107 protein-coding genes and 2 tRNA genes (1 of these 109 running past the window's edge) are annotated in these 110846 nt (G+C 64.8%); 57 read left to right on the forward strand and 52 right to left on the reverse strand.

The genetic code is table 11. The features are described 5' to 3' along the window. On the reverse strand, nt 1–1793 hold a 1793-nt coding region (locus FLO80_RS11500; RefSeq protein ID WP_149187077.1), incomplete at its 3' end, for an acyltransferase family protein. A 177-nt stretch (nt 1794–1970) separates the two neighbouring features. Between FLO80_RS11500 and proS the strand changes: the two genes are divergently transcribed. The 5 genes from proS (at nt 1971) to FLO80_RS11525 (ending at nt 6733) form a co-directional block, all read left to right on the forward strand. Further along, nucleotides 1971–3323, forward strand: a complete 1353-nt coding sequence (gene proS, locus FLO80_RS11505) for a proline--tRNA ligase (protein ID WP_111366869.1) — start codon at nt 1971–1973, stop codon at nt 3321–3323. A gap of 205 nt (nt 3324–3528) precedes the next feature. After that, on the forward strand, nt 3529–4047 hold the full coding sequence (locus FLO80_RS11510) for a DUF1993 domain-containing protein (RefSeq protein ID WP_111366545.1): 519 nt from the start codon (nt 3529–3531) through the stop codon (nt 4045–4047). 149 nt (nt 4048–4196) lie between these two features. Then, nucleotides 4197–4712: a DUF2937 family protein gene (locus tag FLO80_RS11515; protein WP_111366547.1), complete on the forward strand. Its 516-nt coding sequence runs from the start codon at nt 4197–4199 to the stop codon at nt 4710–4712. Between the two features lie 52 nt (nt 4713–4764). Then, on the forward strand, nt 4765–6057 hold the full coding sequence (locus FLO80_RS11520; RefSeq protein WP_111366871.1) for a lipoprotein-releasing ABC transporter permease subunit: 1293 nt from the start codon (nt 4765–4767) through the stop codon (nt 6055–6057). Next, complete coding sequence (locus tag FLO80_RS11525; protein WP_111366549.1) at nt 6050–6733, forward strand: ABC transporter ATP-binding protein; 684 nt, start codon at nt 6050–6052, stop codon at nt 6731–6733. Before FLO80_RS11520 ends, FLO80_RS11525 begins: the two co-directional genes overlap by 8 nt. A gap of 15 nt (nt 6734–6748) precedes the next feature. On the opposite strand, the gene FLO80_RS11530 is transcribed toward FLO80_RS11525, so the two are convergent. Next, nucleotides 6749–7192: a DMT family transporter gene (locus tag FLO80_RS11530; protein WP_111366551.1), complete on the reverse strand. Its 444-nt coding sequence runs from the start codon at nt 7190–7192 to the stop codon at nt 6749–6751. 14 nt (nt 7193–7206) lie between these two features. After that, nucleotides 7207–7617 (reverse strand): PaaI family thioesterase, encoded by a 411-nt coding sequence (locus tag FLO80_RS11535; RefSeq protein WP_111366553.1) that lies wholly within the window; start codon nt 7615–7617, stop codon nt 7207–7209. Between the two features lie 265 nt (nt 7618–7882). Between FLO80_RS11535 and FLO80_RS11540 the strand changes: the two genes are divergently transcribed. Then, nucleotides 7883–8254: a c-type cytochrome gene (locus tag FLO80_RS11540; protein ID WP_111366555.1), complete on the forward strand. Its 372-nt coding sequence runs from the start codon at nt 7883–7885 to the stop codon at nt 8252–8254. Nucleotides 8255–8281: 27 nt separating this feature from the next. Further along, nucleotides 8282–8707 carry a c-type cytochrome gene (locus FLO80_RS11545; protein WP_111366557.1) on the forward strand — a complete coding sequence of 142 codons (426 nt, stop codon included), beginning with the start codon at nt 8282–8284 and terminating at the stop codon, nt 8705–8707. A 134-nt stretch (nt 8708–8841) separates the two neighbouring features. Here FLO80_RS11545 and FLO80_RS11550 read toward each other — a convergent pair whose 3' ends face one another. Further along, nucleotides 8842–10020 (reverse strand): BaiN/RdsA family NAD(P)/FAD-dependent oxidoreductase, encoded by a 1179-nt coding sequence (locus FLO80_RS11550; RefSeq protein ID WP_111366559.1) that lies wholly within the window; start codon nt 10018–10020, stop codon nt 8842–8844. A gap of 170 nt (nt 10021–10190) precedes the next feature. On the opposite strand from FLO80_RS11550, the gene ftsW reads away from it, so the two are divergent. The 10 genes from ftsW (at nt 10191) to ftsA (ending at nt 19136) form a co-directional block, all read left to right on the forward strand. Then, nucleotides 10191–11357: a putative lipid II flippase FtsW gene (ftsW, locus tag FLO80_RS11555; protein ID WP_111366561.1), complete on the forward strand. Its 1167-nt coding sequence runs from the start codon at nt 10191–10193 to the stop codon at nt 11355–11357. Between the two features lie 41 nt (nt 11358–11398). Further along, a complete protein-coding gene (gene murG / locus FLO80_RS11560; RefSeq protein ID WP_111366563.1) occupies nt 11399–12490 on the forward strand; it encodes an undecaprenyldiphospho-muramoylpentapeptide beta-N-acetylglucosaminyltransferase in 1092 nt (363 codons plus the stop codon). 54 nt (nt 12491–12544) lie between these two features. Next, nucleotides 12545–13963 (forward strand): UDP-N-acetylmuramate--L-alanine ligase, encoded by a 1419-nt coding sequence (gene murC, locus FLO80_RS11565; RefSeq protein WP_111366566.1) that lies wholly within the window; start codon nt 12545–12547, stop codon nt 13961–13963. A 180-nt stretch (nt 13964–14143) separates the two neighbouring features. Beyond that, nucleotides 14144–14422 (forward strand): DUF2484 family protein, encoded by a 279-nt coding sequence (locus FLO80_RS11570; RefSeq protein ID WP_111366569.1) that lies wholly within the window; start codon nt 14144–14146, stop codon nt 14420–14422. Beyond that, the gene (locus FLO80_RS11575; protein WP_111366571.1) at nt 14419–14667 is read left to right on the forward strand and encodes a DUF2484 family protein; all 249 of its coding nucleotides are present in this window, start codon (nt 14419–14421) and stop codon (nt 14665–14667) included. The genes FLO80_RS11570 and FLO80_RS11575 overlap by 4 nt, the downstream gene beginning before the upstream one ends. Next, a complete protein-coding gene (locus tag FLO80_RS11580; protein ID WP_111366573.1) occupies nt 14664–14924 on the forward strand; it encodes a hypothetical protein in 261 nt (86 codons plus the stop codon). The genes FLO80_RS11575 and FLO80_RS11580 overlap by 4 nt, the downstream gene beginning before the upstream one ends. Nucleotides 14925–14991: 67 nt before the next feature. Then, the gene (gene murB, locus FLO80_RS11585) at nt 14992–15930 is read left to right on the forward strand and encodes a UDP-N-acetylmuramate dehydrogenase (protein WP_111366575.1); all 939 of its coding nucleotides are present in this window, start codon (nt 14992–14994) and stop codon (nt 15928–15930) included. Nucleotides 15931–16003: 73 nt separating this feature from the next. Then, entirely contained in the window at nt 16004–16933 is a 930-nt protein-coding gene (locus tag FLO80_RS11590) for a D-alanine--D-alanine ligase (RefSeq protein WP_111366577.1), read from the forward strand. Next, complete coding sequence (locus tag FLO80_RS11595; RefSeq protein WP_111366579.1) at nt 16921–17811, forward strand: cell division protein FtsQ/DivIB; 891 nt, start codon at nt 16921–16923, stop codon at nt 17809–17811. Before FLO80_RS11590 ends, FLO80_RS11595 begins: the two co-directional genes overlap by 13 nt. After that, nucleotides 17808–19136, forward strand: a complete 1329-nt coding sequence (gene ftsA, locus FLO80_RS11600; RefSeq protein WP_111366581.1) for a cell division protein FtsA — start codon at nt 17808–17810, stop codon at nt 19134–19136. Before FLO80_RS11595 ends, ftsA begins: the two co-directional genes overlap by 4 nt. 68 nt (nt 19137–19204) lie before the next feature. Here ftsA and FLO80_RS11605 read toward each other — a convergent pair. Both FLO80_RS11605 and FLO80_RS11610 read right to left on the reverse strand, forming a co-directional pair. Next, nucleotides 19205–19278: transfer RNA gene (locus FLO80_RS11605), tRNA-Gly, on the reverse strand. Nucleotides 19279–19362: 84 nt separating this feature from the next. After that, entirely contained in the window at nt 19363–20469 is a 1107-nt protein-coding gene (locus FLO80_RS11610; RefSeq protein WP_111366583.1) for an AraC family transcriptional regulator, read from the reverse strand. 57 nt (nt 20470–20526) lie between these two features. Between FLO80_RS11610 and FLO80_RS11615 the strand changes: the two genes are divergently transcribed. From FLO80_RS11615 to FLO80_RS11670, 12 genes are all read left to right on the forward strand, one after another. Next, nucleotides 20527–20988, forward strand: coding sequence for a (2Fe-2S)-binding protein (locus FLO80_RS11615; protein WP_111366585.1), 462 nt, complete (start codon nt 20527–20529; stop codon nt 20986–20988). Between the two features lie 2 nt (nt 20989–20990). Continuing rightward, complete coding sequence (locus FLO80_RS11620; RefSeq protein ID WP_111366587.1) at nt 20991–23234, forward strand: xanthine dehydrogenase family protein molybdopterin-binding subunit; 2244 nt, start codon at nt 20991–20993, stop codon at nt 23232–23234. A gap of 132 nt (nt 23235–23366) precedes the next feature. Further along, nucleotides 23367–23753: a tol-pal system-associated acyl-CoA thioesterase gene (gene ybgC / locus FLO80_RS11625; RefSeq protein WP_111366589.1), complete on the forward strand. Its 387-nt coding sequence runs from the start codon at nt 23367–23369 to the stop codon at nt 23751–23753. A 131-nt stretch (nt 23754–23884) separates the two neighbouring features. Beyond that, on the forward strand, nt 23885–24580 hold the full coding sequence (gene tolQ / locus FLO80_RS11630) for a protein TolQ (protein WP_111366591.1): 696 nt from the start codon (nt 23885–23887) through the stop codon (nt 24578–24580). Between the two features lies 1 nt (nt 24581). Then, the gene (gene tolR / locus FLO80_RS11635; protein WP_111366593.1) at nt 24582–25061 is read left to right on the forward strand and encodes a protein TolR; all 480 of its coding nucleotides are present in this window, start codon (nt 24582–24584) and stop codon (nt 25059–25061) included. 11 nt (nt 25062–25072) lie between these two features. Next, nucleotides 25073–26158, forward strand: a complete 1086-nt coding sequence (gene tolA, locus FLO80_RS11640) for a cell envelope integrity protein TolA (protein ID WP_111366595.1) — start codon at nt 25073–25075, stop codon at nt 26156–26158. A 2-nt stretch (nt 26159–26160) separates the two neighbouring features. Beyond that, nucleotides 26161–27486 (forward strand): Tol-Pal system beta propeller repeat protein TolB, encoded by a 1326-nt coding sequence (tolB, locus tag FLO80_RS11645; protein WP_370330867.1) that lies wholly within the window; start codon nt 26161–26163, stop codon nt 27484–27486. 106 nt (nt 27487–27592) lie between these two features. After that, the gene (pal, locus tag FLO80_RS11650; protein WP_111366599.1) at nt 27593–28102 is read left to right on the forward strand and encodes a peptidoglycan-associated lipoprotein Pal; all 510 of its coding nucleotides are present in this window, start codon (nt 27593–27595) and stop codon (nt 28100–28102) included. Between the two features lie 25 nt (nt 28103–28127). Further along, on the forward strand, nt 28128–28958 hold the full coding sequence (ybgF, locus tag FLO80_RS11655) for a tol-pal system protein YbgF (RefSeq protein WP_111366601.1): 831 nt from the start codon (nt 28128–28130) through the stop codon (nt 28956–28958). Further along, nucleotides 28955–30193, forward strand: a complete 1239-nt coding sequence (gene tilS, locus FLO80_RS11660; protein ID WP_188078280.1) for a tRNA lysidine(34) synthetase TilS — start codon at nt 28955–28957, stop codon at nt 30191–30193. The genes ybgF and tilS overlap by 4 nt, the downstream gene beginning before the upstream one ends. 80 nt (nt 30194–30273) lie before the next feature. Further along, nucleotides 30274–32193 carry an ATP-dependent zinc metalloprotease FtsH gene (gene ftsH / locus FLO80_RS11665; protein WP_111366605.1) on the forward strand — a complete coding sequence of 640 codons (1920 nt, stop codon included), beginning with the start codon at nt 30274–30276 and terminating at the stop codon, nt 32191–32193. An 11-nt stretch (nt 32194–32204) separates the two neighbouring features. Further along, entirely contained in the window at nt 32205–32972 is a 768-nt protein-coding gene (locus FLO80_RS11670) for a methyltransferase domain-containing protein (protein ID WP_111366874.1), read from the forward strand. A gap of 8 nt (nt 32973–32980) precedes the next feature. On the opposite strand, the gene FLO80_RS11675 is transcribed toward FLO80_RS11670, so the two are convergent. The 10 genes from FLO80_RS11675 to FLO80_RS11720 form a co-directional block, all read right to left on the reverse strand. Further along, nucleotides 32981–33967 (reverse strand): M23 family metallopeptidase, encoded by a 987-nt coding sequence (locus FLO80_RS11675; RefSeq protein WP_246156662.1) that lies wholly within the window; start codon nt 33965–33967, stop codon nt 32981–32983. Between the two features lie 35 nt (nt 33968–34002). Further along, a complete protein-coding gene (gene clpA / locus FLO80_RS11680) occupies nt 34003–36321 on the reverse strand; it encodes an ATP-dependent Clp protease ATP-binding subunit ClpA (RefSeq protein WP_111366876.1) in 2319 nt (772 codons plus the stop codon). A gap of 331 nt (nt 36322–36652) precedes the next feature. Continuing rightward, entirely contained in the window at nt 36653–38620 is a 1968-nt protein-coding gene (locus tag FLO80_RS11685) for an acetoacetate--CoA ligase (protein WP_111366609.1), read from the reverse strand. Between the two features lie 196 nt (nt 38621–38816). Continuing rightward, the gene (pssA, locus tag FLO80_RS11690; RefSeq protein ID WP_111366611.1) at nt 38817–39611 is read right to left on the reverse strand and encodes a CDP-diacylglycerol--serine O-phosphatidyltransferase; all 795 of its coding nucleotides are present in this window, start codon (nt 39609–39611) and stop codon (nt 38817–38819) included. Nucleotides 39612–39614: 3 nt separating this feature from the next. Next, nucleotides 39615–40298: a phosphatidylserine decarboxylase gene (locus FLO80_RS11695; protein ID WP_111366613.1), complete on the reverse strand. Its 684-nt coding sequence runs from the start codon at nt 40296–40298 to the stop codon at nt 39615–39617. 124 nt (nt 40299–40422) lie between these two features. Beyond that, nucleotides 40423–41793, reverse strand: a complete 1371-nt coding sequence (locus FLO80_RS11700) for an aspartate aminotransferase family protein (protein ID WP_111366615.1) — start codon at nt 41791–41793, stop codon at nt 40423–40425. 71 nt (nt 41794–41864) lie between these two features. Continuing rightward, complete coding sequence (locus FLO80_RS11705) at nt 41865–43340, reverse strand: NAD-dependent succinate-semialdehyde dehydrogenase (protein ID WP_111366617.1); 1476 nt, start codon at nt 43338–43340, stop codon at nt 41865–41867. Between the two features lie 137 nt (nt 43341–43477). Then, a complete protein-coding gene (locus FLO80_RS11710) occupies nt 43478–43954 on the reverse strand; it encodes an Lrp/AsnC family transcriptional regulator (RefSeq protein WP_111366619.1) in 477 nt (158 codons plus the stop codon). A 304-nt stretch (nt 43955–44258) separates the two neighbouring features. Further along, nucleotides 44259–47630, reverse strand: coding sequence for a M10 family metallopeptidase C-terminal domain-containing protein (locus FLO80_RS11715; protein WP_111366621.1), 3372 nt, complete (start codon nt 47628–47630; stop codon nt 44259–44261). A gap of 29 nt (nt 47631–47659) precedes the next feature. Then, nucleotides 47660–48298 (reverse strand): hypothetical protein, encoded by a 639-nt coding sequence (locus FLO80_RS11720; RefSeq protein ID WP_146611043.1) that lies wholly within the window; start codon nt 48296–48298, stop codon nt 47660–47662. Between the two features lie 363 nt (nt 48299–48661). Between FLO80_RS11720 and FLO80_RS11725 the strand changes: the two genes are divergently transcribed. Next, on the forward strand, nt 48662–49441 hold the full coding sequence (locus FLO80_RS11725; protein ID WP_111366627.1) for a gamma-glutamyl-gamma-aminobutyrate hydrolase family protein: 780 nt from the start codon (nt 48662–48664) through the stop codon (nt 49439–49441). Here the strand turns inward: FLO80_RS11725 and FLO80_RS23475 are convergent. Continuing rightward, complete coding sequence (locus FLO80_RS23475) at nt 49368–49538, reverse strand: DUF924 family protein (protein ID WP_342781731.1); 171 nt, start codon at nt 49536–49538, stop codon at nt 49368–49370. The genes FLO80_RS11725 and FLO80_RS23475 overlap by 74 nt on opposite strands. 315 nt (nt 49539–49853) lie before the next feature. Here FLO80_RS23475 and FLO80_RS11735 point away from each other — a divergent pair, with 315 nt between their 5' ends. Continuing rightward, nucleotides 49854–51164, forward strand: coding sequence for an MFS transporter (locus tag FLO80_RS11735; RefSeq protein WP_188078281.1), 1311 nt, complete (start codon nt 49854–49856; stop codon nt 51162–51164). Between the two features lie 6 nt (nt 51165–51170). Here the strand turns inward: FLO80_RS11735 and FLO80_RS11740 are convergent, their stop codons facing one another. Then, a complete protein-coding gene (locus FLO80_RS11740; RefSeq protein ID WP_111366631.1) occupies nt 51171–51710 on the reverse strand; it encodes a DUF924 family protein in 540 nt (179 codons plus the stop codon). Nucleotides 51711–51715: 5 nt separating this feature from the next. Further along, entirely contained in the window at nt 51716–52654 is a 939-nt protein-coding gene (locus FLO80_RS11745) for a pirin family protein (protein WP_111366633.1), read from the reverse strand. A gap of 185 nt (nt 52655–52839) precedes the next feature. On the opposite strand from FLO80_RS11745, the gene FLO80_RS11750 reads away from it, so the two are divergent. Then, entirely contained in the window at nt 52840–54381 is a 1542-nt protein-coding gene (locus FLO80_RS11750) for a VOC family protein (protein WP_111366635.1), read from the forward strand. After that, a complete protein-coding gene (locus FLO80_RS11755; RefSeq protein WP_111366637.1) occupies nt 54378–54692 on the forward strand; it encodes a GNAT family N-acetyltransferase in 315 nt (104 codons plus the stop codon). Before FLO80_RS11750 ends, FLO80_RS11755 begins: the two co-directional genes overlap by 4 nt. Nucleotides 54693–54731: 39 nt before the next feature. Here FLO80_RS11755 and FLO80_RS11760 read toward each other — a convergent pair whose 3' ends face one another. The 4 genes from FLO80_RS11760 to FLO80_RS11775 form a co-directional block, all read right to left on the reverse strand. Continuing rightward, a complete protein-coding gene (locus FLO80_RS11760) occupies nt 54732–55271 on the reverse strand; it encodes an NADPH-dependent FMN reductase (RefSeq protein ID WP_111366639.1) in 540 nt (179 codons plus the stop codon). Then, complete coding sequence (locus FLO80_RS11765; RefSeq protein WP_111366641.1) at nt 55268–56239, reverse strand: ion transporter; 972 nt, start codon at nt 56237–56239, stop codon at nt 55268–55270. The genes FLO80_RS11760 and FLO80_RS11765 overlap by 4 nt, the downstream gene beginning before the upstream one ends. Then, nucleotides 56236–57426: a low temperature requirement protein A gene (locus tag FLO80_RS11770; RefSeq protein WP_111366643.1), complete on the reverse strand. Its 1191-nt coding sequence runs from the start codon at nt 57424–57426 to the stop codon at nt 56236–56238. The genes FLO80_RS11765 and FLO80_RS11770 overlap by 4 nt, the downstream gene beginning before the upstream one ends. Before the next feature lie 111 nt (nt 57427–57537). Further along, nucleotides 57538–58479 (reverse strand): ring-cleaving dioxygenase, encoded by a 942-nt coding sequence (locus FLO80_RS11775; protein ID WP_111366645.1) that lies wholly within the window; start codon nt 58477–58479, stop codon nt 57538–57540. Nucleotides 58480–58592: 113 nt separating this feature from the next. Between FLO80_RS11775 and FLO80_RS11780 the strand changes: the two genes are divergently transcribed. Beyond that, nucleotides 58593–59504 (forward strand): LysR family transcriptional regulator, encoded by a 912-nt coding sequence (locus FLO80_RS11780; RefSeq protein ID WP_111366647.1) that lies wholly within the window; start codon nt 58593–58595, stop codon nt 59502–59504. A 133-nt stretch (nt 59505–59637) separates the two neighbouring features. On the opposite strand, the gene FLO80_RS11785 is transcribed toward FLO80_RS11780, so the two are convergent. From FLO80_RS11785 to FLO80_RS11810, 6 genes are all read right to left on the reverse strand, one after another. Then, nucleotides 59638–61908 carry a Hint domain-containing protein gene (locus tag FLO80_RS11785; RefSeq protein ID WP_111366649.1) on the reverse strand — a complete coding sequence of 757 codons (2271 nt, stop codon included), beginning with the start codon at nt 61906–61908 and terminating at the stop codon, nt 59638–59640. A gap of 178 nt (nt 61909–62086) precedes the next feature. Continuing rightward, nucleotides 62087–62644, reverse strand: coding sequence for a P-loop NTPase family protein (locus FLO80_RS11790; protein ID WP_111366651.1), 558 nt, complete (start codon nt 62642–62644; stop codon nt 62087–62089). 117 nt (nt 62645–62761) lie between these two features. Further along, a complete protein-coding gene (kynU, locus tag FLO80_RS11795) occupies nt 62762–63955 on the reverse strand; it encodes a kynureninase (RefSeq protein ID WP_111366653.1) in 1194 nt (397 codons plus the stop codon). A 317-nt stretch (nt 63956–64272) separates the two neighbouring features. Continuing rightward, nucleotides 64273–64677, reverse strand: a complete 405-nt coding sequence (locus tag FLO80_RS11800; RefSeq protein ID WP_111366655.1) for an OsmC family protein — start codon at nt 64675–64677, stop codon at nt 64273–64275. Between the two features lie 17 nt (nt 64678–64694). Then, complete coding sequence (locus FLO80_RS11805; protein WP_111366657.1) at nt 64695–65597, reverse strand: DMT family transporter; 903 nt, start codon at nt 65595–65597, stop codon at nt 64695–64697. Between the two features lie 32 nt (nt 65598–65629). Next, complete coding sequence (locus tag FLO80_RS11810) at nt 65630–66058, reverse strand: Fur family transcriptional regulator (RefSeq protein WP_111366659.1); 429 nt, start codon at nt 66056–66058, stop codon at nt 65630–65632. 363 nt (nt 66059–66421) lie between these two features. Between FLO80_RS11810 and FLO80_RS11815 the strand changes: the two genes are divergently transcribed. After that, the gene (locus FLO80_RS11815) at nt 66422–67693 is read left to right on the forward strand and encodes a DEAD/DEAH box helicase (RefSeq protein WP_111366661.1); all 1272 of its coding nucleotides are present in this window, start codon (nt 66422–66424) and stop codon (nt 67691–67693) included. Between the two features lie 27 nt (nt 67694–67720). Here FLO80_RS11815 and FLO80_RS11820 read toward each other — a convergent pair whose 3' ends face one another. Next, nucleotides 67721–68563 (reverse strand): PhzF family phenazine biosynthesis protein, encoded by an 843-nt coding sequence (locus FLO80_RS11820; RefSeq protein WP_111366663.1) that lies wholly within the window; start codon nt 68561–68563, stop codon nt 67721–67723. Nucleotides 68564–68685: 122 nt separating this feature from the next. After that, nucleotides 68686–69384: an endonuclease/exonuclease/phosphatase family protein gene (locus FLO80_RS11825; RefSeq protein WP_111366665.1), complete on the reverse strand. Its 699-nt coding sequence runs from the start codon at nt 69382–69384 to the stop codon at nt 68686–68688. A 38-nt stretch (nt 69385–69422) separates the two neighbouring features. Between FLO80_RS11825 and FLO80_RS11830 the strand changes: the two genes are divergently transcribed. Both FLO80_RS11830 and FLO80_RS11835 read left to right on the forward strand, forming a co-directional pair. After that, nucleotides 69423–70091, forward strand: a complete 669-nt coding sequence (locus FLO80_RS11830) for a DUF2238 domain-containing protein (RefSeq protein WP_111366667.1) — start codon at nt 69423–69425, stop codon at nt 70089–70091. Between the two features lie 32 nt (nt 70092–70123). Beyond that, entirely contained in the window at nt 70124–70999 is an 876-nt protein-coding gene (locus tag FLO80_RS11835) for a DMT family transporter (protein WP_111366878.1), read from the forward strand. Between the two features lie 75 nt (nt 71000–71074). Here FLO80_RS11835 and FLO80_RS11840 read toward each other — a convergent pair whose 3' ends face one another. The 5 genes from FLO80_RS11840 to mazG form a co-directional block, all read right to left on the reverse strand. Then, nucleotides 71075–72493, reverse strand: coding sequence for a protein adenylyltransferase SelO (locus tag FLO80_RS11840; protein ID WP_111366669.1), 1419 nt, complete (start codon nt 72491–72493; stop codon nt 71075–71077). Nucleotides 72494–72549: 56 nt separating this feature from the next. After that, entirely contained in the window at nt 72550–72996 is a 447-nt protein-coding gene (locus tag FLO80_RS11845; protein ID WP_111366671.1) for a GNAT family N-acetyltransferase, read from the reverse strand. Further along, nucleotides 72993–73934, reverse strand: coding sequence for a nucleoside hydrolase (locus FLO80_RS11850; RefSeq protein ID WP_111366673.1), 942 nt, complete (start codon nt 73932–73934; stop codon nt 72993–72995). The genes FLO80_RS11845 and FLO80_RS11850 overlap by 4 nt, the downstream gene beginning before the upstream one ends. A 141-nt stretch (nt 73935–74075) precedes the next feature. Beyond that, entirely contained in the window at nt 74076–75074 is a 999-nt protein-coding gene (locus FLO80_RS11855) for a Fe(3+) ABC transporter substrate-binding protein (protein ID WP_111366675.1), read from the reverse strand. A 168-nt stretch (nt 75075–75242) separates the two neighbouring features. Further along, nucleotides 75243–76064, reverse strand: coding sequence for a nucleoside triphosphate pyrophosphohydrolase (gene mazG / locus FLO80_RS11860; protein ID WP_111366677.1), 822 nt, complete (start codon nt 76062–76064; stop codon nt 75243–75245). A 59-nt stretch (nt 76065–76123) separates the two neighbouring features. Between mazG and FLO80_RS11865 the strand changes: the two genes are divergently transcribed. The 4 genes from FLO80_RS11865 to FLO80_RS11880 all read left to right on the forward strand — a co-directional run bounded on the left by FLO80_RS11865 (nt 76124) and on the right by FLO80_RS11880 (nt 80275). After that, the gene (locus FLO80_RS11865) at nt 76124–77287 is read left to right on the forward strand and encodes a M20 aminoacylase family protein (RefSeq protein ID WP_111366679.1); all 1164 of its coding nucleotides are present in this window, start codon (nt 76124–76126) and stop codon (nt 77285–77287) included. Nucleotides 77288–77350: 63 nt separating this feature from the next. After that, nucleotides 77351–78514 (forward strand): M20 aminoacylase family protein, encoded by a 1164-nt coding sequence (locus FLO80_RS11870; protein ID WP_111366681.1) that lies wholly within the window; start codon nt 77351–77353, stop codon nt 78512–78514. Nucleotides 78515–78802: 288 nt separating this feature from the next. Then, nucleotides 78803–79771, forward strand: a complete 969-nt coding sequence (gene speB, locus FLO80_RS11875) for an agmatinase (protein WP_111366683.1) — start codon at nt 78803–78805, stop codon at nt 79769–79771. 108 nt (nt 79772–79879) lie between these two features. After that, nucleotides 79880–80275, forward strand: a complete 396-nt coding sequence (locus tag FLO80_RS11880; protein ID WP_342781732.1) for a DUF1499 domain-containing protein — start codon at nt 79880–79882, stop codon at nt 80273–80275. Here the strand turns inward: FLO80_RS11880 and FLO80_RS11885 are convergent. Continuing rightward, entirely contained in the window at nt 80207–80500 is a 294-nt protein-coding gene (locus FLO80_RS11885) for a hypothetical protein (RefSeq protein WP_246156663.1), read from the reverse strand. The genes FLO80_RS11880 and FLO80_RS11885 overlap by 69 nt on opposite strands. Before the next feature lie 62 nt (nt 80501–80562). Between FLO80_RS11885 and prfA the strand changes: the two genes are divergently transcribed. From prfA to FLO80_RS11905, 4 genes are all read left to right on the forward strand, one after another. After that, entirely contained in the window at nt 80563–81612 is a 1050-nt protein-coding gene (gene prfA, locus FLO80_RS11890) for a peptide chain release factor 1 (protein ID WP_111366687.1), read from the forward strand. Next, on the forward strand, nt 81609–82454 hold the full coding sequence (gene prmC / locus FLO80_RS11895; protein ID WP_246156664.1) for a peptide chain release factor N(5)-glutamine methyltransferase: 846 nt from the start codon (nt 81609–81611) through the stop codon (nt 82452–82454). Before prfA ends, prmC begins: the two co-directional genes overlap by 4 nt. 228 nt (nt 82455–82682) lie before the next feature. Beyond that, entirely contained in the window at nt 82683–83255 is a 573-nt protein-coding gene (locus tag FLO80_RS11900) for a DUF4167 domain-containing protein (protein ID WP_111366689.1), read from the forward strand. A 272-nt stretch (nt 83256–83527) separates the two neighbouring features. Next, nucleotides 83528–84286, forward strand: coding sequence for an SDR family oxidoreductase (locus FLO80_RS11905; protein WP_111366884.1), 759 nt, complete (start codon nt 83528–83530; stop codon nt 84284–84286). 149 nt (nt 84287–84435) lie between these two features. Here FLO80_RS11905 and rsmA read toward each other — a convergent pair whose 3' ends face one another. From rsmA to lptF, 6 genes are read right to left on the reverse strand one after another with little or no spacing between them, the layout of a single operon-like run. Further along, nucleotides 84436–85272, reverse strand: coding sequence for a 16S rRNA (adenine(1518)-N(6)/adenine(1519)-N(6))-dimethyltransferase RsmA (gene rsmA / locus FLO80_RS11910; RefSeq protein ID WP_111366691.1), 837 nt, complete (start codon nt 85270–85272; stop codon nt 84436–84438). Continuing rightward, nucleotides 85262–86239 carry a 4-hydroxythreonine-4-phosphate dehydrogenase PdxA gene (gene pdxA, locus FLO80_RS11915; protein ID WP_111366693.1) on the reverse strand — a complete coding sequence of 326 codons (978 nt, stop codon included), beginning with the start codon at nt 86237–86239 and terminating at the stop codon, nt 85262–85264. The genes rsmA and pdxA overlap by 11 nt, the downstream gene beginning before the upstream one ends. Continuing rightward, complete coding sequence (locus FLO80_RS11920; RefSeq protein ID WP_246156665.1) at nt 86236–87483, reverse strand: peptidylprolyl isomerase; 1248 nt, start codon at nt 87481–87483, stop codon at nt 86236–86238. Before FLO80_RS11920 ends, pdxA begins: the two co-directional genes overlap by 4 nt. An 8-nt stretch (nt 87484–87491) precedes the next feature. After that, nucleotides 87492–89687 (reverse strand): LPS-assembly protein LptD, encoded by a 2196-nt coding sequence (locus FLO80_RS11925; protein WP_246156666.1) that lies wholly within the window; start codon nt 89685–89687, stop codon nt 87492–87494. Then, on the reverse strand, nt 89687–90784 hold the full coding sequence (gene lptG, locus FLO80_RS11930; RefSeq protein WP_111366699.1) for an LPS export ABC transporter permease LptG: 1098 nt from the start codon (nt 90782–90784) through the stop codon (nt 89687–89689). The genes FLO80_RS11925 and lptG overlap by 1 nt, the downstream gene beginning before the upstream one ends. Continuing rightward, the gene (gene lptF, locus FLO80_RS11935; protein WP_246156667.1) at nt 90781–91911 is read right to left on the reverse strand and encodes an LPS export ABC transporter permease LptF; all 1131 of its coding nucleotides are present in this window, start codon (nt 91909–91911) and stop codon (nt 90781–90783) included. The genes lptG and lptF overlap by 4 nt, the downstream gene beginning before the upstream one ends. A gap of 146 nt (nt 91912–92057) precedes the next feature. Between lptF and FLO80_RS11940 the strand changes: the two genes are divergently transcribed. Continuing rightward, complete coding sequence (locus FLO80_RS11940; RefSeq protein ID WP_111366701.1) at nt 92058–93527, forward strand: leucyl aminopeptidase; 1470 nt, start codon at nt 92058–92060, stop codon at nt 93525–93527. A gap of 9 nt (nt 93528–93536) precedes the next feature. Beyond that, a complete protein-coding gene (locus FLO80_RS11945; protein ID WP_111366703.1) occupies nt 93537–94001 on the forward strand; it encodes a DNA polymerase III subunit chi in 465 nt (154 codons plus the stop codon). A 58-nt stretch (nt 94002–94059) separates the two neighbouring features. Here FLO80_RS11945 and FLO80_RS11950 read toward each other — a convergent pair whose 3' ends face one another. After that, nucleotides 94060–94758, reverse strand: coding sequence for an aspartate/glutamate racemase family protein (locus tag FLO80_RS11950; protein ID WP_188078282.1), 699 nt, complete (start codon nt 94756–94758; stop codon nt 94060–94062). 200 nt (nt 94759–94958) lie between these two features. Here FLO80_RS11950 and FLO80_RS11955 point away from each other — a divergent pair, with 200 nt between their 5' ends. Together FLO80_RS11955 and ndk are read left to right on the forward strand one after the other, a co-directional pair. Beyond that, nucleotides 94959–96173 (forward strand): multidrug effflux MFS transporter, encoded by a 1215-nt coding sequence (locus tag FLO80_RS11955; protein ID WP_111366707.1) that lies wholly within the window; start codon nt 94959–94961, stop codon nt 96171–96173. Between the two features lie 92 nt (nt 96174–96265). Beyond that, nucleotides 96266–96688, forward strand: coding sequence for a nucleoside-diphosphate kinase (gene ndk, locus FLO80_RS11960; protein ID WP_111366709.1), 423 nt, complete (start codon nt 96266–96268; stop codon nt 96686–96688). Here the strand turns inward: ndk and FLO80_RS11965 are convergent. Beyond that, entirely contained in the window at nt 96685–97017 is a 333-nt protein-coding gene (locus FLO80_RS11965) for a TfoX/Sxy family protein (RefSeq protein ID WP_111366711.1), read from the reverse strand. The two genes, ndk and FLO80_RS11965, sit on opposite strands and share 4 nt — an antisense overlap. A gap of 248 nt (nt 97018–97265) precedes the next feature. On the opposite strand from FLO80_RS11965, the gene FLO80_RS11970 reads away from it, so the two are divergent. Next, nucleotides 97266–97342, forward strand: a tRNA-Asp gene (locus FLO80_RS11970). A 67-nt stretch (nt 97343–97409) separates the two neighbouring features. Continuing rightward, nucleotides 97410–97643, forward strand: a complete 234-nt coding sequence (locus FLO80_RS11975) for an RND transporter (RefSeq protein WP_111366713.1) — start codon at nt 97410–97412, stop codon at nt 97641–97643. On the opposite strand, the gene FLO80_RS11980 is transcribed toward FLO80_RS11975, so the two are convergent. Next, a complete protein-coding gene (locus FLO80_RS11980) occupies nt 97628–98401 on the reverse strand; it encodes a hypothetical protein (protein ID WP_111366715.1) in 774 nt (257 codons plus the stop codon). The genes FLO80_RS11975 and FLO80_RS11980 overlap by 16 nt on opposite strands. Nucleotides 98402–98546: 145 nt before the next feature. Here FLO80_RS11980 and FLO80_RS11985 point away from each other — a divergent pair, with 145 nt between their 5' ends. Next, entirely contained in the window at nt 98547–99422 is an 876-nt protein-coding gene (locus FLO80_RS11985) for a glycosyltransferase family protein (RefSeq protein WP_111366717.1), read from the forward strand. A 7-nt stretch (nt 99423–99429) separates the two neighbouring features. Here the strand turns inward: FLO80_RS11985 and FLO80_RS22870 are convergent, their stop codons facing one another. Next, entirely contained in the window at nt 99430–99573 is a 144-nt protein-coding gene (locus FLO80_RS22870) for a hypothetical protein (protein ID WP_188078283.1), read from the reverse strand. Nucleotides 99574–99732: 159 nt separating this feature from the next. Then, entirely contained in the window at nt 99733–100485 is a 753-nt protein-coding gene (locus FLO80_RS11990; protein WP_111366719.1) for an SDR family NAD(P)-dependent oxidoreductase, read from the reverse strand. Nucleotides 100486–100632: 147 nt separating this feature from the next. Here FLO80_RS11990 and FLO80_RS11995 point away from each other — a divergent pair, with 147 nt between their 5' ends. The 5 genes from FLO80_RS11995 to FLO80_RS12015 all read left to right on the forward strand — a co-directional run bounded on the left by FLO80_RS11995 (nt 100633) and on the right by FLO80_RS12015 (nt 106712). Beyond that, complete coding sequence (locus tag FLO80_RS11995) at nt 100633–101085, forward strand: methyltransferase family protein (RefSeq protein ID WP_188078284.1); 453 nt, start codon at nt 100633–100635, stop codon at nt 101083–101085. 165 nt (nt 101086–101250) lie between these two features. Next, a complete protein-coding gene (locus FLO80_RS12000; RefSeq protein ID WP_111366890.1) occupies nt 101251–102822 on the forward strand; it encodes a Re/Si-specific NAD(P)(+) transhydrogenase subunit alpha in 1572 nt (523 codons plus the stop codon). Nucleotides 102823–102835: 13 nt separating this feature from the next. Continuing rightward, complete coding sequence (locus FLO80_RS12005) at nt 102836–104320, forward strand: NAD(P)(+) transhydrogenase (Re/Si-specific) subunit beta (protein WP_111366721.1); 1485 nt, start codon at nt 102836–102838, stop codon at nt 104318–104320. A gap of 270 nt (nt 104321–104590) precedes the next feature. Further along, entirely contained in the window at nt 104591–105349 is a 759-nt protein-coding gene (locus tag FLO80_RS12010; RefSeq protein WP_111366723.1) for an enoyl-CoA hydratase, read from the forward strand. Nucleotides 105350–105473: 124 nt separating this feature from the next. After that, a complete protein-coding gene (locus FLO80_RS12015) occupies nt 105474–106712 on the forward strand; it encodes a DUF3422 family protein (protein WP_111366892.1) in 1239 nt (412 codons plus the stop codon). On the opposite strand, the gene FLO80_RS12020 is transcribed toward FLO80_RS12015, so the two are convergent. From FLO80_RS12020 to FLO80_RS12035, 4 genes are all read right to left on the reverse strand, one after another. Beyond that, nucleotides 106648–107706, reverse strand: coding sequence for a YeeE/YedE family protein (locus FLO80_RS12020; RefSeq protein WP_111366725.1), 1059 nt, complete (start codon nt 107704–107706; stop codon nt 106648–106650). The genes FLO80_RS12015 and FLO80_RS12020 overlap by 65 nt on opposite strands. Before the next feature lie 210 nt (nt 107707–107916). Further along, on the reverse strand, nt 107917–108891 hold the full coding sequence (locus FLO80_RS12025) for an ABC transporter permease (RefSeq protein ID WP_111366727.1): 975 nt from the start codon (nt 108889–108891) through the stop codon (nt 107917–107919). Further along, nucleotides 108884–109948 (reverse strand): ABC transporter permease, encoded by a 1065-nt coding sequence (locus tag FLO80_RS12030; RefSeq protein WP_111366729.1) that lies wholly within the window; start codon nt 109946–109948, stop codon nt 108884–108886. Before FLO80_RS12030 ends, FLO80_RS12025 begins: the two co-directional genes overlap by 8 nt. 110 nt (nt 109949–110058) lie before the next feature. Beyond that, nucleotides 110059–110846 carry the final stretch of a peptide ABC transporter substrate-binding protein gene (locus FLO80_RS12035; protein ID WP_111366731.1) on the reverse strand. The gene runs 913 nt beyond the window's last position, so 788 of the gene's 1701 nt are visible here — the last part of the coding sequence; its start codon lies beyond the right edge, outside the window — the gene reads right to left on this strand; it ends in the stop codon at nt 110059–110061.

The raw sequence follows: 110846 nt of genomic DNA on the forward strand, positions 1-110846 counted from the left end.
GGCCGGTCGGCGAGGGCGCGGGGGAAGCCCCGGGTGTCGGGCAGGGGCGTGCCGTTCCAGAGTTGCCGTGCGAAATGGCGCGGCACCGGGGTGTCGGGGCGGGGCAGGGCGAGAACGATGGTGATCTGCCGGTCGGCTCCGGCGGCGCGGGTCAGCGTCTGTGCCAGCGCGCGGGCAAAGGCGGCGTGGCGGGCCGCGGGCGTGGCCGGTTCGGGGGCGTCTGTCGGGATCGCGTAGAACCCGTCGGGCATGCTGTGCCCGAACATGTCGGGGCCGGACCAGTCGAAGATGTAGCTGTTCCAGGTGGCGAAGAGCACGACATGCGAAATGCCGGGTGCGCGGTCGAGCCAGTCGAGCACGCGGGCGTTGAAGGCGGGGCATTGCGTGGCGCGGGTCTGGCCGGTGTTGATCAAGCCGGCCACCGGCAGGCAGCTCGACAATGTCATCTGGCGCAGGCCGTGCCCGTGCTGCCCGAGCGCGTTGCCGAGCGGTTCGGCGAGCCGCGCGGCGTGGCTGTCGCCCCAGAGCAGCACGCCCGGTTCGGGATCGGCGCCGAAGGTGCAGCCGTCGTCGAGATCGGTGGTGGCGATCTCGTCGCGGGTGAAGATGCAGCTGCGATAGCTGGGCGCGATGCTGTCGGACCAGGCCAGCACCGCCTGCACATGCCCGGGCAGGCGCGCGGGGTAGCCCCTGGTCACGTGGCCGCCGATGACGATGACGCAGAGCGCGGCGGCCATGCCGCCCAGCGCCGCCTTGCGCGGCAGCGCGAGGCGCGCGCCCCGGCGGAAGGGTTGTTCGATGACCCGCCAGCTGAGTGCCGAGAGCGCGGTGAGCCCGGCCAGCACCACGATCAGCCCTGCCAGCGTGTCGGGCCAGCGGCCCGCCTGCTTGAGCAGGCTGAACACCGGTTGATGCCAGAGGTAGAGCGAATAGCTGATCAGCCCGACAAAGCGCATCGGTGCAAGCGAGAGCAACCGCGAGATGGCCAGGTCTTCGCGCCCCGCGGCGAGGATCAGCACCGTGCCGAGCACCGCGGGCAGGGTCCATGGCCCGGGCCAGGGCGCGGCGAGCGGGGTAAGGGCCATGCCGCCGACGATGAGCGCGAGACCCAGCGCCGCCAGCGGCGCCCGGGCGGCGCCGGGCAGGCGGTGACCGCGCAAGGCGAGATAGGCCACCAGCACACCGGCAAAGAGTTCCCAAGCGCGGGTGTGCAGCAGGTAGAACGCCTGCATCCGGTATTCGGCAGAGGTGGCGAGCGCCAGCCCGAGACTGAGCCCCACGAGTGCGACGAGGCAGGTCAGGATCATCGCGGGAGACCGGCGCCAGAGCAGCACCAGCAGGAGCGGCACGAGGAGGTAGAACTGTTCCTCGACGCCAAGGCTCCAGGTGTGGATCAGCGGGTCACTCAGCGCCTCGGGGTGGAAATAGTCGATCGTCTGGAAGAACCAGATATTCGACAATGACAGCAGCGCGGTGAAGGCGGCGCCGCCCATGTATCGGTAATCATGCGGCATCATCACGAACCAGCCCGCGATCATCGTGACCAGCAGCACGGTGACGAGCGCCGGGTAGATGCGGCGCAGGCGGCGCTTGTAGAAGCCGCCAAAGGTGAACTGTCCGTTGGCGAGATCCTCGAAGATGTGACCGCCGATCAGGTAGCCCGAGATGACGAAGAATACATCGACCCCGGCAAAGCCGCCGGGCAGGAGGCCGAGTCCGGCATGGTCGATCACCACGCCGAGAATGGCGATGGCGCGCAACCCGTCGATGTCGCTTCTGTAGGCGCGCGTCATGTCTGCCCTGTTCCTGCCCCGTCCACGCCAGGCCCGGATCGGGTTATAGCAGAGCGCGGGCCGGGTGCAATCGCGCTGCGCGCGGCCATGGCTTCGCACCTTGTCATGCTGCCTTGTTTGAGCTAGCCCATGCGCTCAGTTGCACCCGAACCCGCACCCATTCAGGATCTGACCGACATGCGCCTTTCGAGATATTTCCTTCCCGTGCTGAAAGAAAACCCCGCCGAGGCGCAGATTGTCAGCCACCGGCTGATGTTGCGCGCCGGGATGATCAAGCAATCGGCGGCGGGGATCTATTCGTGGTTGCCGCTGGGCTTCAAGGTGCTGCGCAAGATCGAGAATATCGTCCACGAGGAGCAGGCGCGCGCCGGGCATATCCCGATCCAGATGCCGATCCTGCAATCGGCCGACCTGTGGCGCGAGAGCGGGCGCTATGATGATTACGGCGAAGAGATGCTGCGCATGAAGGACCGGCACGGGCGTGACCTGCTTTACACGCCCACGGCCGAGGAACTGGTGACGGATATTTTCCGCGCCCATGTCGGCAGCTATCGCGACCTGCCGCTGACGCTCTACCAGATCCAGTGGAAGTTCCGCGACGAGATCCGCCCGCGTTTCGGCGTGATGCGGGGGCGCGAGTTTCTGATGAAGGACGGCTATAATTTCGACCTCACCAAGGAGGACGCGCTGCATGCCTATAACCGTCACCTGGTGAGCTATCTGCGCACCTATGAGCGGATGGGGTTGCAGGCGATCCCGATGCGGGCGGATTCGGGGCCGATCGGGGGCGACAACACGCATGAATTCCTCGTGCTGGCCGAAACGGGCGAGTCCGAGGTTTTCTATGACAGCGCGGTGACGGATATCCGCCTTGGGTCGCGCGAGATCGACTATGACAGCGTCGATGAGTGCCGCGCGGTGATGGAGGAATTTACCGCGCTTTACGCCCGCACCGACGAGACCCACGACAAGGCGAAATTCGCCGAGGTGCCCGAAGAGCGGCGCCGGGTGGCGCGCGGCATCGAGGTGGGGCAGATCTTCTATTTCGGGACCAAGTATTCCGAGCCGATGGGCGCCACCGTGCAGGGGCCGGATGGCAAGCCGGTGCCGGTGCATATGGGCAGCCATGGCATTGGCGTGAGCCGCCTGCTGGGCGCGATCATCGAGGCAAGCCACGACGAGCGTGGCATCATCTGGCCCGAGGGGGTCACGCCGTTCCATGCCGGGGTGGTCAACCTCAAGGTCGGCGATGCCGAGGCGGATGCAGCAAGCGAGGCGATCTGTGCCGCGATGGCGGCGGCGGGGCTTGAACCGCTTTATGACGATACCGACGAGCGGGCGGGGGCGAAATTCGCCACGCAGGACCTGATCGGTCTGCCCTGGCGGATCACCGTGGGGCCACGCGGCCTCAAGAACGGGGTGGTGGAGCTGACCAGCCGCCGGACCGGCGAGAGCGAGGAATTGCCGCCGGAAGAGGCGGTGAAGAAGCTGGCCCGTATCTATGAAGGGCACTTGGTGCGCGGGATTTGAGTGGCGCGGCGATCCGCCCTTGAGCGTCGGTGGTTGGTAGATGCCCCGTGACGGTCGGGGCGTGTCGTGCGAGTCCGGGCACAGGGTGTTGTGCGGGGACCGGATGACGGGTTTTCGAGTAAAGCCTTTCGGGGCGCGGTTCGGTCAGGTGCGCGTGACAGGATCGAGATTTGCGCGAAAACCGGAGAAATACTAGGCTCGCCAAATGACCGTAACCCTTTATGACCTCAGCGTGCCGACATTCCTGCAGACCACGCGGGCGGTTGGCGATGTCCTCGACAAGGCGCGCGCCCATTGTGCAGGGAAACGGGCCGACCCCGACGATTTCGTGAATGCGAGTCTTCATGACGACATGGCGCCCTTCCACTTCCAGATCGAGTGTGTCACGCACCATTCGGTGTCGGCGCTGGAGGCGGTCAGGACCGGTGTCTTCGATCCGCCGGCACTTGTCGGAGAGATGCCCTTTGCCGAATTGCGCGGCATGATTGCGCAGGCGGAGAAAACGCTGGCGGCGTATGATCGCGAAGAGGTGAACGGATGGTCGGGGAAAGATCTGGATCTTCGCATCGGGCCGCGAGACCTCGCCTTCACATCGGAGACCTTCCTGTTGTCGTTTGCGCTGCCCAACTTTTATTTCCATGCTGTCACCGCATACGACATCCTGCGGGTGCGGGGTGTTCCGATCGGGAAGCGCGATTACGAAGGCCGGCTGCGCACGCGGTAGACCCGGCGTTTCGACCGCCCTTGCGCTCCGGTTCCATGACATCCGTTGACACATGGCGCGGGCTTCCGGCGTGGGCAGCACCGGGTTCGCGCGGCTTTTCCAAACCGGGCGCGATCTGCTAGACTGCCGGAAAACAAGAGGCAGGGCAGATGTTTCTGAGGGTGCTCACTTTGGCCGGGGGGCTGACCGGGGCGGCGGGGTTGTCGCAGTTTCCCGAGTTTTCGCAACAATATGTCCAGCGTCTGGGTGGCGCGGTGGACGAGCTTTCGCGCTTTGTCGATGAGTTCGACGCGGATGCGGCGGGGCTGGGTCTGAGCCGTGCGGCGGCGCTGGCCGATCTGGAGGCGGGCGGCGCGATGGGGGCGGCGCGGGCCGACACGATGGGGCGCGTGATCGCCCGGCATGCGCGGCTCTCGGAGGATTTGCAGGTGTTGGAGGCGGCGGGGCCGTTCACGCGGTTGCACCGCGTCGGGCATCTGGGGGACGCCGAGATCGCCGCGAAGGTCTGGCAGGCGTATCGACCGGCACTGCCGCTGACCTTCGAGGGCGTGGTTTTCGCGGGTGCGGGGTTCCTTGGCGGCCTGGCGGCTGTCGGCGGGTTGGGCGGGATTGTGCGGCGCCTTGCGGGGCGGCGGAAAGCGGCAAGTGCGGCGCGGGCCGCTTGACCTGATCCGCACCGCGGCGCAGATTGCGCGCAACCAGATCCCGGGAGCAGACATGGCAGGCACCACCCCCCCTTTTGCGCGGTTCGAGTTCATGATTGCGTGGCGATACCTGCGGGCGCGACGCGCCGAGGGCGGGGTCAGCGTGATGACGTGGATCAGCCTGATCGGGATCACGCTGGCGGTGATGGCGCTGATCGCGACGCTGGCGGTGCGCTCGGGCTTTCGCGCCGAATTCGTCGATACCATTCTGGGCGCCAACGCCCATGTGACGATCTATAACGCGGCGCAGGTCGACGGGGCCGGGCGGATCGACCGGAGCATCGCGAATTACGAGGACATGGCCGAGCGGGTGCGCGCGGTGCCGGGGGTGATCCGGGCCGCGCCGCTGATCAAGGGGCAGGTGATGGCCAGCGCGGGCGGGCGCAATGCGGGGGTCGAGGTGTTCGGGATCAGTGCCGGGAACCTTGAAACCATCCCGCGCATCGTCGATCCGCAGGAGGCGGAGGGCGATATCGCGCTGTTCGGTGGTGACGCGGCCATCGCCATCGGCTCGGGCGTGGCGCGCGAGTTGGGCGTGGTGGCGGGCGATCGGATCAAGATCATTTCGCCCGACGGGGTCAAGACCGCCTTTGGCACCAGCCCGCGGGTCAAAGCCTATGAGGTGGTTTATGTGTTCACCGCCGGGCGTTACGACATCGACCGCACCCGGGTCTACATGCCGTTTGACGAGGCGCAGTCGTATTTCAACCGCGAGGGTGTGGCCGATGAACTCGAGGTCATGGTGCGCGAGCCCGAGCGGATCGACGCGATGAGCGTGGCGCTTCTGGAGGCGGCGGGTGAGCGGGCGTTGCTGTGGACGTGGCGCGATGCGAGCGGGTCGTTCCTGCGCGCGCTTGATATCGAGGATAACGTGATGTTCGTGATCCTGTCGATCCTTGTGCTGATCGCGGCGATGAACATCACCAGCGGGTTGATCATGCTGGTCAAGAACAAGGGGCGCGATATCGGTATCCTGCGCACCATGGGGTTGACCGAGGGGGCGGTTCTCCGGGTGTTTTTCCTCTGTGGCGCCTTTACCGGCATTATCGGCACGGCGATGGGTGTGCTTCTGGGCTGCCTGTTCGCGATCTATATCGACCCGATCTTTGGCATCGTGAACGCGCTGTCGGGTGGGGGTGTGTGGGACCCGTCGGTGCGCGGGATCTCGTTCCTGCCCGCGAAACTGCAACTGGGCGACGTGCTGAGCGCGGTGGGGTTGAGCCTTGGGCTGTCGTTCATCGTGACGATCTTTCCGGCGCGGCGGGCGGCGCGGATGAACCCGGTGGAGGCGTTGCGCTATGAGTGATGTGGTGCTGGAGCTGCAAGGGGTCGAGAAGACCTATAACCGGGGGCGGCCCAATGCGGTCGAGGTGTTGTCGGGTGCCGATCTGGCGGTGCGCGCGGGCGAGATGGTGGCGCTGGTGGCGCCGTCGGGGGCGGGCAAATCGACGCTCTTGCATATTGCCGGGCTTCTCGACGTGGCCGATGCGGGGTCGGTGCGGATCGGCGGGCGCGAGATGGTGGGCCTGTCGGATCGGCGGCGCACGGCGGTGCGGCGCCGGGAGGTCGGGTTCGTCTACCAGTTTCATCACCTCTTGCCCGAGTTCAGTGCGCTGGAAAACGTGATGCTGCCGCAACTGGCCAATGGCACCGGGCGGGCCAATGCGATGACCCGGGCCGGTGATCTGTTGTCGCGGGTGGGGGTGGGCGCGCGCGCCGATCATCGGCCGGCGGCGATGTCGGGGGGCGAGCAGCAACGGGTGGCGTTTTGCCGGGCGCTGGCGAACGAGCCGCGCCTGCTTCTGGCGGACGAGCCGACCGGCAATCTTGACCCGGCGACGTCGGACAGGGTGTTCGAGACGTTGATCGAACTGGCCCGCGATACCGGGCTTTCGGCGGTGATCGCGACGCATAACATGGCGCTGGCGGCGCGGATGGACCGGGTGCTGCGGCTTGAGAACGGGGGGCTTGTGGCGGCGTGAGCCGGGGTCGGGGCGTCAGACCTGCTGGGTCAGCCAGACGCCCGCCGCCATCAGAGCGATCCCGCCCGCCCGGGCCAGCGACAGCGGGCTGAGCTGTGCGCCGAAGAGGCCGAAATGGTCGATCGCGGCGGCGCTGATCAACTGGCCCAGGAGCACGAAGAACACCGCGTTGCCGACCCCGAAGCGTGGCGCGACGAAGGTGATCGAGAGAATGTAGAAGGCGACCAGGAGCCCGGCCAGAAACAGGTGCCGGGGCGCCTGCGGGGCCTTGAGGATCGGGGCGGGGCCGGTCAGGAACAGCACGACAATCCCGGCGCAGAGTGCCACCACGAAGAGGATCACCCCGGCGGCGAAGGGGCTTCCCAGGCGCTGGCCCAGCTGGGCGTTGAGCGCGGCCAGAACGGGAATGCCGATCCCGGCGGCGAGCATCACGGCGGCGTAGGCGGACGTAGGGGTCATGGGCGGGTTCCTGATCACGGCACGAAGAACGTGGCGGTGGCGGTGGCCACGGGTTTTTCCGAAGGCTCGGCGATCAACGTGGCGCGGGTGAAGATCAGCGCCTTTCCGGCGCGCACCACCTCGGCCTCGCAGCGGATCGCGTCGCCTGTGGCGGGGCGCAGGAACTGGGTGTCGAGCGTGGTGGTGGCGACCGGGTGAAACCGGTTCATGTGCCCGATACAGGCGAACACCATCGCGGTGTCGGCCATCGCCGCCAGCGACTGCCCACAGACGATGCCGCCCACCCGTTCGAGATGTTCGGCTACCGGCATGGTGAGCGTGGCGCCGGTGGGCCCGATCTCGGTGATGCTGAGATCAAGGGCCTGGACCCATGGCGCAAAGCCCTCTTTCAGAAGCGCCTGCGCGGCGTCGGTCGTTACGGTCATGGTATGTGGCTCCGTCCCTGCCTCGTGTTTCGGCTGCGTTGTTCGGCGCATCCGCTTTGGCGCGGAGTTTGGCACGGCTCTTGGCGGTGTTCCAGCCCTGACAGGGATGAAACGCAGATCGCTTGCGACATGATCCGTGTCAAAGTCGCGCCCGTGTCACGTGATAGGATGGTCGGTGACGGGGCCGGATACATTATCGGAGGATCGACCGGTGCGGACATCAGGGATTTCAAGGCAGGCCGGGGCGCTGGCCCTGTGCGTGGCCATGCTCGGCACCGTGGCGGCGGGGCAGGATGCCGCCGAGGGAGGGCTGCTTTACGAGCGTCATTGCGCCACCTGTCACGGGGTGAGCGGCGAAGGGAGGGGGCCGATGGCGGGGGTTCTGGTGATCCAGCCCACCGACCTCACCACCCTTGCGGCGCGCGCGGGCGGTGCTTTCCCGGTCTTGCGGGTGATCCGGCGGATTGACGGGCGTGACCCGCTGGTCGCCCACGGAAGCCCGATGCCGGTCTATGGCGATTTCTTCGAAGGCGATGATACCACGCTTGAAACGGTGAGCGGGCAGAGGGTCATGACCAGTCGTGCGATTGCCGATCTGGTGAGTTTCTTGCAAACTATGCAAACGGTGCAGGAATAGCGGCCGGACGGGCCGGGAAAGGACGATATGCGGGCGACGTTTAGGATGATTTCAGTGGCCGGGCTGGCCGGGCTCCTGGTGGCTTGTGCCGCTCAGGAGATGCCCGAAGCGTCAGAAGGTGCCGCGCTTTATGTCGAGAATTGCGCGATGTGCCACGGGGCGGCCGGGCGTGGGAACGGTGAATTGGCGCGCGAGATCCGCGCGGAGAGCGGGCGCGCGCCCGTCGATCTGACGATGATCGCGCGGTCCAACGGGGGCGATTTCCCGCGTGCACAGGTTCTTTCTTACATCGACGGATACACGCGCGGGCGGCTACCGGGGCAGGACATGCCCGAGTTCGGCCTGCTTCTGGAGGGGCCGACCGTTCCGCTGGATACGGGCGACGGGGTTCTGTCGCCGGTGCCGCGCCCGCTGGCGGCATTGATGGTCTACCTGGAGAGCATCCAGCGCTGAAGGCCGGAACGGCGGGCACGCTTTGATGGTCCAGATTTGAGTATTTTTTCCAAGAAAGAGCGGGGGTGGGTATGTTGGCCCCGCTCTCTTTCTTGGTCCAAATACTCATTTGTCTGGCAGTGGCACCTGCGCGGTCAGTCGGCGGTGAGTGCCCGGGCGGCGGCCATGGCCGAACTCCATGCCCATTGGAAATTGTAGCCGCCGAGCCATCCGGTGACATCCACGCATTCGCCGATGAAATAGAGACCGGGCACGGTTTTCGACATCATGCTTTGCGGGGAGATCCCGTCGGTTGCGACGCCGCCGGCCGTCACCTCGGCGGTGCGCCAGCCTTCGGTGCCCGAGGGGGTCAGGCGCCAATGGTGGAGCGTCTCGCAAAGCGGGCGCAGGCGGCTGTCGGGTTGATCGGCGAGATTGCCGTTGAGGTGCAGGGTGTCGGCGAGATACTGGGCGAGCCGTGCGGGCAGATGCGCCGCCAGCGCGGTGCCGATCTGTTTGCGCCCCGCGGTTTGACGTTCGGTGCGCAGGAGGTTGAAAAGATCGGCGCCGGGGGCGAGGTCGATGGTGATGGGTTGGCCCTCGGCCCAGAAGCTGGAGATTTGCAGGATCGCGGGGCCGGAGAGGCCGCGATGGGTGAACAGCATCGCCTCGTCAAAGCCGTGCCCGCCCGCATCGGCGCGCACCGGCAGCGACACGCCTGCGAGCGATGCAAAGCGGCCGTCGGGGAAGGTGAACGGCACCAGCGCGGGGCGGGGTGGCACCAGCGCATGGCCGAACTGGCGCGCGATGTCATAGGCCAGCCCGCTCGCGCCCATTTTCGGGATCGACTTGCCCCCCGTCGCCACCACGAGACGGCGCGCGGTGACGATTTCGCGGCGGCCCTGCGTTTCGAGCGTGGCGTGAAAGTGGGTGCCGTCATGGCAAAGGTCGACGAGCGCGGTTTCGAGCCGAAGCTCGGCCCCGGCCCGTGCCATGAGGCCGCGCAGGAGATCGACGAGCCCGGTCGCCTTGTCATCGAGAAAGAGCTGGCCCAGCGTTTTCTCGTGCCATGCGAGCCCGTGTTCGGAGATCAGCGAGATGAACTCCCAGTGGGTATAGCGGGCCAGCGCGGATTTGGCGAAATGCGGGTTGGTGCCGTGGAACTGTGCCGGGCCGCAATCGAGATTGGTGAAATTGCAGCGCCCGCCGCCGGAGATGCGGATCTTTTCGCCGGGCGCGCGGGCATGGTCGATCACCAGCGTGCCCGGCCCGGCATGGGCGGCGCACATCATGCCGGCGGCGCCGGCCCCGAGGATGAGGGTTTCGACTTGCATGCGCGCGCCATGCCCGATGCGGGTGCGCGGGGCAAGAGGGGGCGACCCTGCGCCTGCCGCGAATCGTATGCTTCCCAAGGGCGAATCGCCGTGCTAAACTTGTTTGACAGACCCCGGTGAAGGGGCGGCCCGGAAACGGGACAAGAGGCAGAGTTGGCGGTGTTTTATCCATGACGGAAATGGTCTATGGCGCGGTGCCCGCGCGATCGGGCGATCCGATATTGCCCAGATGGTGGCGGACGGTGGACAAGTGGAGCCTGTCCTGCATCCTGATGCTGTTTGGCATCGGGCTTTTGCTGGCGCTGGCGGCAAGCGTGCCCCTGGCCGAAAAGAACGGGTTCGGGGCGTTCCATTACGTCACCCGGCAGGCGATTTTCGGCGTTGTGGCGCTGATCGTGATGCTAATCACGTCGATGTTGCCCCCCGATATGGTGCGTCGCCTTGCCGTGCTGGGGTTCCTGGTGGCGTTCGTGGCGCTGATGGGGTTGCCGTTTTTCGGCACCGATTTCGGCAAGGGCGCGGTGCGGTGGTATTCGCTGGGATTTGCCAGTATCCAGCCGAGCGAGTTTCTCAAGCCCGGTTTCGTGGTCGTCGCGGCATGGATGATGGCCGCGAGCCAGGAAATCAACGGCCCGCCGGGCAAGAGCCTGTCGCTCATCCTGGCCGGGGTGATCGTGATCTTTCTGGCGCTACAGCCCGATTTCGGGCAGGCGGCGCTGATCTTGTTCGGATGGGGCGTGGTCTATTTCGTGGCCGGGGCGCCGATGGTCATTCTCCTGGCGCTGGCCGGTCTCGTGGTGCTGGGCGGGTCGTTCGCCTATAACGCCTCCGAGCATTTCGCGCGTCGGATCGACGGGTTTCTCAATCCCGAACTGGACCCGCGCACACAGCTTGGCTTTGCGTTCAACGCGATCCGCGAGGGCGGTCTGTTCGGGGTCGGCGTGGGCGAAGGGCAGGTCAAGTGGTCGTTGCCCGATGCGCATACCGATTTCATCATCGCCGTGGCCGCCGAGGAATACGGGCTGGTGCTTGTCCTCGTGATCATCACGCTTTATGCCAGCGTCGTTTTGCGGTCGCTCTGGCGGCTGGTGCGTGAGCGTGACCCGTTCATCCGGCTGGCGGGAACGGGGCTTGCCGCGATGTTCGGAGTTCAGGCGATGATCAACATGGGTGTGGCGGTGCGGCTTTTGCCGGCCAAGGGGATGACATTGCCCTTCGTGAGCTATGGTGGGTCTTCGCTGATCGCGGGGGGCATTGCGGTGGGGATGTTGCTGGCCCTGACGCGGAGCCGTCCGCAGGGCGGAATTGACGAGATTTTTGGCCGCGCTGGGCGGTAGTAGGCCGAGAGGCGTGTCGGCGGTCGGCACAAGAGGATGACATGACGGAGCGGCAGAGACTTCTGGTCATCGCGGCGGGCGGTACGGGCGGGCACATGTTCCCGGCCCAGGCGCTGGCCGAGGTGATGCTGCGCAAGGGATGGCGGGTGAAACTGTCCACCGATGCGCGGGGTGCGCGCTATACTGGCGGGTTCCCGCATACGGTCGAGATCGAGCAGGTGGCGAGCGCCAGTTTCGTGCGCGGCGGGGTGCTGGCCAAGCTGGTGGCGCCGTTGCGCATCTTCGGTGGCACGCTGGCGGCGGCGTGGCGGATGTGGCGCGACCGGCCCGACGTGGTGGTCGGCTTTGGCGGCTATCCCGCGATTCCGGCGATGGCGGCGGCCCGGGTGCTGCGGCTGCCGCGGATGATCCATGAGCAGAACGGCGTGCTGGGCCGGGTGAACCGCGTCTTTTCGCGGCGGGTCGACCGGGTCGCCTGTGGCACATGGCCCGCGGACCTGCCCGAGGGCGTCGCGGGCGTGCATACCGGCAACCCGGTGCGCGCCGCGGTGCAGGAGCGCGCCGGCGCGCCCTATATCCCGCCCGGCGATTACCCGATGTCGATCCTGGTGATCGGCGGTAGCCAGGGCGCGCGGGTTCTGAGCGATATCGTGCCGCCCGCGATTGCGGCGCTGCCGATGGATGTGCTGCGCAATATCCGGGTGAGCCACCAGGCGCGCGACGAGGACGGCGCGCGGGTGGCGCAATTTTACGCCGAAAACGGGGTCGACGCGGATGTGCAGCCATTTTTCCGCGACGTGCCGCGACGGATGAGCGAGGCACAACTTGTCATTTCGCGCGCAGGCGCGTCGAGCGTGGCCGATATCAGCGTGATCGGGCGACCGTCGATCCTCATTCCCTATCCGCATGCGACGGGCGATCACCAGAGCGCGAATGCGCGCGGGCTGACCGAGGCGGGTGGTGCGATCGTGATCCCTGAGAGCCGGGCGACGGTCGAGATCATGGCAGAGCAGATCGCAAGCATCCTGACCCAGCCCGACGGTGCGGTGAAGATGGCCCATGCGGCCCTGTCGGTGGGCAAGCCCGAGGCGACGGAAGAGCTTGTGGCGCTGGTCGAGGAACTGGCGGGCTAGGGCGCGGGCGACGGTGGGTTGGCCCCACCAAGGGATGAGCAGGAAAGGTTCGATATGAGTGCAGCGGCGACCAAACTTCCCGGGGATGTGGGGATGATCCATTTCGTGGGGATCGGCGGGATCGGCATGTCGGGCATTGCCGAGGTCCTGATCAACCATGGCTATGCCGTGCAGGGGTCCGACCTGAAACGAAGCAAGATCACCACGCGGCTGGAAGGGATGGGCGCGCGGGTCTTCGAGGGTCAGCGGGCCGAGAACCTGGAAGGCGCCGAAGTGGTGGTGATCTCGTCCGCGATCAAGCCGGGCAATCCCGAACTCGACGAGGCGCGCAGGCGGGGCCTGCCGGTGGTGCGCCGGGCCGAGATGCTGGCCGAACTCATGCGGCTCAAATCCAATGTCGCGGTGGCGGGCACCCATGGCAAGACCACCACGACGACGATGGTGGCGGCGCTGCTGGATGCGGGGCGGTTCGATCCCACGGTGATCAATGGCGGCATCATCCATGCCTATGGCAGCAATGCCCGCGTCGGGCAGGGCGAATGGATGGTGGTTGAGGCGGATGAGAGCGACGGCACCTTCAACCGTCTGCCAGCCACGATTGCGATCGTCACCAATATCGACCCCGAGCATATGGAGCATTGGGGCACCGAGGAGAACCTGCACCGGGGATTTTACGATTTCGTCAGCAACATCCCGTTCTACGGGCTGGCGGTGTGCTGCACCGATGATGCCGATGTGCAGGCGCTGGTGGGCAAGATCACCGACCGGCGGGTGGTGACATACGGGTTCAACGCGCAGGCCGATGTGCGGGCAGTGAACCTGCGCTATGACAAGGGTATCGCGCATTTCGACATCGCGTTTCAGGCCGAGGGGCGGGTGATTAAGGGCTGCACCCTGCCGATGCCGGGCGATCACAATGTCAGCAACGCGCTCGGCGCGGTGGCGGTGGCGCGTCATCTTGGCATGAAGCCCGACGAAATCCGCGAGGCGCTGGCCGGGTTCAAGGGGGTCGGGCGGCGCTTTACCCGCGTGGGCGAGGTGGGCGGCGTGACCATCATCGACGATTACGGCCACCACCCGACCGAGATCGCCGCCGTTCTCAAGGCCGCGCGGCAGGCCATCGGCACCGATCCGGGCGGCCGGATCATCGCGGTGCATCAGCCGCACAGGTATACCCGCCTGCACCACCATTTCGATGCGTTCTGTTCGGCGTTCAACGAGGCCGACATGGTGGCGATTGCCGAAGTCTATGCCGCTGGTGAGGCGCCAATCGAAGGGGCAAACCGGGAGGCATTGGTCGCGGGGCTGATTGCTCATGGCCATCGGCATGCATGCGGGATCGACGGTCTGGACGATCTGGTGCGGCTGGTGCGGGAGCAGGCACGGCCCGGCGACATGGTGGTCTGCCTCGGCGCGGGCACGATCAGCGGCTGGGCGAACGCCCTGCCTGAACGGCTTGGTGCCGGGGAATGAACGGGCGTCGGCCCCTGGCAGGTTGAGCGTGGTGACTCCCGGTAAATCTTGATTGAGTATATGAAGAAAGATGAAAGGGGAGTCCGGGATGTATCAGGTTTATCCGCTAAGGCCGTTGGCGCCGGGTTCATGGTCTGGGCGCACCCTATGCGATGATCCCCTGTCGGTGGGGCGGATCGGATGAGTGAGGCGTTGATCGCGGCAAGCCTTTGGGTGCTGGCCGCCACGATGGTGGCGTTTCTGCCGATGCGGCAGCAATATCGGCCGGGGCTCGTCCTGTTGATCGCGGCGCCGGGGGTGATTGCCTGGATCGGGGTTGCGCACGGGGCAGTGATGGCGGTTCTGGGCGCGGCGGCATTCGTGTCGATGTTTCGCAACCCGTTGCGATACCTGTGGCGTCGGGCAAGGGGCGCTGCGCCGGAATTGCCGTCGGAGCCGAACCGGGAGGGACCGAGGTGAACCTGTCGCTGATCGCGCTTTTCGTCTGGCTGGTGGTGGCGAACATGGCGGCGATGCTGCCTTCGAAGGACAACCACTGGCGGCGGGCCTATGGGCTGATGGCGACGGGGCTGCCGCTGCTCTTGTGGATCTTCTGGGAAAACCCGTGGTGGGTGGGTCTGCTGGCGCTGGTGGCGGGGCTGAGCGTGCTGCGCTGGCCGGTGATTTACCTGATGCGCTGGCTGCGGCGAAAGGTGGCGCGATGATCTATGCCATTCCGCTGCTGTTCCTGACCGGGGGCGTGATCCTTGGTGTGGTGCTGGCGCGGCACGCACGTTGGGGGGCGTTCTGGTCGGCGGTTGTGGCGGCGACGGTGCTGGCCGGGTGGCTTTTTCTTAGTGCGCAAGGCAAGACCGATGGGTGGGACGCGATTGCCACCTTCCTGCCCGCGCTGTTGTTGCTGGCGCCGATGGCGTTGGGGATGTTGCTGGGCGCCGCGGTGGTCCGCATGAGAGGCAGGTGAATGCGTGCCGGGTTTCGTGGGCGTGGGGCGTGGTGTATGTCGCCCGAAACGAAGAGAGCATTGATCCATGGCTGACATGCCCGAGGTGCGGGGAAAGCTGATCCCCGGCAAGAGGTTGAGCGAATTGACGTGGTTGCGCGTGGGCGGGCCGGCGGACTGGCTGTTCATGCCGGCGGATGCCGGGGATCTTGCCGGTTTTCTGGCGGCGCTTGATCGTGCGGTGCCGGTCTTTCCGATGGGGGTGGGCAGCAACCTCATTGTGCGCGACGGCGGTTTGCGTGCGGTGGTGATCCGCATGGGGCGCGGTTTCAACGGGATCGAGATCGAAGGGAACCGGGTGCGAGCGGGGGCGGCGGCGCTTGATGCGCATGTCGCGCGCAAGGCGGCGCAGGCGGGGATCGACCTGACCTTTCTGCGCACCATACCGGGCAGCATCGGCGGCGCGGTGCGGATGAATGCGGGCTGTTACGGCACCTATGTGGCGGATGTCCTGATCGAGGCCAAGGCGGTGACGCGGGCGGGCGAGGTGGTCACGCTGGGCGCGCAGGAGCTCAATTTTCGCTATCGCCAGAGCGATCTGCCCGAGGGCTGGGTGATCGTCGAGGCGGTCTTCGAGGGGCCGGAAGGTGTGCCCGAGACCCTGGAGGCGCGGATGCAGGAGCAGATCGCCAAGCGCGATGCCACCCAACCCGTGAAAGAGCGCAGCGCAGGCAGCACGTTCCGCAACCCGGCGGGCTTTTCATCGACCGGACAGGCGGATGACACGCACGAGATGAAGGCGTGGAAGGTGATTGACGCGGCCGGTATGCGCGGCGCGCGGCGCGGTGGGGCGCAAATGAGTGAAAAACACTCCAATTTCCTGATCAACACCGGGCAGGCAAGTGCGGCGGATCTCGAACAACTGGGCGAAGATGTGCGAAAAAAGGTTTACGATTCCAGCGGTATCACGCTAGAGTGGGAAATCATGAGGGTCGGCGAACCGGCTCCGGAACAAGGGTCGCGATAAAGACCGGCCCGTTCAGGCAGCAAGAGCGAAACAAGGGTCACAAAAGGCCCGCGATATTGAGGCAGTGACAGGCATGTCGGGCGGAGTCCCCCCGAAAGTAGTGGTGTTGATGGGCGGCCCATCTGCCGAGCGCGAGGTCTCGCTCGCCACCGGCAAGGGGTGTGGCGAGGCGCTGCGCAGCGAGGGGTTCGACGTTGTCGAACTCGATGCCGGGCGCGATCTGGTGGCCCGTCTGGACGAGATCAGGCCCGATGTCGTGTTCAATGCGCTGCATGGCCGTTGGGGCGAGGATGGCTGTGTGCAGGGGATGCTCGAATGGCTGGGCCTGCCCTATACCCATTCGGGGGTTCTGGCCTCGGCGCTGGCCATGGACAAGCAACGCAGCAAGGAGGTCTACCGTGCCGCGGGGCTGCCTGTGGTCGAGAGCGTTCTGGCCCGCCGCGAGGATGTGTCGGCACGCCATGTGATGGCGCCACCCTATGTGGTCAAACCCTATAACGAAGGCTCATCCGTGGGCGTCTATATCGTGCACGAAGCCGCGAACGGTCCACCGCAACTGGCCGAGGACATGCCCGATGTCGTGATGGTCGAGACCTATGCGCCGGGGCGCGAATTGACCACCACGGTGATGGGGGGCGAAGCGGGTGATCCCGGGGCGCTGGGTGTCACCGATATCGTGACCGATGGCTGGTATGATTATCACGCGAAATATTCCGAAGGCGGCTCGCGGCACGTGGTGCCCGCCGATCTGCCCGCCGAGATTTACGATACCTGCCTCGAGTATGCGCTGCGCGCGCATCGGGCGCTGGGGTGCCGCGGGGTGACCCGGACCGATTTTCGCTGGGACGAGGCGCGGGGGCTTGATGGTCTTGTCCTGCTTGAAACCAACACCCAGCCGGGGATGACGCCCACGTCGCTGGCCAACGAGCAGGCCGAGACCCGGGGCATCAGTTTCGGCGCCTTGTGCCGCTGGATGGTAGAGGACGCGTCATGCAACCGATGACCGGCGAGAAGCGGGTATCGAAGCCGGACCCCGCCCCGAGCCGGTGGGCCTATCGCTTTCAGCGGCTGATGTTGACGCCGGTTTTCCGCAACCTGCTGCGGTTCGGCGTGCCCTTTGGCCTGTGCCTGCTCGCAGGGTTGATTTACCTTTCCGACGAAGGTCGCCGTGATGCAATTCGGCTGGCAATTGCCGATATCCGGACCGAGATTTACACCCGTCCCGAATTTACCGTGCAACTGATGGCGGTGGACGGGGCGAGCGACGGGGTGAGCGAGGATATCCGCGAAATCGTTCCCTACGATTTTCCGGTATCGTCCTTTGATCTCGATCTCGAAACGATCCGGCAGGACGTTGCCGGTTTGGCCGGGGTGAAAAGCGCAAGCGTGCGCATCCGCAATGGCGGTGTGCTTCAGATCGACGTCGTCGAGCGTCAGCCCGTGGCACTGTGGCGGGATGCCGATGGACTTTACCGCGTCGATATCGAAGGGGTCGTTCTGGATGACGTGGCGCATCGGGCCGCGTATCCCGAACTGCCGCTTTTGGCAGGAACCGGCGCAGACCGGCATTTGCAGGAAGCAATGGCCATATATGCAGCTAGCGGACCACTGGCCCCGCGGCTGCGTGGGCTGGTGCGCAAGGGCGAGCGACGCTGGGATGTCGTTCTGGACCGGGGGCAGAGAATCCTGCTGCCCGAACATGCGCCGGTGCAGGCCCTGGAACGGGTGATCGCGCTGTCGGATGCACAGGACATGCTGGCGCGCGATCTCGTGGCAGTGGACATGCGCCTGGCCGAGCGCCCGACGCTCCGCATGAGCCAGAACGCGGTCGAGAACTGGTGGGAAATCAGAAGTATATCGGTGGAGAACGACGGATCATGATCGAGCTCTATGAATCTCAGAGGGCGATGCGCAACATGCGCAAGGCGGCGATGCAACGCGGCGTGGTGGCCGTGCTGGACGTGGGCACATCCAAGATTGCCTGCCTGGTGCTGCGCTTTGACGGGGTCGACCCGGCCGGAGGCGATGTCGGTTCGATGGCGGGCCAGGCCGGGTTCCGGGTGATTGGCGCGGCGACCACACGATCGCGCGGCGTGCGGTTCGGCGAGATCGAGGCCATGGCCGAGACCGAACGCGCGATCCGCACGGCGGTGCAGGCAGCGCAGAAAATGGCCAATATCCGCGTCGATCATGTCATCGCCTGTTTCTCGGGGGCGGGGCCTCGCAGTTACGGGCTGGCGGGCGAGGTCGATCTCGATGGGACGGTCGTGACCGAACAGGATATAAGCCGGGTGCTGAGCGCCTGTGATGTGCCCGATTACGGGCAGGGCCGCGAAGTCCTGCATGCACAGCCGGTGAATTTTGCGCTCGACCACCGTTCGGGCCTGATTGACCCACGCGGGCAGATGGGCACACGCCTGGCCACGGACATGCATATGGTGACGGTCGAGGCGGCCGCGGTCCAGAATCTTGCCCATGCGGTGCGGCGTTGTGATCTGGAACTGGCGGGGGTCGCCAGCTCGGCCTATGTCTCGGGCGTTGCGGCGCTTGTCGAGGACGAACAGGAACTGGGCGCCGCCTGTATCGACATGGGCGGCGGCACGACCGGCATTTCGATCTTCATGAAAAAGCACATGATCTATGCCGATGCGGTGAGCATGGGCGGCGACCACGTGACCAGCGATATTTCACTGGGGCTTCAGGTGCCACCCGCCACCGCCGAACGGCTCAAGACCTTTCTGGGCGGTGTCGTGGCCACGGGGATGGATGATCGCGAGATGATCGACCTCGAAGGCGAGACCGGCGATTGGGAACATGACCGGCGTCAGGTGAGTCGGGCCGAGTTGATCGGGATCATGCGTCCGCGGGTCGAGGAGATTCTCGAAGAGGTGCGCGTGCGGCTGGATGCGGCCGGGTTCGAGCACCTGCCGAGCCAGCAGATCGTGCTGACCGGTGGGGGCAGCCAGATCCCGGGGCTTGACGGGCTGGCCTCGAAAATCCTTGGGCAGCAGGTGCGTCTGGGCCGACCGATGCGGGTGCACGGATTGCCACAGGCGGCGACCGGGCCGGGTTTTGCCAGCGCCGTGGGCATGTGCCTTTTCGCGGCCCATCCGCAGGATGAATGGTGGGATTTCGAACTGCCGGTCGAGAAATACCCCGCCCGCTCGCTGCGCCGCGCGGTCAAATGGTTCAAGGACAACTGGTGACTGGCCGACAGATCGTGTGCCGGTTGTTCGATGGCCCCGGCCTTGTTTGGAAAACCTGAGAGGTGATTTGGAGCGGGTAGCGGGAATCGAACCCGCACTTCAGGCTTGGGAAGCCGGCGCGCTACCACTACACCATACCCGCTGCGCACCGCCCTAGATAGCCCTGCGTGGTGGCCTGTGCAAGTCGGTTTTCCGCGATCTTGCACAGCGTCGATTCGTTCCCGGGTCAGGGTCCGGCCTGCAATCGGGCCTCGCCCGGGGTCATGCCGGTCCAGCCCTGGAAGGCCCGGTAGAAGGAGTTGGGATCGCGATAGGCCAACAGGAACGCGATTTCCTGCACCGACAGGTTGGGCCGGGCGAGGTAATGCAGCGATAGTTCAGCCCGGGTCTGATCGAGAATGACCTGAAACGAGACGCCTTCGGCGTGCAGTTTGCGTTGCAGGGAGCGCCGGGACAGGGCCAGCCGGGCACAGACCGCATCGACCGAGGCCTCGCCACCGGGGAGCAGGTCAACGAGCACGCGGCGTACCCGGTCGGTGATCGTGGTGGCGCGCCGCTCGGCCATTTGCTGGCGCAGGGAGCTTTCGATCAGGCGGTATTGATCCTCGTTGGCGAATATCATCGGGCGGGTCGCATCGGCCGCGGACAGGATCATTTCGGTGTGGTCTGTTCGCCCGGGCGTGGTTCCGAAAAAGGCCCGCAGGTCCGTGTCGGTGTGGGTTTCGCCGGGCAGGCCGAGTGCGACCGGCACGATCGGTGCCGCGGTCAGGTGGCGGCAGCATTCGAGGAAGAAAACCAGTTCGAACATCGCCAGAAGTGGCGGCATCGGCGTGCCCCGTGGCATCGGCAGCCAGCGCAGGCGCAAACCGATTTCGGTTTTCTCGGCATCGACATGAAGCGGCGCGACGAGAGGTTTGAACAGGGCCAATCGTTGCACCCCGGTCGCGATGTCGGGGCTTGAGGCAAAGGCCTGGACCGCCGGGACCATCGGTCCATGCGCCATCGCGCGCCCGAGATCGAGGGCAAGGCCCGGGCGTCCGGCCTCGGCCTCGGCGGCATGCCAGAGGTCAAAGAACTGCCCGGCCGTCACGCCGCGGTGATCGGGTTCGAGCAGCGCCGGGGAGAGCCCGGCGCGGCGCAGCAATCGCCCGGGCGGCAGGTCCATCGCCTTTGCGGCGTGAACCAGTTGTGGGCCAATGGCGAAATGATCGGGCAGGCGCATCGGTTTCGTTTCGTCCTTCCTGTGCGGCGGCGTGAAGCCGGGCTTGGTGGCGATTTCCGGCCAGCGGCGGCGGGTTGGCGCAGTTTGAATGCGTTTTGGCGCGATATGCAAGTTTCAACAGCGGGAATCCGGGTTACATTAAGCAGGAACGCGGAACAGGAGACGGTGATGCAGATCGTGGTGGATGGTGTTGCCCATGAGGTGGATGTCGAAGAGGACATGCCGCTTTTGTGGGTGCTCAGGGACGAACTGGGAATCAAGGGCGTGAAATATGGCTGCGGGATCGCGCAATGCGGGGCCTGCACGGTGCATATTGACGGCGAGGCGGTAAAATCCTGCCAGGTCTTTGCCGGTGATGTCTGGGGTGAGGTCACGACGATCGGGGCAGACGTGGGCGGGTTTCCCGTCTTGCAGGCCGTGCAGGCCGCGTGGATCGAACACCAGGTGGCGCAATGCGGATACTGCCAGTCGGGGCAGATCATGCTGGCCGCTTCGTTCCTGGGCGAGAACAGCGACCCGAGCGATGTCGAGATCGACGAGGCGATGCGGGCCAACCTGTGCCGCTGTGGCACCTATCCGCGCATTCGTGCGGCGGTGAAGGCGGCGGCCGAACGCGTCAGGGAGGGGTGATCATGGGCAAGGTTGGAAAGATCGCGCGGCGCACGTTCCTGATCGGGTCGGCGGCCGTTCTGGGGGGCGTGGCGTTTGGGTATGTGATGTACAAGCGTCCGGCGAAGAACCCGCTTCTCGACGGGTTGGGCGAGGGCGAGGCGGCGCTCACGCCTTACGTGCTGATCAATGCCGAGGGGGTGACCCTGATCACGCCGCGCGGCGACAAGGGGCAGGGGGCGTATCACGTTCAGGCGGCGTTGATCGCGGAAGAACTCGACGTTGATCTGGACAAGATCAAGGTCGATCCCGGCCCGCCCGACGCGGCCTATTACAACACCGCGCTGAGTGCCGAGGCGGTGCCTTTCGCCTATTATGACGAGGGGGTCATGGCCGAGACGCTGCGGGATGTGATGGATGCGCCGATGAAATTCCTGGGCATGCAGATCACCGGCGGGTCAACCACCGTGCCGGATGCCTGGGAGAAGCTGCGCGTGGCCGGGGCGGTGGCGCGCGAGACATTGAAGGCGGCGGCGGCCGAGGTTTCGGGGATCAACGTGACCGCGCTGGAAACCGGCGAGGGGCGGGTGATCCTGCCGGATGGCAGCGCGTTGACATATGAAGAGCTGGCACCCGTGGCGGCAGGGCTGAAGCCGGTGAACAAGGTGCGGCTGCGCGCGCCGGAGGAATGGCGCTATATCGGCAAGCCGATGAAGCGCATTGATATCGCGGCGAAATCGACCGGCACGCAGGACTACGGTATCGACGTGGAATTGCCCGACATGGTGCATGCGGCGGTGCGGCTCAACCCGCGCCGGGGCGGGGCCTTGAACGGGTTCGACGCGCAGGAGGCGCGCGGGATGCGCGGGGTCGAAGCGGTTTTCGAGATCCCCGGTGGGGTCGCGGTTCTGGCCGACAACACGTGGCGGGCCTTTCGCGCGGCCGAGACCGTCGAGTGTGACTGGGGGCCTGCGGATTACCCGGACGAACAGGCCGAACACTGGCAGGCGCTGGCTGAAAGCTTTGTTTCCGACCGGCAGGACTCGCGCCAGCGCGACGAGGGCGATGTCGAGGCGGCGCTGGGCGATGCGCCGATCGAGGCGGAGTACCGCGCGCCCTATCTGGCGCATGCGCCGCTTGAGCCGATCAACGCGACGGTCTGGGTGCAGGAGGGGCGCGTGGATGTCTGGACCGGCACGCAGGTGCCGCGCTTTGCCCAGTCGCATGTCGCGGAAATTTGCGGGGTGAAGGCTGACCAGGTGCATGTGCATGTGCTGATGATGGGGGGCAGTTTCGGTCACCGGCTTGAGGATGACGTGGTGATCCGGGCGGCACAGATCGCGATGCAGGCGGGCGGGCGGCCGGTCAAGCTCACCTATAGCCGCGAGGAAGATACGAGGCAGGATTTCCTGCGCCCCGCCGGGATGGCACGGATGAAGGGCGCGGTCGGGAATGGACAGGTCCGGGCGCTTGATCTGCATGTCGCCGCGCCGTCGATCATGGCGAGCCAGATGGGCGAGCGGCAGGGCCTGCCGATGCCGGGGCCCGACATGACCATCGCGCAGGCGGCCTGGGATCAGGCCTATGCGATCCCCGATTATCGGGTCACGGGCTATCGTGCGCCGCGACTTGCGCCGGTGAGTTCATGGCGCTCGGTCGGGGCGTCGATCAACGGGTTTTTCCACGAGGGGTTTCTTGACGAGTTGATCCATGCGGCCGGGGCCGACCCGCTGGAGGAGCGGTTGCGGATGTGTTTCCACGAGCCCACGCGCAAGGCTCTGGAGGCGGTGGGCGAGATGGCGTCATGGTCGGGACCGCGCCCCGAAGAGGGCGTGGGGCGCGGGGTGGCGTTGGTCACGTCCTTTGGTGTGCCCTGTGCGGAGATCGTCGAGGTGAGAATGACCGAGCTGGGGCTGCGGATCGAAAGGGTCTGGGTCGCCGCCGAGGTGGGCCGGGTGGTCGATCCGGTCAATTTCGACGGGCTGGTCAAGGGCGGTGTGGTGTTCGGGCTGGGCCATGCCATGCTGGGCGAGATCACGTTTGCCGATGGCCGGGTGGAGCAGGAGAATTACGATCTGTTCGAGGCGATGCGGATCGACCAGTGCCCCGAGATCGAGGTGCGTGGGTTGGAGAACGGCGACAAGGTTCTGGGCATCGGTGAGCCGCCGGTGCCGCCCGCCGCACCCGCGCTGGCCAACGCGATCTTTGCTGCGACCGGGCAGCGGTTGCGGGAGATGCCATTCTCGAAATTCGTCGATTTCGCATGACAATGTGAGGTGGTCGTGGGGGCGCTGCCCCCACACCCCCGAGGTATTTCGGGTCAGATGAAGGGGCGGCTTCGTGCTTGCGGCGAGGGCCGGCCCGACCTAGTTTGCGGGCAGCGTTTCGAGGGGCCGAGCATGATCTACAAGCTGCCGATCCGGGTGTATTACGAGGATACCGACATGGCCGGTATCGTCTATTACGCCAATTACCTGCGATATATCGAGCGTGGGCGCAGCGAATGGGTGCGCGAGGTCGGGCTCGATCAGAACCGGATGAAGGACCAGGACGGCATCGTTTTTGCCGTGCGGCGGGTCGAGGCGGATTACCTTGCGCCCGCACGTCTCGATGACGAATTGGTGGTCGAGACATGGGTAGAGAGCCGCAAGCCGGTGCGGATGGTCATGGGCCAAGAGGTCAAACGTGGCGAAAAGGTTCTGTTTCGGGCCATGGTGACGGTGATCTGCATGACGCTTGACGGCAAGCCGGTGCGGTTGCCGGACTGGGACGCGCCCGCGGGGTGAACGGCGGGAAACCGCCACCCGGGGTGCGGGTTCGAAAACGTGATGCAAAGCTGTTGGCTTTCCCCTTGAAAATCAGCTAATTTGGATCGCAACAAGGGCCGCAACAGACGGTCGAAACAACGAGCAGGCAGATGGAAGCAGAAACCCTTGCCCTGGCGCAAGAGATCGAGTTCACGTTGTGGGCGTTGTTCGCGCGTGCCACGATCACGGTGAAACTCGTGATGATCGTTCTGATCGTCGCGTCCTTTTGGTCGTGGGCGATCATTTTCCAGAAACTCATCGATTATCGCAAGGCGCGGCGCGAGGCGGCGCGGTTCGACCGGGCGTTCTGGTCGGGCGAGCCGCTGGATCAGCTTTTCGAACAGATAGGACCCGACCCCAAGGGGCAGTCGGAAAAGGTCTTTGCGGCCGGCATGATCGAATGGCGACGTTCGCACCGGGCGGATGGCAGGTTCATCGCCGGGGCACAGGCCCGTATCGACCGGTCGATGGATGTGGCCATCGCCAAGGAAGCCGAAGGTTTGCAGGCCGGTTTGCCGGTGCTGGCGACGGTGGGATCAACCGCACCATTCGTGGGGTTGTTCGGCACGGTGATCGGGATCATGAATTCGTTCATCGAGATTGCGCAGCAGCAGAACACCAATCTCGCCGTTGTGGCGCCGGGTATTGCCGAGGCGCTTCTGGCCACCGGGCTGGGCCTTTTGGCGGCGATCCCGGCGGTGATCTTCTACAACAAGCTTTCGGCCGACAGCGACCGGATCATCGCCAGCTACGAGGCCTTTGCCGATGAGTTCGCCACCATCCTCAGCCGTCAACTGGACAGCTGAGATGGGGGCGGGGGTCATCAAATCGTCGGGCGCGGGTGGCGGATCGCGCCGCAGGCGCCGGGGCGGGCGCGCGGTGCCGATGAGCGAGATCAACGTGACGCCCTTTGTCGATGTGATGCTGGTTCTGCTGATCATTTTCATGGTGGCCGCGCCGCTGATGACGGTGGGTGTGCCGGTCGAGTTGCCCAAGACGGCGGCCAATGCGCTGCCGAGCGAGGCCGAGGAGCCGTTGACCGTAACGATCACCGCCGAGGGTGTGGTGCTGTTGCAGCGCACAGAAGTGGGGCGTGACGAGCTTTTGGCCAAGCTGCGCGCGGTGGCGGTCGAGCGAGCCAGCAACCGGGTTTTCCTGCGGGCCGACGGGGCGGTGCCCTATGAACAGGTGGTGCAAGTGATGGGGGCGCTCAATCGCGGCGGGTTCTCGAATATCGGGCTGGTCACGGATATTGGCGGCCCATCGCTTGACGAGACGGGGAACTGACGGGTTCGAGCATGAACACCGGTCAGATCATATCCGCGGTGGGGCACGTGGGCTTCATCGGCTGGTTGCTGTTCGGGGGGCAGTTCGATGCCGAGCCCCTGCCGTTCGAGGTCAGGGATGTGACAGTGATTTCGGGCGAGGAGTTCGAGGCGATGATGGCGGCGCAGCGCGCACCCGAGACGGTCACGGACGTGGCGACGCCGCAAGCGCCCGAAGCGGATCAGCCGCCAGAGCCCGACATGCCGTCAACGCCGGATATCACGCCGGAACAGGCCGAACCCGAGGTGGTCGAAACACCGCCGCCCGATGAGCCGCCGGAAACCGCGGCGCCTTTGCCGCAGCCGCAAGAGATCGAGGACCGGCCGCCCGAGATTGCGCCCCCCGCCGAGGAGGAAAGCGCGCTTTTGGTGCCGCAACTCTCTGCGCGCCCGCAAGCCCGGCCCGTCGAGCGCGTCGCCCCCGTGCCGGTGGCTCAACCGCCCGAGCCCGAAGCGGCGCCGGATGAAGTGGTGCGCGAAGAGACCGCGGATACGCCGGCCGAAGAGACCCGCCCCGAAGAAGAGGCCACCGCGCCCGAGGAATCCGTGACCGACATCACGCCCGAGGCCGCCGATGAGGTCACGGCCGCTCCGCGCCAATCGGTGCGCCCACGCCCGCGTCCGCGCGCCACCGCACAGGTGGAAGATGGCCCGGGTGCCGATACTGCCAACGCGGTGAGTTCGGTGCTGCAACAGGCGCTTGGGGACGAGAGCGGAGCATCGGAGGATCAATCGACGGCCCCCGCACTGAGCGAGGGAGAAGTCGATGCGCTTATACTGGCAATCTCGAATTGCTGGAATGTTGATCCCGGTTCGACTGCCGCCGAGGTTACGGTTGTGGTATCAGTGGCGCTGAACCGCGATGGGACATTGGCCGGCTCGCCCAGCCTCGTCTCGGCGCAAGGTGGCGATCAGGGCGCGCGTGATGCTGCCTTTCGCAATGCGCGCACGGCGGTCATCGCCTGTGGTCGTGGCGGGTTCGACCTGCCGCAGGAAAAATACGAAAGCTGGCGTGAAATCGAGATGACGTTCAATCCGGAGAAAATGAGGCTCAGATGATGATGAGACTGATCGGAACCTTCATGATGATGCTTGTTGCCGCGGGGCTGTTCGTGACCCCCGCGCAGGCGCAGAACGGACCACTTCGGATCGAGATCACCGACGGGGTGATGGAACCCTTGCCCTATGCGGTGCCCGATTTCGTGCCTGAGAACGGGGCGGCGTCGCAGATGGCCGTGAACATCGCACGGGTGGTTGCGGCTGACCTGAGCGGAACCGGGCTTTTTCGCGAGATCGGCAAGGAGGCCTATATCAGCCAGATCACCAGTTTCTCCAGCCCGGTCGAGTTTGCCGACTGGCGGGCGATCAACGCACAGGCGCTGATCACCGGGGCGGTGGCAGTCGAAGGCGACAACGTCACGGTGAAATTCAGGGTCTGGGACGTGTTTGGTGGTCAGGAACTGGGCAACGGGCTGCAATTTGCGGGCACCACAGGCGGGTGGCGGCGGATGGCCCATAAAGTGGCCGATGAAGTCTATAGCCGGATCACCGGCGAGTCCGGGTATTTCGATAGCCGCGTCGTGTTCGTGAGCGAGACCGGGCCCAAGGACGACCGCCGCAAGCGACTGGCGATCATGGATTATGATGGCGCGAACGTCCAGTACCTGACCGACAGCACGTCGCTGGTGCTTGCTCCGAGATTCTCGCCCACGGGCGACCGCGTACTCTATACCAGTTTCGAGAGCGGTTTTCCGCGGATCTATATTCTGGACGTGGCCAATGTCGGCCGCCGTGGTTTGCAAAGTCGCGAAGGCACGATGAGTTTTGCACCGCGGTTTTCGCCGGACGGTCAGCGGGTGGTATTCTCGCTCGAAACGGGAGGCAATACCGATATCTACTTGATAGACATCTCGACCGGGGCCGAGACGCGCCTGACGCGCGCGCCTTCGATCGAGACCGCGCCCAGCTATTCACCCGATGGCAGCCAGATCGTGTTTGAAAGCGACCGCTCCGGCTCGCGCCAGCTTTACGTGATGCCGGCGACCGGGGGTGAGGCGCAGCGGATCAGCCAGGGCAGCGGCAATTACGGCACCCCGGTCTGGAGCCCGCGCGGCGACCTGATCGCCTTTACCAAGCAATCGAAAGGCCGGTTCCACATCGGCGTGATGAAAACCGATGGCAGTGCCGAGCGGCTCTTGACGGCGTCGTTCCTTGAAGAGGGGCCGACATGGAGCCCGAACGGGCGGGTGATCATGTTCACCCGCGAGACGCAGGGCGCGCAAGGACAAGCAAGCCTTTATACGGTCGACATCACGGGGCGGAACCTCAAGCAGGTGCGCACACCCGACGGTGCATCCGACCCGTCATGGAGCCCGTTGCAGAAATGAAGGGGCGGCGGAATTTCGAAAAATTCGATGCCCGACCGAGAGCAGATTCACACAGGCCCTGCCTTGTGGTAGTAGTAGAAACAGAAAAACCTATGAGGCTTGACACATGACCTATCTGGCGAAATCCATCCTGCTCGTGGCGGGGCTTTCCCTTGCGGCCTGCACCAATGCGGGCCGGTTCGACAACGATGGCACGGGGGCGGGAGCAGGCAGCGATGCCGCTATCGCGGGCTCGGCAAGCGATCCGAAATCTCCGCTCTATTTCCAACAGGCGATTGGTGATCGGGTGCTGTTCGAGGTGGACCGTCAAACGCTCGATGACGAGGCCAAGCGGGTGCTTGACGGGCAGGCAAGCTGGTTGACCACGAATGCCGACTATAATGTCATCATCGAAGGCCATGCCGACGAACAGGGCACACGTGAATACAACCTTGCCCTTGGTGCGCGCCGGGCCAGTGCCGTGCGCGAATACCTGATTTCCCGCGGCATTTCGTCGAACCGTTTGAAAACCGTGAGCTATGGCAAGGAACGACCGATCGAGATCTGTAGTGAAGAAAGCTGCTATGCCAAGAACCGCCGCGCGGTCACCGTTCTGGCCAGTGGACTGACCGGGTGACGGCATGAGGACCGGAGTGCAAGGCATGCGGTGGGGTCTGGGACTTCTGGTGGCAGTTTTCCTGGCTGGCACCGGGGCGGCGCAGGATCGCTCGCAGACGCTGGCCGATATCCGGCAGGATCTTACCGTTCTTCACGTGGAGCTTCAGAAGCTCAAGCGCGAGTTGTCCACCACGGGGGCCTCGGGTGCCGTGGTACAGGGCGATTCCGTGCTTGATCGTGTCAATACGATCGAGGCCGAGGTGCGGCGCCTGACGGCCAAGACCGAAGAGCTGGAAATGCGGATCGGCAACATCGTGCGCGACGGGACGAACCGTGTTGCCGATCTTGAATTCCGTCTTGTCGAGCTTGAGGGCGGGGACGTCAGTCAACTCGGAGAAACGACCACATTGGGTGGGGCGCAGGAAACACAGGGATCGGATGCCGCCGCCCCGGCGGATCAGTCCACGCAAGACCCGGAAGGCCCGCAACTTGCCATGGGGGAACGGGCCGATTTCGATGCGGCGCAAAAGGCCCTTGACGAGGGACGCCATGACGCGGCGGCCGACGGGTTTGCCCGGTTCAACGAGACCTATCCCGGTAGCCCGCTGGAAGTGGCGGCGCATCTGGGTCGTGGTCGTGCGCTCGAGGCATCGGGGAATTTGACCGAGGCGGCACGGTCCTACCTGGCGGCGTTCAGTGCCGATCCGGATGGCAAGGACGCCCCGGATGCGCTGTTCGAGCTGGGGCGCGGGCTGGGTCGGCTGGGGCAGACCAACGAGGCCTGTGTCACGTTGCATGAGGTCGGCACACGGTTTCCCGGGGCCGCGGCAGAGACCAAGGCACGCGAGGAAATCCAACGCCTCGAGTGCCAGTGAGCGAAGCCGCGGACGCCGCCCTTGTCGATGCGGTGGCGCGTACGTTCACGGCCACGCCTTTCGATCATGTCGGCGTGGCCGTCTCGGGCGGTGGCGACAGCGTGGCCTTGTTGCTTCTCATGCAGGATTGGGCGGCACGTTCCGGCGCGCGGTTGAGTGCGGTGACATTCGATCACGGGTTGCGGGCGGAGGCGCCACAAGAGGCTGCGATGGTGGCCCGGCTCTGCCGTGAACGCGGGATCGCGCATGACATCCTGACTTGGGCGGGCTGGAACGGGCAGGGCAACCTTCAGGCTTCGGCGCGCATGGCCCGTTATCGCGAGATCGCGCAATGGGCACGCCAACGCGGGGTCGAGGCGGTCGGACTTGGTCACACATGCGACGATCAGGCCGAAACCTTCGTGATGCGATTGGCGCGCAAGGCGGGCAGTGACGGGCTGAGGCGGATGGCATCGCGTTTCGAGCGCTACGGGATGGAATGGGTGCGCCCGTTGCTTGGGGTCGAGCGGTCGATGCTGCGCCGATATCTCGAGCGACAGGGGGTCGGATGGGTTGAAGACCCCAGCAATGCCGATGACGGGTTCGAACGTGTCCGGGTGCGCAAGGCGCTGGAGGTTCTGGCCCCGCTGGGGATTGATGCGCAAGTGTTGGGGGCGGTGGCAGAGAACCTTGCCTCGGAAAACAGCCTGTTGCGTCAAACCGTGCAGCAGGCCCTGCACGGCAAGGTCGTGGAACGGTGTGGGGCACTGTCATTGAGCCATGACGATTTCCAGGCGCTGCATTCCGAGGTGCGGCGGCGGTTTCTGAATGCGGCGCTGCAATGGATTTCCGGGGCGCAGTATTCGCCACGCTCGACTGCGCAGGGTGGGTTCGAGGCTGTGCTGCTCGGGCGCGGAACGCAGACCCTGGGCGGGGTGATCGGCTGGGTCGCGCAGGATCGGGTGTGGCTTGCACGCGAGTATCAGGCGGTCATGGATTTGCATGGATCGCCCTTCGACGGACGATGGCAGATCGAGGGGCCGTTGGACGGGATGGATATTCGCGCCCTGGGTGCAGAGGGGTTGCAGCAGTGCCCCGATTGGCGCGATCTGGGCCTGCCGCGCCGGGTCTTGCTGTCCCTTCCCGCGGTGTGGGACGCGGGTCGGCTTGTCTGGTCACCGGTGTCCACGGCCGAAACCCGCCACAAGGCTGTGCGGATCGGGCCAAGCTTCGAGAACTGGCTATGTCGGGATTGAACCTTGGCCCGCGATGTCTATTTTAGTCCAAAGGTTCCTGTGATAAGCGCGGGGCCAGAGTTTTTCATGGGAGATTTGCCTTGGGCAACGCGAGAAATATCGCCTTCTGGGTCGTGCTGTTTCTTCTGATACTGGCGCTGTTCAATCTTTTCAGTGGCGGTGGAAACACGCTGCAAAGCCGGGAAATAAGCTACTCCGAATTCGTAAGGGCGGTTGAGCAGGACCGGGTAAGTTCGGTCACGCTGGATGGTGAGCAGGTGCGTTATCGCGCAGACGATGGTCAGGATTACGTGACAATCAAGCCCGAGGATGCCGAGGTCACGCAGCTTTTGATCGACAGGAACATTCCGGTCAAAGCCGAAAGCCAGCAACAATCGGGTTTTCAGACCTTCATCCTGAGCCTGCTGCCGTTCCTCTTGCTCATCGGTGTGTGGATTTATTTCATGAACCGCATGCAGGGTGGCCGGGGCGGCGGAGCCATGGGCTTTGGCAAGTCCAAGGCCAAGATGCTGACCGAGAAGTCGGGGCGCGTGACGTTTGACGACGTGGCCGGTATCGACGAGGCCAAGGAAGAACTCGAAGAGATCGTGGAATTCCTGCGCAATCCGCAGAAATACAGCCGTCTTGGCGGGCAGATTCCCAAGGGCGCGCTTCTGGTTGGGCCGCCGGGCACCGGTAAGACGCTTCTGGCGCGCGCGATTGCGGGTGAGGCGGGGGTGCCGTTCTTTACCATTTCGGGCTCGGACTTCGTGGAAATGTTCGTCGGTGTGGGCGCGAGCCGGGTGCGTGACATGTTCGAACAAGCCAAGAAAAACGCGCCCTGCATCGTGTTCATCGACGAGATCGACGCCGTGGGTCGCCACCGTGGAGCGGGCTATGGCGGTGGCAACGACGAGCGTGAGCAGACGTTGAACCAGTTGCTGGTGGAAATGGACGGGTTCGAAGCCAACGAGGGCGTGATCATCATCGCCGCAACCAACCGCAAGGATGTGCTGGACCCTGCACTGTTGCGGCCGGGCCGCTTTGACCGCGAGGTGACGGTGCCCAATCCGGACATCAAGGGGCGCGAGAAGATCCTGAGCGTGCACGCCCGCAAGACCCCGCTCGGGCCGGATGTCGATCTGCGTATCATTGCGCGCGGCACGCCCGGCTTTTCCGGGGCCGATCTGGCGAATCTTGTGAACGAAGCCGCGTTGACGGCGGCGCGCGTGGGGCGGCGCTTTGTCGCGATGGAAGATTTCGAAATGGCCAAGGACAAGATCATGATGGGCGCCGAACGGCGGTCCATGGTGATGACGCCGGCGCAGAAGGAAATGACCGCCTATCACGAGGCCGGGCATGCGATTGTCGGACTGACCCTTCCGAAATGTGACCCGGTCTACAAGGCGACGATCATTCCGCGCGGCCAGGCGTTGGGCATGGTGATGTCCCTGCCTGAAATGGACCAGCTGAACTATTTCAAGGATGAGCTGGAACAGAAAATCGCGATGACCATGGCGGGCAAGGCTGCCGAGATCATCAAGTACGGCGAAGGCGCGATTTCGAACGGACCGGCCGGTGACATCATGCAGGCCTCGGCGCTGGCCCGGGCGATGGTGATGCGGTGGGGCATGTCCGACAAGGTGGGCAATATCGACTATCAGGAGGCAGCCGAAGCATTCCGTGGCAATGGGGCGGGTGGTTTCTCGATCTCGGCCCATACCAAGGAACTGATCGAGGACGAGGTCAAGCGCATCATTGATGCGGGTTATCAGCACGCGCGAAGCATCCTGGAAGACCGTCAGGAAGACTGGGAGAAGCTTGCGCATGGTCTTCTGGAATACGAAACCCTGACAGGTGAAGAAATCGAGCGCGTGATCCGTGGTGAGCCGCCGCACAAGGGCGATGACGATGCGGCCTCCGGCGAAGGCAGCGCCCCCTCGGTCGCGGCGATTCCCAAGACCAAGCCGCGGCCCAAGCCCCGGGATGACGGTGAATTGGAACCTGAGCCGACCGCATGAGCGGGTCAACGATGACAACGGACTGGAATCCCGGGGCCTATGCCAGGTTCCGGGATTTGCGTTTGCGCCCGGCGATTGACCTGATGCTGGCGGTCCGCTCGGTGGGCGGCGGTGATGTGATCGATCTTGGATGTGGGACAGGGGCGATGGGGCCGGTCCTGCGGCAACGTTACTTGGGGCATCGCATCGTGGGCGTGGATGAGAGCCCCGCCATGTTGGCCAAATCGGCCGAGAGCGGTGCCTATGACGCGTTGGAGGAGCGCAACATCGCGGACTGGTCGGTCGAGCGCGCCGGGTTGATCTACTCGAATGCGGTGTTGCATTGGCTCAAGGATCACGAAGTGCTTTTCCCGCGTCTGGCGGAAATGCTGGCCCCCGGGGGAACATTGGCGGTGCAGATGCCGCATCAGAACAACGCACCATCGCACAGGGTCTGGCTGAGCCTCGCCGAAGAGCTTTTCCCGGGACGGATCGACGTGGATGCGGCCCCCGGCGTGATGAAGCCTGCGCGCTATCACCATCTGCTTTCCGGGTTGGGGGCGTTGTCGCTGTGGGAAACGGATTACTACCAGATGTTGAGCGCGGATCAGGGCGGCCATCCGGTGCGGCGTTTCACCGAAAGCACCTTTGCGCGCCCCATCCTTGCGGTGCTGGAGCCCGATGAGCAGGCTGAACTGATCCGGCGTTATGAAGAGGTGATGGAAAAGGCCTATCCGCGCGGGTCCGATGGCGCGGTGCTGTTCCCGTTTCGCCGGGTGTTCTTTACCCTCACTATGTGACCGGAGCGTCAGGGCCCGATCGTGACGGTGGTATGTTGTGTGCCAAGGTGTTGACCGTCCCGCTGGAGCGAGACCTGGCCATGATAGACGCCTTTCGGCCATGCCGATCCGCTACGTCGTTTGCCGGCCGCGCGAAAGAAAAGCCCCATGGGGTTTTCAAGTTCGACGGTATGCGAGATGATTCTTGATCCATCGGGCGCATTAATCTCGAGCATGACCCGATCGCCCGGTCGCCCCCCGAAGGCAAATCCCCAGACCACCAGTGCAGGAGCGTCGGCAGGCAGATGCACGGTGGCGGCGCGGCCCGATTTCACGTGATCATAGGCGGGAACCGCATCGGAAAACCCGGCGCTGAGCATGCCGCCCGGGCGATAGTGAGGTGCCGGGTCTTGCCACAAGGTGCGCCGGGGCATTTCTTCGCAGGCGTGATCTCCATCCGGATTGAAAGGATCGACGGCCTTTCCATCATGGCGCAGCGAGACATGCACATGCGGAAACTCGGTCCGCCCGGAAAGGCCAACCCGGCCAAGGGGCGCACCGGCCTTCACGCTTTGGCCCTTGGTAACGGAAACGCTGTCCTTCTGGAGGTGGCAATACTGCGTCTGCCAGTCTTCTCCATGGTCGATCACCACGCCGTTGCCGCATTCCCGATCCTTGACCGCGGCAGGATCTTCCAGAAAGACACCATCTGTCATCCCGTCGCGCAGAGCCGTCACGCGCCCGGCGGCGGCAGCATGCACCGTGACACCGGCGGTCATTGCTGCGCGGGAGATCAGGGCGAAATCGGTGCCCTTGTGGCCATCGTAAGACAGGGGGCCGCAGGTGAAATCGGCGTAGCCGGGGCCTGGATCGTGATCGACATAGTTCTGGATATAGCAGTCTTCCCCGAGCGTGCAGTCGATGGGCTGGGCAAGCCGCGGTGCCTCGCCCCGCAGCGGCAGGGCGAGACACATGCCAGCAAGCGTCACAACGGCTAGAAACAGCGGTTGCGACACGGTCCTCTCGTGCCGATCCCGGGACAAGGCCCCGGTCAATCCGCAGTCAACAGCCGAGGTTTGTCGCCTTTGAGGCGGGGATTGCCCGGGCCGTCGATCCGCAGTTCAAGCTCGCCATCCTTGACGCCGACCTGCACCACACCACCCTTGGCCAACTTGCCGAAGAGCAACTCTTCGGCGAGCGGTTTCTTGATGTATTCCTGAATCACCCGGCCCAGGGGGCGGGCGCCCATCTTGTCGTCATAGCCCTTGTCGGCGAGCCATTCGGCGGCAGACTTGGTCAGGTCGATCGTCACGTTGCGGTCCATCAGTTGTGCCTCGAGTTGAAGCACGAACTTCTCGACCACTTGCAGAATCACCTCTTTGGGCAACGGCGCAAAGGACACGACGGCATCGAGGCGGTTGCGGAATTCCGGCGTGAAGGTGCGCTCGATCGCGGCGGTATCTTCGCCCTCGCGGCGGTCGCGGCCAAACCCGATCGCCGCTTTGGCCTGTTCGGTGGCTCCGGCATTCGACGTCATGATCAGCACGACATTGCGGAAATTCACCGTGCGCCCGTTATGGTCGGTCAACTCGCCGTGGTCCATGACCTGAAGCAGGATGTTGAAGACATCCGGGTGCGCCTTCTCGATCTCGTCGAGCAACAGAACGCAGTGGGGATGTTGATCGACCCCATCTGTCAAAAGCCCGCCCTGATCGAAACCGACATAACCCGGAGGTGCACCAATGAGGCGCGAAACCGCGTGTTTCTCCATGTATTCCGACATGTCGAAGCGCAAAAGTTCGACCCCGAGGGTATCGGCCAGTTGCTTGGCCACCTCGGTCTTGCCGACACCGGTGGGCCCGGCGAAGAGATAGTTGCCGATGGGCTTCTCGGGTTCGCGCAGGCCGGCGCGGGCAAGCTTGATTGCCGACGCCAGTGTGTCGATGGCCTTGTCCTGACCGAAAACCACGCGTTTGAGCGATTTTTCGAGATCCCTGAGCACTGCGCTGTCATCCTTGGACACGCTTTTGGGCGGGATGCGCGCGATCTTGGCGACGATGGCTTCGATTTCCTTCACGCCGATGGATTTGCGGCGTTTGGACTGGGCCAGCAGATGTTGGGCGGCCCCGGCCTCGTCGATGACGTCAATGGCCTTGTCCGGCAGTTTGCGGTCGTTGATGTAGCGCGCCGAAAGCTCGACCGCCGTCTTGATCGCGTCGGCGGTGTATTTCACGCTGTGGTGATCCTCGAAATAGGGTTTGAGGCCCTTGAGAATCTTGACCGCGTCCGAGACGGAGGGTTCGTTCACGTCGATCTTCTGGAACCGGCGCGAGAGGGCGCGGTCCTTTTCGAAATGCTGGCGGAATTCCTTGTAGGTGGTCGAGCCCATGCAGCGCAGCTTGCCGCCCTGAAGCGCGGGTTTGAGCAGGTTCGAGGCATCCATCGCCCCGCCCGAAGTGGCTCCGGCGCCGATCACGGTGTGAATCTCGTCGATGAAGAGCACCGCGTCGGGGTGGTCTTCGAGCTCGTTGACCACGGCTTTGAGCCGCTCTTCGAAATCACCGCGATAGCGTGTCCCGGCCAGCAGTGCGCCCATGTCGAGCGAAAAGATCGTGGTGTTGGACAGCACCTCGGGGGTGTCGCCGTTGACGATCTTGTAAGCGAGCCCTTCGGCGATGGCGGTCTTGCCGACGCCGGGATCGCCCACCAGAAGCGGATTGTTCTTGCGGCGGCGGCACAGCACCTGAATGCAGCGCTCGACCTCATGCGCGCGACCGATCAGCGGATCGACATCGCCCTTGCGGGATTTCGCATTGAGATCAACGCAATACTTGGCCAGCGCGGAGTCCTTCTCCTCGCCCCCGGGGGCGGTCTGCGCCTCTTCCTCGATCTCGGCGCCCTGGACCGGGCGGGCTTCGCCGAAGGCGGGATCTTTTGCGACACCATGGGCGATGAAATTGACCGCGTCATAGCGCGTCATGTCCTGTTCCTGAAGGAAATAGGCGGCGTTCGATTCGCGTTCGGCGAAGATCGCGACGAGAACGTTGGCGCCGGTCACCTCGGTTCGGCCCGAGCTTTGGACATGGATCGCGGCGCGTTGAATCACCCGCTGGAACGCGGCGGTGGGCACCGCTTCGGAGCCTTCGATCTCGGTGATAAGGTTGGACAGGTCGTCGTCGATGAACTCGACCACGGTCTGGCGGAGTTGTTCGACATCGACCGAACAGGCCTGCATGACGCGGGCGGCGTCGGGTTCGTCGATGAGCGCCAGAAGCAGGTGCTCCAGCGTTGCGAATTCGTGTCGGCGGGCATTGGCGAGCGCGAGGGCGCTGTGGATTGCCTGCTCTAGCGTGGTCGAGAATGAAGGCATGTTGTCCCCATGCTCCTTTAACTGCGTCATCGGGGAAGCACCCTCGGTGACTGTGGCCTCATAGTCTTAAAGTTTGGTCGATTGTGGTCGGGCTTCAAGGGTTTTCTTGAAGAAATATATCACATTTCCCACAGCCGACCGATAAAAACGTGATTTACAGGTGAATCCGCCTCCTGCGGACCCGTAAAAAGTTAACGCCGCCGGACGCGTCGAAATCGGGGGGTGACATCCGGCTGCTTTCCGGCTGTCGCCCGGCTGCCGGGGAAAACGCCCCTGCGGGGGGCCTGAAAAGGTTAACGCGGCGTGCGCCGGGTCGGGAAACCGGCGGTGTTCAGGCGTGATCCGGGCTCATCCGGGTCATGGCATAGGCGATGAACGGATCGAAACTGTCGGGGTTGGCCATCGAGTCGCGGTTCACCACCTTTTCCGGGTCGCCGCCCAGCAGGAGTTTCTTCACCGGCACTTCGAGCTTCTTGCCCGAGAGCGTGCGCGGCACCTCGGCAATTTCGACGATGTCGTCGGGCAGGAAGCGCGCCGAGACCTGCGCGCGGATCGCGCTTCGGATGCGGTCGCGCATCGCGTCGTCGAGTGCGTGGCCCTCTTTCATCACCACGAAAAGCGGCATGAAGCTTTCGCGGCCGAGGAATTCGAGATCGACAACGAGGCTGTCCATCACCTCGTCGAGCCCCTCGACCGCGCGGTAGATCTCGCTCGATCCGAGGCGCAGCCCGCGCCGGTTGATCGTCGCATCCGACCGGCCATAGATGATCGACCCGCCCTCGGGTGTGAACATGATCCAGTCGCCATGCCGCCAGATGCCGGGATAGGTGTCGAAATAGCTCTCGTGGAGGCGGCTTCCGTCGTCGTCGCCCCAGAACATGAGCGGCATCGAGGGCAGGGGTTCGGTGCAAACGAGTTCGCCCACCTCGCCGATCACCTCGCGGCCCTCTTCGTCGAAGGCGCGCACCGCGTTGCCGAGCGCGCGGCACTGCATTTCACCGGCGCGCACCGGCATCATCGGGTTGCCCAGAACGAACGCCCCGGCAAGGTCGGTGCCGCCCGAGATCGGCGCCAGCCAGACATCGGGTTTCACATGCGCATAGATCCAGTCATAGCCTTCCTGGCTGAGCGGGGAGCCGGTCGAGCCGAGCGAGCGCAGGGCCGAGAGGTCAAGCTCGGTTCCCGGGCGTATGCCGGCCTTGCGGCACCCATCGAAGAACGCGGCCCCCGCACCGAAATAGGTGAGCCCTTCGCGCGCCACCATGCGCCAGACTTCGAGCATGTCGGGATGATTGGGTGCGCCGTCAAAGAGCGCCACCGTGGCCCCCTGACCGAGCGCCGCCCATTGTGCGTTCCACATGATCCAGCCCGAGGAGGTCAGCCAGCAGAACCGGTCGTCGGGGCCCAGATCCTGGTGCAGGGATTGCTTGGTGCCTTCCAGCAGCACCCCGCCATGGCCATGCACGATGGGTTTGGGATTGCCGGTCGTGCCCGAGGAATAGACGATCCAGAGCGGATGCGAGAACGGCACCATGTCGATTTGCGGCGCGGCCTCATGGGTGGTGAAATCGGCCCATGTCGTCCAGCCGTCCTGGGCCGGGCCGAGGGTGGGCACCATCACCTTTTGCCGTAGGCCGGGCAGGTCGGTGGCGATCCCGTCGAGCAATTCGCGGCGGTCGATTGTCTTGCCCGCATGGACATAGCCATCCTGCGCGATGAGCAGTTTCGGGTCGATCTGGCGGAACCGGTCGAGGATCGCGACATGGCCCATGTCGGGCGCGCAGAGCGACCAGATCGCCCCCATCCCGGCCACGGCCAAAAACGAGATCAGCGCCTCGGGGCTGTTGGGCAGGACGGCGACGACGCGGTCGCCGCGTTTCACGCCGGCGGCGCGCAGCCCGGCCTGTGTGGCGCCGACGCGGGCCTTCAATTCGCCCCAGCTCAGCTCCTGTCGGCCGAAGGTTTCGGATTGCAGGATGATCGCCGTGTCATCGGGGCGGATCTCGGCGGGTTTGAGCATCTGGGCGGCGAAATTCGTGACCGCCCCGGGGAACCAGTCGGCGCCGGGCATCTTGCGTTCGGGCAAGACCTCGGACCAGCCCGAGATCGGCAGGTCGCAGAAGGCGATGATGGAGGTCCAGAAATCCTCGATCTCGCGGACCGACCAGTCCCAGAGCGCGTTGTAGTCGGGGAAGGTCAGGCCGCGCTCGGCTTCGAGCCAGCGCATGTATTGCGCGATGCGCGCATTCTCGATGCGGTTCGCGCCCGGTGTCCAGAGAATCGGGTTCTCGTCTGCCATGTTTCTTGTCCTCCCGCTTTGGGGTCAGTTTCCATGTGGCGGGGGGTAAGGCAAGGGCGATGACGGAACGTCATGATCGTTGGTGGATCAGAGGGCGGATTGTGCTTGATCGGATATGCCCCGCCCGGGATAGCGGCGCAGCCGCCCGGGCAGCACATGGCCGCGGCCCTGTGCTGCCCTATCGTCTGGCAATCACCTACCGAAAGAGCTGTCCCCGGGCGCGGATGATGGCGTGCAGCACCGTGGCGAGATAGGCGAGCGCGAGGATCACGAGGATATACCACGGGCGTGTCAGGCTCAGCCCGATCACGGTGACGGTGGCAAAGAGGATCACCGCGACCAGTCGGCGCGGCACCTTGACCGTCTTGGGCGACAGGGTCTTGAGCTTGGAAATCATCAGCACGCCGACCAGCGCCAGCCAGATCGCGACCAGTGTCGGCGCGTCCCCCGGCGCGCTCAGGCCCGCTTGGGTGAGAAAGACCGGCAAGAGCCCGAGGAAGGCCCCGGCGGGGGCGGGCACGCCGATGAAATGGCGCTTGGCCTCTTTCGTGGTGTCGGCGGCGCCCGACAGCACGTTGAACCGCGCCAGCCGCAGGCAGGTGGCGGCAGCAAAGAGCAGGGCAAAGGTCCAGCCCATGCCACCGGTCGCGGCGAGGTGGACCTGGTAGATCAGGATGGCCGGGGCCACGCCGAAGCACAGGAAATCGGACAGCGAGTCGAGCTGTGCCCCCATCGCGGATTCGGCTCCCATACGCCGCGCCAGCAACCCGTCGAGCCCGTCGGCCAGACCCGCCAGCAGGATCAGGAACACCGCCGCGGAAAACCGCCCCTCGATGGCAAAGCGGATCGCGGTGAGACCAAAGCTCATCCCGATGAGCGTGACCATGTTGGGCATGAGCAGCAGCAGCGAGACGGGTTGGTGTTCGGCCTGATGGTCGCCCTGATGGTCGCCCTGAGGTTCGCCCGGTGTGCGATCGTCGGGGTCGATCATGGTTCAGCCTTCGCCCTGTGTGCCGGTGAGATCGGCGATCGCGGTTTCGCCCGCGACCATGGTCTGGCCGATGCGCACCAGGGGGTGCGCACCTGCGGGCAGGTAGATGTCGAGCCGCGAGCCGAAGCGGATGAGGCCGAAACGCTCGCCCCGGGCCATCTCGTGGCCTTCCTCGGCCCAGCAGAGGATGCGGCGGGCGACGAGCCCGGCGATCTGCACCACGCCATAGCGCGTGCCGTCGGGCAGGGCGACGGTGAGGCCGTTGCGTTCGTTGTCGGCCGATGCCTTGTCGAGCGAGGCGTTGAGGAATTTGCCGGGGCGATAGGCGACGCGCTCGATCCGGCCGGCGGCGGGCAGGCGGTTCACGTGGCAGTTGAACACCGACATGAAGACCGAGATCCGCGTCATTTCGGCCTCGCCAAGGCCCAGTTCGGCGGGCGGCACGGCGGGTTCGAGCAGCGAGACCACCCCGTCGGCGGGCGAGACCATGAGGCCGGGGCGGGTCGGTGTGACTCGGGGCGGGTCGCGAAAGAAATAGTAGACCCAGACGGTCAGGCCGAGCCCGAGCCAGCCGAGCGGCGACCAGATCCAGAACAGGACCAGCGTCACCGCGCCCGCGATGGCGACGAAACGGCGGCCTTCGGGGTGCATGGGTTTGACGAAGGTGGACAGCATCGAGACAGACATGGCAGGCCCTCATTTCCGATCCGCCCCGTCATAGTGAACGGGGCGGCATATGCAATCCAAACCTGTCATGGCGGCACCCCGCCGCGCGGCACCGCCGGTCAGGGCGGTGCCTTGTCGGTGTCGCTCAGTCGAGGACGGCGGCAACTGCCTTTGCGGTCTTGGCGACCACCTCGTCGGCCTCGTCGCGGGTGAGGCAGAAGGGCGGGGCAAAGCCGAGGATGTCACCCTGCGGCATGGCGCGTCCGATCACGCCTTCTTCGAGAAGAGCGGCCGCGATCCGGGGGCCGACCTTGTCGGACGGATCGAAGAACTCGCGCGTGTCGCGATCCTTGACGAATTCGAGGGCGCAGAGCATGCCCTCGCCCCGGATGTCGCCGACATGGGCATGCGCGCCAAGCGCATCCGCCATGGCGGCATTGAGGTAGGCACCGGTTTCGCCCGCGTTCTTCACGAGCTTCAATTCGTCGATCAGCTTGAGGTTGGCCACGCCGGCGGCGGCACCGATCGGGTGGGCGGAATAGGTCCAGCCATGGCCGATGGGGCCGAGCATGTCGGTGCCCTCTTCGAGCACCTTCCAGACGTCCTTGGACACGATCGACCCCGAGAGCGGCGCATAGGCCGAGGTCAGGCCCTTGGCGATGGTGATGATGTCGGGTTCCATCCCGTAATGGGTCGAGCCGAACATCGTGCCAAGGCGGCCAAAGCCGGTCACGACCTCGTCGGCAATGAGCAGGATATCGTGCTTTTTCAGTATCTTCTGGATCGCCTCCCAATACCCGGCGGGCGGGGGAACAAGCCCGCCCGTGCCCAGCACCGGCTCGCCGATGAAGGCGGCGATGGTGTCGGCGCCCTCGCGTTCGATCAGGGCTTCGAGTTCGGCGGCGCAATGGGCGGTGAAATCGGCCTCGCTCATCGAGAGGTCGTCACGGCGGTAATAATAGGGCGCGTCGGTGTGGATCACCTGTGCGAGCGGCAGGTCGAATTTCTTGTGAAACAGCTCAAGCCCGGTCAGTGAGCCGGTGACCAGCCCCGAGCCGTGATAGCCGCGCCAGCGCGAGATGATCTTTTTCTTTTCGGGGCGGTCGAGGACGTTGTTGTAATACCAGATGAGCTTGACGTTGGTTTCATTGGCGTCCGAGCCGCCAAGCCCGAAATAGACCTTGGACATGTTGGCGGGTGCGCGGTCGAGGATCATTTTCGAAAGGGTGATCGCCGCCTCGGTGCCATGGCCGACATAGGCGTGGTAATAGGCCAGTTCGCGCGCCTGATCGGCGATTGCCTCGGCGATTTCGGGGCGGCCATAGCCCACGTTGACGCAATAGAGCCCGGCAAAGGCATCGAGCAGGCGATTGCCCTCGCGGTCGGTGATGTGGCAGCCCGAGCCGCCGGTGATCACCCGTTGCGGCGCGTTCCCGCGGGCAAATTCGGCCAGATGGGTCGAGGGGTGAAAGAAATTGTCGCGGTCCCATTGTTCGAGTTGGTCGTTCTTCAGCATTGTCCTGGTCCTTGTCGTTGAGATGTCGCCCCGAATTTTCGGCGAAAATTCGAATGGCGCGGGGGTTGATGTCATGCCCAATCGCGGCAGACGTATTTGATTTCCATGAATTCTTCCATGCCGCGGCGGGCCCCTTCGCGGCCCATGCCCGACTGCTTGGTGCCGCCAAACGGGATCGGGGCGCCGGTGACCTTGGTGCGGTTGACCGCGACCATGCCGAATTGCAATGCCCGGCTCACCCGGTAGATGCGGCGCGGGTCGAGCGAATGGACATAGGCGACCAGCCCGAATTCGCTGTCATTGGCGCGGGCGATCACCTCTTCCTCGGATTCGAAAGGCGTGATCGGGGCCACCGGGCCGAAGGTTTCCTCGCGCATGATCAATGCGCTGTCGGGCACGTCGGTGAGGACAGTCGGTTCATAGAACAGCGGACCGAGCGCGTGGCGTTTGCCGCCGCAGGCCAGTTTCGCGCCCTTGGCCACGGCGTCGGCGACGTGCTCTTCCTGCTTGGCCACGGCCTTTTCGTTCATCAGCGGGCCGATATCGGGGTCGTCCATGCCGGTGCCGATGCTGAGCGCCTTGGTGGCCTCGATGAAGCGGCGGCAGAATTCGTCATAGACCGGGCGTTCGACATAGATGCGGTTGGCGCCAAGGCAATCCTGCCCGGAGGTGGCGAATTTGGCCATGATGGTTTCGGTCACGGCCTCGTCGAGATCGGCGCCCTTGAAGACGATCACCGGGGCGTGGCCGCCGAGTTCGAGCACCAGTTTCTTGACCGTCTCGGCGGAGGCGCGGTAGAGTAGGCGGCCCACCTCGGTCGAGCCGGTGAACGACAGCGCCCGCACGCGCGCATCGGCGGTCCAGGGGGTCACGATGTCGGAGGCTTTGCCGGTCACCACGTTGAAGACGCCCGCCGGAAGGCCCGCGCGTTCGGCCAGTTCGGCCAGCGCCAGCGCGGAATAGGGGGTTTCGGACGAGGGATGCGCCACCACGGTGCAGCCCGCCGCCAGCGCCGCCGCGGCCTTGCGGGTGAGCATGGCGGCGGGGAAGTTCCAGGGCGTCACGAGGGCCACCACGCCCACCGGTTCGAGCCACAGTTCGACCTCGGCATCGTGCAGGTGGCTGGTGACGCCCTCGATATTTGGGCGCTTGGCCTCTTCGGCATAAAACTCAACGAAACTCGCGGCATAGTCGATCTCGCCGCGTGCTTCGGAGAGGGGTTTGCCCTGTTCCAGAACCATGATCCGGGCGAGGTCTTCGCGGTTCTCGATCATCAGGTCGAACCAACGGCGGAGCATGGTCGAGCGTTCCTGTGGCAGGAGCGCGGACCAGGTCGAAAAGGCGGTCTGGGCCACGTCGACCGCGCGGGCGGATTCGTCGGTGGACAGGCAGGCGATGTCGCCCAGTGCGCTGCCGTCGGCGGGGTTGGTGACGCCGAGCGTGGTGCCGTCCTGCGCGGCGGTCCATTTGCCGCCGATATAGGAGAACGCCCGCACCAGGCGTTTATCGGTGATGTCGGGGTGCAGAGAGATCGCTGTGGTTTCCATGACATGGCCTCCTTTGGGGGACATGTTGGACCAAGACGTGGGGGGATCGGGTCTGAATTCGGGCGTCCGAACAGACGATCCAACTGTTGGAAGGGGCCTGGGCAGGCGATCCGTCTGGCGGATTTTCCTGAATGATTTCAACCCAGAAGCAGGTCGAAGGGGGGTGGGGTGGGGCCTTTGACGGGTTTGGTGACGATGTAGCTATAGTAGCGGGCGAGGCCGATGCGGCGTTCGAGCAACTCGTCGATCAGGCGCTGGTAGCTGTCGATGTCGCGGGTGACGATCTGCAGGAGGTAGTCGTAACCGCCGCCGAGCGCCCAGCAGCCGGTGACTTCGTCCTGGCGCTGAACCGCGTCCTCGAAGATGCGAAAGGTGGCCGCCGTGTGGTCGGCCAGTTCGGCGGCGACGAAGACGGTGACATGGGCGGCCAGTTTCTTGAGCGCGATTTCGGCCCTGTAACCCGTTATGAAACCAGCCTTTTCCAGCTTCTTCAACCGCTCCCAGCAGGGCGTTGGCGACAGGCCCACGCGATCGGCGAGCGCCGCCTTGGTCATGCGGCCATCGGTCGAGAGGGTCTTGAGGATGGCAAGGTCGCGTTGGTCAAGGGGCGTCATGCGGGGGTGGAGTCCATCGTTGTGGTGATCGGTTGGGCGAAGGTACTGCGCGGGCGTGCCGGGGTAAACCGTGTTGCGGCCGTGAGGCACCGTTCGGAGGGGTTAACGGCCGTGGGCCTGCACGAAACCGGGGGGTGAATCCCGGCTGTTGCCCGGCTGTCGGGCGTGCACCGCCGCAACGCGGCGAAAATGGCGCCGAAAAGGGTTAACGATGCGCGCGCCGGGCGCGGGGTGCGACACGCAATCGGCGCCGGAGGTTTCCCCCCGGCGCCGGTCTGTGTTTCGCGGTCGTGGCCGCTTTGCGTCAGCCGAAGTCGCGCATGTCGCCCACGAGGATGCCGGTCATCGAGATGTCGTTCTCGAACCCGGGCAGGGCGGCCATGGCGGCAGCTTCGACATCGACATTATCGGCACTAAAGCCGCTGGTGTCGGATTCAGAGTTCACGAAGACCCAGCGCGGGGCGTGGTCGGCTTCGAGCCCGACGGCGAGGCGCAGCATGTCGAGCGCGTCGCCTGCCGTGACGTCGCCGTCGCCGTTGAAATCGGCGGCGATGAAATCCTCTCCGCCCGCCGGTCCCCAGCTCGGGTTGAGGCCCACCGCGAGGCGCAGCGCTTCGAGCGCGCCGGGGGCGGACGGGGCGCCGTGGTCGGTCGCGTCATAGGGCAGCTCGGGCATGACGGTGCCCTCGGCCGTGCCAAGGGCCATGAAGGTGAAGCTGCCCGGCGTGCCACCGGCGGCGCCGCTGGCTTCGGTATCGCCGGGGCCGCGGAAGGTCGCGCCTTCCACGTCGAGCGGGTTGCCATCGCGGTCATTGACCTGCAGCGCCATGTTGGGTGGCGTGCCGATGCGCACGTCCTCACCGGCATTGGAGATCAGCAGGTCGAGACCCGTCACGTCGCCCTCGAAGGTCAGCGAGAAATCCTGTGTGCCGTCGCCGGTGGTGTCGAAGCTCAGCAACGTGTTGGCCCCGTCGAACTCGAGGGTCGGGTCGTCCTGCATCCGGGTGAAGCGCACGAGAACCCGGTCTTCGGCACTCATATCGGTGATGGTATCGCCATCGAGCGAATTGGCAGGGCCGGTGATGACGTCGGCGCCCGCGCCGGTGGTGATGACGTCGATGCCTGCGCCGGGGCTGAACAGGTCATCGCCCGCGCCGCCGTCAAGCGTGTCGGCACCGGTGCCGCCGAAGATGGCGTCATTGTCATCCCCGCCAAGGATCGAGTCGTTGCCCGCGCCGCCGTCGAGCGTGTCGTTGCCGCCCAGGCCCTCGATCGTGTCGTTGCCGCCGAGGCCGAGGATCACGTCATCCTCTTCGGTGCCGACGAGGGAGTCGGCACCCGAGGTGCCGGTTTCGGTCACGTCGCCCGCGATCGCGGCGCGGCCTGCGCGCACGGCGTCGGCCACGTCGGAACTGTCGCCCGATGTTGCGACGACGACACCTTCGCTGCCCATGTCGGCGAGGGCCTCTTCGTATTCGGAAGCGGTAAACGAGCTGGATGTGCCGATGATCGGCACGGCGCCGAAGTCACGCAAGGCATCGCCCACCGCCCCGAGCAAGAGGTCGTCGGTCGGGACCGGTTCGTCGTTGCCGGTGTCATGGCCGGGATCATCGGGATCGCGCGGGTCGGGTTCGATCTCGAGCCCGGCGGTGTCGCCTTCGCCCGACGACGTCATGCCGTCGTCATCCGTGCTTTCCGTGCTGGACAGCGCGCTGCCGCCTTCGACGTCGATATCCTCGCCGTCGAGGAAGGCCTGGATGGTGCTTTCGTCGAGGCCGTAATCGGATGCATCATGCGCCGATGCGTCGGTGGCCAGGTAGATCATCCGCGAGGCATCCTCGCGCAGGTTCAGCCCGTCACCGCGCGCCGCACGGTAGAGGCCGACCCATTGCGCCTCGGGGAAGTCGCCGCCGCTTTTGGTGGAGAGCCCGTCAAGCGTGGTCTCGAAGGCCGTGACATCGGAGGTCGATTCCAGGTGCGCCTGGTAGAGGTAGTCACCCGGAGATCCCCACGGGCTTTCGGGTTTGTCGATGAAGGAGGCGATGGAGAACTGCACGTCGGGGTTCTCGTCGCGCAGGTCGGCGGCGATCTGCTTGGCCGCGGTCACGAAATTGGGCAAATCGTCAAAGAACGAGCCCGAGAGGTCCACCAGGAAGATGAAATCGAGCGGCGGGCATTCGGGGTCTTCTTCGCCCAGAAGTTCGATCGTGGCATCGGAGAATTTCGCCTCTTCGACCCCGACAAGGGTGTTGACGCCCTCGCTGCCAGAGCCGTCGAGATGCGAGATCGTCACCACGCCGTCATCGTCGCGGTCGATCGTGTAGGCCGAGCAGGGGCCGGAGAAATAGGCCACGTCGTGACCCGCGCCGCCGTCGAGCATGTCGTCGCCCGCGCCGCCGATCAGCTCGTCATCGCCTGCGCCGCCTTCGAGCGTGTCGTCGCCCGCGCCACCGGCGAGCATGTCGTCGCCGTCATTGCCGATCAATTCGTTGTCGGCGCCGTTGCCGATCAGCATGTCATTGCCCGAGCCGCCGGTGGCGTTCTCGATCACCACGCCGTTGGCGATGGTGTAACCGCCAAGCTGGGTGCCGGTGCCGCCGTCGGAGATCGTCGAGACATAGCCGCCCGCGTGATAGTTGGGATCGATAAGTTCGTTGCGCGGTTGGCTGGTGGCGCCGTCGCCGTGGTCGTCCTTCATTTCGCCGTAGGCGTCGGTCTTGCGGATCATCTCGAGGATGGCCGCGTCGGCGCTGCGCGCCTCTTGCACGAGCGAGGCGTCTTGCAGGTTGATATAGGCGTTGTTGGCGCCGGAATAGTCGATCTCGTCGGTGCCGCCGGTATCCCAGATCGTGTAGAAGGCGCGACCGATGGAGATCGAGCCGTCGGAGCCGTCGAGATCGCGCGCGGTGCTGCCCTGATCGGTCAGGGTATAGACGGTGTTGCCGGTATGGGCCGCGGGCGCGCCATGCACCGCCTGAAGCGCGGCGATATCGAGCGCGGCCAGCGTGACGCTGTTGCCGAAGTTGGAGAAGACCTGCGTGTCGATGCCGCCGATTTCATAGGACATCACCGTGTAGCGGGCGTTGTCGGCCTTGTTGTCGGCGGATGTGGCGGCGCTGTTCGCCCAAGCGGTGGTGCCGGAATCGGAGTTGTGCGGGTGGCTCAGCCCCAGCCCGTGACCGAGCTCGTGCAGGATCACGAAATCGGCAAAGCTGCCGGCGCCGGTCTCGGCCGCCTGGTCGTAGGTGGCGTTGCCCATCCGGTTGGTCAGGAACGACTGGTAATCGTCGGTCTCGTCGGGTTTGAGCATGGTGCCCGGCCCGTTCATCCAGGCCACGACGCCCGCGGTGCTGGGATAGCCGCCGGAGAAGATGATGTCGCCGGTATCGACCGACGTGTCCTCGGTAAAGCTGAGGCCGGTCGCGAGCGAGATGTGGTAGAGCGCGTTCTCGATCGCGTCGTCCCAGGCCGGGGCCGTCGTCTGATTGATCGGCTCGTGCGGGTTGTCGGCGGCGGGCGCAACGCCATACTTGTCTTCGTAGATGTCGTCGATCCGGTCGGAATCACCGGCCTCGGCGATCCAGTAGGTCAGGCTCGAACTGTCCCACTGGTTGGTGCGCTGAAGGCCCGCCAGCAATGTGTTGGAGTTTGCAGCTACTGTTTTGGAACCAGCCATTGTGTCCCCCTCTCATAAATTTTCAAAAATTAACTGTCAGTCTGTGATGCACCCTCATCCAGTCGGCCGTGGTGTGTCAATTGTGTGTGGAGCAGATTTTGAGCCCAGTCGGCCACTTCGCCCGGCACCACCGGGCAGCGGTCCGCCTCGGTCTCCGGCTCGGCGGTGAACAATTGCCCGGCATGTTCCCCGGCCGCCGCCCCGAGGCGCCCGGCAAGGGCGGGGCGGGTCACCTGACCGTTTTCGGGAAGGCCGACCAGCACAAGGCTTTCGATCAGGCTGTCGCGGGGCATCCGGACCAGGTATTGAACCTGCGTCGGCAGGATGACGAAGGCATCGGGATCATCGGGGATATCGACGGGGCGCTGCAACCGCCAGCGCGCATCCGGCCCCTTGAAGCGGGCCGACTCGTCGCGCGCCTCGCCCGGTTCCATGCCCTGCATGGCCGTTTCGAAGTCGTCGCGGCTAAGGCGGGCGAAAAGAATAACGGCCTGCTTGCGCAGCTCCGCGTCTTCGTCAAAGCGGGCATCCGGTTCGAACACATGCACCCGCATCGGGCAGATCGGCTCTGCCTTGACGGGGATCGCGTTCTCCTGTGCCACAGCACCCATGACAGCCACCCCACACGCCATTGCCACAGCGATGGCTTGTGTCCAGATCAGTTTCATTCGGCCCCCCGGCACATAACGATCCGACCACGTGGTGGGCGGCGCGCCTAGAATATGTGCGATGTTCATACGCCGACAGATTGCGCCAGTGTGGCGCGCGCGCCCGATTCTGTCAACGAATCCTTTCATGTGCGGATCGCCGCCGGGTTAGCCTTGCGCTTTGATCTGGTTGACTTTTTCCTCGCCGCGGGGCCGATAGGCGCAGGGCCGGGGATGCCGGGGTTCGCAGACTCTCGCGATGTGATGGCGGGATGTGACACCGGCAATGTGTCCGACCCGCGCACAGCAGGTCTGCGCGGTTTGCGGTTTCAATTGTCCTCTGGCCATATTATCTAGGCGGCATAACAGCGCACAGGATGGATCATGACCCGCCCAGTCGTCGGAATTATTGGCAATCAACATTTGATCAACGACACCTACGAGGTGCACGCCGGTGGGTCGATGAATTCGGACGCGGTGGCGAACGTGTCGGACTGCCTGCCGTTGCTCATTCCGGCGGACCCGCGGTTCGTCAGTGTCGATGAGTTGATGGAGGTGTGCGACGGGTTCCTGCTGACCGGCGGGCGCCCGAATGTCCATCCCGAGGAATATGGCGAGGCGCCGACCCCGGCGCATGGCGATTTCGACCGTGGCCGCGATGCGATCACCCTGCCGCTCGTGCGCAAATGCGCCGAGCGGGGGCAGCCGTTTTTCGGGGTCTGTCGCGGGTTCCAGGAAGTGGCGGTGGCGTTTGGCTCGACCCTGCATCCCGAGATTCGCGATCTGCCGGGGCGCGACAATCACCGGATGCCGCCCGATGGCACGCTGGAAGAGAAATTCGCCCTGCGCCACACGGTGACCTTCAGCGATGGTGGCGTGTTCCACCGTCTTCTGGGGGCGCGCGAGGTGATGACCAACACGCTGCACGGGCAGGGCGTCTGCTGCGCGGGCGAGCGGGTGGTGATCGACGGATACGCGCCCGACGGCACGCCCGAGGCGGCCTATATTCGCGATGCGCCGGGCTTTAGCCTGTCGGTGCAGTGGCACCCGGAATGGAACGCGGCCAACGACCCGGTGTCGCGACCGCTGTTCACGGCCTTTGGCGATGCGGTGCGGCGCTGGGCCGAAGAGCGCCGGGCGACGCCGATGTTGCGCTCTGCCTGACAAGGGGGGCGGGCGTATCATGGTCGGCCTCTTCGGGCGTATCGTTTCGCCCGAGCACCGCGTTGCGATGCGGAAAGCGGGCGAATTGCGCGATGATGTCCCGGTGTTGATGGGCAGAATCAAGCGCGTTCTCGTTTCCAAGTGATTCTGTCCAGCGCGGCGGTCTATGCTGCGCGGGTTCGAACTGCCCTCAAAGGTCTGGGGTGAGCCCGGATCGCCAGATGCGATGCCGCAAAAGGTGTGATCAGGCGCGAATGATTAAGTAGCGATCGCTCTCAGGACGTATTTTACCCATGCCTGCATGACCGGAATTCGATTTGCGCCGATCATGAAGGATCAAGGACGTTTAGCCAATGTTGTCCCAGGCCGAGACGCGCCCTAGGATTGGGAATGGTGAATCGGTGTTAGCGTCTTGAACACAACAACTCACAAGTTTTCCATAGCGCCGCTTCTGGCGGTGACTTTCGTGGGCACACTGGGCTTTTCCATTGTCACGCCTTTCCTTGTTGTTCTCGTCACGCAATGGGGCGGAAACGCGGTCGTCTATGGAATACTCGCGGCAACTTATTCTTTCTTCCAGCTATTTGGCGCGCCGATATTGGGCAAAATGTCTGATCGGATCGGGCGCAGGCGCGTACTGCTGTTGAGTCAGTTTGGGACATTGCTGTCCTGGGCAATCTTTCTCGTTGCCTTCGCATTACCCGATGCTGCGTTGCGCCATGTCACGAGTGGATGGCTTGGCGATTTCGTGCTGACGCTTCCCTTGCTCGTCTTGTTTGTCGCGCGGGCGGCTGACGGGCTTACCGGGGGCAATGTGTCGGTTTCGAATGCCTATCTGGCTGACATCACGACCGATGAGGATCGAACAAAGAACTTTGGTCAAATGGCCGTAGCCAGCAATCTTGGATTTGTGATTGGGCCAGCACTTGCAGGGTTGCTAGGCGCGACAATCCTGGGTGAAGTTTTGCCCGTGATCGCCGCGCTGGCCATTTCCGCTATAGCTCTGGGGCTCATTCAGTTCGGCCTGGTGGACGTGGCGCCGAAGCCGATTGCGGCAACCCTGGAAGAGCCGAGCGCGTGTGACCTCTATGGACAGGAAACGCAATCGGCCTACCAACTCGATTGTGCGAAGCCAAATGGTATGGGTGCAGTTTTAGCTCTCACGCACATGCCCGCGCTCATGGCTGTCAACTTCCTCGTCATGCTGGGGTTCAGCTTCTTCTACGTTGCCTTCCCTGTGCATGCGGTTGAAGGGCTGGAATGGGATGTAATCCAGATCGGCATTTTCTTCGCGGTCCTCAGCCTTGTGATGATCCTCGTGGAGGGGCCGGTTCTGGCGCGGGTTGGGAAAATCTCCGGCGACAGGGCGTTGATGAGCTTTGGCGCGCTGTGCCTCGCGTCGGGCTTTGTCGCCTTGCTTGTTCCCGAGACGGTCGCCGTTTATTTCGGCGCCGCGCTGATCGCGCTCGGAAATGGGCTGATGTGGCCGACCTTCATGGCGGTCCTGTCCAAGGCGGCAGGGGACCGGCTTCAGGGTGCGGTGCAGGGCTATGCGCAAAGCGCGGGGGCCGTGGCGAGTATCGCCGGTCTGATCGCGGGCGGGATCGGTTATGTCGCCCTGGGCCCTGGACTTTTCGTGTTCGCCGCAGGTGCAATTGCCGTGTCAGCGCTTTTGGTGCTGACCTACAGACCGCAGCCGGTCAGGGCTCCGCTGGGTGATTGATACGCCTCAGAACCCGGTGTGGGTTTTCAGGAATTCGGCCTCTTCGGGCGTATCGCTTCGCCCGAGCACCGCGTTGCGATGCGGAAAGCGGGCGAATTGCGCGATGATGTCCCGGTGCTGATGGGCAAAATCAAGCGCGTTCTCGTTTCCAAGGGATTCGTAGAGTTTCACCGACCGGTCCTGATCGGCAAGATCCTCGGAATGCATGAAGGGCAGGTAGAAAAACTGGCGTTCGGTTTCCGAAAGCGCCTGATCGTAGGCACGATCAAGCGCGGTGCGCGCATGGGCCAGCGCGATATCGTTGCTTTCGAATGACCGCCCCGATCCGCGAAAGAGGTTGCGCGGGAACTGGTCGAGCGCGATGACCAGCGCGAGCGCGTCGGGGGCGGTCCCCATCCAGTGATCGAGATCGCCGCGATGCGCCGCTTCGTAGGTGTCGGAAAAATCGCTTGCGATCCGGGCGTCGATCTCTTCGGAGCGGGCGAACCAGAAGGGCTGCACCGCGTCCGAGAACCAGAAGTCGCGAATATCCTGTGGGGTCTTCATCGAGGTTACCTTTCCGGCAATGGAATATATTCGTTCTTGTCGTCCGGTGGCAGGTCGAACGCGCCCTTGCCCCAGTTGGCGGCGCGCCATTCTTCCTTGGCCGCCTCGATCTTGTCCCGGCTCGACGATACGAAATTCCACCAGACATGGCGCGGGCCGTTCAGGGTGGCCCCGCCAAGCGCCATGAGCCGCGCGCCCTGTGGCCCGGCCTGAACCGAGATCCTGTCGCCGGGGCGGAACACCATCATGCGCCCGGTTTCAAAGGTTTCGCCCGCGATGCCGACGGCGCCTTGCGTGATATAGAGGCCGCGATCCTCGTGATCGTCGGGGAGCGGGAAGCGCGCGCCGGGTGCAAGCGTCACGTCGAGGTAGAAGGTTTCGGAAAACATGGTGACGGGGGCGGTCTTGCCATAGGCTGTCCCAAGGATCAGCCGGGCCTCGATCCCTTCGGCCTCGATCATGGGCAGGGCGTCTTGCCCGTGATGTTCAAAGAGCGGTGCGCGATCTTCGTCCTCTTCGGGAAGGGCCATCCATGTCTGGATTCCGAACAGGTCCTGTGGCGCCTTGCGCGAGTCCGGGGTGCTTCGTTCGGAGTGGGTCACCCCGCGACCGGCCACCATCCAGTTGACCGCGCCGGGGTGGATGACCTGATTGGTTCCAAGGCTGTCGCGGTGCTGAAAATGCCCCTGGTAGAGGTAGGTCACCGTGCCGAGGCCGATATGCGGATGCGGGCGCACGTCGATGCCCTGATCGGTCAGGAGCTCGGCCGGGCCCATCTGGTCGAAAAAGATGAAAGGGCCGACCATCTGCCGCTTGGGTGCGGGCAGGGCGCGGCGCACCTCGAACCCGCCGAGATCGCGGGCGCGGGGAATGATCAGGGTTTCAATGGAATCCACCCCGATCTCGTCGGGGCAGCCAGGGTCGAGAGCGGGGTTCCAACTCATGGCGGTCTCCTTTCGGGAACGAGGGTAGCCGGAAGATCGTGCGCTTGAAAAGCCATATGTGTTCGCTAGCATGGAACGCGGGGTTCTGCGCGGTCAGTGTTGAGAGAACGCCCCGTCACCGCCATCTCACAGGCAGGTTTCTGGCAGGTCTCTGGCAGGCATTCGTTTCAGGAAAGGGGGGCGCCATGACAACCGGCATCCATCATGTCACCGCGATCACCCGCGATGTTCAGAAGAACGTCGATTTCTATGCCGGGTTCCTGGGGCTCAGGCTGGTCAAGCAAACCGGCGGTTACGAGGACGCGGAGCAGTTGCACCTGTTCTATGGCGACGCGCTCGGGAGTCCCGGTTCCATCGTGACCTTCCTCGTCTGGCAGGACGGTGCGCCGGGCCGTGCCGGGCTTGGCGCGCTGTCGGAGATTGCCCTGGCCGTGCCGGTGGCGAGCCTCGGGGCGTGGCTCACCCGTGCGATGACCGCCGGTGTGCCGGTCGGCGGGCCGACGCGGGAACTGGGCGAAAGCGTTTTGCGCCTGCGCGATCCGGACGGGATCGTGGTCAAGCTGGTGGGTGTCGATGCCCCGGCCGATGCGCCGCTTGCGGAGCCGAACGCGCCGACGCGCATTCATGGCGTGACGATCCTGTCGGAAGATGCGCAGGCGACGGCCGATTTCGTGGCGCGGTTCGGTTATGGCGAGGACAAGCGCGAGGGGCCGTTCATCCGGCTGCGTTCGGACCGTGACGTGGTGGATGTGCGGGCGTCGGCGGGGTTTGTCCCGGCGATTCCCGGCACCGGCCAGTTCGACCATGTGGCGTTTCGCGCCCGCGACGGCGATGCGGTGCGGCGGATGCGGCTGGAGCTGCGCGATCATGACGGCGTGACCAATGTTCATGACCGCAAGTATTTCCTGTCGCTTTACGTGCGTGAACCGATGGGTACGTTGTTCGAATACGCCACCGATGTCCCCGGGTTCACCGTGGATGAAACGCCCGAACATCTGGGAGAAACGCTGATGATCCCGGCCACTGATGCGGCGCGCGCGGCGGAGCTGCGCGTGAAACTGCCGCAATTCGCCCGTCCGGGCGAGGAAAGGAGACCCATGAGAGACCTGCCATTCGTTCACCGGTTCCATACGCCGGAAAATCCTGACGGTTCCGTCATCGTGCTGCTGCATGGCACCGGGGGAAACGAGGCCGACCTGATGCCGCTGGCCGCGCAACTGAACCCGCGTGCGACGCTTCTGGGGGTGCGCGGCCGGTCGACCGAAGAGGGGATCACCCGCTGGTTCCGCCGCTTTGACGCGGTGACATACGATCAGGATGACATTCGCGCCGAGGCGGAGGCCTTTGCGGGATTCGTCGAGGGGGCGATCAGCGGATATGGGCTCGACCCGCAGGGGATGGCCTTTCTGGGCTATTCCAACGGGGCCAACCTGCTTGGTGCGATCCTGCGCCTGCATCCGGGGGCCGTGCGGCGTGCGATCCTGTTGCGCGGCATCGAGGCGCTGGAAGACGCGCCGGAGGCCGATCTGAAGGCGAGTGATGTCCTGTTGCTCACCGGTGCGCAAGACCCGTTCGGGCGCATGGCCCCGGCGCTTGAGGCCTCTCTCAAGGCGGGGGGTGCGGCCGTTGATGCGCGGGTGATCGACGCCGGGCATGAATTGTCGGCGGAGGATCTGCGTATTGCCGCCGATTGGCTGGCATCGAGGAAGCAAGGAGAAGCGACATGAGCAAACTTCAACTCAGCAAGGAAGACGGCGAGCGGCGCGGGCGATACGTTGCCCGCCTTGCCGGGATCGACGCCGAGGGCGAGATCACGTTTCGGCATCGTGGTGAGGGCATCATCAGCGCCGATCATGCCGGGGTGCCGGATGAAATGGCTGGCCAGGGTGTCGCCAAGGCGCTGCTGGGTTACATGCTGGAGGATGCGCGGCGAAGCGGGTTGCGCATCATTCCGCTTTGCCCCTTCGTGCGCAGCCAGTATGCCAAGCACCCCGAATGGGCGGATCTCTTCACCACGAAACCCGGCGAAGATCCGTAAGGCGGAAAATCGGGGGCCGGATGGCCCCCGGGTCCGGGTCTAGAGGCTGGCCGCGAAGCCCTTGATATAATCGCCAAGCATGTCGCGCGTCTTGTCGTCGGTCAGGTTGCCCGCGTCGTCATAAAGGCCGCCCGCGCGCGACACCATCAGCCGGCTTTCTGTCCAGAGATCGCATTTCAGCGTCCGCAATACCGGCAGCCAGTGGTTCTGGGCCAAGATCGTGCCGAACCCGCCCGGCGATGCGCCGATCACGGTCACGGGTTTGCCGACGAATAGTTTCAGCCCATCGCCGCGCGACATCCAGTCGATCGCGTTCTTGAACACGCCGGGAATGCCGTTGTTGTATTCCGGCGTCACGAGCAGCAGCCCATCCGCCGATCGAAGCTGGTCCTGAAGTGTCTGCACGGCGGGCGGCAGACCTTCGGCGGCTTCGACATCGGCATTGAAGAGCGGCACATCGGCAATCGACCCGATGTCGATCCTTGTGCCGTCGGGCGCCAGTTCGGCGGCCGCGCGCAGCAGGCCCGCGTTGAACGACGCCTTGCGCAGGCTGCCTGACAGTCCGAGAACGGTTTTCATTCGTCATCTCCCTTGTGTTGAAATTCATGTCCGCATTGCGGGCAGGTGCATTGAAGGCGCTGGAATTGTTTTCTGCGAACGTCCTGGTGGATGCCGTGTGCGATCTCCCGGCTGATCCCCAACTCCCGGCGCAGCCTTTCGATCTTGCGGCCCTCGCCAAGGTCGATATGGCCGTCTTCCAGCGCGCAGCGAAATTCCTCGCGAAGGCGGTCGCGGCGGCGATGCAGGTGATCGGCCATTCCGCTGGCGATGATGCCGGCGGGAAGTGCGGCCATGCCCACGCCCAGAATGGTGATCGCGCCACCAAAGACGCGCCCCATGGGCGTGATCGGCGTCACGTCGCCATATCCGACGGTGGTCAGCGTCACCATCGACCACCACATCGCGGCGGGAACCGAGCCGAAGGCTTCGGGCTGGGCCGCGTGTTCGACCCAATAGGCCCCCGCGGCGGCAAAGATCAGCAGGATCGTCAGGATCGAAAAGGCGGCGAGGAGCGTGGCGGCTTCTTCGCGGATCACCGACATCAGGACGGTAAGTGCCGGGGAATAGCGGGCCAGCTTGTAGATGCGCAGCAGCCGCAGCACGCGCAGAAGCTGGAGGTCGAGCGGCATGAAAAGGGCGAGGTAGAACGGCAGGATCGCCACCAGATCAATGATCGCCATGGGGGATCGCATGTAATGCAGCCGGGCCAGCCAGGCCGGTTTGTCGGGCTTGTCCTCGGGGGCGGCCCAGACACGGGCGATGTATTCGACCGTGAAGGCCAGCGTGATGAGGAGATCAAAGAGCCGGAATTCGGTGTGGAATCGGGCGAAGAGTTCCGGCACGGTTTCCAATGCAACCGCGGTGACGCTGGCCAGGATGAGGACAATGAGGCCGATTTCCACGGCCCAGGACAGCCTGTCGGCGCGGTTCGGGTTTTCCAGAACCTGGAAAACCCGATGCCGCGGCGAAACGGCCGGCGCGTTCATCGGCCCGCCCGCCTTTCGCGCAGGGCGGTGCTGAGCGGCCACAGGATTTGCGAGAAGAGCGCGATCCCGAACAGCGTGTTGCCGAGTATTGCCGGGACATGCGCCAGAACCAGCAGCAGGATGAGCGTGACCGCGATCCCGAACACGCGCACCCCGCCATGCGAATGGCGCTTGGTGATGTCGCGCCCTTCGACAAGGCGCTGCAACAGCCAGACCGACGCCAGAAAAACCGTCAGCCCGGTGATTCCGATGATGCCGTAATCATAGGGGTAGGGGTCAAGTAGACCGACATAGATTTCCCCCGCGAGGGCCACGCCGACCAGGACCGTTGACCACATCAGGACGATGTGCCCGAACCAATAGGCCAGAAGCGTGCCCAGGTCGCGCGACTTTGGCCGGGCGTTGCCGACCCCGTCGAAATAGACCCAGGCCAGGGCGAAAAGCGACAGGCCGCCGATTGCCATGTTGAAGAGTGCGCCGGCGCCGGGTTTGTATATGCCCTTGTCCGATAGCGTGACGACCATCTTGAAAAAGCCTTCGCCCAGCAGGATCAACATGATCAGGGCGAAACGCTCGGAGATGTGGCCGAGCCGGGGCACAAACCGTTCGAATCTCAGCGTGCCGATACGCGGCAGCATGTATTGCAGCTGAATGGCAACGACGCCCGCCCCGAACACCCAATAGGCCAAGGGGCGCGGCAGGAAGGCGGCGATGGCGAAGACCACCGCAAGGATGAAGAAATTGCGCCCCTGCTCATAGGCAAGGCCGGTCCGGTCGCTGTCGTGGCTTCGCGCCCGCCAGTAGAGCAGTGCCGTCAGTGCCCGGTTGGCCGCGAAGGCCAGCGCGAAATAGACCCAGCCATTGCCGGTCACGCTGTTCACGGAAGCGGCAAAGAACATGACCGTCACGATCTGCGCCGCCATGATGACGCGATGCGGGATGTCGGTCGAGATATAGAGCGAGTTGTAAACCGAGCTGTCGGCCCAGGCGTAAAAGAACGCGATGAACAGCCCGGTGAAAATCAGAAACCCCTGCAGGTCGAGGTGATGGGACAGGAAATTCCCCAGCAGGAAGATCGTGACGACATGGACGAGGTCGAAAAACAGTTCGACCCAATGAACATGGTCCGACGGATTCTCGGCATCCATGTAATGTTGCGGCTTTCGCCAGATCGGAAATTCTTTCATCGTTGATTCCCCCGTTCGCACTGGAAACTTGCCCAACTGCCCGGTGGTTCGCAACTCTTGAGACGTTGACCGCAAAAGGGGCTGCCGATTTCATGGCAGCCCCCGAGGTTATCAGTCCAGCGGTTTCAACCCGGCCTCGATCTGCGCGCGCCGCGCTTCGAGGAAGGGCGGGAGCGACAGCGCCTCGCCCATGGTTTCGAACGGTTCGTCCACCGCGAAACCGGGCGTGTCGGTGGCGATCTCGAAGAGGTTGCCGCCGGGTTCGCGGAAATAGAGCGAGCGGAAATAGTAGCGTTCCACCTCGCCCGATGACGGAACCCGAAAGTCGTTCAGCCGCTGAACCCATTTTTGTATCGTCGGCACGTCCGGCACCCGGAAGGCGACGTGGTGCACCGCACCGGCGCCCTGGCGCGCGACCGGCAGGCCGGGCTGCACCGCGACATGAAGTTCCGCCGAAGGGCCGCCCTTGCCCATGCTGTAGACGTGGACCTGGCCTTCACCGTCGGGGCTGGCGTAATCGCGGATTTTCTCCATGTTCATGACCCTGGTCAGGATCAGGTCGGTTCCGGCCAGATCGGGCACCGAGATCGTGATCGGGCCGAGGCCGCGGATCTGGTGTTCGCTCGGGACCGGGCTGCGCTCCCAGGGGTGCGCCTCTCCGGGTTCGTCGGCCGTGAGGCGAAACCTCTGGCCTTCCGGGTCTTCGAAATCGAGGCTTGCGCGCCCATCGAGCGCGGCAATGTCCCCGACGCTCAGATCGGCGTCGCGCAGGCGGTTGGCCCAGTAATCGAGGCTGTCCTCGGCCACCCTCAGCCCGGTGCGGCTTATCGAGTTGGTGCCGCGCCGTTCAGGGGTCACGGGCCAGTCGAAAAAGGTCAGATCGCTGCCGGGGCTGCCTGCCCCATCTGCGAAGAACAGGTGGTAGGCGGAGGTGTCGTCCTGGTTCACGGTCTTCTTGACCCGCCGCAGGCCCAGGGTATCGGTATAGAACCGGTTGTTGCCGGGGGCATCGGCGGTGATGGCCGTGAGGTGGTGTATGCCGGTAAGTTGCATTGTCGGCCTCCTTTCGTTGCCTTCAATATGCATGTGCCGCGCCATTCGATCCAGCCAGCCAATGCCGCATGCGGCGTTCGACAATTGCGAACGATGCGGGTAGATTTCGCGTCATGCGTTATGATCTCGACCAGCTCGAAACCTTTCTTGCCGTTCTCGAACTCGGCACCGTGACGGCGGCGGGGGCGCGGCTCAACCTGTCGAAATCGGTGATCAGCAAGCGGGTTTCCGATCTCGAGCTTGAATTGGGAACCGCGCTGTTCCGGCGCAATGCGGGGCGCATCGTTCCGACGGAAAGTGCCCAGAGATTCGCGGAACGGATCAGGCCCGCGCTCGCCGATCTGCGTGCCGCCGCCGAGGCGGCGGCCTGGGGCGGGAGCGAGCAACTGCGCGGGACGCTGTCGATTGCCGCCCCGATGAGTTTCGGCACGCTGCACCTGTCGCCCATACTGGCGCGGTTCGCGGCGCGAAACCCGGGGCTGAGCCTGCGCGTCGAATATGATGACAGGACCGTCGATCTTGCGCGCGAGGGGTTCGATCTCGCGGTGCGGATCGGGCCGTTGCAGGATAGCGCTCTGATGGCCAAAAAACTCTGCGACGATGTTTCGATCGCGTGCGCCTCGCCGGGGTATCTTGATCGCTACGGGCGCCCGGAAACGCCACAGGACATCACCGGCCAGCCGGTTATCGGCTATAGCCACATGCCCAATTCCGCGCTGTGGCGGTTTCGGGTGGGCCGCCGCGATGTTCATCCGGCCGTGAGCGAAGCCGCGATGGTCAACAATGGTGAAACGATGCGCGATCTTGCCATTGCCGGTTTGGGGCTGGCCATGCTTCCCGGCTTTATCGCGTTGCCGGCCATCGCGTCGGGGGATCTTGAGCGTGTCCTGCCGGATACCGCGACGCGCGACATGCCGATAAGCGCGGTCTGGCCGCAGGTCCAGCCAATGCCGGCAAAGCTGAGGGCGTTGATCGACGCCTTGAGCCATGACCTGGCCGATGGCGCACCCTGGAAGACGGAATGAGCGTTCCGGAAGGATCGCTGCGCCGCCGAATTTTTGCCGCCGCGATAACAGGCTCCCGCTTTGACCTTCCAGAACGGCATCCGCTGCCGTGGCATTGGGCCGGATCGTGTCGCAGACCGGGCTTTCGGGGCTGTCAGGCGGCCATGGCGTGGGCCGTGCGCCGGGCCTTGTGCATCCGGGTCAGAAGGGCGTGCGATTCGTAGGATTTGAGACAGGGCCGGGCGGTCGGGCCGTGGGCGGCGAGGTCGTGGCGCAAGGCCGGGTAGGCGGCGAAGATCTCGGCGCGCGCGGCGGGGACGAGGGCATCGAGGCTCTGATCGGAGGCATGGAAGCTTTCGGTGGCGGCGCCTTCGGCATAGATCACCTGATGACGGTCGAACATGAGGTGGATATAGGTGACCTGCGCGACGGGGGCGGCGTCGGCGCCGTGGAAATCGAGCATGTGGATGGCGGGCATGAAGACCTCGGCCTCGCCAAAGAGCAGTTCGGCGCGCCAGTCCTCGATCATCATCCGGTGCTGGGGCGAGACGGTGAGCGCGCGCCGCGCGCCGGTCAGCGCGGGGTCGAGCCGGATCGGGGCGAATTTGCCCATGCCCGGCACGGTGGAGCGCCCGGCCCAACCGAGCGGTTGCGCGCCATCATCGCGGGTCAGCACCAGATCGCCCGGGCGCAGCGTTTCGGCCGCGCGCGGACCCGCGGGCGTGGCGATCAGCGTGCCGGGGGTGAAGCAGATGATGTTCTCGATGTTGGAAAAGTTGACGATCGTGCCATCGAGAAGCGTGACCGTGCCGTTATAGGCGTCGGGATCGAGGGTCGAGGGGGTTTGGGTCAGCGTGGTGCGATCGGCGGCGCCATCGAGGTCGAGCGTATCGTTATCCGACGTTCCGTCGGCGCCGCCGTCGATGAAGATCGTGCCGCTGCCCGGCTCGCCCGGATCGGTGAGGATGAAGAGATCGTCGCCGTCGCCGCCGAAGATCGTGTCGTCCTGCCCGGCGAAGATGGTGTCGTTGCCAGCGCCGCCGAAGATCAGGTCGGCGCCTTCGCCACCGTCGATGACATCGTCGCCGCCATCGCCCTCCGGGCCGATCACCAGCTCGCTTGTCGCGAGATCCTCGGCCGTGCCGCCGGGCGGGGTGACCTGTGCCGAAAGCACCTCCTGGCCTGCGTTCTCCCAGAAGCGGACCTCGATCGTGTAGAGCGTGTCGGCGTCGAGTTCGACCTCGCCCCAGCGGGTGGTGGCGGCCTGGTGGTAGTCGTTGTTCATGAACGACTCGGTGGTGCCGTTCTGGTTGGTGAAGGTGAGCGGATTGCCCTCGGCATCGAGGATGCGGATGGTCGAACCGTCGTCCGAGGTGGTTTCGAACCGGTAGGTGCCGCTGTCGGGGGCGTGGAGCGTGGAGGTATAGATCACCCCGAAATCGTTGGGATCGCCCTGGCCGGTGGCGGCCTGTCCGAGGCCGCGAATGTCGAAGGCGTCGGCGCTGCCGCTGCCCGCCAGCGTGCCGGTCTCGATGGTGAAGGCCTGTCCGTTGGCGGAGCTGAAATCCCGGGTGTAGACCTCGTATTCCCAGCGCCCGCCCAAGGGCCCGTCGCCATGGATCACATCGTTTCCGGCGCCGCCAAAGAGGCTGTCATTGCCCGTGCTGCCGAACAGGGTGTCGTTGCCATCCTCGCCAAACAGCAGATCGTCGCCCGCCCCGCCGTCGATCAGGTCATCGCCGGTGCCGCCATGGACCGTGTCATCGCCGAGCCCGGCAAGGACCGTGTCATTGCCTGCGCCCGCCTCGATCACGTCGGCATGGCCGCCGTCGGGAGCGTCGTCGTTGTCGACCCGGTCGGAACCGTTTTCGAGCGGCTCGATATAGCTCGCGTCGATCAGGTCGTCGCCAGCGGTGCCCTGCACGATGCCGTCCTTGATGCCGATATCCTGCCGGTCGGCGCCGAGGTTGCCGTTATTGGCGATCATGTTGTCCAGCGTGATCGATTCGATCGGGCGGGCGGTGAGGGTGGCGACATCGGCGTTGAAACTGAGCGGCGGGGCGAGAAAGAGGTGGCCTTGGGTGTCCTGCGCGACGATCGCGGTGAAACTGGCGGTGGTGCCGTCGCTATAGGTGAGCGTCGCCTGGTAGACCGCGACCCCGTCATAGGTGAAGGTTTCGGGGCCGTTGCCGATATCGGTCACGAACTGGTCGTTCGAAGTATTGTTGTTCGTGTCGAGCGCCGTGAAGGAACCGCCATTGTCGATCATCGTGGCGCGGGTGACATGCTCGTAGAGCGGATCGCCTGCCGTGCCGTAGGAGGAGCCGACAAGCAGGCCCGCATCCTCGGACAGGGTGTTGCCCTCGACCGGGTCGATGGTCGTGGCGGACTGGCCGAGATGAATCCAGTTGAACGTCGTGGGCATGGCATTCGCATCCTGATGTTTCCCGGATGGATACAATGCTGCTGCGGCGACAATTGGTGCAGGCGGGGGCTAAGTGTGGACGAATTGCGGCGAAGTTCGGGCGCGCGGGGTGGTGCGCGCGGCTGTTGCGGGCAGGAAACCGTGCTCTATCTGGGTGCCATGGGGGAGGGTGCGGACGCTACCCAAGCAGGCGAAGCGACGAGATTACCGCATTTATCGACTGCTGGAGAGGTTGCTCTCCATCAATCCTGCAGATCGGCTTGACCTGCTCGCCAAGCCATTTCTCATGCGCTGCCAAGTTCCGTCCTTGAAAGTCGGGGTTGTCATACCCCCGCGCCCAATCGAGAAAGTCCTTGTGAATCTGATGCATGTCGCCGCCTTCCTTGATCCGGTCGCCGTAGCGTTTCTGCTCGCGGGCAAGCAATCGTTTCAACCGAACAGGCGTTGGCAGGGCTACGAATACAATCAAGTCGGCTTGATCAATCAATTCGCCGCCCCAGCCATTGCACGCACCGGTAAGCACCCAGCCATCCGAACCCAGAGCCTCTGACATCGAGGCGACACGTTCCGATGGCGCTCTCTTTACCGAGAACGGCGGATCAACCGGTGCCCAGTAATGGTCATCGCAATCGACATGAACCAGACCCTCTCTGGCTGCGACATGTTCGCCGAGCGTGGTGGTGCCGGAGCCGGACGCCCCGAAGATATAGAGTCTGTTGCTTACGGAATGGGGCATTCTGATCGTCCTGGTTCCAGGGTGAGGCGTCGCAAAGAAGCGACCCTTGATGACAAGCCGGCCACGAGGCGGGGGCGCATCGACCCGGGGTGGCGTGCTTGATCGGCGGCGAAACGCTCAGGTGACGCGGGCGCGGGCCTTGTATTCGGGGGTGTCCCAGAGGCGGTTCTGCATGATGCTCTCAAGAATTTCGGCGGCGGCGATGACGTCACCCTCGTCGATATAGAGCGGGGTGAAGCCGAAGCGCATGATGTCGGGGGCGCGGAAATCGCCGATCACGCCACGCGCGATCAGCGCCTGCATCGCGGCATAGCCTTCGGCAAAGCGGAAGCTGACCTGGCTGCCGCGCGCATCGGGGGCGCGGGGGGTGGCGAGGTCGAGATCGGGGCAGCGTTTCTCGACCTCGTCGATGAAAAGCTGTGTCAGTTCAAGCGATCTGGCGCGGATGTCGTCCATCGTGGTCATGTCCCAGATGTCGAGCGCGGATTCGAGGGCGGCCATGGCCAGCACGGGCGGTGTGCCGACGCGCATCCGCTCGATCCCGGCGCCGGGGCGGTAGCTTTGCTCGAACGCAAAGGGCGCATCATGACCGAGCCAGCCCGACAGCGCGGGGCGCGCGGCGTCGGCATGGCGGGGGGCGACATAGATGAAGGCGGGCGCACCGGGGCCGCCATTGAGGTATTTATAGGTGCAGCCGACGGCGAAATCGGCATTGGCGCCGCTGACATCGACCGGCGTGGCCCCGGCGGTATGGGCCAGATCCCAGACGGTGATTGCGCCCACGGCATGGGCCTTTGCGGTCAGCGCCTTCATGTCATGCAGCCGCCCGGTGCGGTAATCGACCTCGGTGATGAGGGTCACGGCCACCTCTTCGGTGATGTTCGCCTCGACCTCTTCGGGGGCGACGACGCGCAATTCATGGCCCCGGCCCAGCGATCGGATCAGCCCTTCGGCCATGTAGAGATCGGAGGGGAAATTGCCGCTGTCGCTGAGGATCACCTTGCGGTCGGGGCGCATCTCGAGGGCGGAGGCCAGCGCCTGATAGACCTTGATCGAGAGCGTGTCGCCGATCACCACATGCCCCGGCTCGGCGCCGATGAGGCGCGCGATGCGGTCGCCCACGCGGGTCGGTTGCGCCATCCATCCGGCCTTGTTCCAGCCGGTGATGAGCATCTCGCCCCACTCGTCCTGCATGACCGATTGTATGCGCCCCGGCGCCGCCTTGGGCAGGGGACCGAGCGAGTTGCCGTCGAGATAGATCACGCCCTCGGGCAGGTGGAACAGCGATTTGGTGCGGGCGAAATCGGTCATGGTGGCCTCATTTGCTTCAAGCTTGAAGTATTCCTAGCGGTTTACTGGGGGCCTGTCCATCCTGTGCGTGGGGCGGTGGTTGGGGGGATGGCCCTAGATTGACGTCCCAGCCCGGAACAGCGGCGAAGCCGCCCGGGCAGCACACGGCCGCCCCCCGGCCGGGTGCTTTTGAGAGGGTGCGCGTCGCTTCGGGTGTGGGATGACTTTGCAAGATAAACTGCCCTGCGCCGATGGTGTGAGCACCCGACCGCGGCCGGGTGCGGCCCTTTCGTCTGGCATAACCCGCATCGGTCGAATCCGATCAAGGGCAATCAGCCCTAGACGATTTCGAAATCATGGGTCAGTTCGGCGGTGGCGGCCATCATCGCGGAGGCGGAGCAGTATTTCTCGATCGAAAGGGAAATGGCGCGCTCGACCTTGGCCGGGGAGAGGTCTGCGCCGCGCACGATGAAATGCATGTGGATGCGGGTATAGACCTTGGGATCGGTTTCGGCGCGGGTGGCGTCGATCTCGACCTCGACGCCCTCGACCGGTTCGCGGCCACGTTCGAGGATATGCACCACGTCATAGGCGGCGCATCCGCCGGTGCCCAGCAGCAGCAGTTCCATCGGCGAGGGGCCGGGTTTCAGACCGTCATGCTCCGCGCCGAAGGCGATGGCGTGGCCGCTTTCGGTCTGGCCCACGAAGCTTCGGTTCTCGATCCATTTGACACGTGCTTTCATGTGATGCCTCTCGATGCTCAGAGTGGGGGCGCGACCGGGCGGCGGTTGAGCCGGGCCTCGCGCAGGAAGGTGTAAAGCCCGGCGCCGATGGTGACGACGCAGCCCAGATAGGTGAGCGCGTCGGGCTGTTCACCGAAGATCAGGTAGCCGATGATCAGGGCAAAGAAGATCCGGCTGTAGCGGAACGGGGCGACGACCGAGATTTCGCCGGTGCGCATCGCCTGCACGATGCAGAAATACCCGGCGGCGCCCAGCAGGGACGCGGCCATGACGATCGCGCCGCTTTGCGGTGTCAGGGGCACGAACCCGCCCTGGAACTGCGCGATGATACTGCCCGCGGGCAGCAGGATGATCATCGCGTAGGCGGCGATGCGCAACGAGGGCGTCGAGGGCGGCATGAGCCGGGTCGAGACATCGCGCAGCGCGAGAAAGAGCATGCCTGCCACGGCCCAGAGCGCGTTGGGGTCGAACCCGGTGGCGCCGGGGCGGATGATGATCAGCACGCCGGAGAACCCGACCACGATCGCGGCCCAGCGGCGCCAGCCGACCTTTTCACCCAGAAGCACCACGGCCAGCCCGGTCACGGCGAGCGGTGTGGCCTGAAGAATGGCCGAGGGCAGGGCGATGCCCACGGTGGCGAGGGCCGTCATGAAGCAGAATGTGCCCATCACGTCGGCCCCGTTGCGCATCAGGAGCGCGGGGGTGAAGAAATCGGTGGCAAAGACGCGGCGGCCCTGAACCCGCAGGAGCGTGGAAAAGATGATCGCGCCACCGAGCCCGAGGAATACCATGACCTGCCCCTTGGGCATCGCCTCGGCGCCCAGTTTCACGCAGGCGTCGGTGGCGGCGAAGAACGCCATGGCGACAACGATGAGCGCAATGCCACGCAGGTTGTCCGAAGCTGGGTTGGCGGCGGTCATGGAGGGGCCTTTCGAGGGGCACGCGCCCCGGATTACGGCCCGTCCTTAGCAGGCTTTTTGAGGGGAACGCCATAGAGCTCGAGCCGATGCCCCATGAGGCGGTAGCCCAGCTTTTCGGCGATCCTTTCCTGAAGCGCCTCGATCTCGGGATCGACGAATTCGATCACCTCGCCCGAGTTCATGTCGATCAGGTGGTCGTGGTGGTCGCGCTCGGCGTCTTCATAGCGCGCGCGCCCGTCGCCGAATTCGAGCTTGTCGAGAATCCCGGCCTCCTCGAACAGCTTGACCGTGCGGTAGACCGTGGCGATGGAAATGCCGCGATCACGCGCCGAGGCGCGGGCGTGAAGTTCCTCCACGTCGGGGTGATCCTCGGCCTCTTGCAGGACCGCGGCAATGGTGCGGCGCTGGCCGGTCATGCGCAGGCCCTTGGCTTCGCAGCGTTCGGTGATTGTATCGGTCATGGTGATGTGCCGCCCCGGGGTCGTCCTGTCATGGTCCGGTTTAGCCACATGCAGAACCGATTTCCACCCGCAATGGCAATCTTGGATTGACTTCGCCGCGCTGCGGCACCATGTAGGCCGCAACCGACGTTTTCTGCCGCGTGAGCAGTAAAGCAACATCCGGGTGAACCGGATCAGACACAAAACGTCGAGGAATGTTCCCAAAATCACGCGTGGGTTCAGACGCCGGTGCGGCGGAACGGGCAAGAGGCGCGTTTCGTCAGGTCCATTGGCGCAACCCCGAGCGAGTCGGCCCGATATGGGTGCGGCCCCGCATTTTTACACAGGCGTGTCCGGTGACCCGGGCGCGTTCGAAAGGACACTATGAGAGATTTCAATGAAATGGGCCTGCCCAAGCTGCTTCTGGCGCGGGTTGGCGAACTGGGGCTGAGCGAGCCCACCCCGATCCAGGCCGAAGCCGTGCCGCATGCGATGGCGGGCCGCGACGTGATGGGCCTTGCCCAGACCGGCACCGGCAAGACCTATGCCTTTGGCCTGCCGCTGGCCTCGGTGATGCTGCGCGATGGTGTGCGGCCCTCCAGGCGCGCGGTGCGCGGCCTCGTGCTGGCGCCGACGCGCGAGTTGGCCAAACAGATCAGCGAGAGCCTGCGCGAACTGGTCAAGGGCAGCCCGCTCAAGGTCGGGCTGGTCGTCGGCGGTGCCGGGATCAATGGCCAGATCAACCGGCTGGAGCGGGGCACCGACCTGTTGGTGGCGACGCCCGGGCGGTTGATCGACCTGCTGGACCGCAAGGCGGTGCGGCTGGACGAGACGCGGTTCCTGGTGCTCGACGAGGCCGATCAGATGCTCGACATGGGTTTCATCCACAGCCTGCGCAAGATCGCGGCGCTGTTGCCGGCGCAGCGCCAGACGATGCTGTTTTCGGCGACCATGCCCAAGCTGATGTCGGAACTGGCGCAATCCTATCTCAAAGACCCGGTTCGGGTGCAGGTTTCGCCCCCGGGCAAGGCCGCCGACAAGATCGAGCAGGTGGTGCATTTCGTCGACAAGCCCGCCAAGCTGGGCCTGTTGATCGAGCTTCTGGACGCGCATCGTGATGAGCGCGCGCTGGTTTTCGGGCGCACCAAGCACGGGTCGGAAAAGATCAAGAACCAGCTCGAAAAAGCCGGGTTCGCCGCCGAGTCGATCCATGGCAACAAGAGCCAGGGTCAGCGCGACCGGGCCTTGAACGCGTTCAAATCCGGCAGCACCCGGGTTCTGGTGGCCACGGATGTGGCGGCACGGGGGCTTGATATTCCCGAGGTGCGCCACGTCTATAACTTCGATCTGCCCAACGTGCCCGACAATTACGTGCACCGGATCGGCCGCACCGCGCGCGCGGGGGCCGATGGCGCGGCAATCGCCTTTTGCGCACCCGACGAGATGGGCGAGCTGAAGGCCATTCAGAAGGTCATGGGCATGCCCATCCCCGTCGCCTCGGGCGAGGCGTGGGAGCCGATGGAACCCGCGAAACGCCAAAGCCGGGGTGGCGGTGGCGGGAAACCCGCAGGCGCGGGCAATGGCAATGGCGGCCAGCGCCGCAGGCGGCGTCGCAGCGGCGGCGGTGGCGGTGGCGCGCGCAGGGCCGCGGCCTGACAGGAAAACGTTGCGGTCGCCCGTTGTTCAGAGCAGCAGGCGACCTTCCATGACCGGGCAGGCGGTGCCGGAAACGGTGACGCCACCGTTTTCCGTCGCCAGCCCGATCAGGGAGGGACGGCCCATATCCTCTCCCTGATGCAGGGTGAGGCGTTGCTCGGTGTTCTCGATGTGGGCCAGCAGCGCGGCGAGGGCGGCGGCGGCGGAGCCGGTGGCCGGGTCTTCGGGGATATTGTCGAGCGGGGCGAACATGCGGGCATGGATCGTGACGCCATTGCGCCAATAGGCGAATTGCGCGAAATCGAGCGAGGCGGGATATCGGGCGGCCCCCGCACGCATCGCGGCGATGTCGGGCAGGGCGGCGGCGAGCGCCTCGCGGCTGGCCAGTTCGGTGATGGTGAAGGGCAGGCCGAGTGAGGCCATGACGGGCGGATGTGCGATCGTGGCGATTTGCGCGGGGTCGAGCGACAACGCGGCGGCGATCTCTCCGGGTGCGGGATGGGCGAGGATTTCCAGCGGTTGCGTGGTGGTAAAACGGGCCGCCTCGGCCGTGGCATGGACGCGCAGCGGGCCAACGCCCAGCTCAAACACCATGTCGGGGCCATACCCGGCCCGCGCCAGCGCCACCGCGGTGCCGATTGTCGGATGGCCCGCAAAGGGTATTTCCATCGTAGGTGTGAAGATGCGCACGTGCGCCGTGTTTCCCGGATCAACGGGCGGATAGACGAAAGTGGTTTCGGAATAATTGAATTCGGCGGCGATCTTTTGCAGCGTCGCCTCGGGCAATCCGCGCGCATCGGGAATAACGGCAAGGGGATTGCCGCCAAAGGGTTGGCTGGTGAAGACGTCAAAGGTGAGATAGCGGGTCATGGCATTATTCCGGTCAGAATGTTTCTATCAGCGCGTAGCAAGGGAGCGGACATATTGCAAAGCACGGGCCGGACTCTGGTAGCGGGCGCGTGGGGACGGGGAGCGACCCCGGAGAGCCTGTTTCATGCCGGGACGAGATCGACCCAGACGGGCAGGTGATCCGAGGCGACCCGTGCCGGGCGGGCGCTGTGCGTGCCGTGATCTTTCGCCACGAGGTCGCCCGAGATCGCGAAGCGATCCAGCGGCGCGACCGGGCGCGGTGAGGGAAAGCTTGGCCGTTCGGGCAGGATCAGCAGCCCGGGCGTGGCATTGTCGAGCGCGCGCGCTGGCCCCCATTCGTTGAAATCCCCGGCCAGAACCGTGGGCATCGGCCCGAGATGTGCAAGATGGCGCATGATCGCGCGCAACTGCAACAGCCGGTAGCGCCGGATCAACCCGAGATGGGTGCCAATGACGCGCAGCGGGCCGATCGTGGTCTCGAGGTCGGCGCGAATCGCGCCGCGCGGCTCGAGCCCAGGCAGGTCGATATGGTCGGCGGTCAGAACCTTCACGCCCGGGCGGATCAGCATGGCGTTGCCGTGAAAGCCGAGCGAGGCCGCGGGGTCGCCGAAATCGACAACCCGCCAGCCCTGCGCCTCGGCCATGTCATGCGGCAGCGCCGCCGGGCGCGGCGGCAGGCGCTTGTCGGCCTCTTGCAGCACGACCAGTTCTGCGCAAAGGTTGGCAATCACCTGCAACGAACGGTCCGGCCTGCGCCGCAGGTCGAGACCGACGCATTTTTGCAGGTTGTAACTTGCAATCCGGATGCTTTGCGCCTTCATGGCATCTATATGCAAGCCGGGCAGGGAGTTGTCACGGTATGATCCGCGAACAATCATGGCTGACCAAGCTGATCTGGGTCGCATTGCTCATTGCGGCGGCAGATGCGCTTTGGAATTGGCAATTGTCGCTGGTGTTCATCGCGCTGGCGACGCTGACGCTTTCCATGGCGCCGGCCATGGTGGCGCGCTGGGCGCAGATTCATGTGCCCGCGACTTTCATGCTCGCGGTGGTGGCCTTTGTGGGCGGCACGCTGTTCCTGGGCGAGGTCTACGGGTTTTACGTCCGGTTCTGGTGGTGGGACATCCTGATGCATTTCGGCAGCGCGATGGGGTTCGGCCTGATCGGTTTCGTCATCGTCTTCATGCTGTTCCAGGGCGACCGTTTTGCCGCGCCGCATTGGGTGATCGCCTTCTTCGCCTTTTGCTTTGCGATGATGATCGGGGCGGTCTGGGAAATCTTCGAATTCGCCATGGACCAGGTTTTTGGCATGAACATGCAGAAATCGCCCCTCGACACGATGGTCGACCTGATCGTCGACATGATCGGTGCGCTTCTCGCGGCGATTGCCGGGTGGCTTTATCTCAAGGGGATATCGGCGCCGGGTGTGCATCGCCTCATTGACGAGTTCATCGAGCGAAACCCGCGCTATTTCCGGCGGTTCAGGCAGATTGACGTCACCCGCGCGCGACGCGACGACGCGGATTGACCTTTGGTCGCTTTGCACCCTTGATGGCGGCCATGGAAAGAAAAGACAGTATCGACGCGGCGGGCGTCGCGGCGCTTGTTGCCTTCGCGTTTCTGCTGGGTTTCAACCAGGTCGTGATCAAGGTGTCGACCGGCGGGTTTCAGCCGGTCTTCTTGGCCGGGCTGCGCTCGGTCGGGGCCTGCGCGGCGTTGTTGCTCTGGATGCGGCTCAGGGGCATCCGCATTGTGTTGCCGCGCGAGGCGCGGGGCGGGGCGGTGATGCTCGGCCTGCTGTTCACTGCCGAGTTCGTGTTTCTTTATCTCTCGCTCGACCGCACCAGCGTCGGGCGGGCCTCGATCATCTTTTACTCGATGCCGGTTTTCGTGGCACTGGCCGCGCATCTGTGGCTGCCGGGCGAGCGGATCTCGGGCAAGCGGGCGCTGGGGCTGGTTCTGGCCATGGCGGGCGTGGCCTGGGTGATGGCCGACCGGGGCAGCAATGAGGCCAGCCTTGGCGGTGATCTTATGGCGCTTCTGGCGGCGATCACGTGGGCGGGAATCGCGCTGGTGGTGCGGGTGACGCCGCTGGAACGGGTGGCGCCCGAGATGCAGCTTTTGAGCCAGTTGGTGATCTCGTCGGTGCTGTTGCTGTTGCTGGCGCCGTTCTTCGGGCCGTTCATCCGCGAGCTGGCGCCGATCCACTGGGCGGGCCTGGCGTTCCAGGTCCTGGCGATCGCGAGTTTCGGCTATCTGTTCTGGTTCTTCCTGCTCAAGCTTTACCCGGCTTCGGGCGTGGCGTCATTCTCGTTCCTGTCACCGGTCTTCGGCGTGATCCTCGGCTGGCTCATGCTGGGCGAAGATGTGGGGCCGCATATCATTGGCGGGCTGGTCTTTGTGGCGGTCGGGATCACGTTGATCAATCGGCGGTGACGGGCTGTGGTCGCGAGGCCACGCGCCGGTTTTCACGTGGGAATTTGAGTATTTGAGCCAAGAAAGAGGGCCGGGTCAGGTGCCGCAAAAGGTTTGTTGCACGCGCTCGTGCGGGGCTGGCGGGCGGGTGAGATCGGCGGCATCGGGTTGATCCGTGTAGGGGGTCGAGAGCACCTGAAGCAGACGGTGGACGGGGCCGAAATCGCCGGCCACGGCCGCCTGGATCATCTCTTCGACGCGGTGATTGCGTGGGATGAAGGCGGGGTTGGTTCGCAACATGAGTGAGTGCGCGTCCGGCTCGGCGGCAAGCCGGGCCTGCCAGCGGGTGTGCCAGTCGTCATAGGCGGCGCGGTCGGTGAGTTGATCGCGGGCGCTGCCGTGGGCCAGCGCCCGGAACGTGTTGGTGAAATCGGCACCATCGCGCGCCATGAGGTCGAGCAGGTCGTTGATCAGTGGGCGGTCGTCGTCGGTCGGGTTTGACAGGCCGATCTTGGCGCCGAACCGGGCGAGGCGCTGCGCTTCGATCTTGTCGGGCATGGCGTGAACGGCGGCGGTGAAGCGTTCGACGGTCGCCTCCTGATCATCGCAGAGCGGCACGAGGCAGGTGGCAAGCTGCGCCATGTTCCAGACGATCACATTGGCCTGGTTGTCATAGGCATAGCGCCCGTGCCGGTCGATCGAGGAAAACACGGTCTGCGGATGGTAATCGTCGACGAAGGCGCAGGGGCCATAGTCGATGGTTTCGCCCGAAAGCGTGGTGTTGTCGGTGTTCATCACCCCGTGGATGAAGCCCAGCGAGAGCCACTGCGCCACCAATGCGGCCTGCGCGTCGATCACCGCGATCAGCAGGTCGTCGGGCGTGCGCGCGTCGGGATAGTGGCGGGCGCATGTGTAATCGAAGAGCGCCTTGAGCGCGTCGAGATCGCGCCGGGCGGCAAAGAATTGAAACGTGCCGACGCGGATATGGGACGTGGCCACGCGGGTCAGCACCGCGCCGGGCAGGGCGGTTTCACGCCACACGGTTTCGCCGGTGGCGACGGCGGCGAGGGCGCGGGTGGTGGGCACGCCGAGCGCGGCCATGGCCTCGGAGACGACATATTCGCGCAGCACCGGCCCGAGCCAGGCCCGCCCGTCGCCGCCGCGCGAATAGGGGGTGCGGCCCGCGCCCTTGAGCTGGATGTCAAAGCGGGTGCCGTCGGGGGCTTCGACCTCGCCCAGCAGAAGGGCGCGGCCATCGCCGAGCTGGGGCGAGAAGCCGCCGAACTGGTGCCCGGCATAGACCTGTGCCAGCGGGTCGGCCCCGGGCGGGGCCTCGTTGCCGGAGAAGACACGGGCCATGTCGCCATCCGCCCCGCGCGTGATGCCGAGGCGGTCGGCCAGCGCGTCATTGAAAGCGATGAGTTCGGGGGCGGCGACGGGGGTCGCGGCCTGGCGGGTGAAAAAGCGCGGGGGCAATTGCCCGTAGCTGTTCGAGAAGGGAATTGTCAGGGTCATGAGGCAAATATAACCTTGGAAGACATCTTTTCCAGTGGGTGCGATACCTGGCGGGCTCAGGCGGTGCGGGTCATCAGGTGATATCGCTCGCGCGCCTTGAAACCGGCACGTTCATAAAGGCGGCGGGCGCGGGTGTTGTCGATATCCACTTCGAGATGGAGCGCCTTGACCCCGTGTTGTGAAAGCGCGGGCAGGAGCGTGTGCAAGACGTCGGAGCCCATGCCACGCCCGCGCACCCGTTCGCGGATGAAGAATTCGTCGATGAAACCGTCGATCCCGCCCAGTTCGACCGAATAGCCGAAGGAAACCACGATATAGCCCACCGGCGCGCGGCGCGGGCCGATGAGATAGGCGACGCCGTGGGGGGTGCCATCGAGCAAGGGTGCGAGCGCGGCACGCCGGGCGTCTTCGGTCGAGTCGATCTGCTCGAATCCATGATAGGCCGCGACCATCGGCTCCAGCCGGTCGATATCTTCGGGGCGGGCGAGGTGAAGGGTGCTCATAGCCGCGCCAGCCTTTCCGTCAGAAGGGTGAAGAACCCGTCGGCGTCGATGTTGCCCATGAAGAGGGCGTTGGGGTCGCGGCCCGAGACGCGCCACCAGTCAGCGACGGTCATGCCGAGGGTCAGGTCGGAGCCGGTTTCGATCTCGACATTGATCACGCGGCCGGAGAAGAGGTCGGGGCGGATCAGGTAGGCGGTGACGCACGGATCATGCAGCGGCGCGCCGGCGGAGCCGTATTTTTCCTTGTCGAAGCGTTCGAAGAAATCGGTCATCTGGGCCACGGCGATGCCGACCGGTGTGCCGAGGCGGCGGAACGCCGCGTTGCGTTCGGGCGTGACCAGCGCCTTGTGCGTGACGTCGAGCGGCATGACGGTGATTGGTGCGCCGGATTTGAACACGATATCAGCCGCTTGTGGATCGACGTAAATGTTGAATTCGGCGGTGGGGGTGATGTTGCCTACTTCGAAATAGGCCCCGCCCATGAGCACGATCTCCTGCACGCGGGGAACGATGTCGGGGGCCTTTTCAAAGGCGGTGGCGATATTGGTCAGCGGCCCCAGCGGGCAGAGCGTGACGGTGCCGGACGGGTGATCGCGCAACGTGTCGATGATGAAATCGACCGCGTGCTGGTCCTGAAGCGGCATGGCCGGGTCGGGCAGGTCGGGACCGTCGAGGCCGGTCTTGCCATGGACATGCTCGGCGGTGACCAGATCGCGGCCCAGCGGACGGTCGCATCCGGCAAAGACCCTGACATGAGGTTTGCCCGCCAACTCACAGACAATGCGGGCATTTTTCGAGGTGAGGGCAAGCGGGACATTGCCCGCGACACAGGTGAGTCCCAGAAGCTCGATGTCTTCGGGGCTGGCCAGTGCCAGAAGGATGGCGACGGCGTCGTCCTGTCCGGGGTCGGTGTCGATGATGATCTTGCGTGGTGGCATGGCGCGTCTCCTGTCGATGTGGCGACAGTGACAAGCGGGGCCGGGGATGTCCACAAGGCTGTGGCCTTTGGGCAGCCGTGTGCCGGAACGAAAAATGGGGCGCCGAATGGCGCCCCAAAGGTTTCGACGGGGACTGGGAGGTTACCCGTCGAAGTCGACTTGCTCGATCAGTTTCAGTGCGTCCGGGCGCAGTTTGGCGAGGTCCATCAGGTTGACGTCATCGGGGGTAAAGCTGCCCCAGCTTGCCACCAGGTCGATGGGCTCGGTGCCCGGTGCGATCGGGTATTCGTAGTTCGCCTTGGCATAGATTTCCTGAGCCTCGGGCGAGGTGAGGAATTCCATCATCTTGAGCGCGTTGTCCCGGTTCGGTGCCGCCTTGGTCATGGCGACGCCCGAGATGTTCACATGCGCGCCCTTGCCGCCGATGACGGGGAACACGATGTTGACGCTCTCGGCCCAGGCTTGCTGATCCTCGTTCTCGAGCATCTTGCCCATGTAATAGGTGTTGCCGAGGCTGATGTCGCATTCGCCGGCCCAGATCGCCTTGACCTGTGCGCGGTCGTTGCCTTGTGGCTTGCGGGCGAGGTTGGCCTTGACGCCTTCGAGCCATTCACGGGTCTTTTCCTCGCCGTGATGGTGGAGCATGGCCGACACAAGTGCCACGTTATAGGGGTGCGTGCCCGAGCGGGTGCAGATCCGGCCCTCCCATTTCGGGTCGGCGAGGTCTTCGTAAGTGGCGATTTCGCCCTCGGCGACGCGCTCCTTGGAGGCATAGACGATGCGTGCGCGCGTGGTCAGGCCCCACCAGTGGCCGTCGGGATCGCGATATTGATCGGGCACGTTGGCGGTGAGCGTGTCGGACGTCACCGGCTGGGTCAGACCGGCGTTCACCGCCGCCGCGAGGCGCGAGATGTCGACGGTAAAGATCAGGTCCGCCGGGGAGCGGTCGCCCTCGGCCTGAAGGCGTTCGACCATGCCCTTGTTGAGAAAGGCGACGTTGACCTTGATACCGGTTTCTTCGGTGAAGGCATCGGTCAGGGGTTGGATCAGTTCCGGCTGCCGATAGGAGTAGATGTTAACCTCTTGCGCGACGGCCGGCGTGGCCGTGATTGCGGCAATAAGAGCGATACGGGCGATCATGTCGTCCTCCTTGGGTGCGTTTATTCCGACGCCCTTAAATCCGAGTTTTTTTGTCGGGTCAATACTTGTGTAACTTTGTCAGGTATTGATCGGGAGGCCGCGCGTCGAGGCGTGCTTGAACGCTTCTCAGAACACGCCGGGTTGTAATTATTGTTTTATAATAGCGCCTTATGGCGCACCCTTTTCTTCGCGCTTGGCCTCGTTCCAAAGCGCGTCCATCTCGGCGAGATCGCTGTCAGCGGGTGTTTTGTCGCATGTGGCCAAAAGCTCTTCGATCCGGCGGAAGCGGCGGGTGAATTTGGCGTTGGCCTTGCGCAGCGCCGATTCGGGGTCGATCCCGAGATGGCGGGCGAGGTTGGCCATGACGAAAAGCAGATCGCCGAATTCCTCTTCGATCTCGTCCTGCCCGAGGCTGTCGCGGGCCTCGTTCAACTCGCGGGCCTCTTCGATGATCTTGTCGATCACGTTGTCGGTCGCGGGCCAGTCGAACCCCACGCGCGCGGCGCGTTTCTGAAGCTTGAGGGCACGCAGGAGGGCGGGCAGGCCGGTGGCCACCCCGTCGAGCACACCGGTCTGGGCCTTGTCGGCGCGCTCGGCCGCCTTGATGCTTTCCCAGTCACGGGTTTGCTGCTCCGCGGATTTGTCGCGCGATTCGTCGCCGAACACATGCGGATGGCGCGCGACCATCTTGTCGGACATGGTGTCGGCCACCTCGTCAAAGGTGAAAAGCCCGGCCTCTTCGGCCATTTGCGCGTGAAAGACCGACTGGAACAGCAGGTCGCCCAATTCGCCTTTCAACTCGTCCCAGGCTTCGCGCTCGATGGCGTCGGCCACTTCATAGGCCTCTTCGATCGTGTAGGGGGCGATGGTGGCAAAGTTCTGTTCGATGTCCCACGGGCAGCCGGTTTCGGGGTCGCGCAGGCGGCGCATGATTTCCAGCAGCCGGGGCATGCCGCCATGGGAGTCGTGGATCAGATCATCATTGGCCATTGCGCAGGGCTCCTTTTTCGGGGTTCTTTGTGCCGGGTGAGACAAAGGGAGTCCAGACGATGGCCGTGATCAACAGAATTGCAGGATTTGCCGACGAAATGACCGGATGGCGGCGGCATCTGCACATGCATCCCGAACTGGGGCTGGAATGTCACGAGACGGCGCGATTCGTGGTTGAGAAACTGCGCGAATTCGGGGTCGACGAGATCCATGAAGGGATCGCCGAAAGCGGCGTGGTCGCGGTGATCGAGGGGCGCGGCGACGGGCCGGTGACGGGGTTGCGCGCGGATATGGATGCGTTGCCGATGGACGAGGCGACGGGGGCGGAATGGGCCTCAAAGGTGCCGGGGCGGATGCATGCCTGTGGTCATGATGGCCATACCACGATGCTCTTGGGCGCGGCCAAGTATCTGGCGGAAAGCCGGAATTTCACGGGCCGGGCGATTCTGATCTTTCAACCGGCCGAGGAAACCATCGGTGGTGGGCGGCTCATGGTGGAAGCGGGGATCATGGACCGGTTCGGGGTGGAAGAGGTCTATGCTCTGCACACCGATCCGTTTGGCGGCTTGGGCGAATTTCGCACGACGGCCGGGCCGATCATGGCGGCGGTGGACGATTTCGAGATTCATCTGACCGGCACGGGCGGGCATGCGGCCTATCCCGATGCTTGTGTCGATCCGCTTCCGGCGGCGGCGGCGACGCTTCAGGCGTTGCAGACCATCGTGAGCCGCAACCGCCCGCCACTCGAGGCACTGGTGGTGTCGGTGACGCAGATCCATGGCGGGTCGGCGATGAACATCGTGCCGGAAAAGGCCTATCTGGCCGGGACGGTGCGCAGTTTCTCGCCCGCGATGCGCGACTTGGCCGAGCGGCGGATCGGCGAGATCGTCACGGCGCAGGCCGAGGTTTACGGGGTTGCTGGGCGACTGGAGTATCACCGGAACTATCCGCCCACGGTGAACCATGCCGGGCAGGTCGATAAAGGTGCCGTGATCGCGCGCGAGATCATGGGCGCCGACAACGTGCTGACCGCGTTGCCGCCGGAGATGGGGGCGGAGGATTTCTCCTACATGCTGGAGGCGCGGCCGGGGGCGTTTTTCTTTCTGGGTCAGGGGGTTGGCCCGTCGGCGCACCATCCCGAATTCGATTTCAACGACGAGGTGGCGCCGATCGGGGCGTCGTTCTTTGCGCGGCTGATCGAGCGGCATCATTCGGTCGGTTGAGGCTTGCCGCCGCGCCGCGATTGGGATTGAGTGCGCGGACAGGACATTCAAGGAGCGCGACAGATGGCCGTTATCAACCGCATTGCAGGCTTTGCCGACGAGATGACCGCGTGGCGGCGGCATATTCACGAGAACCCGGAACTCGGCCGGGAGTGCCACCAGACGGCGGCCTATGTGGTTGAACGGCTGAAGGAATTCGGCGTCACGGATATCAGCACCGGCTGGGCGGAAAGTGGCGTCGTGGCGGTGATCGAGGGGCAGGGCGAGGGGCCTGTCATCGGGTTGCGGGCCGATATGGATGCGCTGCCGATGACCGAGATCACCGGGCTCGACTATGCGTCGAAGGTGCCGGGCAAGATGCATGCCTGTGGCCATGACGGGCATACCGCGATGCTGCTGGGGACGGCCAAGTACCTGGCAGAGACCAGAAATTTCCGGGGGCGCGCGGTGCTTTTGTTCCAACCCGACGAGGAAGGCGGTGGTGGCGGCGAAGCCATGGTGCAGGAAGGCGTGATGGAGAAATATGCCATCGACGAGGTCTATGCCATTCATAACGGGCCGGGCCTGCCTTCGGGGATGATCGCGATGGCGCCGGGGCCCTTGATGGCGGCGGTGGACAGCTTCTATATCGACATCCAGGGCCGGGGCGGGCATGGGGCGATGCCGCATGACGCCGATGACCCGGTCGTGGCCGCCGTTGGAATTGTGCAGGCAATTCAAACGATTGTAAGCCGAAATGCAGATGCGCAGAAGCGGCTTGTGGTGTCGGTGACGAAGATCGAGACGGGGACGGCGACGAATATCATTCCCGACACGGCACATATCTGTGGGACGGTGCGGACCTTTGATCCGGAGGTGCGCGACATGGTCGAGCGGCGCATGGGCGAGATCGTGGCGGGGCAGGCGGCGAGCTTTGGCGTGAGCGCGCGACTGAACTATGACCGGGGTTATCCGGCGACGATAAATCACGAGAAACAAACGCTTTTCGCCGCCGACGTGGCGCGCGAGGTGGTCGGGGCCGAGCAGGTGGACGACGCCGCGCGCCCGATGATGGCGGCGGAGGATTTTTCCTACATGCTCGAAGCCCGACCGGGGGCCTATGTCTTTGTCGGGAATGGAGAAAACGGCGCGATGGTGCATCATCCGCGATACGATTTCAACGACGAGATCGCACCGGTGGGCGCGTCGTTCCTGGCCCGCCTGGTCGAGCGGGCGGGGGCGCTTTAGAGGTGCCTCCGGCGGGAGTATTCGGGGCAGGATGAAGCCGGGGTCGCGATTTTGTTGACGTGATGTTGCGGCACCGTGCGCGCGGGTTAACGGCGCGGGGGCGGGCAAAACCGGGGGGTGATTCCCGGCTGCGGCCCGGCTGTCGGGCGTGCACCGCCGCGTTGCAGCGAAAACGGCGGGCGAAACGGTTAACACGGCGCGCGGGAGGCGTGGCGCAAATGCGCTTGACCCGGCGCGCGGGCGGGCCAAGCATGGGCCGGTCAAGTTCAAGGGATGGGGAGACGCGCGATGGCGCTGGAAGATGCGAAGAAAGAGGTGGACGGGGCCTTTACCCGGACAAGCGACCGGGGACATTCCTTCGAGAACACGTTCGGCGGCGCCACGTCCTTCCTGCGGCGGCGCTATACCAAGGACCTGAGCGATGTCGATCTGGCGGTGACGGGCATTCCGTTCGACCAGGCGGTGACCAACCGGCCGGGCACGCGGCTGGGGCCGCGGCAGGTGCGCGAGATGAGCGCGCTTCTCTCGCCCGATCCGCCCTATGGTTGGGGCTATTCGCCGCTCGACGCGTTCAACATCGTGGATTACGGCGACCTTGCGTTCGACTATGCCAACGTGCCGGCGTTTCCCGGCGCGCTTCAGGCCCATATCAAGGGCATTCTCGATGCGGGCGCGGCGAGCGTCGCGATTGGCGGGGATCATTATATCTCGTTCCCGATCCTGCGCGCCTATGCCGAGAAATACGGGCCCCTGTCGCTGATCCAGTTCGACGCGCATACCGACACATGGGCCGATGACGATCTTGACCGGATCGACCATGGCACGATGTTCTACAAGGCGGTGAAAGCCGGGATCGTGGACCCGGCCACCAGTGTTCAGATCGGCATCAGGACCACCAATGCGGATACGCTGGGTGTGAATATCATCGACGCGCGCGAGGTGCATGAGACCGGCCCGCAGGCGGTGGCGAAGAAGGCGCGCGAGATCGTCGGCGCGCGGCCGGTTTACCTCAGTTTCGACATTGACGGGCTCGACCCGGGGTTTGCGCCGGGCACCGGCACGCCGGTCTGGGGGGGCCTCAGCACGGGGCAGGCGGCGATCATCCTGCGCGATCTGGCGGGGATCAATGTCGTCGGGGGTGATGTGGTCGAGGTGTCGCCGCCCTATGATCCGAGCGGGGCGACGGCGGTGGCGGCGGCGCATGTGGCGATGGAGCTGATCTGTCTCTGGGGCTGGACCCGGCGCGGGGGTGACTAGGGCGTGTGGCTTGGAGTCGTTGCGGTGCTGCACGCTTTGGGGCGGGCGTGGGGGTGAGACCGGGCAGATGAGTATTTTTTCCAAGAAAGAACCATGGGGCGGGTGATCATGATTTTTGTGTGGGTTGTGGTGGCCGCGGTGGTGGTGTTCGGGGTCTGGGTGCGGTTGGCGCCGTCGGACCCGGGGCGTTGGCATGTGATGCCTGACCGGGTTGAGAACCGCGATTTCGATGGTGGCGTGATGCGGGTGGTCGAGGCCGGGCCGGAGGGGTTGGCGCGGCTTGATGCGGTGGCGCGGGGCTGGCCGCGCACGCAGGCACTGGCCGGGTCGGTCGAAGAGGGGATGGTGAGCTATGTCACGCGCTCGGCGCTGTGGGGGTTTCCCGATTACACCACGGCGCGGCAGGCGGGGGAGCGGCTGGAGATCGACGCGCGGTTACGATTTGGGCGTGGCGATATGGGGGTCAACCGAAAGCGGGTCGAGGCGTGGTTGGAAAAGCTCTGAGCTCAGGCAGCCATCCGAGAGCTTGCGCCACATCGGCACGTTGAGCGACATCTGGCACTGGGCCATGAACATCTTGCCATCGACGTGCAGGCAGATGGTTTCGCCCAGTTCGATCCGCCCGCCCGAGCGGTCGGTGCAGTAGCAATCGACCGTCTTGCCGCCGATCGTGGCGTCGGCCAGCGCGGGGGTAGGCAGCATCAGCAAGGCGAGCATGAGATAACGCATATGCTGAATATAGCATGCGGTGCGGGCTTGACCAAGTCCGGGGAATGGGGAAAGAGGCGGCCATGGTGCCCTTGGACAGACTGAACGAGATCAGAGCGCGGTTCGAGTTTCTCGAAGCGAGCATGGCCGAGGGCGGCGGCGATCTTGCGCGGCTGGGCCGCGAATATGCCGAACTGCGCCCGGTGGTCGAGCAGATCGACACCTATCGCGCCTTGCTGGGCGATATTGCCGAGGCCGAGGCGATGCTGTCGGACCCGGAGATGCGGGCGTTGGCCGAGGAGGAGCTGGCGGATTTGCGGACGCGCCTGCCGGAGGTGGAACATGCGCTGCAACTGGCGTTGTTGCCGCGCGACGCGGCCGATGCGCGCCCGGCGCTGATCGAGATCCGGCCCGGGACGGGGGGTGACGAGGCGGCGCTTTTCGCGGGCGATCTGCTCAGGATGTACCAGCGGTATACCGAGGCGAAGGGCTGGCGGTTCGAGATCCTGGAACAGGCGCTGACCGAGCTCGGCGGGGTGAAGGAGGTGGTGGCGCGGGTGTCGGGGCAGAACGTGTTCGCGCGGCTCAAGTTCGAGAGTGGCGTGCACCGGGTGCAGCGTGTGCCCGAGACCGAATCGGGCGGGCGGATTCACACCAGCGCGGCGACGGTGGCGGTGTTGCCCGAGGCCGAGGACGTGGATGTGGTGATCGACCCGAACGATCTTCGGATCGACACGATGCGGGCCTCGGGCGCGGGCGGGCAGCATGTGAACACCACCGATTCGGCGGTGCGGATCACCCATTTGCCCAGCGGTATCGTGGTGACCAGCTCGGAAAAATCGCAGCACCAGAACCGCGAGATCGCGATGCGGGTGTTGAAGACGCGGCTTTATGACATGGAGCGGCAGCGGGCCGACGCGGCGCGCGCCGCCGATCGCAAGGCGCAGGTCGGCACGGGCGACCGCTCGGAGCGCATACGGACCTATAATTTCCCGCAAGGGCGGATGACGGATCACCGGATCGGGCTCACGCTTTACAAGCTCGACCAGGTGATGGCGGGCGATCTCGACGAGGTGATCGACGCGCTGATCTCGGATCACCAGGCGCGGCTCATGGCGGAGATGGAGCGGTGAGGCGGACCCTGCGCGAGACGGTGGCGGCGGTGCGCGCGGTGCTCGAGGCGGCGGGGATCGAGGGCGCGGCGCGCGAGGCGCGCCTGATCGCGGGCCATGCGGGTGGCATTGCGCGCGAACGGGTGTCGCTGTCGATGGAGGCGCCGGTGAGCGCGGCGCAGCGGGAGGCGGCGTTGGCGATGGGGCGGGCGCGGGCGGCGCGGCGACCGTTGTCGCATCTGCTGGGCTATCGGGATTTCTTTGACCACCGGTTCGCGGTTTCGGGTGATGTGCTCGACCCGAGGCCGGAAACCGAGGCCCTGGTGCTGGCTGCGCTCGAGGCGACGTTTGCCCGGGTTCTCGATCTTGGCACCGGGTCGGGGGCGATCCTGCTGTCGCTTCTGGCGGCGCGGCCGGAGGCGCGGGGGCTGGGCACGGACCTCTCGGAAGCGGCGCTGGCGGTGGCGCGGGAGAATGCGCAGGCGCTGGGCGTGGCGGGGCGCTGCGAATTTCTCGTGTCGGACTGGTTCGGGGCGGTGGAGGGGCGGTTCGACCTGATCGTGTCGAACCCGCCCTATATCGCGGTGGGCGAGATGGCGGGGTTGGCCCCGGAGCTTGGCCACGAGCCGCGCATGGCGTTGACCGACGAGGGTGACGGGCTGGATGCCTATCGCGCGATCACGGGCGGGGTGGTGACGCACCTGGAACCGGGCGGGCGGCTTTTGCTCGAGATCGGGTCGACGCAGGGGCGGGCGGTGGCAGAAATGATCCGGGTGGCGGGGCTTGAAAACATCCGCGTGCATCCCGATCTTGATGGCAGAGACCGCGTCGTGAGCGCCCGAATGCCGCAAAAGCGCGGCTGAAACGCAACGTATATGGCGAAAAACCGCGGATCGACCGGGTAAAAGAGCCGGTTAGCCCTTGTTAATCACCGTGTGGCATGTTTAGACATACCTATTGGCGCGGTGGATGCGAAAGTCGCGGTCCCGCCCGATGTTAAGCCATACATAGTTCGTCCCGGGTGAAATACAGGTGCCGAAGGCGCCATCCGGGAAAACGAAGGCCAGACAGTCAACTGGACCAAGGACAACATGAGATCATCGAAATCCCGCTCGCGGTCGAAGAGCAACCGCAACCGCTCGGTCGGCAATATCGTCAACCGCGTGTTCGAAAGTTCCGGCCCGGAGGGCAAGGTGCGTGGCACCCCGCAACAGGTCATCGAGAAATACAACCAGTTGGCGCGTGATGCCCAATTGTCGAATGACCGGGTCGCGGCAGAGAATTTCCAGCAGCATGCGGAACATTACCAGCGCATGCTGAACGAGGCTCAGCGCGAGATGGACCAGCGCCGCGAAGAGCAGGAGCGGCAGAATCGCGACCGCCAGACGGATCGTGACCGCAATGCCGACCGCGACCGCGACCGTGCCCAGCGGCAGGAGCGCGAGTCGAATGGCGGCCAGGCGGGCGAGGATCAGGTCAGCGCACCGCAGCCCGACGTGATCGACACCAGCGAGAGCGACAGCCACCTGGTCGAGACGCCGGAAAGCGCGGGCGACAAGCCCAAGCCCAAGCCCAAACCAAGGCCGCGCAGCCGCAAACCCAAGCCGGACACGCCGAACGACGCCGAGGGTGGCGGGAACGACGAGACCAAGGCGGCGGGCTGACACGTTTCGCGTTTGGTTGGAAACACTTGCCCCGGCCTTGAGTTTCAATCCTTTGCATTTCGTGGTGCAGATGAATGCTCCTTAGGCTCGGAGCGCAATGTCAGCTCCGAACCTGGCCTGTCGCCTACGTCAACACTTGGAACAGAATACCACGAACGCGGCCCGTTTCTTGCTCTTTGCGATCAGCATCGTCCTTAACAGCAGGAACCGGGTCGTTGGGCCGATGCCGTCTCCAATACTCTCAGGTCATGCAACCAAAGAAAGGCATGACCATGGAACTAAAGAACAAGACTTTCATCGTCACAGGTGCAAGCAGTGGTATCGGAGCCGCCGCTGCCCTCCTGTTTGCGGCGGAAGGGGCTAATGTAATCCTCGGCGCGCGCCGGCAATCCGAGCTGGAGAAGCTTGTCGGGCAGGTCACGCAAAGCAATGGACACGCGGCATGTCTCGCCGGGGACGTAACCGACGAGTCCTATGCCGCTGCACTCGTCGCCCTGGCCGAGGAAGAGTTTGGCGGGCTTGACGGTGCGTTCAATAATGCCGGGGTTGTGGGCGACATGGGCGCGGTTCCGGAGATGGATAACGGAACTTGGCGTGCTGTCATCGAGACAAATCTCACGAGCGGCTTCTTCGCAGCAAAGGCGCAGCTTCCCGCGCTGAGGAAACGAGGTGGCGGTTCGATTGTCTACACAAGTTCCTTCGTGGGTTTCAGCAACGGTGGCATGCCTGGCATGGGGGCATACGCGGCGTCGAAGGCGGGTCTCATCGGCTTGACCCAATCATTGGCATCGGACCACGCCGCCGAGGGAATACGCTGCAATGCACTATTGCCCGGCGGCACGGTCACCCAAATGGGCGGTGAGGGAGATCAGGCTACACTGGATTTCATTGCGGGCCTGCACCCTATGAAGCGGATGGCGGCCCCGAAAGAGATTGCTCAGGCCGCTATGTTCCTTCTATCGGACCGCTCGGGGTTTATGACAGGTGCCTCGATGTGCGTGGATGGTGGCATTTCAGTCCGGCTACTGTAACTTAACTGCCGTTGGTTGGCTTTTGGCACACCTGGCTCCCGAAGAATTCTTCGGGAGCCTTTGTTCAACACGGCTTCTTAGTCACAAGGGGTTTCGCCCAAGCGTGCACCACGAAATGCAAAGGGCCGGGTCTCAAGGCCGGGGCTTTTTCATGTCTTGATCAACCGCGCGAGGGCGCAGAAGCGTTCGAGATCGACGGTTTCGGCGCGATCGGTGGGGGCGATGCCCGCGGCGCGCAGTTTGTCCTCGATATCGGGGGTCAGCCCCTTGAGTGCGGCGCGCATCATCTTGCGGCGCTGGTTGAAGGCCATGGCGACCACCCGTTCGAGGGTCTTGGCATCCGCCGGAAAGCGCGGTTCGGGCAGGGCGGTGAGATGCACCACCGCCGACGAGACCTTGGGCGGGGGGGTGAAGGCCTGTGGCGGCAGGCTCATCACGATGCGCGCATCGCAGCGCCATTGCGCCAGCAGCGCGAGCCGCCCATAGGCCTTGGACCCGGGCGCGGCGACGATGCGTTCGGCCACTTCGCGCTGGAACATGAGCGTGAGGCTTTGCCAGAAGGGCGGCCAATCGGGCGGGGTGAGCCAGCGCACGAGCAGTTCGGTGCCCACGTTATAGGGCAGGTTGGCAGCGATGCGGATCGGCGGGGTGAGGTGATCAAGCGGGTTGACCTTGAGCGCGTCGCCCTCGATCACGGTGAGGCGGCCGGGCCATGTGGCGGCGATTTCGGCCAGCGCGGGCAGGCAGCGGGAATCCTTCTCGATGGCGAGCACGTGGCGCGCGCCCTCGGAAAGGAGCCCACGGGTGAGCCCGCCCGGCCCTGGGCCGATTTCGAGCACGTCGCATTGCGTGAGATCCCCGGCGGAACGCGCGATCTTGGCGGTGAGGTTGAGATCGAGGAGGAAATTCTGCCCCAGCGATTTGCGCGCCGACAGGCCATGATCGGCGATCACGCTGCGCAGGGGGGGAAGCGGATCACTCGGCATCGGCGCTTTGGACCATGCGGGCGGCCATGCGCAGCGCGGCGATGGTCGAGGCGGGGTTGGCCTGTCCCTTGCCCGCGATGTCGAAGGCGGTGCCGTGGTCGGGCGAGGTGCGGATGAAGGGCAGGCCCAGCGTCACGTTCACGCCATTGTCGAAATCGAGCGTCTTGATCGGGATCAGCGCCTGATCGTGATAGGCGCAGATCGCCGCGTCATAGCGCGCGCGCGCCGCCGGGTGAAACATCGTGTCGGCCGAAAGCGGACCGGCGAGATCGAACCCTTCGGCGCGCAGCCGGTCGAGAAGCGGGATCATCATGTCGAGTTCTTCGCGCCCCATCGCGCCGCCTTCGCCCGCATGGGGGTTGAGCCCGGCCACGGCGAGGCGCGGGGCGGGGATGGCGAACTGTGCTTGCAGGCCCGCATGGGTGATGCGGATGGTTTCCTCGAGCAGATCGGCGGTGAGCGCCTCGGCCACGTCATGCAGGGGGATGTGGATCGTGGCGGGCACGACGCGGAGCGCGTCGCTGGCCAGCATCATCACCACGCGCCGGACCCCGGCAAGGGCGGCGAGATATTCGGTATGGCCGGGATAGGCGAAATCCGCCCCGTCCTTGAGCGCCTTTTTATGGATCGGCAGGGTGCAGATCGCGCTTGCCGCGCCGGTCTGCACCAGGTCGACGGCGCGGGCGATCACGTCGATCACGCCGCTTGCGTTGGCTGGATCGGGCTGTCCGGGCGTGGTGGGGGCGGCAAAGTCATGCGCCAGCACCGGAAGCCCGTGCGCCATGGCGGCGGGGGCCTCGGCGGGGTGGTTGATCAGGACCGGGGCGGCGCCGTCGGGCAGGTGCCGGGGATCGCCCAGCCAGAAGAAAGCCAACTCGCCCTTGAGCGCGGCATGCGCCTTGAAGGCAAGCTCGGCGCCGATGCCCGCGGGCTCGCCACAGGTGAGCGCGATGGGTGGGCGGGTCATTTCTCGATGATGCGCGCTTCGGCCCGCAATTGTTCGAGATAGCCGTTGGCAAAGCTCTCCAAGCGGCGGTTTTGCAGGCTCAGCATCACGTTCTCGCGCGAGATGTCCTCGGCGATGGCGGGGGTGCGGCCGCAGAGCATGAGGAAGACGAGGGTCTGACCATTGGCGCGGGTGAGCGCGGTCGACACCTCGTGCCGGTCGAGCCGGGCCAGTTCGGCGGCGATGTCGGCGGGAAGTTCCTCGGGCTTCTTCGCCCCGCGGTCGAGCACGTTTTCAGGCTCGCCCTTGGCGATGCCGTAAAGGTCGTCACAGGTGTCAATGCTGTCGCGGATCTTCTGTGCTCGCGCAAGTGCCTGGTCGCTGCGCCCGCCGTCGATGTAATAGGCGGCGTATTCGATGGCGGCGTATTCGGGTTCGGCCACGCGGCCCTCTTCGATGGCGCGCATCTGGAAGAGCGCGATGCCGCCGGGGATCGGGATCGGTTCGCTCACCTGGCCGGGGGCGAGGCCGAGCACGCGCGACTGGATCGCTGGGGGCAGGTCCGAGACCGTCTGCCAGCCCAGTTGCCCACCGCGCCCGCGCGACTCGGAGGCCGAATGGCGGCGTGCGGCGGCGGAAAAGGCGCCGGGGGTGGTGATCTGTGCGATTTCGCGGGCGCGGGCCTCGGCGGCGGCTTCCTGTCCGGGCTCGGCGGCGATGATGATCTCGGCCAGCAGAACCCGGACGCTGCCTGCGCCGGTCTGACCGAGGGCGCGGTCGATCTCGCGTTCCGAGACCTCGACCCGGGGGGCAAAGCGCGCGCGCACCAACTGACGCCAGGTGACGCCGACGATGATGAAGTCGCGGAAGGTCTGCTCGGCCACCCCGGCGCCGTTCAGGGCGTTGATCAGCTCTTCGGCGCTCATGTCGGCGCGGCCGGCGAATTCCTCCATCCCGGCCTCGATCTCTTCGCTTGTGGGGCGCAGACCGGCGGCGGTGCCGGCGTCGAGCTTGAGCCGGTCCTCGATCAACTGGTCGCGGGCGGTCGATTCCGGGTCGCCGGGCGAGCGGAAGAGTTGCAGCATGCGGGCGCGCTGTTCGAGCTCGTAGCGGGTGATGACATTGTCGTTCACCTTGATCGCCGGTGCGAACAGGTTCTGGGCGTGGGCCTGCGGCGCGCCGGTTCCGATCCATGCAAGGGCGGCCAGCGTCAGTGCCAGTGCGGCACGGGTCAGCGAATGCATGGGTTTTGTCAGTCTGCTCATGGGTCTGCCTAGTTCCTGCATGTTCGGGTATAGCTTTTATCCGTGCTGCGGGTCGAGAAGCCCTTGATCCCCACGGTGAAGCTGAAATCCGTCGATGGGGTGAGGATAACGGATGAGGTGAAGCGACGCGAGAGCGAAAGATCGATCTCGACGCATTCATTCCGGTAGATCAGGCCGATCCCCGCCTCGGCCGCCTTGTTCGAGACCACGTCATAACGGACATTGGCGCGGCTCGACCAGTGGCGGCCGATCCGGTAGAGCCCGTCGATCGACCATTCCGAGACAGTGTCGGGGCGATCCTCGAACGCGTCGGAGCCAAGCCAGATATAGCTTGCCCCGAGCGCAAGGCGCGAGGTCTGATACCCGGCGCGGGCCTCGCCCTTGGAAAGGTCGAGGTTGGTGTCAAACAGGGCCCGGGCGGTGAGCGACAGGCCCTGTGCCGATTTGAGTTGACCCGCCACCAGCAGATCGGAGCGGGCGCCGCGCAGGCCCGATGTCGGCGAAAAGGCGTTGTCGGCGCGCGCGCGGGCGACCTGTCCCAGCGTCAGGTCCGATTGCCAGCCACCGGGGCCAAGGCGGCTCCAGTTGAGGCCATAGGCCGCGACCGCGCCGCGTTCGCGCCGGTCGGGGGCGGGAAAGCGCGACAGCGACAGCAGATTGCCCTCGTCGAATTCGACCCGGGTGCTTTCGTCATTGGCGACCGAGAGGCGCTTGCCGCCGGTCCAGCCGAATTGCACCACCGGTTCGATCACATGCGCCGCGCCGCTCGGCGTGATCTTCTGCCATGGCCAGCGCAGGGTGACGGCGGCCATCGGGGTCACCCCGGCCGCGCGGCGGGGCCGGGTGGCATCGTTGGCGGTGACGAACTGGTCGGCGGCGAACCCGGCCTGCATGCGCGCGCGGATACCGCCCGCGAGCGTCCAGTTGCGCCGCCACATCGCCTCGACCCCGAAGCGGGTCACGTCGCGCCCGTCGACGATGGTGTCGGAATCGGGCCCGTCGATGGGCAGGGTGGAATAGCGGTGATGCGTGTGTGCGCCGGCCGAGAAGCGAAGCTCGCCCCCCAGCGCGCGGGGAAAGAACCGCCGTTCATAATCGAAATTGCCGATGATGGTGGGCAGGGTCGAGGCGTCTTCGCCGACGCGCAGGCTATGGTAATGCACCAGCGCGCCGCTGATATATTCGTCGCGGCGCACGCGGCTCAGCGTGATATCGCTCTTGAGCCGGTCCCTGTCGGAATAGCCGTAGTCGATCAGGTAGCTTTTGTCGCTGACCATCTCGATGCCGAAGCCGAGTTTGAAATCGCGCTTGAGGTCGAACTGGCCCCGCCCGAAGAGATAGGCGCGCGTGTTGGGAAAGATCGTGTCATTCGATACCGCGCCTTCGAATTCGATCCGCCCGCGGCGAAATGCCTGGCGATAGCGCAATTCGAGCGTGCGGGTGTTGCGCGAGATGAACGGCGCGATGGTCAGGTCGCGGTGATCGCCAAGCCGGATGAAATAGGGAACGCGGATGCCGGTCCCGAGCCGCGAATTGCCGCGCAGGCTGGGGATGAGAAAGCCGGTGGCGCGGGCGAGCGTCGGATCGGGCAGGCGCAGCCGGGGCAGGTAGAAGATCGGCACGTCCATGACCCGCACCTGGGCGTCTTCGAAATAGAGCTGTCGTTCGACCTGATCATGGATCACCTTGCGGGCGCGGATCTGCCAGAGCGGCGGCTCGGTGGAGTTGCAGACCCGGCAGGAGGTGGCGGCGGTCTTGTAAAGCTGCGAGTAGCGGCCGTTGACGCGGTTGAGTTGATGCGCGGCGAGCTGAACCTGTTGATTGAGCACCATGCGTGCCCCGCGCAACAGCCCGTTGCGAAAGCCCGCATCCATCTCGGCGGAATCGGCAAGAACCAGCGTGTCATTGCCTTGCGTGATGGTGATCGGCCCCTCGATGGTAAGCTGGTCGCCCTCGCGGTCATAGGCGATGCGGCTTGCCTTGATCCGCGTGCCGTCCTGCAAGGCCTCGACATTGCCTTCGGCGACGAGCCGGGTCTTGCCTTCGAGAAAGACCTTGTCGGCGACGAGAATGGCGGGGGCGGCGGGTTGGGTGTCCGCCTGTCTCTCGCCTTGGGCCGTGGCGAGGGCGGGCAGGGCCAACGACAGGACCAGCGCGAGAGCCGCGACGAGCGCGGCGCGGAACGGGAGCAAGCGGGGGGGCATCATCCGTCCTCCGTGTTGAGGACGAGGCCGAGACCCAGCAGCACCGAGGCCACCGGTGGGGCCCAGGCCGCGAGCATCACCGGGATCTGGCCGTTTTCGCCCAGGATCTGCCCGAAATTGCGGATGAAATAGAGTGAAAAGCCGATCAGGAGCGAGACAAGCACCGCCACCCCGGTGCCGCCGCCGCGCTGGTGACGCATGGTGAAGGCGGCGCCGATCAGCACCATCGCGACGAGAAACAGCGGCCGGGCCAGTTCCATCTGGAGCCAGACCGCGTGGCGGCGCGGCGAGAACCCGGCCTGTTCAAGCTGTGCGATGACTGCGGGGAGATCCCAGATCGAGATCGCGTCAGGGCGGCCGAAACTGTCGCGGATGCGGTCCTGCGTGAGGGTCGAGGGGAGGCGCAGCTCGGCGTGGGATTCGGCGGTGGCCTCGGGGTTGAGACCGGATGCGAGCGGCCATGACTTGGCGTCGCGCATGCGCCACGCGCCATCGGCAAGCTGGGCCTCGCGCGCCTCGATCCGGCGCTGCGGGCCGCCTTCGGGGGCGTAGATGATGAAGCTCAGGTCATAGAGGATCGAGGCATCGGCATTGGCCGCGGTGGCGCGGATCACGGTCTGGCCCTCGGGGCCGCCCTGCCGGAGCCAGAGCCCTTCGGAGGAGATCGACAGCACGTCGGCGCCGCCGGAGACATGGCGCTGGAACAGTTCCTGGTAGCGTTTCGAGGTGGCCGAGACGATCGGGTTGAAGGTGCTGACCGCCAGCCCGCCGATGAGCGCGGCCACCAGCACCGGGGCGATCAGCGTCTTGAGCCCCGAGCGCCCGGCGGCGCGCACGACCACCAGTTCCGACGACCGCGCCAGCCCGATGAACAGCGCGACCGTGGCGAGAATCATCACCAGCGGCAGGATGGTGTTGAGCCCGCCCGGCGCCGAAAGCAGCGTGAGCCCGATCACTTCGGCGAAACCGACATCGGTGTGGTCGAGTTTGCGGACCTGTTCGATGAGATCGACGAGCACCTGGAGCAGGAAGAAGAGGAACAAGAGCCCGGTGAAGATCCAGGCGAATTTGCGCGCGAAATAGAGGTGCAGCCTCATGCGCTCACCTCCAGCGGGGGGCGGCGGCGCGGGGTGCGGGTGCGTGCGGCAAGCGCCAAGAGCCCGGTCGCGGCCCCGAGCCCCAACAGTGGCGCGGCATAGATCAGCGGCCAGAGTTTGGGGTCGGCGCGCACCGGGTCGGTCACCAGCCCTTCCGTCAGCTTGAGCATCACCAGAAGGAAGATCGCGCCGGTGATCTGGCGCCAGACGCCAAAGCGGCTGAACGTGCCGGTGAGCAGCGCGGCAAAGCCGATGAGCGCCGCGGCGAGACAGAAGAGCGGCTGGGCGAAGCGGCTGTGAAGCTCGTCGGTGCTGAGCCCGGGTGCGGCCCCGGCCCGCGCCGCGACCCCGTCAGGATCGCGGAGGAGATCGGCGGTGGTGGCGTGGCCGACCTCGAACCGCGCGGTTTGCTGGTCGTCGATCAGGGCGCTGATATCATAGGAAAAATCATCGAAATGCGTGGTAAAGAGGCGGCCGGTCGCATCGGTGTGCGATTGTGAAAGCCCGTCGACCATCACCAGTTTCGACGTGTCGTCATTGCGCACGAGATAGGCCTCTTGCGCGGTGTAGGTCTGGCTTTCGCCGGGATTGCGCCGGTCGGAGAGGAACACGTCGCGCAGCGCGCCTTCGGGGGTGATTTCGCGGATATAGAAGGTGACGCCGGTGGACGGGTGCAGAAACGTGCCCTCGGTCAGAAGCTTGGCGGTGATGTTGCGCGAGATCTCGATCTCGCGGTCCTTGAGCTGTGCCAGCGACATCGGCACCAGCGCATGGGTCAGCACCGACATCATGCCCGCCACGATCAACCCGAAGACCAGCACCGGCCGTGCCAGCCGCCATGGCGAAAAGCCGGTCGCCTGCATCACCGTCAACTCGCTTTCCGAGCTGAGCCGGTTGGTGACATAGACCGCCGCGGCGAACCCCGCCACCGGCAGCACGAGGCGGATCACGCCGGGCAGGGTGAGCGCGGTGAACTCGGCAAAGACCCAAGCGGTCTGGCCGTCGCCGATCAGCGTGTCGAAGAGTTTGACCGCGCGGTTGATCCAGTAGATCGAGACCAGAACGAGGGCGAAGAATCCGAACAGGACCATGAGCTGCGACAGCAGGTATCTGTCGAATCTGGCCAAGTCCGCACTCCCCCGAGGCACCATGTAGGTAACAAGATATTGCGCGGACATTACAGGAAAGCCGAAGGGATGGTAAACTGCTATCTGGCCAAGTTGGCGGGTGCACGCTAGGACTCGCGCATGAGCGAGATAAAGGGAGCCGCGCCATGACAGAACCCGTCACATTCACCTTTGCCGAGACCGATATCGACCGCATTGCCGGGGCCGAAGGCCGCGTGGCGGTGATCGTGGGGGGCGATGGGCGGCTCGACCGGGGTGCGCGGCGGGTGAACCGCCTGACCAAGGGGGCGTTGGCGCGGCTGGTCGAGGGCGAGCGGTTCGCCAAGGCCAAGCCGGGCGAGGTGCTGAGCCTTGCCTATCCGACGGGCATGGCGGCCGAGGCGGTGGACGTGGTCCGGCTCGATCGGCGTTGTGACGTGCAGGACGCGCGCCGCGCGGGCGTGGCGCTGGCCCGGGCGATGGGCAAGGCGGATCTCATGCTGCTCGCGGGCAATCATGCGCGGCTCGCTGCCATTGTGACCGGGCTTGCCCTGCGGCATTATGATTTCGACCGGCACAGGAGCGCCGAGCCGGACCCGCGCGGCGCGGTGACGGTGATGTGCGCCAAGCCAGAGGAGGCCGAAGCCGCAGTGGCGGCCCCGCTGGCGGTGGCCGAGGGGGTGCATTTCACCCGTGACCTGGTCAACGAACCGGCCAATCACCTGACCACGATCAGTTTTGCCGAGCGGCTCAAGGAGATGGAGGCGCTGGGCCTTGAGGTCGAGGTGCTGGAGGAGCCGGATCTGGAAAAGCTTGGTATGGGCAGTCTCTTGTCGGTGGGCCAAGGCAGTGCGAGCCCGTCGAAAGTGGTGGTGATGCACTGGAAGGGCGGCAAGGCGGACGACAAGCCGCTGGCTCTCGTCGGCAAGGGCGTGGTGTTCGATACGGGCGGGATATCGCTCAAACCCGCCGCCGGCATGGAAGACATGACCATGGACATGGGCGGCGCAGGCGTGGTGGCGGGCGTGATGCGCACGCTGGCGCGGCGCAAGGCGGGGGCCAATGTCGTGGGGCTTGTCGGGTTGGTCGAGAACATGCCCTCTGGCACGGCGACACGGCCCGGTGACGTGGTGCGCTCGATGAAGGGCGACACGATCGAGGTGATCAACACCGATGCCGAGGGGCGTTTGGTTCTGGCCGACGTGATGTGGTATGCGCAGGAGCGGTTCGCCCCCGTGGGCATGGTCGATCTGGCGACGCTGACCGGGGCGATCATCATCGGGCTGGGCCATGAAAGGGCGGGCGTCTTTTCCAATGACGACGGGTTCTGCAAGAGTTTTCTGAAGGCGGCCGAGGCCGAGGGCGAAGGCGCGTGGCGGATGCCGCTGGGTGAAGCCTATGACAAGATGCTCAAATCCACGATTGCCGACATGAAGAACGTGGGCGGGCGGCCCGCCGGGTCGATCACCGCGGCGCAGTTCCTTGGGCGATTCGTCAAGGAAGGCTGCCCGTGGATTCATCTCGACATAGCCGGGGTGGCCCACGTCAAGGACGAGACCACCTATGCCCCGAAGGGCGCGACGGGCTGGGGCGTGATGGCTCTCAACCGGTTGGTGGCGGAGAATTACGAGGGATAACGGGGCCTTATGGGCGATGTCTATTTCTACCACCTGACCCGGAGGCCGCTTGAGGCGGTACTGCCCGATCTGCTGGCGCGCTCGCTCGCGCGCGGTTGGCAGGTGGCGGTGCGCGGCACGGACGCGGGGCGCATGGCATGGCTCGATGAGCGGCTGTGGCTGGAGCCGAAGGACAGTTTCCTGCCGCATGGAGTGGCGGGGGGGCCGCATGACGCGATGCAGCCCGTGCTGTTGACCAGCGAAGCAGCGATGCCCAACGGCGCGGCCTGCCTGATGGCGGTGGACGGGGCCGAGGTGACAGGCGCGGAGGTGGGTGCGCTCGACCGGGTGTGCATCCTGTTTGATGGCAATGTCGATGCGGCGCTGACCCGTGCGCGGGCGCAATGGAAGACGCTGACCGAGGCGGGCTGTGCGGCGAAATACTGGTCCGAGAAATCGGGCCGCTGGGAGATGAAGGCCGAGGCGGGCGGTTAGGGCGGCGGGCGGCCGAGGCAACGGGTGGTGTTCGGTGGTTATGCGGACTTTGCCGCAATCAGGGAATGGCAAGCGCCTTGGTGACGGCTGCCTGACAGTGAAGCTCCGTCGTAGAAAAAGCCTGTATCGGCGCGTCTTCAGGTGCGAGGAGAAGTGGGATCTCGGTGCAGGCCAGCGCTACGCAGTCTGCGCCGCGATCACCAAGTGATGAGATTACGTTCTTGTATTCTTCGCGCGTTGCGCTCGAAAAATGGTTCTGAACCAGCTCTTGATAAATGCTGTCATGGATGAACCGCTTTTCAGCTTCATTCGGGATGAGCACGTCAATGCCGTTGCGAGCCAGGATTTCGGGGTAGAAGTCCTCCTCCATAGTCTTGCGAACGCCAAGAATGGCCGCCTTGCTCAAACCTTTGGACTTGATGGCATCGGCCGTTACCTGGGCGATATGCAGGAATGGGATGTCCAGGTCGGGTTGGAGATCGGGCACAAAACGATGCACGTCGTTGCAGGTAATGACGATGAAGTCAGCTCCGGCAGCATGTAAAGCTTGAGCAGAGCGTCCTATTTGCGCACAGGCGGCAGCTTCATCCTGCCGATCTATGACGGCCTCGACATATTCCTGCCGATTTACGCTTTCGAGAACAATACGTGCGGAAGACACGCCACCGGAAATTTCCTGCGTGATCTCGTTGACGCGCTTGTAGTACTCGGCGGTGGAAACCCAGCTCAATCCGCCGATCATGCCAATCTTTTTCATGTCGATCCTCGTTTGATCGGACGATAGCCGTGGGAACAAATGACCACAATGGTCTCTCAACTGCCATCCACCCCGCCCGATCAGGTTTGACCTGTTGCCACGAGCGCTTTCCTGACGCGGCGGCATTTCTCGGGGGTGGCCTTGCAACCCGGAGGGTGGGGCGCTACCGCTGGCCTGTTGACACGTTAACGGAATATCCCATGGCCGCCCCTGCTGCGCCCGATGTGCCCGCGCGCACCCCGCCCCGATTGCTTACCCTGATCCTGCTGACCGGCATCAGCGTTCTGGCGCTCAACATGTTCCTGCCGTCGATGCCCAAGATCGCGGCCGAGTTCGAGGCCGATTACGCGCTGGTGTCGCTGGCGCTGGGCGGCTACCTCGCGATGTCGGCGCTGTTGCAGATGATCCTTGGCCCGCTCAGCGACCGGATCGGGCGGCGGCCGGTGATGATTGGCGGGATCGCGGTTTTCGCGTTGGCCTCGATCGGCTGTGCGCTGGCGGAAAATGTCTGGGTTTTCCTCGGGTTCCGGATGCTGCAATGCGGGGTCGGCGTGGGCATGGTGCTGTCGCGCGCGGTGATCCGCGACATGTGCCCGCCCGAAGAGGCGGCGCGGCTCTTGGGCGTGGTGGGCACGGCGATGGCGCTGGCGCCGCTGATGGGGCCGGTGATCGGCGGGGTATTGGACGAGCTTTTCGGCTGGCGGGCGAGTTTCTGGCTGTTCATGGCATTTGGCGTGATGCTCACCTGGCTGGTGTGGTCCGACATGGGCGAGACCAACCTGACCCCGTCGGCCAGTTTCGCGGATCAGTTTCGTGCTTACCCCGAGCTGTTTCGCGCGGCACTTTTCTGGGCCTATTGCGTGGTGCTCGTGTTCTCGGTGGGTGGGTTTTACGCCTTCATGGGCGGTGCGCCACAGGTGGCCGAGGCGCAGTACGGGCTGAGCCCGACCGAGCTTGGCATCGGGATGGGGTCGACCTCGGCGGGGTTCATGCTCGGCAATATCGTTGCGGCGCGGATGACGCGGCGCTGGGGGATCGTGCGGTTGATGATCCTGGGGCGCTGGGTGGTGGTGATCGGGCCATTGCTGGCGATGGCGGCGGTCGCGGGGGGTGCGCTGCACCCGGCGGTGTTCTTTGCCGGGTCGGTCTGTGTCGGGATCGGTAACGGGCTGACCCTGCCGGGGGCGAATGCCGGTGTGATGTCGGTGGCGCCGCACCTGGCGGGGTCGGCCTCGGGGCTTTCGGGGGCGTTGACGCTGGCGGGGGGTGCCGTGATCTCGACGCTGGTGGGGGCGCTGGTGGCCAATGCTTTCGGGGTTTACGTGCTGATGGGGGCGCTGTCGGTTTCGGGCATGATCGGGCTCGTCGGGGCCTATGCGGTGGGGCGTCTGGAACGGATGCGACCGCAGATGTAAGCGGCGCCCGATGTGGCGGCTTTTCAATCCCCGTGGCCCATGCTAGGGCGACGCCAATTCATTCAACCACCCCCTTGAAGGAGCCTTGACACATGGCACTCGAACGCACGTTCAGCATCATCAAACCCGACGCCACCCGCCGCAACCTGACCGGCAAGATCACCGCGATGCTGGAAGACGGCGGGCTGCGCGTCGTCGCGTCGAAACGTATCCGGCTGACGCTGGCGCAGGCGCAGAGCTTTTACGGCGTCCACAAGGAGCGCCCGTTCTTTGATGAACTGTGCGAATTCATGATTTCCGAGCCGATCGTGGTGCAGGTGCTGGAAGGCGAGAACGCCATTGCCAAGAATCGCGAGATCATGGGCGCGACCAACCCTGCCGAGGCCGACGAGGGCACCATCCGCAAGACATTCGCGCTGTCGATCGGGGAAAACTCGGTTCACGGATCGGACGGGGCGGACACGGCGAAGGAAGAGATCGCGTTCTTCTTCTCGGGTCTCGAACTGGTCGGCTAAGTCCGCCGTTCGATCACGCCAATCGCGTTGAGGGCCGCTTCGAGATCGGAGCGGCCCTTGTCATGTCCGCTCGCCTTGATCGCGTCGAATCGCTTGCGCAGGGCGGCTTTCTCATCGCCCTTACAATCGTTCCACGGGCGGCCCTGAAGCCCCATGACGAGCACGTAATAGGCGATGAAATGCGGCCGCTGGCCGGTTTCGAGGAGCCTTGCATAGGCAGCATCCGGACCGATCTGGCGCAGCTCTTCGGCCGAGGTGATTCCGGCGCGGGCAAAGGCCGCTTCCATCGCGGGGCCGAGATTGCGGATCGAGGAAATCGGGGTGCTCATGTGCGCAGAATAGGTCGCCGGCGTGGCACTGTCACGTCAAAGCGAAGTGTAATCGGTGATCACGGGTTTCGGCCTGGCCCCGGGGCGAAATGCGGCGAAAACGGAGTCGGGGATCGGATGTGGCCATGGCGCAACGAGGCGCAAGCGCATTTTTCGCGAATATCCTATCAAGAGGCGCTTGACGCCCCGCGCGGCTGGCCCTAAACACGGCGCCACGCTCAGGCGAACAGCCCGGGCACAAGCAGTGGGCGGTTGTAGCTCAGTTGGTTAGAGTACCGGCCTGTCACGCCGGGGGTCGCGGGTTCGAGCCCCGTCAACCGCGCCACCGCTGCTTTGAAAAGGCGCCCCTTGCGGGCGCTTTTTTCGTTATCGGGGTAGTGCAAGGCGGCGGCATGATGCGATTTCTGGACAGTCTTTCATGGACGGTGCTGGCACTCATGGCCGTGTTGCTGGGCCTCGCGCCGTTCGTGCCCGAGCCGCATATCTGGGAAAAGCTCAAGATGCTGGCGGCGGGTGAGTTGACGCGTGGCATCGACATTTTCGATCTTGCGATGCACGGCGCGCCCTTTGTCCTGCTGGCGTTGAAGGGCGTGCGCGCGGTCAGGAACGCTCAGCCCCGCGCGTAATCGTATCCGAGGGTCGATTCGAGGGCGAGGTCAAGCTCGCCCATCATCAAGGCGTGGTCGGCGGTATCGAGCCCTGTGGGGGCCGTGTCGATCGGGACCGCCCGGCGGAAGCGGTTGCCCATGCGGCGGGTGACACCTTGGAACGCGTCGCTCTTGCGGTCGAGCCCGAGCGCGTCGCTGGCCCATGTGATGAAGGCTTCGGGGTCGGCCTGCACCTCTTCGGCGCGCAGCAGCATCAGGTTGCAGTCGCGGTTGAGCATGCCCAGCATCGCCGCCAGCTTGACCCGGCGCAGGGCAAAGAGATTGGGGAAGGGCGCGCCGGTGACGGGGTGGCGGTCGAACTGCAATTCGCGGTTGTGCACATCCTTGGCGATCTCGGGCGGGATTTCGTCGAAATCGCCCAGCCGGTCGACCACGCCGCGCCATTCGGCGCGCAGGAATTCAGGAAAACCCAGCGCCTGGATCGCGGGGTCGGCATGCCAGGGGCGCCTGAACATCGACAGCGCCCAGCTTTCGGCGTGGCGCACCACCACGATGGTGAGGAAGTCGGCCGGGATCGCGACCATGTGGGGCGCGGCATGTTTCCATCCCAGCGCCTCGCTGCGCCGGATTTGCAGGTTTTTCTCGATCAGTTTGCGCACGAGGTTGGTGGCGCTGGCGCGTTCGCCGAGCACCTGGAACCGGGTGAGGGCGAGATCGTTGACGCGCGCGATAAGCCGCCCGCTCTGGCGAAAACCCTCGGGGATGGGGTAGGTCATGCGGCCCGGCCTCGTTTCTGTCGGCACGCATTGGCGGGCCGTTTGGGCGAAGAATATTTCATTTCTTTTGCCGCATCAAACCGGTTAGGACATCACACGACATGAACAAGGCCCCGGTCGGGGGCTGAAAGGGGTGCGAGGGGCGATGCAATCGAAGGTGGCGGCACTGACCATGGTGCGCGAGGATCTGTTTTTCCTGCGCGCATGGCTACGGCATTACGGCGAGGTCCTGGGGCGCGAGAACTGCTATATCGTCAACCATGGCCGGGGCGAGGCGGTGGCCGACCTGGCCGCGGGGTGCAACATCATCGGCATTCCGGGCGATCCGCACAGGAATTTCGACATGAAACGCTGGCGGCTCTTGAACAACCTCGTGATGGGGCTGCGCAGCTATTACGATCACGTGGTCGTGGGCGACGTGGATGAATTGGTGGTGGTCGATCCGGCCAGCGGCAAGAGCCTGCTGGAATACCTTTGGGATGCACCGCTTCGGCGGGTTCTGACGCCGCTTGGGCTGGAGGTGATTCACCGGATCGACATCGAGCCCGAGGCGGTGGGCGCGCGCATCCTCGGGCCGCGTCGGCATGTGCGGCTGGCGCCGCATTATTCCAAGCCTTGCGTCGTGTCGGTGGGCACCAAGATCGCGCGGGGCGGGCATTTCACGCAACATGGCAAGCTGCATGCGCCGGATGATCTTTACCTGTTCCACCTGAAATTCTGTGATTTCCCCGAATATGTCGGCGCGATGAACCGGCGCAACGCGGTCACGGAAGAGATCGGCGCGGGGGTGAAGGAAACGGCGATCGGGCGGCACTGGTTCGCCGAGGCGCGCGGCGAGGATCGGGCCGTCTTCAAGGGGTTCGCCGCGCTTGAGACGGTCGAGGGGTTCGACATGGCGCCCTATCGCCAGCATATGCGCGACACGTTCGGCCCGCGCGGCGATACCGGGTTTTACGAGTTCGATCGGCCGGATTATGGCTTGCAGTTCAAGCTGCCAGAGCGGTTTTCCGGCCTGTTCTGAAGCCCCGTCAAAGCGGCTCGGTCGTGACCGGGGCGGGCGCGGCGAGGCGTGCGGTTTCCTGCCCCGCCTGTCCGCCAGTGAGGGTGAGCGCCATGACAAGCGCGATTGAGGCCAGGGTGGTCAGGGCCAGGATCGTGGTTTTGCGGGTCATTCTTGCCTCCGTCTTGCGTTGGCCCGCTTGTGGGCCGCAGTCGTCGAGGCAGGATGGGCGCAGGTCGCCCTGTCATTCAAAAACAGGTGGAGCCGGGGGGCGTGTTATCCGATAACAGGCCGGGTTTTGCCCGGCCTGTGACGTTTCTGCGAGCAGGTTTCAGACCTGACCGCCGGCGATGCGCACCTCGGTGCCGTTGGTGCTCTCCGACAGGGGGTTACACAGCCAGAGCGCGGCGGCGGCCACCTCTTCGGGCGAGATCAGTTTCTGGTGGCGGTTCATCTGCACCATCATGTCGCGCGCCTCGTCCTTGGACACGCCGGCGCGGTCGGCGATGGCGTCTGTGTTGCGAGTGACGATGGGGGTGTCGACATAGCCCGGGCAGATCGAGTTGAAGGTGTAGGGCTGGCCGAGGAAATCCTCGGCAAAGCTGCGCATCATGCCCACGACGCCGTGTTTCGAGGCGGCATAGGCGCCCGCGCCCGGCGCACCGCGCAGACCGGCGATGGACGAGACCGCGATGACCCGCCCCCAATCGGTGCCGGTCATCGAGCGCAGCGATTCGCGGATGGTGAAGAAACAGCCGTCGAGATTGATCGACATGATGCGCCGCCAAAGCTCGGTGTCGGTCTTGTGCAGCTTGCGCCCCTCGGCGATGCCCGCGTTGGCGACGCAGATCTGGACCGGGCCGCGGGCGGCCACGGCGGCGTCGATGCCGTCGCGCACCTGCGCCTCGTCGGCGACGTCCATGGCGAGCGGGTGCATGCCGTTCTCGGCCACCTCTTCGAGCACCGAAAGCCGACGCCCGGTGATCGTGACCTGCGCGCCCTCGGCGGCGAGGGCGCGGGCGATGGCAAGGCCGATGCCGGTGCCGCCGCCGGTGACGAGCGCGTGTTTGTCGTTCAACATCATTTGGATATCCTCCCTGATTTGTGCCCACAGTAGCGAGGCACGCCCCGGGGGCAAGTCGTGCCGTTCCGTCATGGCGGTCGACATTCGGATGGCCGAATGTGTATAAGCCGTGACGCGAATTCGCGCAGGCACAGGAGGGCGCAAGGGATGCTGAAATGGATCGACATTCCGCCGGCCTGGCTGGCGCTTTGCCTCGGGCTGGCGTGGTGGCAGGCGGTGCATTACCCGATGGGGCTGAGCTTCGGCGGCGCGCTGGCGGATTTCCTTGGTGGGCTGCTGGTCGGGGCGGGGCTGGTGTTGATGGCGCTGGCGGTTCACGAGATGCGACGCCAGCGCACCACGATCATCCCGCATCGCGAGGCCGACGCGCTGGTGCAGACGGGGATATTCTCGCGCACGCGCAACCCGATCTACCTCGGTGATGCGCTGATCCTTCTGGGGTGTATCCTCTATTGGGATGCGGTGCTGGCGTTGCCACTGGTGCCGGTCTTCGTGTGGTGGATCGAACGGCATTTCATCATTCCCGAGGAAAACCGCCTGCGCCGCCAGTTCCGCGCAGATTTCGCGCGCTATTGCCAAAAGACGCGGCGTTGGGTTTGACGGATGGAAAATCCGACGGCATGGAGCCTCGAGCGACAAAACAGGGTTGCAATGCGACATCGCGGCAATCGAAGATCGTGACGGGATATGCCATAAGGGCAGCCAGCCACGCGAGGGGCCGTGCCGGGGGGCGCGGTGAACAGGAACGAAAAGGGAAGTGACAAGGTGAAAATCGGAACGCCAAAAGAAGTCATCGAGGGGGAAGCGCGTGTCGCGATGACCCCGGACTCGGCGCTGCAATTGCAGAAGCTGGGCTATGAATGCCTGATCGAGACCGGCGCCGGACTGGCCGCGGGTTTTACCGACGCGGCCTATAAGGAAGCCGGGGTCACGATCAAGAAAACGGCCAACGCGCTGTGGAAGGATGCCGACATCATCGCCAAGGTGCGCATCCCCACGGATGAGGAAATGGGCCGTCTGACCAAGAACAAGACGTTGATTTCCTTCTTCAATCCCGGTGGGAACGAGGCCGGCCTTGAGGCCGCCAAGGCCAAGGGCGCCAATGTCATCGCGATGGAGATGGTGCCGCGCATCAGCCGGGCGCAGAAGATGGATGCGCTCAGCTCGATGGCCAATATCGCGGGCTATCGCGCGGTGATCGAGGCGGGCAACAATTATGGCCGGTTCTTCACCGGTCAGATCACGGCGGCGGGCAAGGTGCCCCCGGCGCGGGTTCTGGTCGTGGGCGCGGGCGTGGCGGGTCTTGCCGCGATCGGGGCCGCGGTGAGCCTTGGCGCGGTGGTCTATGCGTTCGACGTGCGCCCCGAAGTGGCCGAACAGGTCGAATCGATGGGGGCCGAGTTCGTCTATCTCGATTTCGAGGAGGAACAGCAGGACGGCGCGGCGACCGGCGGCTATGCCAGCGTGTCGAGCCCCGAATTCCGCGAGGCGCAGCTTGCCAAGTTCCGCGAATTGGCGCCGGAGATGGATATCGTGATCACCACCGCGCTGATCCCCAACCGCGAGGCCCCCAAGCTGTGGCTCGAGGACATGGTGAAGGCGATGAAGCGCGGGTCGGTCATCGTGGACCTGGCCGCCGAGAAGGGCGGCAATGTCGAGGGCACGGTCGCCGATGAGAAGGTCGTGACCGACAATGGCGTCACGATCATCGGCTATACCGATTTCCCGAGCCGGATGGCGGCGCAGGCGTCGAGCCTTTATGCCACCAACATCCGGCACATGATGACCGATCTGACCCCGGAAAAGGACGGTCAGGTCAACCACAACATGGATGATGACGTGATCCGTGGGGCCACCGTGGCCTTTGACGGCGAGATCACCTTTCCGCCACCGCCGCCCAAGGTGGCGGCAATCGCGGCGCGCCCGCAGGAGAAAGTCAAGGAACTGACGCCTGAGGAAAAGCGTGCCGCCGAGGTGGCCGCCTTCAAGGCGCAGACCAAGCAACAGGTGACGCTTCTGGCTGTCGGTGCGGCGCTGGTGCTGACGGTGGGGCTCGTCGCCCCGGCGAGCTTCATGCAGCATTTCATCGTGTTCCTGCTCTCCGTCTTCGTCGGATTCCAGGTGATCTGGGGCGTGAGCCACAGCCTGCACACGCCGCTCATGGCGGTGACCAACGCGATCTCGTCGATCATCATCCTCGGCGCGTTGATGCAGATCGGCTCGAGCTCGGTGCTGATCACCATCCTCGCCGCGCTCGCGGTCTTCATGGCCGGGATCAACATTTTCGGCGGCTTCCTCGTGACACGGCGCATGCTCGCCATGTTCCAGAAATCATAAGGCGGAGGGGATTATGGACTTCGGATTCACGATAGCGGCCTATGCGGTCGCAGCGGTTCTCTTCATCCTCAGCCTTGGCGGATTGAGCGGACAGGAAAGCGCCAAGCGCGCGATCTGGTACGGGATCGTCGGCATGGCGATCGCCGTTCTGGCCACGCTGGTCGGGCCGGGGCAGGGGCTTTGGCTTCTGTCGCTGGTGCTTATCGGTGCGGGGGGACTCGTCGGGTATCAGCTCGCCACGCGCGTGCAGATGACGCAGATGCCCGAGCTGGTGGCGATCATGCACAGCCTTGTCGGGCTGGCGGCGGTGTTCGTGGGGCTCAATGCCGATCTCGAGATGGGGCGCGTCGCCGCGGCCTTTGGCGAGGCTGGGCTGGCCTTTCCGCGGCTCGAGGAAGCCTCGCTCGAGGCGATGGCATTTGCCAAGCAGTTCACCGGGTTTGCCGCGATCGTCGCCAAGAAGACGGCGGTGGAAATCAACATCCTCAAGGTCGAGCTGATGCTGGGCATCTGGATCGGCGCGGTGACCTTCACCGGGTCGGTCATTGCCTATGGCAAGCTGGCCGGGAAGGTCGACAGCGCGGCCAAGAAGCTGCCGGGCGGGCACATGCTCAACGCGGGGGCGGCGGTTCTGTCGCTGGTCTTTGCCGCGATGTACCTGGGCGGTGCGGGCATGTGGACGCTGATCGTGCTCACCTTGCTGGCGTTCTTCATCGGCTATCACCTGATCATGGGGATCGGCGGGGCCGACATGCCGGTGGTGGTGTCGATGCTCAACTCCTATTCGGGTTGGGCCGCGGCGGCGATCGGGTTCAGCCTCGGCAATGACCTCTTGATCGTGGTCGGTGCGCTGGTGGGCAGCTCGGGGGCGATCCTGAGCTATATCATGTGCAAGGCGATGAACCGGCATTTCGTCAGCGTCATCCTCGGCGGGTTCGGCGGCACGTCGGGTCCGGCGATGGAGGTCGAGGGCGAGCAGGTCGCGATCGAGGCCGATGGCGTGGCCTCGGCGCTTGACGAGGCGGACAGCGTGATCATCGTGCCGGGCTATGGCATGGCGGTGGCGCAGGCGCAGCAATCGGTCAGCGAGTTGACCAAGCGGCTGCGGGCCAAAGGCAAGAACGTGCGGTTCGCCATTCACCCGGTCGCGGGGCGTCTGCCGGGGCATATGAACGTGCTCCTGGCCGAGGCGAAAGTGCCCTATGATATCGTGCTGGAAATGGACGAGATCAACGAGGATTTCCCCTCGACGGACGTGGCCATCGTCATCGGTTCCAATGACATCGTGAACCCGGCGGCACAGGACGATCCCAACAGCCCCATTGCCGGGATGCCGGTGCTGGAAGTGTGGAAGGCGAAACAGGTGTTCGTCAGCAAGCGCGGGCAGGGGACCGGGTATTCGGGGATCGAGAACCCGCTCTTCTTCAAGGAGAACACGCGGATGTTCTATGGCGATGCCAAGGCCAGCCTCGACAAGTTGCTGTCGCTGATCGAGTGATCCGACAATCATAGTTCGGGAAAGGGCGCCTTGCGGGGCGCCCTTTTTCGTTGAGGACCGCCCCCTCTGGCGACCGCCCACCCGCCCCGGTCGCCAGAGGGGGCGGGTCTTGGGGTGACGGTGGGTGCCTCCGGCGGGAGTATTTTCGGCAAGATGAAAGCGGGGCGGGGTGCGCCGATGGCGTGGCGTGCCGCAACGGCACATGGATGGCGCGTTGATCGGGGGGCAGGGATGGCCTAGCAGATGGGAAACGCCGGAGGGAGGGTTTCCATGAGCGAGAATATCATCATCACCCGCGAGGGGCGGGTCGTCACGCTGACCATTGCGCGGGTCGAGAAGAAGAACGCGCTGACGCAGGAGATGTATGGTGCGATGGCCGATGCGCTTGAGGCTTATGCCGAGAGCGATGCGGACCGCGCGTTGGTCATCACCGGGGCGGGGGACATGTTCACCGCCGGCAACGACCTCAAGGATTTCGCCAAGGGTGATCGCGAGACCGGGGTGCCGCCGGTCTGGCGGTTCCTGCATGCGATCCGCGATTGTCCCAAGCCGGTGATCGCCGCGGTGAACGGCCCCGGAATCGGGATCGGGCTGACCATGCTGCTGCATTGCGACCTGGTCTATGCGGGTGAGAGTGCGACGCTGGGCGTGCCCTTCGTGAAGCTGGGGCTGGTGCCGGAGGCGGGATCGTCGCTCTTGCTGCCCGCCGCGGTGGGGATGGCGGTGGCCAATGACATGCTTTTGGCCGGGCGGACCCTGAGCGCGGGTGAGGCCGAGCGGTTCGGACTGGTGGCGCGGGTGTTTCCCGATGCGGAACTGATGGGCGCGGTCAGGGAGATCGCGCGCGGGGTGGCCGCGTCGGCGCCGGTGGCGATGAAGCTTTCGAAAGGGTTGATCCGGCAGGGGCGCGAGGCAGTGGCCGACAGCATGGCTGCGGAGTCGAAGCTTTTCGCGGCGCAATTGCAGGGACCGGAATTTGCCGAGAGCGTTGCGGCCATGGGTGAAAAACGCGCGCCAGACTACGGCTGACAGGCCCCGCGCGGTTTTGGCCGATTGAGTGGAGCGGCGCAACGGGTATTCTGGCCTTGAGTGACGCGACGCGAGGACAGGACCGGTGGAAGATCATCCGCTCAGATACGAGCTTGCCAACGAGATGCATGCGCGGCCTTTTCCGGCGCTCGATGTGCCGTGCACGGCTGTGTTTCTCGCGTTGAAGCGGCCCGGAAATGCGGCCGGGCGCGACCGGGGCGAGGACATGGCACATCTTCGTGCGCTGCTCGACCGGCACGGCGCGTCGCATCCCAAGGCCGATGCCACGCATTATTTCGGGCAGGTGGGGCGGTACTGGCTCAAATGGGAGAGCCATACCGAGGTCGTGACCTATACCGCCTTTTCCGGCGGGCTGTCGTTGCGCGTCTTTGACCCTGCCGATTTCGAAGTCTTTCCGGCGGATTGGCTGGAGGCGGCGCCCGGACAGCGGATCACGTCGGCCCTGATCCGGGTGGAGCCGCGGGGGAACGCGGACGTGGATGCAATCGCGGCACGGATGGCCGACTGGTTCGAGCCCGAGAGCCTTGCCGTCAGTCACGTTCTGGACGATGCGGCGGTGATGGCGGGCGATTTCCGGATCGACCCGGCGGGGCATCTGCGGTTCGCGGTTTTCGTCTCGGACGGGGTGGGCCAGCGGCGGGTCGGGCGGATCGTGCAGCGGCTCTGCGAGATCGAGACCTACAAGACGCTGTCGTTGTTGGGATTTGCGCGGGCCCGTGCGCTTTCGCCGGAACTGGCGCGGACTGGCGCGCGGCTTACCGCGCTGGTGGAGGACATGGGAGAGAAGGCGCGCCCGGCGGAGGAGACGCTTGGGCAGTTGCTGGAAGTGTCGGGGATGCTGGAGCAGATCGCGGCGCAGACCTCGTTCCGGATCAGCGCGACGGCGGCCTATGAGCGGCTGGTGCATGAGCGGGTCGAGGTGATGCACGAGGTGCGGTTCGCCGGGCGCCAGACCTTCGCCGAATTCATGCTGCGGCGGTTCGATCCGGCGATGCGGACGGTCAGGGCCACCGAGGCGCGGCTTCAAGTAATGGTGGCACGGGCGGCGCGGGCGGCGAACCTGTTGCGCACGCGCGTTGACGTGGAGCGCAGCGCGCAGAACCAGGCGCTTCTGGAGAGCATGGACCGGCGGGCCGATCTGCAATTGCGGCTGCAACGCACGGTCGAGGGGCTGTCGGTGGTGGCGATCAGCTATTACGCCGTGTCGCTGGCTTCATACGCGCTTTATCCCCTGGCCGAGGCGACGGGCCTGGCCAAGGGGTGGCTCACGGCGGCGATCACTCTGCCGGTTGCGGGGCTTGTCTGGTGGTTGATCCGGCGGGTTCAGCGGAAACTGCACTGAGGCCCGCGCGCATGGCCAGGCCGCCCACACCGATGGCGGAGATGGCAAGGATCGCGGCCAGCGACAGGGTGGGAATTCCCGACAGCCCGGCACCCACGGTGCAGCCGCCCGCAAGCACGCCGCCTGCGCCCATCAGCACCGCACCGGCCATGTAGCGCCCGGTCTGGCGCGCGCTCTCGAAACTGGCCCACTGGAACTGCCCCCGGATGAGCGCGGTCAGCGCGGCACCGACCAGCACACCACCCACCAGCCCGGTGCCGAACCCGGGCTCTATGGCGGTCGAGGCGATGGTGTAGAACAGCGCCTCGGTCGTGGGGGCGGTGAAAGACAGTGATGCCAGCGGGATCGGTTCGAACGTATCAAAGAGGATGAAGCCGGTGCCGACCCAGCCCAAGGGCACCAGCGCGCCCAGCAAGCCCGCCAGCACCAGCGTGCCGGTGCGGTTGCCCGAACGCAGCGCAAAGGCCAGGGCGGCCAGCGCGATAAGTGCGGCCCAGAGCAACGCGGGGCCGGGCAGGGCGGGTGCAACATCAAGTGTGATGCTGCCCAGCGTGGTGCGCACGGGGGCAAGCACGCCTTTGAGCGTGGCATGGGCGACCACGGCAAAGACCACCAGAACCAGCACGGCGCGCAGGTTGCCGGTGCCGCCCAGCACCGTCAGGCGCGAGATGCAACCACGTGTCAGGATCATGCCGGCACCGAACATCAGCCCGCCCAGAACGATGGCCAGCACCGGCAGTCCGGGCGCCATGAAGCGGTGATCGCCAAAGGTGATCCAGCCCTGCGCAACCGCGGCTTGCGTGCCCAGCACCGCCACCGCCAGCGCGGTCAGCCATACGCCCGCAGCCTGTCGCCGGTCGTCACCGTCGATGATGCGCCGGAAGCAAAACCGTGTGATCTGTGCCAGCGCGCCGAAGGCCAAGCCAAGGGCGAGCGCGTACCATACCACAGCCTGTGGCGCGGTCAGGGTCTCAAAGCCGAAGCTCTCGAACATGGGGCACCTTTCGTTCAAAACAGGAATTTCGTTCCAGATGCGCCCGTGTCGCGTGCATATCAAGCCCGCAGGGTGTTGCATGCCCGATCCGAGGCGGAACAGTTTCCCGATTCATGGCCTGTTCGAAAAACGTCGGTTTGCCCTGCACCGCCCGCACAAGGGCAACAGCCCGCCACGAGGGCGGGCTGGTGATACTGGTTCTTTTTTGCTTTAACGGCCGCGGATGCGCGGATCGAGCGCGTCGCGCAGCCCGTCGCCGAGGTAATTCACCGACAGGACGGTGAGCGAGATCATCAGGCCCGGCAGCATCACCCGTTCGGGATATTCCTGCATCCGTGGCACCGCATCGGCCAGCATTTTGCCCCAGGTCGGGAAATCCGAGGGGAAGCCGACACCGAGGAACGAGAGCGCGCTTTCGGTGATGATCGCGGTGGCAAGGCCCAGTGTGGCCGAGACCATGAGGGGCGAGAGCACGTTGGGCAGAAGGTGGCGGAAGATGATGCCGCGCGAGGTGGTGCCCGCGGCGCGGGCGGCGAGCACGAATTCACGTTCCTTGAGGGCGAGGATGTCGCCGCGCACGATCCGCGCGGCCTGCATCCACGAGGTGACGCCGATGACACCGACGATGAGGATGAACATGCCCATCTCGGGGCCGAAATTGGCCCTGAGCGGTTGTCGGAACAGCGTCACCGCGACCAGCAACAAGGGCAGGATCGGCAGCGACAGCACAAGGTCGGTGAAGCGCATCAGCGGCCCGTCGAGCCGTTTGAAGAACCCGGCCAGCACGCCGATGGTGGTGCCGATCAGCATGGTCAGGATCATTGCGGCCCAGCCCACGGCCATCGAGGCGCGCCCACCCGCGATGACCTGGGCCAGTTGGTCACGTCCGAGATTGTCGGTGCCCAGCGGGTTGCCCCAACTGACCTTGGCGTCCGAATTCCAGATCGCGGTGTAGATCGGGCGCACGTCCTTGTTGCGGATGTCGAGTTTCTTGGGGTCGATCTGCCAGATCATGTCGCCGAACAGCACGGCCAGCGTGACGAAGATCAGGAAACCGCCGCCCAGAAGCGCGCCCTTGTGATGCTTGAACTGGTCCCAGACATCGCGCCATTGCGAGCGCGCGGGCTGGGTGATCTCGGGGTCCTGAAGGGCGTTGAGCGGGGTGTTGGGCATGGGATCAGTCATATCGAATCCTCGGGTCGAGAAGGCCGTAGAGGATATCGGCGATCAGGTTGAAGAGCACGATGAGTACCGCGAACATGAAGGTGATGGTCAGCACCATCGGCAGGTCATTGGCAAACAGCGCGGTGATCAGCAACTGGCCGATACCGTTCACCGAGAACACGACCTCGGTGATGATTGCGCCGCCGAAGATGGCGGGCACGCCGAGCGCGATCACGGTGACGACGGGGATCATCGAGTTGCGCAGCACGTGGATCATGACGACGATCGCCTCCGAGAGGCCCTTGGCGCGGGCGGTGCGCACGTAGTCCTGATTGAGGTTGTCGAGCATTGAGGCGCGCATGAAACGGCTGATCTGGGCGGTGGTCTGAAGCGCGAGCACCATCACCGGCATGAGCATCTGCTGGAGTTGAAACACGAAGCTGTCCCAGTCGTCGACCACATGGGTAGTGTCATAGATGAAGGGGAACCAGCCCAGTTGCACCGAGAAGATCACGATCAGCAGCGGGCCGGTGAAGAAGGGCGGGATGGAAAAGCCGATCATGGTGATGAATGTGCCCGCCTGATCGAACACCGAATATTGCCGATAGGCCGAGTAGATGCCGATGGGAATGGCGATCAGGATGCCCACGACATAGGCCATGCCCACGACCCAGAGCGTTTGCGGCAGGCGCTGCACCACGATGTCCATCACCGGCGAGCGGGTCTGCCACGAGATCACGCGCAGATCGCAGGGGCCTTCGACGGTCGGACCGCAGGCGGTGTAGAGATTGGTATCGGGCAGCCAGCCGAACAGGGCGCTCTTGTTGGTGAGCCAGTCGATGAAGACCTGCGGTTCGATCCAGAACATCTGGACCAGCCATTTCCAGAACTGCACGTGGATCGGCTGACCGAGGCCGAGGGCCTCGCGCATCTTCTGCTTGACCTCGGGCGGGACGGTCAGCGGCACCTGGGCCATCGGGTCGCCGGGGGCAAGTTGCAGCAGAAGGAAGATGATAAGAGCGATGAACAAGAGTGTCGGCACGGATAGAACCAGCCGTCGGATGGTATATGTCAGCATGGGGGACGCCCTTGTTGATCGGTCTTGTTGTTTTTCTTGCGGCGATATGTATGCGCGCGCGCCCCGTGAATTCGGGGGGGCGCGCGCGCCTTTATCAGCTCAGTCGCGGATCACTCGGTGCGATACCAGTCGGCCGCGTTCCACAGCAGGCTGTCCCAGGTGCTGTGCTTGAACCCGCCGAGCGTGTTCGACACGCCGGTCACACGGCCACGGTTCACCAGCGGAACGATGGTGTAGGTGTCCTTGGTCAGCATGTCGTTCATCTTCTTGGCCAGTGCCGCGCGCGCCTCGAGCTCGCCAGTGGCGGCCAGTTCGTCGATCATCGCGTCATAGGCGGGATCGCAGAAGCGGTTGATGTTCTCACCGGCCCATTGGCTCGACGGCTTGGGCTCGTTGCCGCAACGATACTGCGCCAGGTAGGGCTGAGGATCGGCGCCATCGAAGTTGTTGGCATACATTTCCACGTCGGCATAGAACTTCTGGAACGTGTCGGGCGAACCCGGGTCGCCGCCGAAGAAGACCGATGCGTTGACGTTGCGCAGCTCGGTTTCAACGCCGATTTCTTCCCACCACTGTTTGATCAGCGCCTGAAAGTCCTGACGGACGGCGTTGGTCGAGGTCTGGTAGAGCAGCGAAAGGCGCATGCCATCCTTGGTGCGCACGCCGTCCGATCCCATGGTCCAGCCGGCTTCGTCGAGAAGCGCGTTGGCGCCGTCGATGTCCTGCACCAGACAATCGGTGTTGTCGCTGGCATAGATTTCCGGGGCGGGCACCAGGTTACAGGTCGGCGTACCTGCCTGACCATAGCCGATTTCCGTCAGCAATTCGCGGTCGATCGCCATCGAGAGCGCCTTGCGCACACGGATGTCCGACAGGATCGGGTGCGGATGCGCGACGG

The organism is Aquicoccus porphyridii (genome assembly GCF_008369105.1).
Lineage (GTDB): Bacteria > Pseudomonadota > Alphaproteobacteria > Rhodobacterales > Rhodobacteraceae > Aquicoccus > Aquicoccus porphyridii.

What these genes read in the sequence shown, in the direction of transcription:
- proS (WP_111366869.1), top strand. Translation starts at nt 1,971, where the DNA reads ATGCGCCTTTCGAGATATTTCCTTCCCGTGCTGAAAGAAAACCCCGCC.
- FLO80_RS11510 (WP_111366545.1), top strand. Translation starts at nt 3,529, where the DNA reads ATGACCGTAACCCTTTATGACCTCAGCGTGCCGACATTCCTGCAGACC.
- FLO80_RS11515 (WP_111366547.1), top strand. Translation starts at nt 4,197, where the DNA reads ATGTTTCTGAGGGTGCTCACTTTGGCCGGGGGGCTGACCGGGGCGGCG.
- FLO80_RS11520 (WP_111366871.1), top strand. Translation starts at nt 4,765, where the DNA reads ATGGCAGGCACCACCCCCCCTTTTGCGCGGTTCGAGTTCATGATTGCG.
- FLO80_RS11525 (WP_111366549.1), top strand. Translation starts at nt 6,050, where the DNA reads ATGAGTGATGTGGTGCTGGAGCTGCAAGGGGTCGAGAAGACCTATAAC.
- FLO80_RS11530 (WP_111366551.1), bottom strand. Translation starts at nt 7,192, where the DNA reads ATGACCCCTACGTCCGCCTACGCCGCCGTGATGCTCGCCGCCGGGATC.
- FLO80_RS11535 (WP_111366553.1), bottom strand. Translation starts at nt 7,617, where the DNA reads ATGACCGTAACGACCGACGCCGCGCAGGCGCTTCTGAAAGAGGGCTTT.
- FLO80_RS11540 (WP_111366555.1), top strand. Translation starts at nt 7,883, where the DNA reads ATGCTCGGCACCGTGGCGGCGGGGCAGGATGCCGCCGAGGGAGGGCTG.
- FLO80_RS11545 (WP_111366557.1), top strand. Translation starts at nt 8,282, where the DNA reads ATGCGGGCGACGTTTAGGATGATTTCAGTGGCCGGGCTGGCCGGGCTC.
- FLO80_RS11550 (WP_111366559.1), bottom strand. Translation starts at nt 10,020, where the DNA reads ATGCAAGTCGAAACCCTCATCCTCGGGGCCGGCGCCGCCGGCATGATG.
- ftsW (WP_111366561.1), top strand. Translation starts at nt 10,191, where the DNA reads ATGACGGAAATGGTCTATGGCGCGGTGCCCGCGCGATCGGGCGATCCG.
- murG (WP_111366563.1), top strand. Translation starts at nt 11,399, where the DNA reads ATGACGGAGCGGCAGAGACTTCTGGTCATCGCGGCGGGCGGTACGGGC.
- murC (WP_111366566.1), top strand. Translation starts at nt 12,545, where the DNA reads ATGAGTGCAGCGGCGACCAAACTTCCCGGGGATGTGGGGATGATCCAT.
- FLO80_RS11570 (WP_111366569.1), top strand. Translation starts at nt 14,144, where the DNA reads ATGAGTGAGGCGTTGATCGCGGCAAGCCTTTGGGTGCTGGCCGCCACG.
- FLO80_RS11580 (WP_111366573.1), top strand. Translation starts at nt 14,664, where the DNA reads ATGATCTATGCCATTCCGCTGCTGTTCCTGACCGGGGGCGTGATCCTT.
- murB (WP_111366575.1), top strand. Translation starts at nt 14,992, where the DNA reads ATGGCTGACATGCCCGAGGTGCGGGGAAAGCTGATCCCCGGCAAGAGG.
- FLO80_RS11590 (WP_111366577.1), top strand. Translation starts at nt 16,004, where the DNA reads ATGTCGGGCGGAGTCCCCCCGAAAGTAGTGGTGTTGATGGGCGGCCCA.
- FLO80_RS11595 (WP_111366579.1), top strand. Translation starts at nt 16,921, where the DNA reads ATGCAACCGATGACCGGCGAGAAGCGGGTATCGAAGCCGGACCCCGCC.
- ftsA (WP_111366581.1), top strand. Translation starts at nt 17,808, where the DNA reads ATGATCGAGCTCTATGAATCTCAGAGGGCGATGCGCAACATGCGCAAG.
- FLO80_RS11615 (WP_111366585.1), top strand. Translation starts at nt 20,527, where the DNA reads ATGCAGATCGTGGTGGATGGTGTTGCCCATGAGGTGGATGTCGAAGAG.
- FLO80_RS11620 (WP_111366587.1), top strand. Translation starts at nt 20,991, where the DNA reads ATGGGCAAGGTTGGAAAGATCGCGCGGCGCACGTTCCTGATCGGGTCG.
- ybgC (WP_111366589.1), top strand. Translation starts at nt 23,367, where the DNA reads ATGATCTACAAGCTGCCGATCCGGGTGTATTACGAGGATACCGACATG.
- tolQ (WP_111366591.1), top strand. Translation starts at nt 23,885, where the DNA reads ATGGAAGCAGAAACCCTTGCCCTGGCGCAAGAGATCGAGTTCACGTTG.
- tolR (WP_111366593.1), top strand. Translation starts at nt 24,582, where the DNA reads ATGGGGGCGGGGGTCATCAAATCGTCGGGCGCGGGTGGCGGATCGCGC.
- tolA (WP_111366595.1), top strand. Translation starts at nt 25,073, where the DNA reads ATGAACACCGGTCAGATCATATCCGCGGTGGGGCACGTGGGCTTCATC.
- tolB (WP_370330867.1), top strand. Translation starts at nt 26,161, where the DNA reads ATGAGACTGATCGGAACCTTCATGATGATGCTTGTTGCCGCGGGGCTG.
- pal (WP_111366599.1), top strand. Translation starts at nt 27,593, where the DNA reads ATGACCTATCTGGCGAAATCCATCCTGCTCGTGGCGGGGCTTTCCCTT.
- ybgF (WP_111366601.1), top strand. Translation starts at nt 28,128, where the DNA reads ATGCGGTGGGGTCTGGGACTTCTGGTGGCAGTTTTCCTGGCTGGCACC.
- FLO80_RS11670 (WP_111366874.1), top strand. Translation starts at nt 32,205, where the DNA reads ATGACAACGGACTGGAATCCCGGGGCCTATGCCAGGTTCCGGGATTTG.
- clpA (WP_111366876.1), bottom strand. Translation starts at nt 36,321, where the DNA reads ATGCCTTCATTCTCGACCACGCTAGAGCAGGCAATCCACAGCGCCCTC.
- FLO80_RS11685 (WP_111366609.1), bottom strand. Translation starts at nt 38,620, where the DNA reads ATGGCAGACGAGAACCCGATTCTCTGGACACCGGGCGCGAACCGCATC.
- pssA (WP_111366611.1), bottom strand. Translation starts at nt 39,611, where the DNA reads ATGATCGACCCCGACGATCGCACACCGGGCGAACCTCAGGGCGACCAT.
- FLO80_RS11695 (WP_111366613.1), bottom strand. Translation starts at nt 40,298, where the DNA reads ATGTCTGTCTCGATGCTGTCCACCTTCGTCAAACCCATGCACCCCGAA.
- FLO80_RS11700 (WP_111366615.1), bottom strand. Translation starts at nt 41,793, where the DNA reads ATGCTGAAGAACGACCAACTCGAACAATGGGACCGCGACAATTTCTTT.
- FLO80_RS11705 (WP_111366617.1), bottom strand. Translation starts at nt 43,340, where the DNA reads ATGGAAACCACAGCGATCTCTCTGCACCCCGACATCACCGATAAACGC.
- FLO80_RS11710 (WP_111366619.1), bottom strand. Translation starts at nt 43,954, where the DNA reads ATGACGCCCCTTGACCAACGCGACCTTGCCATCCTCAAGACCCTCTCG.
- FLO80_RS11715 (WP_111366621.1), bottom strand. Translation starts at nt 47,630, where the DNA reads ATGGCTGGTTCCAAAACAGTAGCTGCAAACTCCAACACATTGCTGGCG.
- FLO80_RS11720 (WP_146611043.1), bottom strand. Translation starts at nt 48,298, where the DNA reads ATGAAACTGATCTGGACACAAGCCATCGCTGTGGCAATGGCGTGTGGG.
- FLO80_RS11725 (WP_111366627.1), top strand. Translation starts at nt 48,662, where the DNA reads ATGACCCGCCCAGTCGTCGGAATTATTGGCAATCAACATTTGATCAAC.
- FLO80_RS11740 (WP_111366631.1), bottom strand. Translation starts at nt 51,710, where the DNA reads ATGAAGACCCCACAGGATATTCGCGACTTCTGGTTCTCGGACGCGGTG.
- FLO80_RS11745 (WP_111366633.1), bottom strand. Translation starts at nt 52,654, where the DNA reads ATGAGTTGGAACCCCGCTCTCGACCCTGGCTGCCCCGACGAGATCGGG.
- FLO80_RS11750 (WP_111366635.1), top strand. Translation starts at nt 52,840, where the DNA reads ATGACAACCGGCATCCATCATGTCACCGCGATCACCCGCGATGTTCAG.
- FLO80_RS11755 (WP_111366637.1), top strand. Translation starts at nt 54,378, where the DNA reads ATGAGCAAACTTCAACTCAGCAAGGAAGACGGCGAGCGGCGCGGGCGA.
- FLO80_RS11760 (WP_111366639.1), bottom strand. Translation starts at nt 55,271, where the DNA reads ATGAAAACCGTTCTCGGACTGTCAGGCAGCCTGCGCAAGGCGTCGTTC.
- FLO80_RS11765 (WP_111366641.1), bottom strand. Translation starts at nt 56,239, where the DNA reads ATGAACGCGCCGGCCGTTTCGCCGCGGCATCGGGTTTTCCAGGTTCTG.
- FLO80_RS11770 (WP_111366643.1), bottom strand. Translation starts at nt 57,426, where the DNA reads ATGAAAGAATTTCCGATCTGGCGAAAGCCGCAACATTACATGGATGCC.
- FLO80_RS11775 (WP_111366645.1), bottom strand. Translation starts at nt 58,479, where the DNA reads ATGCAACTTACCGGCATACACCACCTCACGGCCATCACCGCCGATGCC.
- FLO80_RS11780 (WP_111366647.1), top strand. Translation starts at nt 58,593, where the DNA reads ATGCGTTATGATCTCGACCAGCTCGAAACCTTTCTTGCCGTTCTCGAA.
- FLO80_RS11785 (WP_111366649.1), bottom strand. Translation starts at nt 61,908, where the DNA reads ATGCCCACGACGTTCAACTGGATTCATCTCGGCCAGTCCGCCACGACC.
- FLO80_RS11790 (WP_111366651.1), bottom strand. Translation starts at nt 62,644, where the DNA reads ATGCCCCATTCCGTAAGCAACAGACTCTATATCTTCGGGGCGTCCGGC.
- kynU (WP_111366653.1), bottom strand. Translation starts at nt 63,955, where the DNA reads ATGACCGATTTCGCCCGCACCAAATCGCTGTTCCACCTGCCCGAGGGC.
- FLO80_RS11800 (WP_111366655.1), bottom strand. Translation starts at nt 64,677, where the DNA reads ATGAAAGCACGTGTCAAATGGATCGAGAACCGAAGCTTCGTGGGCCAG.
- FLO80_RS11805 (WP_111366657.1), bottom strand. Translation starts at nt 65,597, where the DNA reads ATGACCGCCGCCAACCCAGCTTCGGACAACCTGCGTGGCATTGCGCTC.
- FLO80_RS11810 (WP_111366659.1), bottom strand. Translation starts at nt 66,058, where the DNA reads ATGACCGATACAATCACCGAACGCTGCGAAGCCAAGGGCCTGCGCATG.
- FLO80_RS11815 (WP_111366661.1), top strand. Translation starts at nt 66,422, where the DNA reads ATGAGAGATTTCAATGAAATGGGCCTGCCCAAGCTGCTTCTGGCGCGG.
- FLO80_RS11820 (WP_111366663.1), bottom strand. Translation starts at nt 68,563, where the DNA reads ATGACCCGCTATCTCACCTTTGACGTCTTCACCAGCCAACCCTTTGGC.
- FLO80_RS11825 (WP_111366665.1), bottom strand. Translation starts at nt 69,384, where the DNA reads ATGAAGGCGCAAAGCATCCGGATTGCAAGTTACAACCTGCAAAAATGC.
- FLO80_RS11830 (WP_111366667.1), top strand. Translation starts at nt 69,423, where the DNA reads ATGATCCGCGAACAATCATGGCTGACCAAGCTGATCTGGGTCGCATTG.
- FLO80_RS11835 (WP_111366878.1), top strand. Translation starts at nt 70,124, where the DNA reads ATGGAAAGAAAAGACAGTATCGACGCGGCGGGCGTCGCGGCGCTTGTT.
- FLO80_RS11840 (WP_111366669.1), bottom strand. Translation starts at nt 72,493, where the DNA reads ATGACCCTGACAATTCCCTTCTCGAACAGCTACGGGCAATTGCCCCCG.
- FLO80_RS11845 (WP_111366671.1), bottom strand. Translation starts at nt 72,996, where the DNA reads ATGAGCACCCTTCACCTCGCCCGCCCCGAAGATATCGACCGGCTGGAG.
- FLO80_RS11850 (WP_111366673.1), bottom strand. Translation starts at nt 73,934, where the DNA reads ATGCCACCACGCAAGATCATCATCGACACCGACCCCGGACAGGACGAC.
- FLO80_RS11855 (WP_111366675.1), bottom strand. Translation starts at nt 75,074, where the DNA reads ATGATCGCCCGTATCGCTCTTATTGCCGCAATCACGGCCACGCCGGCC.
- mazG (WP_111366677.1), bottom strand. Translation starts at nt 76,064, where the DNA reads ATGGCCAATGATGATCTGATCCACGACTCCCATGGCGGCATGCCCCGG.
- FLO80_RS11865 (WP_111366679.1), top strand. Translation starts at nt 76,124, where the DNA reads ATGGCCGTGATCAACAGAATTGCAGGATTTGCCGACGAAATGACCGGA.
- FLO80_RS11870 (WP_111366681.1), top strand. Translation starts at nt 77,351, where the DNA reads ATGGCCGTTATCAACCGCATTGCAGGCTTTGCCGACGAGATGACCGCG.
- speB (WP_111366683.1), top strand. Translation starts at nt 78,803, where the DNA reads ATGGCGCTGGAAGATGCGAAGAAAGAGGTGGACGGGGCCTTTACCCGG.
- FLO80_RS11880 (WP_342781732.1), top strand. Translation starts at nt 79,880, where the DNA reads ATGATTTTTGTGTGGGTTGTGGTGGCCGCGGTGGTGGTGTTCGGGGTC.
- FLO80_RS11885 (WP_246156663.1), bottom strand. Translation starts at nt 80,500, where the DNA reads ATGCGTTATCTCATGCTCGCCTTGCTGATGCTGCCTACCCCCGCGCTG.
- prfA (WP_111366687.1), top strand. Translation starts at nt 80,563, where the DNA reads ATGGTGCCCTTGGACAGACTGAACGAGATCAGAGCGCGGTTCGAGTTT.
- FLO80_RS11900 (WP_111366689.1), top strand. Translation starts at nt 82,683, where the DNA reads ATGAGATCATCGAAATCCCGCTCGCGGTCGAAGAGCAACCGCAACCGC.
- FLO80_RS11905 (WP_111366884.1), top strand. Translation starts at nt 83,528, where the DNA reads ATGGAACTAAAGAACAAGACTTTCATCGTCACAGGTGCAAGCAGTGGT.
- rsmA (WP_111366691.1), bottom strand. Translation starts at nt 85,272, where the DNA reads ATGCCGAGTGATCCGCTTCCCCCCCTGCGCAGCGTGATCGCCGATCAT.
- pdxA (WP_111366693.1), bottom strand. Translation starts at nt 86,239, where the DNA reads ATGACCCGCCCACCCATCGCGCTCACCTGTGGCGAGCCCGCGGGCATC.
- FLO80_RS11920 (WP_246156665.1), bottom strand. Translation starts at nt 87,483, where the DNA reads ATGAGCAGACTGACAAAACCCATGCATTCGCTGACCCGTGCCGCACTG.
- FLO80_RS11925 (WP_246156666.1), bottom strand. Translation starts at nt 89,687, where the DNA reads ATGCCCCCCCGCTTGCTCCCGTTCCGCGCCGCGCTCGTCGCGGCTCTC.
- lptG (WP_111366699.1), bottom strand. Translation starts at nt 90,784, where the DNA reads ATGAGGCTGCACCTCTATTTCGCGCGCAAATTCGCCTGGATCTTCACC.
- FLO80_RS11940 (WP_111366701.1), top strand. Translation starts at nt 92,058, where the DNA reads ATGACAGAACCCGTCACATTCACCTTTGCCGAGACCGATATCGACCGC.
- FLO80_RS11945 (WP_111366703.1), top strand. Translation starts at nt 93,537, where the DNA reads ATGGGCGATGTCTATTTCTACCACCTGACCCGGAGGCCGCTTGAGGCG.
- FLO80_RS11950 (WP_188078282.1), bottom strand. Translation starts at nt 94,758, where the DNA reads ATGAAAAAGATTGGCATGATCGGCGGATTGAGCTGGGTTTCCACCGCC.
- FLO80_RS11955 (WP_111366707.1), top strand. Translation starts at nt 94,959, where the DNA reads ATGGCCGCCCCTGCTGCGCCCGATGTGCCCGCGCGCACCCCGCCCCGA.
- ndk (WP_111366709.1), top strand. Translation starts at nt 96,266, where the DNA reads ATGGCACTCGAACGCACGTTCAGCATCATCAAACCCGACGCCACCCGC.
- FLO80_RS11965 (WP_111366711.1), bottom strand. Translation starts at nt 97,017, where the DNA reads ATGAGCACCCCGATTTCCTCGATCCGCAATCTCGGCCCCGCGATGGAA.
- FLO80_RS11975 (WP_111366713.1), top strand. Translation starts at nt 97,410, where the DNA reads ATGATGCGATTTCTGGACAGTCTTTCATGGACGGTGCTGGCACTCATG.
- FLO80_RS11980 (WP_111366715.1), bottom strand. Translation starts at nt 98,401, where the DNA reads ATGACCTACCCCATCCCCGAGGGTTTTCGCCAGAGCGGGCGGCTTATC.
- FLO80_RS11985 (WP_111366717.1), top strand. Translation starts at nt 98,547, where the DNA reads ATGCAATCGAAGGTGGCGGCACTGACCATGGTGCGCGAGGATCTGTTT.
- FLO80_RS22870 (WP_188078283.1), bottom strand. Translation starts at nt 99,573, where the DNA reads ATGACCCGCAAAACCACGATCCTGGCCCTGACCACCCTGGCCTCAATC.
- FLO80_RS11990 (WP_111366719.1), bottom strand. Translation starts at nt 100,485, where the DNA reads ATGATGTTGAACGACAAACACGCGCTCGTCACCGGCGGCGGCACCGGC.
- FLO80_RS11995 (WP_188078284.1), top strand. Translation starts at nt 100,633, where the DNA reads ATGCTGAAATGGATCGACATTCCGCCGGCCTGGCTGGCGCTTTGCCTC.
- FLO80_RS12005 (WP_111366721.1), top strand. Translation starts at nt 102,836, where the DNA reads ATGGACTTCGGATTCACGATAGCGGCCTATGCGGTCGCAGCGGTTCTC.
- FLO80_RS12010 (WP_111366723.1), top strand. Translation starts at nt 104,591, where the DNA reads ATGAGCGAGAATATCATCATCACCCGCGAGGGGCGGGTCGTCACGCTG.
- FLO80_RS12015 (WP_111366892.1), top strand. Translation starts at nt 105,474, where the DNA reads ATGCATGCGCGGCCTTTTCCGGCGCTCGATGTGCCGTGCACGGCTGTG.
- FLO80_RS12020 (WP_111366725.1), bottom strand. Translation starts at nt 107,706, where the DNA reads ATGTTCGAGAGCTTCGGCTTTGAGACCCTGACCGCGCCACAGGCTGTG.
- FLO80_RS12025 (WP_111366727.1), bottom strand. Translation starts at nt 108,891, where the DNA reads ATGACTGATCCCATGCCCAACACCCCGCTCAACGCCCTTCAGGACCCC.
- FLO80_RS12030 (WP_111366729.1), bottom strand. Translation starts at nt 109,948, where the DNA reads ATGCTGACATATACCATCCGACGGCTGGTTCTATCCGTGCCGACACTC.